We start from the raw sequence: 115343 nt of genomic DNA, 5'->3' as shown, positions 1-115343 counted from the left end.
GTAATACGCAATCAAACATATCGATGCCTCTAATAGAACATTCGATTAATGCGTCTGGAGAACCAACTCCCATTAAATATCTTGGTTTATTAAATGGCATTAATGGCGCTGTATGTTCAACCATTCTGTACATGACAGGTTTAGGTTCACCAACAGACAAACCACCAATAGCATAGCCAGGAAAATCAAGTGAAACGAGGTCTTTAGCACTTTGCTCTCTAAGATCCTTATATTCTCCACCTTGGATAATACCAAATAAAGCTTGATCTTCAGGGCGACGATGAGCTTCTAGACATCTTTCCGCCCATCTTGATGTTCTCTCAATTGAATTTTTTACATATTCATATTCAGATGGCATTGGAGGGCATTCATCAAACGCCATCATGATATCTGAACCAAGATCATTTTGAATATGCATCGCTTTTTCAGGACTTAAGAACAATTTAGAACCATTTAAATGATGTCTAAAATGTACACCTTCTTCTTCGATTTTTCTCATATCACTTAAACTGAATACTTGAAAACCTCCAGAATCAGTAAGTATAGGTCCATCCCAATTCATAAACTTATGTAATCCACCCACTTTAGAAATGATATCACTTCCAGGTTGTAACCACAAATGATAGGTATTACTAAGTATAATTTTTGCTTCCATCTGTTTAAGTTCTTCAGGGCTCATTGTCTTAACTGTTGCTTTAGTTCCAACAGGCATGAACATAGGCGTTTCAAATGAACCATGAGGTGTATGCACAATCCCTAGTCTTGCACCTGATTGCTTACAAGTCTTAATGTGCTCGTATGTTACTGCAGGCATAATGTTGCTCCTTTTCTATATTAAAATCATTGCATCTCCGAAACTAAAAAATCTATACTTTTCTTCAACTGCATGTTTATATGCATTTAAAATATGTTCTCTAGTCGATAGTGCGGATACTAGCATGATGAGAGTTGATTTTGGTAAATGGAAATTGGTAATTAAACCATCTATCGCTTTAAACTCATATCCCGGATAAATAAATATGTCAGTCCAACCACTTTCTTCAACAAATTGGTCATTTTTAGAACGAATTGTCTCTAGTGTTCTTGTAGACGTTGTACCTACAGATATTATTTTATGACCACTTGCTTTTACACAGTTTAATAATTCAGCCGTTTCAGCAGTCATTTGGTAGTATTCTGAGTGCATTTCATGATCATCTATATTATCTACACTGACTGGTCTAAATGTACCCAAACCAACATGTAACGTAATAAATGCAATGTGTACACCTTTATCAGCAATTTCTTGTAATAAATGTTCAGTGAAGTGTAAACCTGCTGTAGGCGCAGCTGCAGACCCAACTGCTTTAGCATAAACTGTTTGATATCTATCTTGGTCGTCTAATCGTTCTTTAATATATGGTGGTAAAGGCATTTCACCAAGCTCATCTAATCTTTCTTGTAAGATACCTTCGTATGAAAGTTTCATAATGCGTCCACCTTGATCAAGTTCTTTGATACAAGTCGCAATGATTTTACCTTCTCCAAATGAAACAGATTGACCAACTCTTATACGTTTAGCTGGTTTAATTAATACTTCCCATTCATTATCTTCTTGTTGCGTTAGCATCAGCATTTCTACTTTTGCACCAGTTTCTTCTTTTAAGCCAAACAATCTTGCTGGCATGACTTTCGTATCATTTAATACTAAACAGTCACCTGGTGAAAGTTGATTGACAACTTCTTTAAACGTTAAATCTTCTAATTCACCTGTAGCTTTATTACATTTTAATAACCTACTGCTCTCTCTATCTAACAGTGGTGTTTGTGCAATTAATGATTCAGGTAAATCAAAATCGAAATCTTCAATATTCACAAACTTTGCCTCTTTCCTAATCCATTTTAATGTCGAAGTGATCATAACTTAAAGCAGTAGCACGACGACCTCTTGGCGTTCTTTCTATAAACCCTTTTTGGATGAGATAAGGTTCATAAACGTCTTCAAGTGTTACACGTTCTTCACCTATCGTGGCTGCTATCGCATCTAATCCAACTGGACCACCTTTATAATTATTCAGGATACAGTGCATAATTTTATAATCTATATGGTCGAGTCCTTCTTCATCTACTTGTAGTAAATCTAAAGCATGCTTTGTAATATCCATAGAAATAGCTTCGTCACCTTCTACTTGAGCAAAGTCACGCACTCTACGTAATAAACGATTGGCTATACGAGGTGTTCCTCTACTACGTTTCGATAATTCAACTGTACTATTTTGATCAATATCTACTTCAAATACTTCAGCAGTACGTTTTATGATTTCTTGCAAACTATTATCATCGTAATATTCTAATCTAAGGTGCACACCAAAACGATCTCTCAAAGGTGCTGAAAGGCTCCCTATACGTGTTGTTGCACCTACTAGCGTAAACGGTGGTAAATCAATTCTAATACTTCTAGCTTCTTCACCTTTACCAACGACGATATCTAAGAAGAAATCTTCCATAGCAGGGTATAACACTTCTTCAACAACTCTGCTTAATCGGTGTATCTCATCAATGAAAAGTACATCCCCAGGTTGTAACGCAGAAAGTATGGCTGCTAAATCGCCAGGCCTTTCAATAGAAGGTCCACTTGCAGTTCTTAAATTAACATTCATCTCATTAGATATAATATGAGCTAAAGTCGTCTTCCCTAAACCAGGTGGACCATAAAGTAAACAATGATCTAAAGGTTCTTCCCTTAACTTAGCCGCTTTAATAAATATATCTAAGTTTGATTTAATATTATTTTGACCAATATATTGATTTAAAGTATCTGGTCTTAATGAAAGTTCACTTTTGAAATCATCTTCGTGTCCATGTTCATCCATTAATCGCTCATCCAAAAAATCACCTCATTTACTGAATAAGTAATGCTAAACCTCTTTTAACACAAGCATCTACTGAATCAAATGATTCTTTTTCTAGGTTCTTCTTAACTTTTGTAATTTCTCGTCTAGAGTAACCTAATGCTTCTAAAGCTAACAATGCTTCTTCTAATACATCTTGACCGGCATCTTTACTTTCTGGGAATAACTCAGACTCTTCAGTGATAACTAATTTCCCTTTTAAATCAAGAATAATTTGTCTTGCTGTTTTTTTACCGATACCAGGAAACTTTGTCAAATATGATTCATTTTCATTTTCTATAGCAATTGCTACTTCATTAGGCGTGCTTGTCGCTAAAATTGCTAATGCTGACTTCGGTCCAATACCTGTTACTTTAATTAAGCTTAAAAACATATCCTTTTCTTCTAGATTCACAAATCCATATAATAATTGGGCATCTTCACGCACAATTAATTGTGTATATACTTGCGTTTCTTTATCTAATTGAGATTGAAAACGATATGAGTTTGGTGTTTGAATTTCATAACCTATACCATTTGCCTCAACTACAATATGAGAAGGATATAATTGTGAAACGATTCCTTTTATATATGCATACATTTAGACAACTTCCTTTACATACTCATTCCGATAACTTCTACTTCATCAACATACGGACTTTCTTTAATTGCATCCATTAACTCTTCTAATGATAACTCAATATTTGCAGCATTAAGAGAAATTGTAATCGTTGCTCTATCCTTTATTGGTAGACTTTGATGAATGGTAAGAACAGAACCATTAACTTCAGCAATTTTATTCAAGACAGTTGCGAGCATACCAACTTCATCTTGCACATATAAAATTAATGTAATATTTTTGGTCTGTTCTTCTAATCTATCAATTGGAAATATTGTATCTTTATATTTATAAAAAGCACTTCTAGATAAATTAAATTCTTTAACTGCATCATAAATCGTTAAATTATTATGTTTTAATAATGCATTTTTAACTTTGATTGTCTTTTGCACTGACTCTGGCAAAACATCTTCTCTGATTAAATAAAACCTTTTTGTTGATTCATTTGATTTTTTCAATTGGAACACGCCCTATTCGACAAATTCAAATTCTCCACCTAAAATTCTTACAATATCACCATTTGATGCACCACGTTCTCTTAAGGCATCATCAATACCCATTGAACGCATTTGTCTTGCAAATCTTCTAACAGCTGCATCACGATTAAAGTCTGTCATTTTGAATAATCTTTCAATCGAATTACCTGATACAACATAGGCACCATCGTCATCTCTCGTAATAACAAAATGATCTCGTGATTTCTCGTGTTTATATACAACACGATGTACACCAGTTTCTTCTTCGACTGAATCGAAGTCCATTCCTTCAGTTTCATCTAATAAATCAGCAATTTGATATAGTAGTTTATCAACGTTATGACGTGTAACTGTACTAATAGGAATAATATTAACATCTTCTTGCAGTTGTTCTTTGAACATTTCTAATTGTGTTTCTGAATCTGGTAAATCCATTTTATTCGCAACGACAATTTGTGGTCTTCTAGAAAGATTTTCATTATATGATTTTAATTCTTGATTAATTGTAACATAATCTTCATATGGGTCTCTGCCTTCCATTCCACTCATATCTATTATATGAACAATTACTCTTGTACGTTCAATATGTCTTAAGAATTGATGACCTAAACCTACACCTTCAGAAGCACCTTCAATTAAACCTGGTAAATCTGCCATTACAAATCCTCTACCATCATTTGTTTGGACAACGCCTAAATTAGGTTTAATTGTCGTAAAGTGATAAGCACCGATTTTTGGTTTTGCTTTGGAAACGATAGATAATAATGTTGATTTACCAACGCTTGGATAACCTACTAAACCTACATCCGCCATAAGTTTAAGTTCTAACATGACTTCAAGTTCTTCACCAGGTTCACCATTTTCACAGAAATCTGGTGCTGGATTACTTGCTGAAGCAAATCTTGAGTTACCTCTACCACCACGGCCACCTTTAGCAACTGTAGCACGTTGACCATGTTCAACAAGGTCAGCTAGAATCTCTTCATTTTCAGCATTTTTAATAATTGTACCAGGTGGTACTTTTAATACTAAGTCGTCTGATCCACGACCATGCATGTTACTACTTTGTCCATTCTCACCTTTATCAGCTTTAAATTTTCTTTGAAATCTAAAGTCTAATAAAGTACGTAAACCTTCATCTACCTCAAATACGACTGAAGCACCTTTACCACCGTCGCCACCTGCTGGTCCACCAAATGGAACATACTTTTCACGACGAAAAGCTACTAAACCGTTTCCGCCATCACCAGCTTTTAACGATATTTTGACCTGATCTATAAACATGTTTACACCTCTATTTCTTTTAAGTTAATAAAAAATTCTAATTCTATATAATTTTGACTTTCTGATAAAATTTCAACGTTATATTTAGAAAATGATTGTTCAATTTGATTAAAGTCCTTATTAGTTGGACTTAAGCAAACAAGCATTGTGACAAATTCTTCTTCTACTGTAAGACTAATATAAATATTTTTTTCATCCATATCGTTAATCACAACAGCTTTCAAATCATTAAATATATTAGTTAAAGTATCATCAGTTCTTTCTAAGTTCTTTTGATAATAATCGATATTTGAGTTATCAATTTCAAATGTCCATTTAGAGCCTGACAAAGATAGTTTGTATTCAAATACATTATGAACAAATTTTCTACACGGTGCATTTAAAAACAACTGTTCTTGCTTGAGATTTTTGTACAATTCATCAATTAATAAATCAACCTCTTCATGTTTTCCTAACTGTTTATATGTATATAACAATTGGAACTGATTCACAAAATCATGTCTAGACTTTAAATACACATCTAAATTATTCATTCCATCACCTTTATTATCGTTATTCATAACACTCATTATAACATTTTCGTATTATGAATAAAAAAAGAAACTGCAATTCTGAATAGCTTCTTTATATATAAACCACACTATGCATTCTTATTTAAATAACTGCCAACATAATGATTGAGGCTGGGACAATTATATATGTCCCAGCCTCATCTAAATATAAAGATTATTCAGCAGCTGCGTATACAGATACTTTCTTTTTGTCACGACCAAAACGTTCGAATTTAACAACGCCGTCGATTTTAGCGAATAATGTATCGTCTCCACCGCGACCTACGTTTTCACCAGCGAAAACTTTAGTTCCACGTTGACGATAAAGAATAGAACCACCAGTAACGAATTGACCGTCAGCACGTTTAGCACCTAAACGTTTTGATTCAGAGTCACGACCGTTCTTTGTAGAACCTACCCCTTTTTTCGATGCGAAAAATTGTAAGTTTAATTTTAACATGAGTTACACCTCACTTGTAATTTAGTTTAATATATTGCCCATATTCTTCTTCGATTGTTTTCAAAGAAACGATAAGGCCTTGTAATAATATTTGCGCTTGTTCATTTTCTAAGTTTACACTACGTATATGAAAATATCCACCGTCGTCACTGTAATCTATATCAGGCGACTCATCAGTTAATCCAATGATAGCATTTGTTGTACCAAAGACAACTGCTGAAGCACCGGCACAGACTAAGTCTTTACCGTATTCACCTGAATCAGCATGTCCAGACATTTCAATATCTGTAACTTGCCCTTCTTGATTCAAACTAACATCTACATTAATCATAAATTATGCGTTGATTTTTTCGATTGTTAATTTAGTGTAAGGTTGACGATGACCTTGTTTACGTTTGTAGTTTTTCTTAGCTTTGTATTTGAATACAGTGATTTTTTTACCGCGTCCTTGTTTTTCAACTTTAGCAGTAACTGAAGCACCTTCAACAACAGGTGATCCAACTTTAACTGAATCTCCACCTACAAATAATACTTGGTCAAATGTGAATGAATCACCTTCATTTACGTCTAATTTCTCAACCCAAATTGTTTGACCTTCTTCTACTTTAACTTGCTTTCCGCCAGTTTCAATTATAGCAAACATACTTGCACCTCCTAATTTTTTAAGTCACGCCATTCATAGGTGACATACGTACTTTAAGACCTATGATCGAGCGGTTGTATGTAGCTAGAAACTACTCAACTTCAATAGATTACCACCTACAGCTATTGATGTCAATATTCTTTCATTAATTCGTATTTCTTTCTAATAATTTTAATACAAATGGGAATATGATGATTAAGCATATCAAATTAAATATGACAGTTGGTATTAATCTAAATAGAATAATTTGACCAATATTAATAGAAACAATACCTAAAAATCCATAAAAAACCATTACCCATATTTCAAGTAATACAACTGATGATATTAAGAGTATAACCATCATTAAAATGTCTCTATAAAATACTTTAAATAGTTTATCCATCATAATTACAAAAGTTGCATACCCAAATGTATAGACACCGTATATACCGCCATAATAAATATCTGTAAAAATACCTGTTACGATTGCTAAAATAATAGCAACTTTAGGATTTTTGTATACAGCAATTATTAGTAAGTACAAAAATGTTAATCGAGGCACGATTATAAATGTCTCATTAAATAAATTTAACGGTGATAAACGTGTTAATAATGAATCTAAATAAAATAATAAGACACCAATTAAAGGAATAACGTAAAATCTCATTATTCCTCACCACTTTCATCAGATGAAGGTATCGTTTCTGGATCACGTTTAGCAACATATACATGGTTTAAGTCTTTAATATTTGTAGATGTCTTAATGTAAGCGACTTTAGATAATCCATATTCATCATTTTCTACTTTTTCTACTTTACCTACTAATATACCTTTAGGAAGTTGGTCACCTAAACCATTTGTTACAACTTTAGAGCCTTTTTTGATGCTGTATTTATTATCGATATCACTAATAACAAGTAAATCTTTATTTTCATCATATCGATTAATCATACCAAAGATATTTTCATCGTCTTGTTGAATATCTACTGAAAGCTTACTCGTTTTAACACTTGTAGATATTAACTCAACTTGTGAAGAAAATTGATTTGCTTTTTTAATTCTACCTACTAAACCTTCACTCGTAATGACAGCCATATTTTCTTTCATGCCGCTCTTTTTACCTTTATCAATGATGACTGTATTCATCCATTGATCCGGACTTCTACCGATTATAGTAGCTGATATTGGATTGAATTGCGAAATATCTTTCATATCCAATTCTTTTTTTAAGGCTTTGTTTTCTTTTTCTAATCTCACTTTATCAGCTTTGATTTGATCTGTACTTTTTACTTCTTCTTTTAATTTATCAACGTCTTCGTCTGAAGTGAAAATTCCAGAGAAGAAGTCAGAAACAAAAGTAACTGGATAAGATACGATTCTTCCACCAAACGATGATGTATCACTCGCATATTGTTCACTAAGCGATGCAGATTGTGCTCTCACTGAATAACCAACAATTACAATTAATAAAACCATAGAAATTAGAAAAATCATTATTTTATTATTTTTAAAAAAATTCGACAATCCAAACACCTCTTAATCTTCAAATGACTCATTAACAATGATATTACTATTTTATCTTACACAGCACTTTAAATAAAGTAAGAGACTGCCGAAATAAAAATTTAATATGCAGTTTTAGGTAATAATTCTATATTTGAGTGCATTGCACTTAAATCATTCATTAAATCTTGCTCTGTTTGATATACGTACATCTTGGGTTCACCAAATTTATACAAGATATACTCTGTTCCTCTTTGCCCTGCAACATAGTTGTCGTCATATCCCATACGTTCTAGTCCTGAAACATCCATGAATTCACTTTTATTAATCCAATTAAATGCTTGTTTAGTTTGACCTAACGGTACATTTTGCAACAATGGATTATCTTCAATTTTATAAGTTGCATTTGCATGTTGTGGAGACATTTCTTCAGTTGTTTGTTCATTACTGTGATCAAACGGGTTTAAATCACTCAATGCTGGTACATTTCTATATACAATAACAATGATAATGACAATTGCTAATAACGCTAATAAATTTCTAATTAATCTAAATAACCATCTCAAAATTATAGACACCTCTCATTCATTTATATTATACGAAAATTGTTTGAATATCATCATCGGGCTTTAGACCTAAACCTTTAATCATTCTGTAGTCTGATGTAATTACTTGCTCTATTCTATATAATGAATTCAAGAGGTGATAAATTTGGAATTAATATATATATTTTTAGCTATCTTGTTTTTAATTATCTTTTTTAGATTTTTCGTTGGACTATTAAGAGTTGTAATAAAATTAGCAATCATCGCTTTAGTTATTTACTTCATATATCAAGGCGTACTTTACTTTATGTGACCGCAATGATGAGTTTAAAAAATATAAAACAATGGCCTGGGAAATTGTATCCCAGGCCATTAGTTTGTTTAACTCGATTAATCTGTTAAAGACTGCATTTGATACATTTTGTAATATTGTCCTTCTAATTTAATTAACTCATCATGATTGCCTTTTTCAATGATGCGTCCTTTATCAAGAACAATAATTTGATCAGCATTCTTAATCGTTGAAAGTCGGTGTGCAATAATAAATGATGTTCTTCCTTTAGACAACACAGTCATTGCTTTTTGTATGATTTCTTCCGTTTCAGAATCAATACTTGAAGTCGCTTCATCTAAAATCAAAATTTCTGGATCAAATGCCAGTGCTCTCGCAAATGATATAATTTGTCGTTGACCAGAACTTAATGTTCGACCTCTTTCTATAACTGGCTCATCAATACCTTTTTTGAAGTGTTCTAACACTCTATCTCCACCTACTGCATTTAAACTTTCAACAGCTTTTTCTCTCGTTACTTTAGGGTCGTCTAATGTAATGTTGGATAAAATAGTCCCTGTATATAAGTATGGGTCTTGTAATACAATGCCCATATGTTTACGCATATCTCTTTTGTCCGTTTTAATGGTCGGTATACCATCAATTTCAATCGTTCCATCAGTAGGATCATAGAATCTGAAAAGTAAATTCATAATAGAACTTTTCCCTGACCCTGTATGTCCAACCAATGCAATTGTTTGTCCTTTATCGACTTCTAAATTGATATTTTCCAATACGTATTCACCTTCATTATAAGCAAACGATACATCGTTAAAATGAACATGACCTTCTATTTTTTCAGGCAACTGAATTTTATGTTCTGGCATCTTTTCTTCAGACACATTCATCATTTCAAATACTCTCACGCAAGAAACTCTTGCTTGTTCTAATTGTCCCAATACATTTAATACACCAAACAAAGGATCAAACAATCTTGTTATATAATTTACAAGAATATATAACGTACCAACTGAAATTGCGACAGAAGAATTTAGAAATTGTGTTCCAAATACGACAATCAACATTAAAAATACAATACTTCTAATCGTACTCAACAAGTTATGTTCTGTCAGCGAATCAAATTGTATGATTTTTTTATAATTGTTTAAATACGCTTGATTCATTTCATCAAAATCATTCATAATTTGTTTTTCTTGTTTAAATGCTTGAATGATATTCATACCATTTATAGATTCATTGATAAGTGCATTCATATCACTATTTTTTTCTCGAATTACATAGTTATATTTACCCGTTACTTTTTTGTACCACAATAACCAAAGTATTACGAAAGGTATTGTAATCAGTGCGATGAGTCCAATTTTTGTATTAATAAAGAATATCGCAATAATGACACCTATCATCGTGATAAAAGCCGAAATAAAGTTTGGTAATATAACAGTGAATAGTTCGAGTATCATTTGTGTATCATTCGTGATTCTTGCTACTACTTTTCCTGCTGGTAAATTATCAAAGTATTTTATCGGTAACTTTTGTACGTGTTCAAAAAGTTTAATTCTTAACTCTTTAATAACATCTGAGCCAGCACGTTGAAGAACGAGTGTTTGAAAATAACTTAATATCGCATGAATGAGTGACACTACAAAAAACAAACTCAATAATAGTAGCACTGGTCGTAGTTGTATAATTTGTGAAGCAGATGTTTTAACATAATGATCAATAATATACATCGCAACCAATGGCCCTAATAATTCGAATCCCACTGCTCCAATTAAAATAACAATACCAATGATGAATCTTTTCTTATATTTACTAACAAATGGAAAGAGTTGATTTACAATACTCACTTGCTATACACCTCCTTCAACCGTTGTCTTTCAAATTGAGATTTGTACCAACCATTCTTTTGAAGTAATTGGTCATGCGTACCTGACTCTGTTATTTCTCCATGGTCCATTACAACAATTTGATTAGCATGTTTAACACCAGATAATCGATGTGTCGCAATAATAGTTGTTTTGCCTTGTCTATATTTTTGTATATTTTGTATAATTTTCTTTTCTGTTTTTGCATCAACAGCAGATAGTGCATCGTCTAAAATTAATATTTTAGGATCCATAATCAATGCTCTAGCAATTGCTATTCTTTGCTTTTGACCTCCAGAAATTGCTATGCCTTTTTCTCCTACTAATGTTTCTAAACCTTGTGGTAAACGTTCGATATCTTTTTCAAAGTATGCTAATTTGATTGCTTCTTTGATATCATTATCAGTAGCATCTGATTTACCAAATCTAATGTTATCTCTAATAGATCTAGAGAATAAAATGTTTTCTTGAGATACATAACCAATTAAACTTCTTAAATCACTTTTTGAAATTTGATTAATATTAGTATCTCCAAGTACGATTTCTCCATCACCAGTAGGATATTCTTTCAAAATTTGTTTGATTAACGTTGTCTTACCAGAACCAGTTGCACCGACAATACCTAAAGTTTCACCTTTACCTAGTATGATATTGATGTTGTTCAAGTTAATGGATTCACTCGATGGATATTTAAACACAACAGAATTCATACCTATATCATGTGAAGGCATGCCTTTATTTTCTACATCAAGTACTGTTTCCGCTTCATTTAACGTTTCTTCAACACGATCTATAGACGCATTACCTCTTTGCATGATATTAATCAAAATGCCAACTGAAAACATTGGCCATACGAGCATATTTAAATATACGGTGAATGAAATCAGACCACCAATTGTCATTTCACCACTGTTAACAAGAAAAGCTCCATAACCTATTCCGATAACTTGACTCATAGCAGTGATAATAATCGTTATTGGTTGAAAAAACGCATCCATTTTTTCAACATTCATAAATTTTTCTACGACACTTTCAGTCATATTTTTGAAATCTTTGTTGAGTTTATCTTCTTGTACATACGCTCTTGTAACACGTACACCTTCAATAGACTCAAGAACACTGTCATTCATATCACCAAACGATTTTTGTGAAACTAAATAGCGTTTATGAATTCTTTTACCTAATTCAATTTCTAATATGGCTAGTAAAGGTAATGGAATCAGTGCAAATAGTGTAAGCTTCCATGATACTGTAATACCCATCGTTAATATTATCGTTCCCATAAATGTTGTAGAATCAATTAAAGTTAAAATCCCTATCCCTGCAGTATTTCTAATTTGATTCAAATCGTTTGTAGACTTTGCCATCAAATCTCCAGTTCGATTTTTCTCAAAAAATGTTGGACTCATTGATAAAAATTTTTGCATCAGTTTACGTCTCATAATTGATTCAAGTATTTGAGAACCTGAAAAAATTAAAGTTCTCCAAATATAATTCACAATATAAGACAAAATTAATACAATTATAAAAATAATCACTAATTGATGATATATTTGTTCAGTTAAAGAACGGTCACTTATCTTATCTATAGTCTGCCCTACTATCCAAGGTGGCAGTACTTCTACAACGTTCGCAATTAATAACAGAATAATTGCAATCGAATATCTCTTCCAATGATCTTTAAAAAACCACATTAACTTTTTAATTGCTTGAAACATGTTGTCCCCCCTTAACCCCTATCATTAAACACAAAAAAGCACACGCATCCTTAAAGAAAGCGTGTGCTTAAATTACATTCTAAAGGAAGTGAATATACTACTCCCTAATGCTTCATATTTAACGTAGGGGTAGTGATGTATGATGTTGTTTGTTTATAAAATCTTCTTCTGATGTTTCTCATAAGTCACTACCTCCTCTCTCATAAATTTAAGTTAATGATAGCCTTTTCAAAAATTAATGTCAATATAATATCCGAAAATTTACAATTTTATTTATTTGTTTAATATTTTGTTTAAAATGAATAATGTAATTGAAACGAGAATACCCCAAGCAATTCCTGCAACAATTGAACCAAGTATTAAATTAATTGAAAGTGCAGAACCGTCTTTAGTTAAAGTAAGAATAATGGAAGCTAAGAATACACCAATGATGCCTAACACCAACGTGATGCCATAGTCTTTTCTAACAATTGGTCGCTTTTTCTTACGTTGAAATAAAGAAATAATAAATAGTAACGGTAATACGACAAATAAGAACGTTATGATTTGCAAAATAAAAACTCCTGACTCATTTTTAATTACATTATAACATTGAATCATTCAGTTATATTATTAATTTCTAAGTCTTCACGCATGATATAGTCATTTTCAAATATGCTAATAAATTCTCCATCACCAATGATAATATGATCTAATAAATCGATACCCATTAAATCACAACAATATAATATTCGCTTTGTCGTTTTAATATCTTCTAATGATGGTGTTACATCTTATCAAGAGTAAATTACTAAAAATCCATTAACATCAATGTTTTTACTTTAAGAACATATATTTAACGTGTTAAATCAAATGAAAAAATACAATGTAATTATTAGATGACAATTGATTACGGTCAGAAGAATGTACCACAAATAAAAAAACTAATTCCTTTTTATTTTATCGAGGAATTAAGCTTTTGACCTGCAACAATCACGCCCAATTTCGGAATATCTATAATATGATTTCGATCTTAAATTATCTACTTTAACTGACGCTACCTGCTCGTTAAAGAAGACCTATTTAAAAAAGTTTATACTGCACCTGCCTTTATTATGTAAGTAAAAGTAGTAAAGCTTTAAATTGGTTTTCAAAAAAGTAGGGTTGATTATTTCTTTTTCATCAATTATTATTGTGTTATTATCACAATATGAGAAAGGAGGCAAAAAGTAATGGGAATTGATTTCATTAATGTCGAGTTTAGAAAGCATGTAAAAGTTTCAGGGGATTTAGGTACAACGGGATCAGTATGTCCTTTTTCACAAAAACAAAAAATGGAAACACTACCGGAAAACTTTTTGCCTCCTTTTATATAATGGGCAAAAATTTATGAATCTATTGCATTTGTAAAAATGCATACGAATGATTAGGCACCGGTTGTTAAACTGGTGCCTTTTTTTTGTTTGATCAGTTCAGTTAGTTTGGAGAACCGAATCTTTAATCATGCTGTAGAAATATGGTGAGTTCGTTGATTTGGTTTTACAATATAAATAGATATGAGGTGAGGTTTATGGTGAAAGCAGTGGATTTAGCCTCCTAAAATCACAATATATTTTAGGAGGAAATAAAATGAAAAAGGATAGTAAATCTAAAGAAATGATTCAATCTGAAAAAAGGGGTTCTACTAGGCTTTTAATGATGGTACTCTCCCTATCTGTACTTGTAGGTGCAATTACGGCTGATTTAGTCAATCCCGTACTTCCACTAATAAGCAAAGATTTAGAAGCTTCGAAATCTCAAGTGAGTTGGATAGTTAGTGGTATTGCACTTGTTCTTGCGATTGGAGTTCCGATTTATGGTCGAATCTCAGACTTTTTTGAGTTACGAAAGCTATATATCTTTGCCATTATGATTCTGGCAAGTGGTAGTCTTTTATGTGCAATTGCCCCGAACCTCCCATTGTTGGTTTTGGGAAGAATGGTTCAGGGTGCTGGGATGTCCGCAATTCCAGTTCTATCAATCATTGCAATTTCGAAGGTTTTCCCACAAGGAAAACGTGGGGGAGCTTTGGGAATTATCGCAGGAAGTATTGGTGTTGGAACTGCTGCTGGTCCAATATTTGGTGGAGTAGTTGGTCAATATTTAGGGTGGAATGCCTTGTTTTGGTTCACATTTTTGTTAGCCATTATGATTGTTATTGGTGCCTACTACGCGTTACCGACAATTAAACCGGCAGAATCCGTAGGAAGCAATAAGAACTTTGATTTCATTGGTGGTTTATTCCTCGGCCTCACAGTAGGATTACTCCTTTTTGGCATCACTCAAGGAGAAACTTCTGGTTTTTCTTCGTTCTCATCGTTAACTAGCCTAATTGGTTCTGTTGTAGCTTTGGTGGGATTTATTTGGAGAATTGTTACCGCAGAAAATCCATTTGTACCACCTGTCCTGTTCAATAACAAGGATTATGTCAATACGGTCATAATTGCATTTTTTTCGATGTTTGCTTATTTCGCTGTTCTTGTGTTCGTCCCATTACTAGTCGTTGAGGTGAATGGACTCTCTTCTGGACAGGCTGGAATGATATTGTTGCCAGGTGGTGTGGCTGTTGCAATCTTATCTCCCTTCGTTGGCCGTCTTTCTGATCGATTTGGGGATAAACGTCTGATAATTACTGGGATGACTCTGATGGGGCTGTCTACCTTATTCTTGTCCACCTATGCATCTGGTGCTTCACCTCTGTTAGTTTCCGTGGGGGTCCTCGGAGTAGGGATTGCTTTTGCATTCACGAATTCTCCCGCAAATAACGCCGCAGTAAGTGCACTCGATGCAGACAAGGTTGGTGTCGGAATGGGGATTTTCCAAGGTGCTTTGTACCTTGGAGCAGGAACTGGAGCAGGTATGATTGGAGCATTATTATCCGCTCGACGTGATGCTACTGAGCCGATAAATCCATTATATATATTGGACGCTATGTCCTACTCAGATGCGTTCCTTGCAGCTACAGGGGCAATACTCATTGCCTTAATAGCTGGATTAGGTTTAAAAAAGCGTGGGTAATAACTTAGTTATGTAAAGATTAGTTATTGTTTAGTTCATCTTCTATAGTTTAAGCTGTAAATAAATAGCTTAGGAATCACGCAAATTTGAATTTCTTAGAATAGAATACTTTTAAGTAACTCAACTTTCGTACACTGTTTTATTGGTGCGAAAGTTGAGTATGTTAAGGATGAAACAATGAAAACATTGGTGATCGTTTCTCACCCAGATATGCCAAATTCTCGAATCAATAAAGTTTGGGTAGAAAAAGCAGCGTCTTATTCAAACGAAATTACCATTCATGATCTTTATAGAGAGTATCCTGATTTTATTATAAATGTAAAAAGAGAGCAGGAATTAGTTGAAAATCATGATAATATTATTTTTCAATTTCCATTATATTGGTATAGTTCTCCTTCATTATTAAAAAAATGGATCGATGAAGTGATTATATATGGATGGGCTTACGGATCAAAGGGTAAAAGAATATTTTATAATCGAAAATTAGGATTAGCTATATCAGCTGGCGTAAAAAAAGGTGAATTTACAAGTATGGGTAAAAACAAGCATACATTAACCCAGATGTTAACACCATTCAAATCTTTATGTGCATAGATTCATGCTGAATATGTACCAGAGTTTGTACTTTACGGTGCTAATTCGGATATGAAGGGCGAAGAGATACAGAAAAGTGCTAATGAGTATTTGCAATATATTAAAAAGTATTATTTAAGAGCATAAAACACTTCTGCGATCATGCCAACAATACTAGAAGAAAGCCCATTTCCCCTTAACACATTTAGGGAAATGGGCTATTGAAGTTATTGAAGGTTTTAGCGATTTCATTTTAGGTAGCCAATTCAAAGTGCCCAATAAATTCCAAGAAACACAAATCTGCTAAAACAGCTTGCCATGTAATTTTTGAACTTGATCCTTTAACCGTTCATTCTCTTCTTCTAACGCCTTTATACGGCTTTTTAAGGTTTTTATTAATACGTCCTCTGAACGAGGGCTTTTACTAGGTTTACGGGGGGTTAACTCACTTATCTGCATCCCTCTTAATGTCTCCACTCTAGTTCTAATATCTTTTTGTTTGTAAAGCCATGACTTTGAAACATTTGCTTTTTGTGCAACGGAATTAAAATTAATCTTCTCTTCTTTCAATGCCATCTCTGAAATTGTCTTTTCAACCCTAATTCTTGTTTTCTCCGACTTGTCTTTAGCTAGCTGAACTATGGCAGTTGTGTTACCTTTTCTAATCATTTTAATTCGTCTCCTTTAACGAATGAATAATCTGTTCTAATCTATTTTTAACACGTTCATTGGTTTCAACCTGACGCTGCCATTGGTTTTGTTTAGCCCTATTTAGTATTTCTTTAGTTCGCTCTAAGTGCTCTTCATGTTCAGTAAGAAATTGTTTACTTGTACAGAAATTCGTACAATCTAAACATGCATTTGCGTGAGGACATGGTCCTGCAATTACTGGTAACCGACAATAGCCATTAGGAAGTGCCTGTGCATTGATATTCTTTTTAAACCATTGAAGATCTGTATTGTCAGCTTCAGTATTTTCCTCACTTAAATCCAGAATGCTACCGTTATTCGTTACTAAGGTTTCCTTAAATTTCGTAAATTCCTTCTTTAGGGTTTCATCAAAAATATGTGCATATCTTGCCGTCATTTCCGGTGATTCGTGACCCAAGAACTTCTGGACAATATGTTGTGGCACTCCGTTATTTATCATTCTAGTGCCAACTGTATGCCGAAAGGCATGAGCATGAAAACGAAAAATTTCTCCGTTGCTGTCCGTTATCTTTTCTTCATAAGCTAGTTCATTTAATTTAACCCTAAAGGTATCTTGTTTCAATGGTGAGCAATCTTTTCGGGGAAACACATATACACATCCATCATCGAGTTCATCAGCCACCCTTTGCTCTTGAACTAATATCAATGCAGCAATTTCTTTAGAAATAGGAATGATATGCTCTTTCTTCATTTTCCACTGATAATACTTTAAAAAGCAATCCCCTTCTTTATCGGTTATGACGCTCCCTTTTTTCAATGTACAAAGTTCACTGATACGCATCCCGCATTCTTGAAGTACCATAACCATTGTAGCAATATAAGGTTCCAATTTATCTAATTTCCCATTTAATTGTTCAAGTATATGTTCATCAATATAACGTGGTAGTGCCTTCGGCACTTTAGGGTAATCTTCTTGAAAGATAAGGATCTTAGAAGGTGTATCCTTCCAGTCATATCTTTGAATTGTAGTAAAAAAAACGTCTAAAGTAGATATTCGTCCAGTTACAGTACTGGGTTTTAAACCTTTTAAATTAATATAATTAAAATATTGCTCAATTTCATTTCTAGTTAATTGATGAATCCTTTGTATACCTTCACAATTTTTGTTCATGAAATTAAAAAATTCTTTTAATTTTGAAGCTATATCTACTACGTGAGAAAAGCTAGCTGTGTTTAACATTAGTTTACAATATCGCTTAACTATTTCTTTAAAATAATTATTCTTAAAACCCTTAAAGTTGATCGTATATTCGTAGGATGTTGGGTTTACCTTATCTTCCGGTAATGATAATTTTCTTCGATTCCAAACATCTTTTTCCCATTCTTCCCCATCAAAATAGAAGTCCTCATAGAATTCCATAAACTGCTTAAGATGAGTAACGTAATAGGAATTCGCATGTACAGTAACTTTCTGCTGATTTACATCAAGTTTGTAATTAGTAGTCGTAGTTTTTACTTTTTGTTCTGTTAAGTAGGTCCGGTATTCTGTCAAAGCTTTTTTTATAGGCACTTCGGTTATCGATGTAATATTAGGATATTTTAAATTTAAAAATCCCATCATCCGGCTTATCACTGTTCCCTTTCTAATCCAAACGGATTTTGCATTCCAAGCTCCATTATTCAAGTGAAGGTAATAAAAATATTTTAATTCTGTTTTCAACCAGACATTTTCCACCTTATCGAAATTTACCCAACGATTTCTTAGTGACGGATTCTTACTTAACTCAATTGCACTAGGATGCGGACAAATTCTTATATCCCATCTATCTGCTGCCCAATAACCTTTTAAAACACTTGTCATATTAGCTATTTTTTTATTAATCTCTGTACTAGCGATAAGCTTTCGATTAGTTGCTACACTTGGAAATTTCATTGTCATGTTTCTCTCCCTTGAAGATACTTTTTATATTCATTCTTCATATCTTGATCAGAAAGATGAACATACGTATCAAGTGTTGTTTGTACATGGGCATGCCCTAATCTTTTTTGTACATATGCAGCATCCCATCCACTTCTAATAAGCTCTGTGGCATGCGTATGACGTAATATATGGGCAGTGAAAGTAATCCCTGTCCGTTTTCCTAGTCTTCTTATTAAGTCTAATACACTTTGATATTTTAGAGGGTGGCCAAAATAAGAATCTTTAAGATTAATAAATATATAATCATGATCTAAATCTTCCCCATATTCATGTACTAAGTAATCGGTATATAATGCCATTAATTCCTTACTTACATCAATAGTTCTTTCTTTTTTAAGTTTAATATAAGCTCCATTTTCATTATGATCTCTTGGCCTGATGTTAATCTGGTTATCCCATGTTGAAATATCTTCAATACGAAGGGATAATGCTTCTCCTATCCGAAGTCCCCCTTCATACATAAGCATAATAAGTAACTTATCTCTTTTGGTATGACATGCCTCAATTATTGCTTTGACTTGTCCATGTTCTAATACTTGTACAAGTTTCTTTTTGACCCTAAGCTTTAAAATATTTTTTTTATAGGATCTACCTTTAGAAATATGGTGAAGAAACCCCTTAAAGTTTCTTCCTCTTGCTTCTTTAGACATATCTATAGCTTTAAAATTTTCTGTGCGATTTAAATACTCTAAGAAACTAGTTACAGCGTTAAGTATGGAATTAACTGATGTTTCCTCTCTTTTAGCCTTCTTTGGTTGTATATCTATTACCTTTAAATGCCCTGCTGGATTTCTTAACCATCCTACAAAGTTTGCTAAATCCTCAAATTGTAAATCTCCTAATTCGATTCTACTTTGGCTCATAAATTCATAAAACAGCTTGAGATGATAACAATATGTTTTAATGGTATTTGGAGCTTTGCCCGTATTATCCAAGTACTTTATAAATCGCTTAACCGGTTCTATCACTTCAAATTCTTTATCTAGCAGTATGTATAACGGATATGATTTTTCCTCCACAATTACTTTCTGAACCTTCATCTTTCCACCACCTTTAAATACTTTAACTACTATTAATAATACCCTTATATATTTAATAGTTAAAGCACTGTAATTAAAAAATCCTAAACTTCGAGTACTTAGAGTACTCTAGTTTAGGATACTATGTTTAACGGATCACCACTTGGATGATTATGTGCAATGACAATTGAAGCAGCAGAATGCTTAACTGCCTCTCTCAATAAATCTCTCGGATGAACAACCGCCATATTTAATGAACCAATAAAAATCGATTGTTCATGTATAATTTGATTCTTTGTATTTAATAATAAAGCAACAAAGTGTTCTTGCTTTAAATATCTTAATTTTTCCATTAAATAATCTGCAACATCTTGTGGTTCATTGATTTCTACTTTGTCGAGAACGGTATTGCTATGCATTCTTTTAGCTAATTCAATAACTGCTAAAATTGTAATGGCTTTAGATTCACCAATGCCATTAACAGAAAGCAATTCAGACAATGTTAAATGTCTTAGCTCTCTTGTATTTTCAACTAAATTTAATACTTTATTCGCACATTCTAGACTGGAATATTGTTTGCTTCCTGAATTAATAATAATCGCCAACAATTCTCTATTTGTTAATTTATCCGGACCATATGATTTCAGTCTTTCTCTCGGTTTATCTTCATGTTGTAAATCTTTAATTTTAATAACCATAGTTGCCTCCTAAAAAATAATCATTAAGTTGAGTTTGGAATAATTGTACAAATATAACTGCAAGTGTCATAAAAGGAACGAGTGGTACTTTTTGAATTTTGTTTCTAGTGGTACATACATAAAGTGTGATCAATACACCCGCAAATATAAAAGTAAACATAAAACATAATATAAAATGTGATACCGGCAAAATTAAACTGAGTAACGAAAATAATTTAATATCTCCATAACCTAGCCCTCCCCTTGATATGAAATATAAGATGTGCAAAATTAATATGATAAACAGTGCGTAAAAAAATTGTTCTCGCGTTATTCCAAATAAATAAACACTACATACTAACATAATGATGAGCATATGATTCGGTATGACAAAATGATGGAAATCATAAATAGATAAAGGTATTAAAAATATAATTAAGAAGTAATACAAAAGAGGATTTAATTGAACTACTGAAAGAATGGGAATCAGAAATAGTATGCCTAAAAGGACTTCACAAACTAATAAAATTATTGGAATGCGCTTCTTACAATAACGACATTTACCGTGTAATGCTACATAACTTACAATGGGTAATAAATCTATCGGTTTAAGTGATGTATGACATGATTCACAAACTGAACGTTTCGTTAATAAATGAAAACCCACATTTTTCACACCCGTAAGTTGATACATATAACTTGCAATGATTGCACCGAATATAAACATTTTGAACATACTTTTTAGCTCCTTTTTGATATATATTAATATACCAAATGTGACCACAATATTTATAATCGCATATTGTTAGTAAATAGCTCTAATACTTTTTAACTCTTTATAAATCCATTAAAAAAACTTGAAAAACATCTAAAGATAGCATGTGTTTTTCAAGTTTTGTAAAATTTAATAACCTAGGGCTAATGCAATAATAATACCAACTAAGCAGATAACAACCCACAGTAATAATAACTTCCAAATAAATTTAACCCAAGTTGTGTATGAGATTCCTGCTACAGCTAATCCTCCCATTAACGAAGCTGATGTTGGGAATATACTATTACTCACTGCATCACCATATTGGAAGGCAAGTACTGCCATTTGTCTATTGATATTCAATAAATCAGAAATAGGCACCATTAATGGCATAGTCGTCATCGCTTGACCAGAACCAGAAGGGATAAAGAAATTCAGGACCATTTGTATGATAAACATCATCCCTACCGTAATACTTGCTGGTAAATCTTGAATTGTATTTGTTAAATAATAAACTATTGTGTCGATAATTTTACCATTTTCTAATACAACGACGATTGCTTTAGCGAAACCAACAATTAATGCCCCAAATAAAATAGATTGCATACCCTCGATTAAAGCATCGAAAGTACCATTAAAACCTAAACCAGCAATAAAACCTGCCAATAATCCTACAAGCAAGAAATTAGCACTCATTTCATTAAATGACCAACCAAATGTAAAAATGCCAAATACGTTAAAACATATTGCACTGACTAATAAAATTAAACAAAACATTTGTCGCTTTGTAAATCTACCAATCTCTTCTTGTGGTTCTGTTTGATTCTTTTCTTGTTGTTCTAACTCGTATACTAAACTTTTCTTTGGATTCTTTTTAACTTTTCGAGCGTAAAACATAACGTATGCAATACCAACAATTAATACACAAATATAAATAATCGTTCTAAATTCCCATCCAGAAAAAAGCGGAATTTCTGCAATCTGTTGAGCAACTCCAACTGTAAATGGGTTGAGCATTCCACCCAGAAAGCCAGCAGCAGCGCCCATGATAATCATTGCAGCACCTGTCATTGCATCATATCCAACTGCTCTAGCAATCGCTATACCGATTGGAACAAAGATAATTGTCTCTTCAGCTAAACCTATCGAGAAACCAAGCAATGAAAAAATAAACATCGTTAGTGGAATCATTAACTTACCGTTTTTACCAAGCTTGTTCATTGCAGCATTGACGCCATTGGTAATGGCACCTGTCTTATGAATAATGCCAAATGCACCACCAACTAAAAATATGTAAAAGATAATATCAGCACCACTGATTAATCCTTCAGGTATAGATCTAAATATTTCTAAAAATCCAGAAGGTTCACTATCTACTAAATGATATGTACCTGAAACAACCTCTTCCCGATCATTAACAGACTTCCTGTCAAATTCCCCAGAAGGTATCACATATGTCAGTAAACAACTCATAGCAATAATGAAAAGCAATATAGCATATGTATGAGGATTCTTGAACCTTATAAATTTTCCAACTATATCTTTCAAATTAATCCCCCCTATTTATAAGTACCATCATACACTATTATCAGAAAATATTGAATATTATATAAAAATCTATGATTTTGTTCGTGCATGCTTGCCTAGGGTATGGTTCGAGCCTGTAGTCTCTCACTCATACAATTCCCTCAGGCGTCAGCACGTTACAAAATCGTTAAAAATAATCTGAGAACTTATCCGCGAAAAGCATGGGCATAAAAAAATGAGTTTGGGACATAATTCCTAACTCAAATTAAATAACACCTCATTTACTGATTTATTCAGTAAAAATGAGGTGTTTTTATGATTTTTGGCTTAATTTGTGAAGGCGTGTTTATAGTATGGTGCCCATAGTAACAAAAGTCAACGGAAGTGTAACTAAGGATGTCCATAGTAACAAAAGTCAGCGGAAGTGTAACTAAGGATACCCATAGTAACAAAAGTCAGCGGAAGTGTAACTAAGGATACCCATAGTAACAAAAGTCGTCGGAAGTGTAACTAAGGATACCCATAGTAACAAAACGACACTCGTTAAAGATATATAAGAAAAGAGACTGGGACATAATGTAATGTCTCAGTCTCTTTTATCATATTGGCAGTAGATGTCTGAATTGTAAATGCGCTTGTACCAAGCTTTTTTCAACTCTAGTCATCCTTGCCAGGACAAAGAAATCTTTTTATACAAATTAGATTTCTGTCCCGCTCCCACTCTATATTAATCTTTAAATAATTTTCTTACTTCGCTAATAAAGTATAAACTTCCTGTTACAACGAGTAATTCTCCGTCGTACTGTTCAATAAATTGAGGATAGTCTTGAACTTTTTCAATATGGTGATGCTCTAAATAATCGTATACTGCATCAATTGGTAATGCTTTTGGAAAATCAAATGTTGTCACATAAAATCTATTGGCTATTTCTTCTATGCTACTCATCATTTTCCCTATTGGCTTACCATCTATCGCTGCAAATAATACATCGATTTTTTTGTCAGAATAGTATTGTTTTAATGTATCTACTAATGCATCAATACTTTCTTTATTATGTGCACCGTCTATTAAAATAAGTGGTTCTTCTTGAACTTTTTCAATTCGACCTGACCATGTTGTATGTTCTATCGCTTCAATCATTGTATTAAAGTTTAATTGAATCATACCTCTTTGATACATTTCAATAAGTGTTGTAATCGCAAGTGCAGCATTTTCATGCTGATGTTGGCCTATCATTTTTAGTTGAATGTTTTCTAATTCATAACTACCATATCGATACGTAAATTCAGTATCATCTGACAGTACATGAAAATCTCGATCTAGTTCTAGACCTTTATTGTAATTTTTCTCAACTACTTCTCTAACGAAATGTAAGGCATCTTTAGGCTTAATGGCATATACAAGCGGAACACTTGGTTTAATGACACCAGCTTTTTCTCTTGCAATATCCATATACGTATCGCCTAAAATATTAGTATGATCTAAACCGATACTTGTTAACACCGTCATTATTGGTTGAAATACATTCGTTGAATCATTTAAAGCACCTAATCCCGCTTCAATGATGACAAAGTCTACAGGATGTACTGTACCAAAATATACAAACATCATTAATGTAATAATTTCAAATTCAGTAGCTGGACCTAATTCAGTTTCAGATTCAAGTCGTTCAGATATTGGTTTAACTATCTGAACTAACTCAACCAATTCATCATCTGTGATTGGTGTTCCATTAATACTGATTCTTTCATTGAAAGTGACTATAAATGGCGATGTGAAAGTACCAATTTCATAGTTATTAGCTACTAGGGCTTCTCTTAAATAACTGACAGTTGAACCTTTACCATTTGTACCGACTACGTGAACTGCTTGAATCTTTTCTTCAGGATTACCTAATTTGTCGAGCATCCACTTCATTCTTTTAACGCCTGGTTTAATACCGAACTTCGTGCGTTCATGTATCCAGTGTAAACTATCTAAATAATTCATAAGATTTCCTAGCCTTTCAGTTGTTCAATTCTTGCTAATACACCATCATATTTTTCTTGATAATTAACTTTTTTATCTTTTTCTTCGTTAATAATCTTTTCAGGTGCATTTGCAACGAATTTTTCATTGCTTAATTTTTTATTAACACGATCTAATTCTTTTTGCCATTTTTGAAGTTCTTGTTCAAGTCTTTCTATTTCTTTATCCATGTCAATTAAACCTTCTAAAGGTAATACAACTGTCGCACCAAATACAACTTCAGTCATCGCTTTTTCTGGAATATCAACTTTTGTATCAATCACTAACTCACTTGGATTACAGAAACGCATTAAATAATCTTTATTGTCTAAAAGTTGTTTTTTCACTTTTTCATCTTTAGCTTCAATGTGAATTGGTACTTCTTTAGACATTGGTGTATTCACTTCACGACGTGCTTGTCTTACAGATTTAATGATTTCAACTAATAGTTGCATAGATACTTTACTATTTTCATTTGATAATTCTGGTCTTACTTCAGGCCATGAAGCTTGAATAATTGTTTCACCTTCATGTGGTAATGCTAGCCAAATATGTTCGGTTACGAATGGCATTAATGGATGAAGCATACGCATTGTTTGATCTAACGTATAAGCTAATACTGAACGTGTCATTTGTTTTTTAGCTTCGTCCTCACCATTCATTGGTATTTTACTCATTTCAATATACCAATCACAGAATTCATCCCAAATGAAGTTATATAATACACGACCAACTTCACCGAATTCATATTTATCACTTAAATCCGTAACGTTCGCAATTGTTTCATTTAATCGTGTAAGAATCCATTCATCTGCAACAGATTTTTCACCAGATAAGTCTATATCTTCAAATTTGAAATCTTCACCGATATTCATAATGCTGAAACGTGACGCATTCCAAATTTTATTGATAAAGTTCCATACCGCTTCAACTTTTTCAGTAGAATAACGTAAGTCATGACCTGGAGATGAACCAGTAGCTAAGAAGTATCTTAAACTATCTGCACCATATTCATCAATTACATCCATTGGATCAACACCGTTACCAAGTGATTTACTCATTTTACGGCCATCTTCAGCTCTTACTAATCCGTGTAATAAAACGTCATTGAATGGCTTTTTACCTGTAAATTCTAAACCTTGGAAAATCATTCTTGATACCCAGAAGAAAATAATATCATAACCTGTTACTAACGTATTAGTTGGATAGTAACGTTTGAAATCTTCATTGTTTTCATCTGGCCAACCTAATGTTGAGAATGGCCATAATGCAGAACTAAACCATGTATCTAGGACATCTTCATCTTGAGTCCAGTTCTCGATATCTGCTGGTGGTTCTTCACCAACGTATGTTTCGCCTGTTTCATTATGGTACCATGCTGGGATTTGATGACCCCACCATAATTGTCTTGAAATTGTCCAGTCACGAATGTTTTCCATCCATCTATTGAATGTTCCTTCAAAACGATCTGGTACAAAATTAATACGACCATCTGTATCTTGATTGTCTAATGCTTGTTTAGCTAATGGTTCCATTTTAACAAACCATTGTGTAGATAAATAAGGTTCTACTACTGCGCCACTTCTTTCTGAGTGACCAACAGAATGAACATGTTCTTCGATTTTGATTAATTCGCCAGTTTCTTTTAAGTCTTCGATTAATTGTTTACGGCATTCAAAACGATCTAAACCATTATATTTACCTGCTAGCTCATTCATTGTACCGTCTTCATTCATAACATTAATTTTTTCTAGTTGATGTCTTTCACCAATTTCGAAGTCATTAGGGTCATGAGCTGGTGTAACTTTCATTGCACCACTACCAAATTCAATATCAACATAGTCATCACCAATAATCGGTAATTCACGACCAATAATCGGTAATATAACTGATTTACCAATTAAATGTTTGTAACGATCATCATTTGGGTTAACAACGATTGCTGTATCACCTAACATCGTTTCAGGACGTGTCGTTGCAATTTCAATTGCGCCTTCTCCGTCTTTAAAAGGATATTTAATATGATAGAAATGACCTGTAATATCTTCGTGAATAACTTCAATATCAGAAATAGCTGTTTTAGTTTGTGGATCCCAGTTAATAATTCTTTCACCACGATAGATAAGACCTTTGTTATACATATCAACAAACACTTTTTTAACTGCTTGAGATAAGCCTTCATCTAATGTAAAACGTTCACGACTATAGTCTAAACCTAATCCTAATTTAGCCCATTGAGCTCTAATAAAGTCAGCATATTCTTCTTTCCATGACCAAGCATGTTCAAGGAATTTTTCTCTTCCTAAATCATGTCTTGTTAAACCTTGTTCTCTTAATTTACCTTCAACTTTAGCTTGTGTCGCAATACCTGCGTGGTCCATACCTGGTAAATACAATGTGTCATAACCTTGCATTCTTTTCATTCTTGTTAAAATATCTTGTAAAGTTGTATCCCATGCATGACCTAAATGCAACTTCCCTGTTACGTTTGGTGGTGGAATAACAATTGTGTATGTTTCCTTCTCTTTATTTTCACTTGGCTTAAAATAATTATGATCTAACCAAAATTGATAACGGCCTTCTTCAACCTTTTTAGGGTTATACTTAGGTTCCATTTCCATTAAAATCACTCCCTTTATAATATAAAAAACCCGTCCTAATAAATAGGACGGGTTAAACCGTGGTACCACCTAAATTCAATATAATCACTTATATTGCACTCTAACGATTATCGCTCGCACACGCATTAACCTACTTAGTTTCAATTAATGTTCAATTTAAGGCTACCTTCAATCATCATTAATATGCATTTACACCAACCATGCACTCTCTATCATTAATCAATGATTTACTCTTCCTTGATAAATATTCGATTACTCTAATAATATAAGCAGAATCCATATAAGTCAATATTGATTCATTTTAATTTCCATATTTTCTAGTTCGTGCTGTTAAGAAAATTTTAATTAATGGCGCAACAATCAGTAGAATAAAGAATATCCTAAATATGTGATAACTTGATATCATGGCGACATCACCGCCTGTTTCTAATGCTACCACGATGATTTGAGCCATACCACCAGGTGCTGCACTTAAGAATAAATCGTTTATATTGTCGTCTATAAATAACTCAAATACAAAAACAAGTACAAATGCGCCAATAATGAGCGATACATTTTGAAATGCTATAGCAAAAATTGTCTTTCTCGTTAAATTATTGATTAAATCTGATATTTGAACACCTATTCTTATACCGAATAATACTTGTGCAACGACAATGATCGGATAATCTAATGAGAAGATTTGCCCAGTATATAAATTCCATACTAATAATACAAATATCGGTGCAAGTAATTGCGGCACTGGTACTTTCAATTTATAGAATATAAAGTATAAAGCGATGGTACCGATTAGTAGCACAAATATACCTGTGAAATCTAGCGATGTAAATATAGATGGCGCCTTTTCAATTTGTCCTGACGCGGTACCATCATTACCATAAATAGATGAAATAATTGGAACTAATATTACGACAAACATGATTCGAGATGTTTGTGTAAGTGTAACAATTAACAAATCTGCTTTTTTATTTTCTTCAGCCATAATAACCATCTGACTTAAAGCACCTGGAATTGCACTTAACAAGGCCGTTTCGAAAGTAACATTTGCAATTTTTCTAAACGCTATTGATACAATTAACGCAAGTATTAAGATACAAACTGACATTAAGATAATTTGTATCCATTCATCTTTAATATCATGAAGGACGTTAGGCGTAAATGTAGAACCCATCTGTACACCTAATATCAGTAACCCGATATTACCTAACCATGTTGGCCATTTAATCGTTCTTTTCAACACTTTAATCACAATTAAACTCGCAAATATAGGTCCAAACAACCATGGTAATATCATGTGAATACTTTGTAACACTAAACCGAGTATAATTGCTAACAAACTAACGAGTACAATGTTCCATTTATTTCTATTCATGATTTAACACCTCAAAAAAATTATATCATTTATGTTTCTATAATTTGAGGTAAGTTTTATTCGTTCGTTATTCTTTCTAAAGCAATGTCAAAAGCTTGTATTGTTTTTTCAATATCTTCTTTAGTATGTGCTGTGGATAAGAATGTTCCTTCAAATTGTGAAGGTGGTAAGAATACGCCCTCTTGAGCCATTTCTCTATACATTTTACTAAATAATGCTAAGTCTGATGAATTTGCTTCATCGAAGTTAGTTACTGGTCCTTCATTTAAGAAATACCCGATCATTGAACCTGCACGATTAACCGTAATCGGAACAGCGTGTTTTGCAAATACTTCTTTCAGACCTTTTTCAAGTAAATCTCCAAGTTCGTTGAAGTATTGATAGCTTTCTTCAGTTAATTCACTTAGTGTTGCATAACCACTTGTCATTGCTAATGGATTACCTGAAAGTGTACCAGCTTGATATACATTACCGACTGGTGCTATTTCTTCCATAATTTCTCTCTTACCACCGAATGCGCCAACTGGTAGTCCACCACCTATAACTTTACCTAAACATGTTAAATCTGGTGTCACACCAAAGTAGCCTTGTGCACAGTTATAGCCAACTCTAAATCCAGTCATGACTTCATCGTAAATAAGTAATGAGCCATATTCTTTCGTAATATCACGTAATCCTTCTAAGAAGCCTTCAACAGGTGGCACGACGCCCATGTTACCAGCTACTGGCTCAACTATGACGCCAGCAATATCTTCACCAAAGTGTTCAAATGCAACTTTTACTGCTTCAATATCGTTATATGGAACAGTAACAGTGTTTTTAGCTGTGCCTTCTGGTACACCAGGAGAATCTGGTAAACCTAAAGTCGCAACGCCAGAACCTGCTTTAATTAATAATGAATCACTATGACCGTGATAACAGCCTTCAAATTTCAATATTTTATTTCTACCAGTGTAACCTCTAGCAAGACGTAAAGCGGCTAATGTCGCTTCTGTACCTGAAGAAACCATTCTCACCATTTCAATAGATGGCACACGTTCAATAACAAGTTTTGCCATTTTATTTTCAAGTTCAGTTGATGCACCGAATGAAGTTCCTTTATCAACTGCTTCATGTAATGCAGCTTTTACTTTTTCATGTGTATGACCTAGAATTAATGGTCCCCAACTTAACACGTAATCAATGTATTCATTGCCATCTACATCATAAATTTTAGATCCTTGTCCGTGGTCCATAAAAATCGGTGGTGTATCTACTGATTTAAAAGCACGTACTGGACTATTTACGCCACCTGGCATTAAATTTACAGCTTCATCATAGGCATTTATTGAACGTTCATATCTCATATTAGTAGTCTCCTCCATCTAAATATTTACAAATATCTTTAGCAAAATAAGTAATAATCATGTCAGCACCAGCACGTTTCATTGACGTCATTTGTTCCATCACGATTTTTTCTTCATCTATCCAGCCATTTAATGCAGCTGCTTTTGTCATACTGTATTCTCCACTTACATTGTATGCAACAATTGGTAAGTCTGAGCGATTACGAACATCTCTAATGATATCTAAATAGCTTAGAGCTGGTTTGACAATCATCATGTCGCAACCTTCTTTAATATCACTTTCTAATTCTCTGAAGGCTTCTAATCGATTACTTGGATCCATTTGATAAGTCTTACGATCTCCAAATGAAGGTGCCCCTTCTGCTGCTTCTCTAAATGGGCCATAGAAGCTAGATGCGTATTTAATACCATAACTCATAATAGGAATATTTATAAATCCTGCTTGATCTAAGCCTTCTCTAATTTCAGTAACAAATCCGTCCATCATATTACTTGGCGCAATAATATCTGCACCAGCTTTAGCTTGTGATACAGCTGTTTTCACAAGTAATTCTAATGATTGATCGTTATCTACATCTTTTGTTTCTTCGTTTATTACACCGCAATGTCCGTGGTCTGTATATTCACATAAACACGTATCCGCCACAACTAACATATCTGGGAATTTACTTTTAGATAATCGTGTTGCTTTTTGTATAATACCATCATCAATAAAAGCACCTGTTCCACAAGCATCTTTCTCATTAGGTATACCAAAGAACATAACACCTCTAATGCCTAAATCATAAGCTTCATTTAGCTCTTGTTCTAATAAGTTTAAACTTAATTGATAAATACCTGGCATTGAAGATATTTCATTTTTAATATTATCTTCTTCAATTACAAAAATCGGATATATTAAATCTGATTTATGAACATACGTTTCTTTCACCATATTTCTCATTACTTGAGATGATCTAAGTCTTCTATGTCTATCAAATTTCATGATTTTACCTCTTTCAAAATTGTATTTATCATGCCTTCTAATGTGTATTCTTCTGCTACTTTAGAAGGTTGATGATATGTATTTAACTTTCGCTCTGTTATAGCACCAATTGCATAAACTTCAACTGAGTTAGGAATTCGATGATAGTTATCAAAATAACTAGAAACAGCTGATGAACTTGAAAAAGTAACATGCGTTACTTCTTGCTGTTGTATCAGTTCATGTACTTTTCCAACATTTTCTATATTTGTAACAGGCTCATATAGATGCAGTACTTGTACTTGATTATCCCATTTCATAAGTTCTTTCGCTAGTTTATCTCTTGCTTGTTTACTACACGGGATTAATATAGATTGATTTGTGAACTGATCTTTAAATTCATGTAATAAACCTTCTTGAGTAAATGAATCTGGCATTAAATCTACTGGAATATTGTACTGATCTGCTACTTTTTTTGTTTTTGTACCGATAACTGCTATACGATCAACTTCTATTTGATTTAAATATGGTTCAAATATTTTGATCGCATTTACAGACGTAAAAATAAGCCAATCATAGTGTGGTTTTAAACAAGATTGTTCAAATTTGATAGGAACAATATCAATGAACGGATAATGACGAATATCGACATCTTCACGTTGAACAGTTCTTGTACTTGTAACCACAATGATTGGCTTCATGTTAACGACTCCTTATTATGCTTCTTCATTCAATTTCTTAATAATTTCATATGCACCTTGTGCTTTTAATTCTTCAGAAACTTGTTTACCTATTTTTACAGGGTCAGTTCCTTTTATTGTTGATTCATATCTTTCTTTACCGTCTGGTGACATGATTAAACCTGTAAATGAAATTTCATCATTTTCAAGTGTTGCATAGCCAGCTATTGGCACTTTACAACTGCCATCCATTTCATTTAAGAATGTTCTTTCACACGTTACACATGTTTCTACATTCTCATCATGAACAGATTTAAGAATATCTAATAATTCTTGATCATCACTTCTACATTCGATACCTAGTGCACCTTGCCCTATAGCAGGTACCATCGTATCTTCTTGTAAATATTCAGTAACGATATCATCACTCCAGCCCATACGTTTTAATCCAGCTGCAGCAAGTATAATCGCATCGAAGTCTTCAGTTTCTAATTTATTTAAGCGTGTATCAATATTTCCACGAATCCACTTAATTTCTAAATGAGGATATTTTGCTAATAATTGCGCTCCACGTCTTAATGAACTTGTACCAACAATACTACCTGGTTTCAAATCCGCAAGTTTAACGTGGTTATTTGCGATATATGCATCAAATGGATTTTCACGTTCTGGAATACATCCTAGTGTTAATTCATCAGGCAATTCACTTGGAACATCTTTTAAGGAATGAATAGCAAAGTCAATTTCATGATTGAATAATGCTTGTTGTATTTCCTTAACGAATAATCCTTTACCACCGACTTTAGATAATTGAACATCAACAATCTTGTCACCTTTAGTAACAATTTCTTTAATTTCAATATCTAATTCTGGGTATTTTTCTTTTAATTTATCTATAAATTGCTGACTCTGCGTCATAGCTAATTTACTTTTTCTAGAACCTACAATAATTTTACGCATAATTTCCTCCACCATTGTTTAGTTAAACCATTGATGAAATCCTGAAAATTTTGAGACCACCAAATAATTTATCATACACACGAGAAACATCATAATATTTGCTATAACTAACGTTTTTGTGTTGATTGATTTTCTTACTCTTAAAAATAAATAAATACCATAAAGTAGTAAGACTATTAATGAACCGATTACTTTACTATCAATCCAAATTTCACTACCAATTATAATAAGTCCCCATTGAATGCCAAGTATTAAACTAATTAATAAGACTAAAAATCCTACTAATGTAAATCTGAACACATTTTGTTCTAATTGGTCAATACTGCCCATTCTAAAGAACTTTTGATTAAATTTTTTCTCTTTTAAATTTTTTCTTTGTAACAAATACAAAATTGCATGTGATGTACTCAATGCAAAAAGAACATAGCTTAAAATAGCTAAAGAAATATGTATTAAAAGTAATTCATTCATTATATTTGCTGCAGTATTTTCTGTGTCATACTGTTCAGGTCTAAATGTATGAATAACTAGAAATACAAACCCAATCAAATTGATAATAAAGACTGTTAAATCTGTGGATTTAAAATAATTTAAAACTAATGAAACAGTGATAATCATCCATGTATAAAAATAAAATCCTTCGAAAATCGTTAGTACAGGGAATTGTTTAGTTGTAACAATATACATGCACAAAAAGATTGTTTGAAAAATCCAAACAATCCCTAGCGTATAATACCCAAACTTTCTAACTTTAGAATTCTTTTGAATAAAGTCATAAAAATAGCACCCTAAACAAATCATGTAAATAATTAATACTATTTCATGCAAACGTACAGAAATTACATCTTGCATAGCATCACCATTATTTTGTATTAAGATTCAACTGTTTTAGGAGACAATTGATCTTGTTTTAATTCTTTCTTAGTTTCATTTATTCGCTCAACTTCACTTGAGATATTGAAGATTTCTTGGAATAATTCTAATTTTTCTTTTGATTTTTTGTCCGTTGATAATTCTTTTGCTTGTGTAATCGGATCTTTTAATAGTTGATTGACGATACTTTTCATATGTTTAGAAATAACTTTACGCTCTCTGTCAGTCATATCAGGTAACTTTCTTTCTACACTCATCATAGTATCTTGTTGTATATGTGATGCTTTATCTCTTAATGCCGTAATAATTGGCACAACACCTAGCATATTTACCCATTCTTCATGTTTATCAATTTCTTTAGCAATTAATAATTCAATTTCACGTGCTGCTTGTTCACGTTCTGCTAAATTAGCATCAACCAGCCCGTTTAAATCATCTACATCGTAATTAAACATTAATTCTAAATCATTTACTTCTGGGTCTATATCTCGAGGTACCGCAATATCAATTAATACTAACGGTTTATTTCTTCTAAAACGCTCTACATCACGCATCATATCTTTAGTTAATACATAATGTTCCGCACTTGTTGAACTAATCACAATATCCGCTTCCATTAATGAACATTGTAATTCATTGATGCTTTTCGCTACACCTTTATACTGCATCGCTAGTGATTCTGCTTTTGCTACTGTACGATTTAAAACAGTAATGTCATTAACACCACTACCATTCAAATTTGCAACAGCTAACTCAGCCATTTCCCCAGCACCAATGATTAATGCTTTCTTATTATCTAATTTACCTAAAACCTTTTTAGATAATTCGACAGCTGCATAAGATACTGAAACAGCATTTGACGCAATATCAGTCTCATGATGCGCACGCTTAGCTAAAGTAATTGCTTGTTTAAATAGACGGTTAAACATAGTTCCAGTTGTAACCTCTGTTTGCGCAATTTGAAATGCGTCTTTCATTTGACCTAAGATTTGAGTCTCTCCTAGAACCATAGAATCTAATCCTGAAGTCACTCTAAATAAATGTTCCACTGCATCATTCTCAGTTAAAACATTTGTATATTGTTTAATTGTATCTAATGATTGATCAAACCAGTCTGCTAAAAATGACTGAATATAATATTTACCAGTGTGGATTTGATCTACAACAGCATATACTTCAGTTCTATTACAAGTCGATAAGATTACACATTCTAATATAGATTTTTGATTGTTTAGTGTTACAAGCGCATTCTCAATTTCTTGATCATTAAAAGCTAGTTTTTCACGCATTGCAACATCTGCAGTCTTATAGTTTACGCTTACTACAACAACATGCACTTCTAACGCCCCCATTAATTTATGTCCAATGTCTAAATTATAACATTTCTAATCTAGAAATGTGAGTAATTTGTTTAAATAAATTGTGACAATAATGCCCAAATATTGTCTGTCTTATCTTTGTTTAAAGATGAGTAGCTAATCAATTTATCTTCAGGATCTAATTCTAAGGTTTGTCTAATGATTTTTAAATGCTTTTGTACTTTACCTTTAGGAATTTTATCCTCTTTAGTCGCAATGACGATAGTTGGTATTTCAAAATGCTTCAGATAGTTATACATCAACACATCATCTTGAGTTGGTTTATGTCTAATATCAACTAATTGAATCACACATCTTAATGCTTCTCTAGTTGTTAAATACTGCTCAATCATTTTACCAAACTGTTCTCTTTGTTTTTTACTAACTTTAGCATATCCATAACCTGGTACATCTACAAAGATAAGTTGCTCATCGATATTAAAGAAATTTAATGTCTGTGTCTTACCTGGTTTCGATGAAGTTCTTGCAACTTTTTTTCTTGAAATTAACGTATTAATAAATGTTGATTTACCAACATTTGAACGTCCGCTAAGTGCTATTTCTGGCAAACCAGTCTCAGGATATTGTTTCGGATCTACTGCACTGATTATAATATCTACATTATTCGGATTAATTTTCATCGTTTTCTCCTACAAGTTTGTTTCTTTTATTATATCTTATCTTGCTTATATTTTAAACACAGTAACGTTAGCTAAATCAAATCACTTTTAAACATTAAATAAGGCTGAGACAGTTAATAACATGTCTCAGCCTTGGTAATCATATGTGATTATGCTGATGTTTTTTCATCGTTGATTAAATTACCTTCACTATCATATAAGTTTGGTAATTTATAATCTCTAATTGTATCTTCAGTAATAACAACTTTACTTACATCAGAGCTAGATGGAATATCAAACATAATATCGATTAAAGCTTCTTCAATAATTGAACGAAGTCCACGTGCACCTGTTTTACGTTCTATTGCTAATTCACTAATAGCCGTAAGTGCTTGTTCATCAAATTGTAGTTCAACATCATCTAATTCAAGCATCTTAGTATATTGTTTAACTAACGCATTCTTAGGTTGCGTTAAAATATTTTTCAATGCATCAACATCTAATGTTTCAAGGTTAGCTACAATTGGAATTCTACCAATAAATTCAGGAATTAAACCATAAGACTGTAAATCCTCTGGTCTAATTTGTGATAGTAATGATTCTTCGTCACTAATTTCATCACCTGAGCTACTAAAGCCGATAACTTTTTCACCAAGTCTACGTTTAATAACTTCATCAATACCATCGAAGGCACCACCAAGGATAAATAGAATATTTGTTGTATCTATTTGAATAAACTCTTGGTTTGGATGCTTTCTTCCACCTTGTGGCGGTACACTTGCTGTCGTACCTTCTAAAATCTTAAGCAACGCTTGTTGTACACCTTCACCAGATACGTCACGCGTAATTGACGTATTCTCTGATTTACGTGCAATCTTATCAATTTCATCCACGTAAATGATACCTTTTTCAGCACTTTCAACATCGAAATCTGCTGCTTGGATTAATCTTAATAATATATTTTCAACGTCTTCACCAACGTAACCTGCTTCAGTTAAACTTGTTGCATCTGCAATTGCAAATGGTACATTTAATGATTTAGCTAACGTTTGTGCAAGCAATGTTTTACCACTACCAGTAGGTCCGATTAATGCGATATTACTTTTCTGTAATTCAACACCATCTTCGCTTTCAGAAGGTTGTTGTACACGTTTATAATGATTATAAACAGCTACAGCTAATGATTTTTTCGCATTTTCTTGACCGATAACATAATCATTTAATTGTTCCATAATTTCTTTAGGTGTAGGAACATCAGTAAACTGTTCTGGTTCTTGTGACTTTAATTCTTCCTCTACAATTTCAGAACACAATTCTATACATTCATTACAAATATATACGCCACTACCAGCAACAAGTTTTTTAACTTGATCCTGTTCTTTACCACAGAATGAACATTTTAAGTTTTCTTCACCATCGTTAAATTTAAACATTTTTACACCCCTATTCTTTTTAGACTATACTAAATGTTTTTTACTTTTTCAAATTAAACGGACTAAAAAAGAATAGTAGCAGAAATATTCTGCTACTATAATTACTTTAATACCGAATAATTATTATTCTCCAGCTGATTCAGCTACTAATAAATCGATAACTTTTTGGATTTTAAGGTCATTAACTAAAATATCGTTATTACCTAAAGTTGCTTTAATATCTTCAACAGATAATCCAAATTGTTCGCTCATTTTAGCGAATTCAGCTTCAACATCTGCATCAGAAACTTCGATATTCTCTGCATCAGCAATAGCTCTTAAAGTTAAATTAGTTTTAACGCGTTTTTCAGCATCTTCTTTCATTTGTGCTTTAAGTTCTTCTTCTGATTGACCTGAGAATTGATAGTATAACTCAAGGTTTAAACCTTGTTGAGAAATACGTTGTTCAAATTCTTGCATCATACGATCTAATTCTGTATTAACCATAGCTTCAGGAATATCAACTTTTGCATTGTCAGTAGCTTTTGTAATAGCTTCTTCTTTTTCAGTTGCTTCTGCTTGATTAACTTTAGCTTCTTCTAAGTCTTTACGTAATTTTTCTTTATATTCATCAACTGTGCTAACTGATTCGTCAAGTTCTTGCGCTAACTCGTCATCTAATTCTGGAATTTCTTTAGATTTTACTTCGTTAACTTCACATTTGAATGTAGCTTCTTTACCAGCTAATTCTTCAGCGTGGTATTCTTCTGGGAATGTGACAACAACATCTTTGCTATCGTTAGCTTTAAGACCGATTAATTGTTCTTCAAATCCAGGGATGAATGATCCAGAACCAATTTCAAGATCATAACCTTCTGCTTGACCACCTTCGAAAGCTTCACCATCAACATAACCATCAAAGTTAATGTTAACAACGTCTCCTTCAGCGATTTCGCCTTCTTTAACTGTTAATTCAGCTTGACGGCTTACTGCATCTTCAATTGCTTGATTGAATTCTTCGTCAGTTACTTCACGATCTTGTTTCTCGATTGAAAGACCTTTATAGTCTCCTAATTCAACTTCTGGTTCAACTGTTACAGTTGCTTCAAAGATAAGTTCTTTACCTTTTTCCATTTGTGTAACGTCGATTTCTGGACGATCAACTGGGTTGATTTCTGCCTCTTCTACTGCATTACCGTATGCTTCAGGTAAAATGAAATCTAAAGCGTCTTGGTATAATGATTCAACACCAAATCTTTGTTCAAATAATGGTCTAGGCATTTTACCTTTACGGAAACCAGGCACATTAATTTGTTTAACAACTTTTTTGAATGCTTTGTCTAATCCTTTATCTACTTCTTCTTTAGGAACCGTAACAGTTAATAAACCTTGGTTACCTTCTTTCTTTTCCCATGTTGCTGTCATGAATAAAAACCTCCGTGATTATCCTAATTTTATAAATTTTCAACTCTTTAATTATAACATAGCTTTCTAATGTTTCAACTATAGTGTTTATATTCATTGTAATTTTTGAATGACTTCAATGAACATGTCCCAATCTTGTTGAGTCACACTTTCGTAGTTAGCGTCTATATTAAAACGTTCTGATAAAAGTTTCAAGTAACATGCAACTAAAACATCATCATTTATATCATTTAGTGTAATTGGATACATAATAATAGCATGTTGATTTAATAAACTTTTAGCTAACTCTATAGATGAAGGGCTATCAATTTCAAGTTGATCAATTACTTTAGGAATGATATTTTGTGTAAAATTTGTTCTTTCTATACCTGGTAATTCTGTTGGTATAACTGTAATAGTCTCATCTATTTTATCGAATTTAACTTCGGCTGACCATTCACTTAATCTTAAATATTCTAATATTAAACTTTGTACATTAGGATGCAATAATTCATTCTCAATTATTTGAGCTAAAGTTAAATTAAATATCCCTAAGTGGTGATCTATTAAGTCAATAAGCAGGTTAATTTGTCCTTCAAATTGTGTTTCTTGAAATGCTCTCAATACCTCTGAAGCTTTCAATTGCCTTTGGTTTAACTTTTCTTTAGCCATATCTTGAATAGGTAGCAATGCCATTCTAGTAGCATGTTCGATATTTTCATCTTTAATTTGATTAATAATTTCAACTACCGTTTGATATTGTTCTAAAAAGTATAAACTTTCTACAAAATATATAACTATTTTATCATATAATGGATGACCTTGATTCAGCAATATACTTGCTTCTTCTCTCAATTCAAGATAGTAACCGCAAGATTTTAAGACTTCACATTTCTTTATTGATAGGTCATCATCCATCTTAAAATGTTGCTCATACGTCTCAAACAATTCATATGCTTCATCAAATTGTTCATTTCGGATCGCAAGATTAATATTGTTAACCAGTTGTTTTTTTAATTTTGGAAATGGAATAATTTCACTCAAGGTTACTCACCTCTTCTGTATATACCATCTATAATAAGACTACTCCATGTTTCGTAATTCTTATGATTTAACAATTCTGATTGATCAGCCCACTTGATTTTCAACGTGTCTGTTTCGACTGCTTCAACGCTAGATTTATTAACCTTTAATTTAAAAACAACACCAATATGAACTTTTCCAACTTCATCTTGATCATCGTTTATAAATCCAATTAACTCCATATTTGCTACATCTTGTTTATTTAAACCAACTTCTTCTTCAAGTTCTCTTGCAGCATTCTCTCTGATGACCTCTTCAACTGTTACAGCTTCAGGGACATCATTCATATGACCGCCTACTCCAATTGAACTTAAACCATGTAATCGGCTTTCGCCACCACCAGTTAATCTTTCATATACAAGTACTTCGTCGTCCTCATTTTCTAATATGCAATATGAAATAAGTTGTTTATATGAAGGATCTTCTTCCATATCTCCACGACGTTTTGTTTCAAATTGACTAATTGTTTCATAAATATATTTAGTTTCTTCATCTTGAATAGATTTAAACCCATCAAATTGATAAGCTTCGTTTTTAAATATTAATTTACGTGGTACAACTGTAATCATTTCATCAAATTTAGACATAATAAACTCCTTATTCTTATTTCTACACTATTTTACCAAAGCGAATTTGAAGCGTAAAGAAGACGAATCTTCTACTTTATTATTTCATAAAAAAAGCCATCAATAAAGTTAATAACTTTATTGACAGCTTATACAACAATGAAATGCAATTATTTAGCTAAAGCGTCTTTAGCTTTAGTAGCTAATTCAGCAAATGCTTTTTCGTCTGAAATAGCGATTTCAGAAAGCATTTTACGGTTAATTTCAATACCAGCTACTTTAAGACCATTCATTAAACGGCTATAGCTGATGTCGTTTTGACGAGCTGCTGCATTAATACGTGCAATCCATAATTTACGGAATTCACGTTTTTTCTGACGACGGTCACGGTAAGCGTAGTTACCAGATTTCATAACTTGTTGCTTAGCAACTTTATATAATGTATGTTTTGAACCAAAGTAACCTTTAGATAATTTTAAAACTTTTTTACGACGAGCTCTCGTCACTGTTCCACCTTTAACACGTGGCATGATAATTCCTCCTTAAAATGGACCATTAGTCCGCTATGTTTATTATTTTACGTACGTTAACATTTGTTTAACTCGTTTAGTATCTGATTTAGAAACTAATGAAGCTTTACGCAATTTACGTTTTGCTTTTGTAGATTTGTTTGCGAATAAGTGTGAAGTGAACGCTCTAGAACGTTTTAATTGACCTGAACCAGTTCTTTTAACACGTTTTGCTGCTCCACGATGAGTTTTCATTTTAGGCATTGAGATTTCCTCCTATAATTTCGGTTTATTTGTCGTTTGAAATCGGCGCTAACATTAAGAACATTGAACGCCCTTCCATTTTAGGTCTTTGTTCAACTGTTGCTATGTCTTTACAAGATTCTGCAAAGCGTTCTAACACACGTTGACCAATTTCTTTATGCGTGATTGCACGACCTCTAAATCTAATAGATACTTTAACTTTATCTTCTTTAGATAAGAATTTTTGAGCATGTTTCAATTTAGTTTCGAAGTCATGTTCTTCGATAGTTGGACTTAATCGAATTTCTTTAACATTGACTACTTTTTGTTTCTTACGCATTTCTTTTTCTTTCTTCTGCTGTTCGAATTTGTATTTACCGTAATCCATAATTCTTGCAACAGGTGGTTTAGCATTAGGCGCTACGATTACAACGTCTAAATCTACTCTTTCAGCCATTTCAAGGGCTTCATATTTAGATTTAACACCAATTTGCTCACCATCTTGGCCAATAAGGCGAAGTTCTTTTGCACGAATTTTGTCGTTTACTTGAGTCTGATCTTTAGCTATGGTTGACACCTCCTAGAATTTTACGAAGTCGTCCAAGAAAAAAAGAACGAATGCATAATGCACCCGTTCTCATCCATAAACTTTAAAGGTTTATTGTACCTGCTAACTGCTTTACGCGTCACTACAGGTGAGAAGCGGGTATGCTTCTACTTGGTCCGTTTCGTATTCAACAAAACTTATCTTACCAATTATAAACCCTTATGTCAATGTTTATTTAATATTCTTTTCAAATTCTTTCATATCCACATCTTGACTTAAGTCAACTTTATCAAGTGGAATCATTTTAGTTCTGTATTTTAGTTTATGAAAAATATAAAACGCTAAAAATACAGGAATACCCATATAAGTAATAAAGAATCTTCTTGGTTCGAATTCACCAGTTTGGATGAAATCAACATCTTGCCCTACGATTACAATTGCACATAATACAAAAGCAAACAATGGACCAAATGGGAACCATTTAGCTTTATATTTTAATTTTGTCTTATCATAATCTTGTAGATCAAATGCTCTTCTAAATCTATAATGACTGATTGCGATTCCTAACCATGCAATAAAGCCAGTCATACCTGAAGCAGCAATAATATATTCATATGCGCCACCACTTAAATGCTCAATTGCAAATATAAGAACAACAACTACTGCTGTTGCAAATAATGCTGTGTAAGGTACACCTGATTTATTTGTTTTTGAAAATACTGGTGAAGCTAATTTATCTTTACTCATTGAAAATAGCATTCTAACTGAAGCATACATACCAGAGTTACCTGCTGATAATACTGAAGTTAAAATGACAGCATTCATAAATGAAGCTGCAAATGCTAAACCAGCATTCTCAAATACAAGAGTAAATGGTGATTTCGCAATTTCGTCTCCACCCATTAAGTTTGGATTTGTATAAGGAATAATCATACCAATTACAAAGATTGCTAAAATATAAAATAATAAAATTCTCCAGAATACTTGTTTAATCGCTTTAGGTACTGCTCTTTCAGGATTTTCAGATTCTCCAGCTGTAATACCAATCAACTCGGTACCTTGGAATGAGAATCCTGCAACTAAGAATACACCTAATACAAGTAAGAAAGTATTAACATTCGAGTCACCTAAGAACGGTGCGTCACCTGCTACAAAGTTATCGAAACCTAAGTATTCGCCACCTAATAAGCCGAATATCGTTAATAAACCTACACCAATGAAAATAATAACTGTCGCTACTTTAATAAATGCAAACCAGTATTCACTTTCCCCGTATACTCTAACTGAAAGTGCATTAAGGCCAAATATAATAACCATAAAAATGACACTCCATAACCATGATGGAACGATTTCTAGTGGTTCCCAATAACTCACAACTTGAGATGCAATTGTGATATCAGCTGCAACTGTGATAACCCAGTTAAACCAATAGTTCCATCCTAAAGCAAATCCTAGTGATGGATCGACAAATCGTGTTGCGTAAGTACTAAAAGAACCAGAGACTGGTAAATAAGTTGCCATTTCTCCTAATGATGTCATAAGGAAGAAGACCATCAAGCCAACTATTGCATATGCTAGTAATGCACCACCCGGTCCAGCATCTCTAATCGCTCCGCCAGAAGTCATAAATAAACCTGTACCAATACAACCACCGATGGCTATCATAGAGATATGTCTATCTTTGAGTTTCCTTTGAATATTGTTCGTTGATTTTTCTTGATTCATTGCTATTTCCTTTCTCCATTCCACAATCGAGCCACTAAAAAAGTCGCATATCTCAAGAGATATGCGACCGATATATGAACATTCCATACAAATTGGTAGCACATCACTTAGTGTGACAGTCCAGTATCTATTAAACACTGGCCCAACAAATCATATTATGGATATGATTTGTTTCGGCGATGCACCCTTTCGTTATTTCAACATACGCGCCATTACGCTTCTGAATAATTACTCTTGAGCATCGCAACCTCTAACTCATTACTGAGGAATATTTAATTAAATTTCACTATTAAAACTATACCCGATGATTCCAGAAATTTCAATAGGCTATTACTTTTTTAGTCGAATTTCATCCACAATATTCCAGATAAACTCGTCTTTTTCAACTGTTTTTGAATCTTTTGATCCGTATTGACGTACATTTACTTCTTGGTTTTCAACTTCTTTATCACCAACAACGATTTGGTACGGTATTTTTTGCATTTGAGCTTCACGAATTTTATATCCCATTTTCTCGTTACGGTCATCAATATGAACACGTACACCTTGAGATTTCAATTCATCATTTAATGCTCTTGCATAATCGTAATGTAAGTCAACATTTACAGGTATAATTTCCACTTGTCTTGGTGCTAACCAAAGTGGGAATGCACCTTTAGTTTCTTCTATTAAGAATGCAGTAAATCTTTCCATTGTAGAAATAACGCCCCTATGAATAACAACTGGACGATGTTCTTCACCATCATTACCAATGTAAGTTAAATCAAATTTTTGTGGTAATAAGAAGTCTAATTGTGCAGTAGATAAAGTTTCTTCTTTACCCATTGCTGTTTTAACTTGAACGTCTAATTTAGGACCATAGAATGCCGCTTCACCGATTGCTTCTTCATATGGTAATGCCATTTCATCGATTACTTCTTTAAGAACTGCTTGCGCTTTATTCCACATTTCGTCATCATCGAAGTATTTTTCTTTATCTTCAGGATCACGATAACTTAATCTGAATGTATAGTCCTCGAATCCGAAATCTTTATACACATCAAGAATCATATTAACAACGCGTTTAAATTCTTCTTTAATTTGGTCTGGACGAACAAAGATATGTGCGTCATTTAAAGTCATACCTCTTACACGTTGTAATCCAGATACTGCACCACTTGCTTCATATCTATGCATCATACCTAATTCTGCTATACGAATTGGTAACTCTCTATATGAATGACGACTATTTTTATAAATCATCATGTGATGTGGACAGTTCATAGGTCTAAGCACAAGTTCTTCATTGCCTAAATCCATTGTAGGGAACATATCTTCGTGATAGTGATCCCAATGTCCAGATTTCTTATAGAATTCTACATTAGCCATAATTGGTGTATAAACGTGGTCATAACCCATAGCGACTTCTTTATCTACAATATAACGTTCTAATTCACGTCTAATAGTTGCGCCATTTGGTAACCATAAAGGTAAGCCAGCACCTACATCTTGATTAGTTGTAAATAATTCTAATTCTCTACCGATTTTACGGTGATCACGTTCTTTTCTTTCTTCTAATACTTTCAAGTATGCTTTTAAGTCTTTTTTATCAAAGAATGCTGTTCCATAAATACGTTGCAACATCTTATTGTTTGAGTCACCTCTCCAATAAGCACCTGCAGTAGATAATAATTTGAATTCTTTAATTTTTGAAGTTGAAGGCACATGTACACCGCGACATAAATCTGTAAATTCACCTTGAGAATAAAGTGTTACATTTTCATCTTCAGGAATAGCATCAATTAATTCTAATTTATATTCATCATTTTTAAAGAATGCTTTCGCTTCATCTCGACTTACAACTTTACGTTCAATTTTAAAGTTTTCATTCACAATTTGTTTCATTTCTTTTTCGATTGTTTCAAAGTCGTCACTAGAAATTTTATGTTCTGTATCTACATCGTAGTAGAACCCACCTTCGATTACAGGACCTACGCCAAACTTCACATCACCATATAACCTTTGTAAAGCTTGTGCCATTAAATGTGCAGTTGAATGTCTTAACACTTCCAAAGCTTCATCGCTTCCAGGTGTAACAATTTCAATTTCCCCATCATTTTCTAAAGGTCTTGTTAAATCTACTAATTGTCCATTAAATTTACCTGCTACAGCTTTCTTTCTTAAACCTGGACTAATGGATTGTGCGATTTCTTCAGTAGTTGTGCCTTGTTCAAACCCTTTCACATTACCATCCGGAAACTTAATATTTATCTCACTCATAACGACTTCCTCCTCTTTTTTATTAAAGAACACAAAAAAGAGACCTCATCCAAAGGGACGAAATCTCTCGCGGTACCACCCTCATTAACGCACTTAACGTATAAGTACGATAACTCTACATAAGATAACGGTCTTGAGCCGAATGTGGATTAACACATCATGTATTGAGGGAGTAACTATTTATATTGCATTATCTCAATTTCAGCTCAATGAGACTCTCTGTGAATGCTTTATAGACGTCATGTCCTCTAAATTTGTATATTCATTTACGATAATTCAATTATACAACTCTACTGTAAAATATCAAGCTAAAATTAAGCGCGATAGTTTTTACCATCTAATTCATATGGTTCAGAGATTGTTTTGATGCGTTCCATAATTCGACTAGCTTTTGTAATCTCTGCACCTTGTCGTGTTTTGCTCAAATGGAATTCTAATTCATCAAAGTTAAAATTCGAACTAAAGAATGTCGGTAATTTATGGACCATTCTATAATGCAATAATGGACCCAATATTTCATCACGAACCCATGGCGTCAGTTCTTCAGCACCGATATCATCTAGCATCAACACTTTAGCTTCACGTGCCGCTTCAAATCGACTACTGAACGATCCATCATTAAATCCATTTTTAAGCACTCTAATAAATTCAGGTAAATATATAATCGTTGAAGGTTGCTTTTTAACTTTTAACTGATTCGAAATTGCACCTAATATATACGATTTACCCGTTCCGAATGGACCATGTATATATAGCCCTTTAACTTCTTCACCTGCTACAATTTTATTACAAATATCCATAGCTTTCTTAATGATTTGCATACGAGACTCATTTTCGATGTATATATCTTTAATTGTCGCTTTCAACGTTTCTTCTGGCATTTGGAATGATGTAACTAAACTTGATTCAAACCTTTGTTCATCGTATTCGATTTTGTTCGGACAAGGTAAGTATCTCGTTTTGATATGGTCATTCTCAATGTATAGTTCAGGTACATGACCTTTCACAAAGTTGATACAAGTGCCATAACTACCACATTTCTCACAACATTTCGATTGATCTTTATACGCTTGTAATTGATCTAAATCTCTATCAATCATTTCGTTCGTTAATTCAGATTGATGTTCTTCTAAAAATGCCTTTACCTCTTTATGAGACAATGTATCTTTTTTAATTTTTTCTAATCGTTTTTGAAAATCTTTATTTTGTTTTAAATGTTGTCCAAGTGGTTCCATTATTGATCACCTTCTTTCCAAAAAGCTTCCATTTCTTTTTGAAGCGCTTGTTTTCTTTTTTCAAACGCAGCATCAGATTCATGATCATTTTGTATTTCTTCTTTAGTTGATTCAGAAGATTTTTGTTTTAATAACCATTCTGGTGTTTTTTCAATTGATTTTAATTTATAAGGGTTATTTGCATTATTTTTACGTTCTTTTTTCTTCTCAGCTTTTTGTTTATCAAGATTTTTAACATAATGATAGGCTTCTTCAGCTGAGGATAATTTAAGTTTCTTCCAATTCGAAGCAATTTCTTCAATATACGATTTCGGTAATTGCATATTATTTTTAAACATTACATACTCTAACAAGATGTTAATAACACCGTATGGTAATTTTTCGCGTGTAATAATATCTTCAACAGTTCTCTTTTGTGCAATTGTCGGTTCAGACTGCGTAAATGATGATAACACTTCTATTGGACTTGTCGTATCCAACAGTTCAAACCAAGACAACAAAGAGTTCACTTCACCGTTTTCAGAATGTATATTTGTTTTAGGTTTTTCTTTTTTTAAATCTAATGTTGGCAGTTCACCTTCATGTTCTATTTGATAGATTGTACGTGCATGTTTTCTTAAATCTTGTAATGAAATCGTTTGGTTTTCTGTAATGGATTTTAAGATAATAGACTTCATTTCAACCGGTGTAATACCATATAAAGTAGCAATTTGTATGATTACTTCTTTTGTCTGTTTACTTAAAATTTCTTTAGAAATAAAATGATTACTCAATAATAATTCTAACATTTCAAAATCAAATTGAACGTCTGACAAATCGAGGCCTTTACTTTTATATTCGGGTCGAATATTGATATCATCTTGTTGTTCAACATTCGTCAACTTTGGCACTTTAAAGACATCAGTAAAGCTCTTTGTTACTTCATGAAAGCCTTCTGTTGTCACACTGTCATCTTTATATCTATTTTTTAACCTAATATATCTCGCCTTACCAATTTGTTGATATAAAAATACAGATAATAAAGGATCATTAAAGAATTGCTCTGCTGTAGCAGGTTGCTCTAATTGATAAATAAATGATTGTGCTTCTTGATTCGTTTTAAAATATGTCTTAAGTAAGCCGATACCTTCTAACAAGTCTAAAGCATCTCTAAAGCTAGACAGATTAATTCTTAAATCATTCATAATTGTATAATGATTATACGCTTCTGCTTCATGATGATAATTAAACTGCGATAAATATAAATAAACACCAATTGCATCAGTTCCAATTAATGGCGTATATAAACTAACTAATATATCTTGATGTACATGTGTATAATTATAATTCGATTTAACATAGAAGCCATCACTTGGCTTGATACCACTAAAATATTCCGCCATTAATACTCACCTTACTTTCGGTCTTTCAATATGCCTTGCATAGACTTTAATAATTGATCGACATCTTTAAATTCTCTATATACTGACGCAAATCTTACATAAGATACTTGATCGACATCCATTAAATGTTCCATAACTTTTTCACCGATATCATTTGAAGATACTTCTGTATTACCTTCAGATCTTAATTCCTTTTCAACTTGATTTGTGATTTCTTCTAATTTTTGATAAGCAACTGGTCTTTTTTCACAAGAACGTACTAAACCGTTTAATATTTTATCTCTATTAAATGTTTGTCTTGCGCCGTCTTTTTTTACGACGATTAAAGGTGTGAGCTCTACCCTTTCAAAAGTTGTGAAACGAAATCCACATGATTCACATTCTCTTCGTCTTCTAATTGCCACTAAATCATCCGCGTGTCTAGAATCTACAACTTTAGAATTTTCATATTTACAGTTTGGACATCTCATTCGTTTCACCCCTCATATACTTATTACATAGGTTGATTATACAGTAGTTTGTTATTTTTTTAAACGCTCACTACTTTTCAAAATGCACTTATAGATACTTAACAGTATTATTATTCAATAAAAAACGTAATGCGGTATTTAATTTACCACATTACGTTTTAAATGTAACTTATATCACTTATGAAATTTTTTGTTCTCTCACTTCTGAAAGTATTTGAGCAATTTGTTCTGCAAGTTCAACAACTCTCATTGAGTAGCCCCATTCATTGTCATACCAAGCGAGTACTTTCACTTTATTATCTGCAATGACCATTGTAGATTGTTCGTCAACGATTGCTGAATGTGGATTCGTTTTGAAATCAATTGAAACAAGTGGTTCATCATTAATATCCATTATCCCTTTTAATGGTCCATTACTAGCTTGACGTAATGCTGCATTTACTTCTTCAACTGTTACATTTTGTTTTAAATCTACAACTAAATCAACAAGTGAAACATTAGAAGTTGGAACTCTTAATGCCATTCCATGCATTTTCCCTTCTAATTCAGGGAGTACAAGTGACAATGCTTTTGCTGCACCTGTTGAAGTTGGAATGATACTATCCGTACAAGAACGTGCTCTTCTCAAATCTTTATGAGGATTGTCTAAGTTCTTTTGGTCATTTGTAAATGCATGTACAGTTGTCATTAAACCATTTTCGATTCCAAATGTGTCATTTAAAACTTTGGCTACCGGGCTTAAACAATTCGTTGTACAAGATGCATTTGAAACAATATCATAATCATTTAAATCAAGTGCATCATCATTTACACCTCTAACAATTGTTTGAACATGGCCACCTTTAGATGGTCCTGTTAAAATAACTTTCTTAGCGCCAGCGTCAATATGTGCAATAGCTTTATCTCCATGATTAAATTTACCAGTTGCTTCTATAACAATATCAATTCCTAAAGTTCCCCACGGTAATAATTTAGGATCTCTTTCAGATACAAGTAAAATTTTATGACCATCAATGATGATGCCATCTTCAACTGCTTTAATTTCTCCATCTAATTTGCCATGTGTAGAATCATACTTAATTAAATGAGCAATTGTTTCTGGTGGATATGAAGCATTAATAGCCACAATATTTAAATCATTTGATTTAAGTGCACCTCTTAAGACCATTCTTCCAATTCTTCCTAAACCATTAATTGCGATATTTTTCTTCATAGTCGAGAACTCCTTTTAATGTGATATACTATTTATTGCAATTAGTATATCACATTAAAAGTTTGTTGAAAACGTTTTCTATTATCTTTTTCTTAAATAAATTAAAAAAGTAGATGAATAACAAATGCTATCCATCCACTTTCATATCAAGCTTATTTAATTTTAAAGATTTAATGCCTTACTTTTAAGCAAATCATTAATATTATGACGTAAGTCGTCTAAAGTTCCATTGTTATCAATAATACAATCAGCTAATGATTTCTTTTCATCTATTGGTATTTGTGATTGAATTCTTGCTTCTGCTTCTTCATCACTTAACTGATTACGTTCTTTAAGACGTAATATTTGAGTTTCTTGATTTGTATAAACTAACCAAGTTTCATCGACTGTATTTTGCAGTTTGTTCTCAAACAATAACGGAATATCCATTATGACATTTTTACCATTACTTAATGCCTCTTCTTTTTCTTTATCCATTATTGTTCTTACTATCGGATGAATAATATTGTTTAGTTTTTCTCGCATTGTTGGATCTTTGAATACGATAGATCCAACATATTGTCTATTCATTTCACCATCTATAATTGCTTCTTCTCCAAATACTTCTTTAACTTGTTGTAGACCAACGCTTCCTTTTTCGACTGCTTTTCGACTAGCTACATCGGCATCTACTATACAAAATCCTTTATCTTTTAAAATATGAGATACTGTAGACTTTCCAGTTGCAATACCTCCAGTTAAACCTATTACTTTCGCCATTTTTACACCTACTTTTGACAATTTGGACAATAGTGCGTGTTTCTTGTGGCAATGACTTTTTGTAATACTTGCCCACCACATTGGCCGCACACTTTTTTACCATATATTCTATGCTTTTCTTGCATTGTCCCTTTTTCACCATCTGCATTGTAGTAATCAGATATACTTGAACCACCGTTATCGATACCCTCTTGTAACACGTTAACCACTTCATCAAAGACCACTTTACACTCTTTTGAAGTTAAGTCTTTCACTGGTCTCATTGGAAGAACACCTGCTCTTAGCAAAGCTTCACAAGCATAAATGTTACCGCAACCTGAAATAACTGTATGGTCCAATATCGCGACTTTAATTGGTTTATTTATAAATTTATTTGACATTACTTTATTTAAGTAATGTTGGTAAGCTTCTTCAACAAACGGTTCTGGTGCAATCTTTAAGACTGAAGGATATTCACTTAAATCTTCTAATGCTCTTAATTCACCGAACCTTCTAATATCTGTGTAAATAAGCTGTAATCCGTTATCTAATTCAAATATCACGTGCCAATGCTTCCTATGGTTATCAACTTCAATATGACTTAATTCTGGAACTGTAAAGAATGCCCCCGTCATACCAAAGTGACACATAATAACATTGCTATTTTCACCGTTATCTATTTCCATAAAAATATATTTACTTCTACGATATACACTTATAATCTTGTAATGCTCAGTACGTTCTTTGAATAAAGCTAAAGAACTACCTTTAATAATTGTTTCTTTACCTGTCGATTTGCCCAATTCAACTTTTTCTGAAAAAGTTACTTTTTGTATTGTGGCACCGACAATTTTAGGTTCTATCACTTTTTTAACACTTTCTACTTCTGGTAACTCTGGCATATATGATCTTCTTTCCTTTTATTATTTAGCATCATACCAAGTTTGTCCTGAACTAGATTCTACACTTAATGGCACAGATAACTCGAGTGCATTATCCATAATATCTTCTACAAACGGTTGGAATGCTTCTAATTCATCTTCTGGAACTTCAAATATTAATTCATCGTGTACTTGTAATAATAATTTAGCTTTAAAATCTTTATCTTTCATCTTATTCGCAAATTGTACCATTGCTAATTTAATAATATCCGCTGCACTACCTTGAATTGGTGTATTCATAGCTGTTCTCTCAGCAAAACTTCTTAAATTAAAGTTACGATTTGTTATGTCTGGTGTATATCTTCTTCTGTGAAGTAGCGTTTCTACATAACCTTTTTGTTTAGCATCTTGTACGATTGTATCCATGTATTCTTTTACTTTAGGGAAACTATCTAAGTAATCATCAATAAATTGTTTGGCAGCTTTTCTTGTAATACCTAAACTTTGACTTAAACCATAGTCGCTAATACCATATACAATACCAAAGTTAACTGCTTTTGCTTGTCTTCTCATATTTGACGTTACTTCATCTTTACTCACATTAAACACACGCATTGCAGTTGTCGTATGGATATCTTCATTAGCAGTAAATGCCTCTTTCATATGTTCGTCGCCTGTAATATCTGCTAATACACGTAATTCAATTTGAGAATAGTCAGCAGCAAATATTACGTGATTCTCTTTACTTGGTCTAAATGCTTTTCTAATTTTTCTACCTTCTTCTAATCTTATAGGTATATTTTGTAAATTAGGATCAACTGAACTCAAACGACCCGTTTGAGCTAATGTTTGATTAAATCTCGTATGAATCTTCCCTTCAGACGTAATCATTTTTTGTAATCCTTCAATATAAGTAGACTGAAGTTTAGCTAGCTGTCTATAGACTAATATATCTTCAATAATTGGATGTTCATTACGCAATTGTTCTAACACATCAACTGCAGTTGAATAACCTGTCTTTGTCTTTTTAATAATTGGTAGTTTTAAATCTTCAAATAATACGACACCTAACTGCTTTGGTGAATTAATATTGAATTCCGAACCAGCATGATGATGAATTTGTTCAATCAATTTATCGATACGTACTTTCAAATCTTCTTGCATTTCAACTAAAGTATCTTTATCAACCGTTATGCCGATATATTCCATTTCAGCTAATACACGTGCTAACGGTAATTCCAAGTCATCGTGTAGACTTAATTGATCTTTTTCATCTAGTAATTGAATCATTTTATCTTTTGTTTCATAAACTGCCGTTACCTTTTTAGCGATACTTTCAAAAAGCATATCTTGTTCAGGGACGTGCAACTTTTTACCTTTGCCATATATACTTTCATCATTCGGTACATAATAAATGCCAAATTCTGATACGACTGAGTATACATCATCAATCGTTCTAGAAGGATCTAAAATATAACTCGCTAACATTGTATCGAACTGAATACCATTTATTTCGATACCTAACCTTTTACATAATATAATCGTCTTTTTAGCGTCATATGTTGCAAACGTTACTTGATCATTTTCAAGCCATTGTTGTAATTTTTTATGCTCTTTTAAAACATCAGGAGAAACAACATATGTTTCGTCATTTGCATGAATAGCAAATCCAAGTATATCTGCTTTTAAATAGTTTGCTTCGTTCGTTTCAAAATGAATAGCCGCTTCAGTCACACTATCAAAATCAAAGTCATCAATATGAGTTGAGTATTCAATCTCACGGTCATCTGTTGCTTCAGCACTTGCATCCATTTGATCAAGCAATTGTTTGAATTCTAATGTCTTAAATAACTTTATTTTCTCGTCATTACTTTGATCTGTAAGTTTCAACTCATCTATTGTAACTTCAATAGGAGACTCACGATTAATTGTAGCAAGCTCTTTACTTAACTTGGCATTGTCTTCGTTATCTATTAATTTTTCTTTCATTTTTGATTTCTTTAACTCATCAATGTTTTCATATACACCTTCTACAGTTTCAAACTGTTTCAGTAATTTAATTGCTGTCTTTTCACCAATTCCAGGCACACCTGGTATATTATCTGACTTATCACCCATAAGCCCTTTCATATCAATAATTTGGTTAGGTACTAAACCGTCATATTTTTCAGCGATAAATTCAGGTGTGTAATGATCAATATCTGTTACACCTTTTTTAGTATAATAAATCGTTACATTTTCACTTGCTAACTGAGTTAAATCTCGGTCACCCGTAATAATAATTGTCTTAATATTTTTCTCATCCGCTTCACGAGATAATGTACCGATAATATCATCTGCTTCATAATTTTCTAATTCATAATGTTTAATATGATAACTTTCCACAAGTTGTCGGATATATGGTAATTGGCTTCTTAATTCATCCGGCGTCTTCTCACGACCACCTTTATATTCACTGTACATATTATTTCTGAAAGTTGTTTTTCCAGCATCAAAAGCAACCATAAAATGAGTTGGCTCTTCTTCTTTGATTATTTTATCTAAAATCATTGTAAAACCATATATAGCATTCGTATAAACGCCAGCTTTATTTGTTAATAAAGGCAAAGCAAAAAATGCCCTAAATGATAAACTATTACCATCAATCAGTACCAATTTTTCCACGATAAGATACCTCCATCTTTATATTGATTATATTTTATCATATCTCACTATATAATAAGATTGTTTCGCATAAATAAAACGTTATCATAGTGTAATGATATAAATAGTTAAACCGATATTTAATTTTTCACAAAAAAAAAGCGAAATACACAATGTATTTCGCATAATCATCAAAATGAAGGGGTCTATATTTATTCTATCTCGTCATGATTAATTCAATATGAATAAATTGTAAAGATTATATAAAGATTACTTATTAAAGAGTTTTACAATAAAGTTAGATCCCTTTCCAACTTCTGATTCTACTTTGATTTGCCCATTATGTGCTTCTACAATATGTTTAGTAATGGATAAACCAAGTCCTGTTCCTCCTGAATCTCTACTACGCGCTTTATCAACACGATAAAATCTTTCAAAAATTCGTTTTTGTTCATCTTTAGATATACCTATACCATTATCTTTCACAGAAATGATTTGACCATCATCTACTTCTTTAATCGTTATAATAACTTCACTAGATTTCGGTGAATAACTAATGGCGTTCGTTAATAAATTAATCAATACTTGTGTTAATTTATCTTTATCTCCGTATCCATATACTTCTTTATCGATATGATTTGTAATGTGAATGTCTTTTTTAGAAGCAACATTTGATACTGTGTTAATCGAATGTTCGCCAATTTCTGTTAATGATATTTGTTCTTTCGGTATCTCGCTATTTTGTTCGATTTTTGATAACTCGAGTAAATCTTGAACAAGTGATTGAATTCGATTAGATTCTTCTAACATGATATTTAGGAACATATCTAACGATTCAGGATTATTTTTTGCACCATCTAATAATGTTTCTGCAAATCCTTTTATCGATGTGATTGGTGTTCTTAATTCATGAGATACATTTGCCACAAAATCTTTTCTCATATGTTCTAATTTCTTCAACTTCGTTATATCATGCATAACGACAACTAAACCTAATAGATTTCGTTTTTTTCGAGATAATACTGGAATTGCAGATACTTCAAAAAACTTATTATGAACATCATTGATATACATTTCAATTTGTTCAAACATAGGTTTTTCTAATTTTAAAGCTTCGTTCATCATCTGTATGATCTCAACATTAGGCATTACTTCTTTAAATAACTGCCCTTCAGCATGACTATTTCTGTCAAACAAGTCATGATACGTCTTATTCGCTATTACAATAACACCTTCTCTATCTAACATTAATATTGCACTTGGAATATTTTCTAAAGTCGTTTCCAATCGATTACGTTGCAATTTCTGTTCATTATTTAAATTATCTAATGTTCTAGCAAGTTCATTCGTATTAACAAAAAGTTCTTTCGTTTCTTTCACATTACTTTCTGGCACTCTAACACGATATTTTCCAGAAGCCAATAATTTAGTAGCATATGTCACTTCTTTAATAGGATGTATATAAGAAGTGTTAATATATCGAACGACAAAATAGATTAAAGGTAATGTAAAACATAAGACTAATAATAAATATTTCCAAATATCTTTTTGAATAATCTCTATCGTATCTGTATGTTTAGCAATGACAACTATATAATCACCATATGTTCTTGCATACATCACTTCAGATTCTGACTTATCTACTGCAAAATATTCATCAAAGGCCTTTGCATCAGATATAGCTTGCTTTTTATTTTGATTAAATATATTTGTATCTTTTTCACTTGATCGATATAACACACGTCCATCTTTTTGCAGTAAAATATCTTGATCAAACACACTCAAAATATCTTTAATATTTTCTGGATTATTTTTTGCAATATCGTATACTTTTTTGGATTCAGTCTTTAATAATTTTTGCTGTTGTTTAGAAATTAAATCGTAACTAGAATTATGAAGGAAAAACCCTAATATAAGAAAACTTACAACAGTAACCGTTGTAAGTATAATTAGTAATTTATTATAGAACTTAATCATTATTCTTTGGTCTTTCTAACTTATAGCCTAAACCTCTCACCGTTTTAATGAATTGAGGTTGCTTAGGGTTTTCTTCAAGTTTATCCCTCAAATGACTAATGTGCACGTCTACTATTCTAGAGTCTCCAGCAAATTCATAATTCCAAACAGAATTCAACATATGTTCTCTAGTTATCACACGACCTTGTCTTTCAATAAGGTAAAGTAAAAGTTCGAATTCTTTTGGTGTCAATTCTAATAATTCATCATTTCTGTACACTTCAAAGAAGTCAGGTCTAATTCTAATTGCACCTAAAATAATATCTTCATCTTCTTCTAAGTTTTTATTTTCAACTTGCCCAACACGTCTTAATATAGCTTTAACACGTGCTACAACTTCACGAGGTGAAAATGGTTTAGTCATATAATCATCTGCACCTAATTCTAGACCTAACACTCTATCAAATTCATCGTCTTTAGCTGTAAGCATAAGAATTGGAACTTGGTTTTTATCTGATCGAATCGTTTTACAAACTTCAATTCCATCTTTCTCAGGTAACATTACATCTAATACTACTAAATCTGGTTTCTCTTCATTTACTTTCTCTAACGCTTGAACTCCATCATAAGCTACAATTACTTGGTAACCAGCTTGTTCTATATTATATTTAAGCAATGTAACGATAGATTGCTCATCGTCTACTACCAATACTTTTTGTGACATTCAAGGTCCTCCTTAAGCGATTTAATATAATTATAACTTAAATTATTAAAAAAATAATGGTTATTTAGAGAACTTTACAAAAAGTTAACACTATCTAAATAAAAGAGACGCATTCAAAGCAGAATGCGCCTTTCAACTGTTATTTTATTGTAAAATATTCTTTACTGTTTCAACAGACTGAGCAGATTCATCAAGTAATTGCTTTTCTTCATCAGTTAAGTCTAACTCGATGATTTTTTCAATACCATTAGATCCTAATACAGTTGGTACACCTAAATAAATGTCTTGATAACCATATTCACCTTCTAAATAAGCAATTGAAGGTAATACTCTCTTTTGATCTTTTAATATTGCTTCTGTCATTTCAATTAAAGCTGCTCCTGGTGCATAGTATGCCGAACCATTACCAAGTAAGTTAACGATCTCAGCTCCACCTTTTCTTGTTCTATCAACAATTTCAGCAATTTTTTCTTCAGATAATAACTTTTCTAAAGGTACGCCACCAGCTGCTGAGTATCTAATAAGTGGAACCATTGTATCTCCATGACCACCTAATACAAATCCTGTTACATCTTTAACAGAAAGATCTAATGCTTCAGCAACAAATGTTCTAAATCTAGCAGTATCTAATACGCCAGATTGACCAATCACGCGCTCTTTCGGAAATCCTGATTCTTTATACACTGTATAAGTCATTGCATCAACTGGATTTGTTAAGACTAAGATAACGCAATTAGGTGAATATTTAACAATTTCTTTTGTTACGGATTTCATAACATTTTGATTTGTTTGTACTAAATCATCACGTGACATTCCAGGCTTTCTTGCAATACCCGCTGTAATAATGACAACATCTGAATCTTTTGTATCTTCATAATTAGCAGTACCTGTTACTTTTGAATCAAAACCTAATACCGGTGCACTTTCTGCAATATCTAACGCTTTACCTTTTGTTGGGTTTTCAGATTGAGGCATATCAACAAGTACAATATCACCTAACTCTTTTTGAGCTGCTATAAATGCAGCTGTAGCGCCAGTAAATCCTGCTCCAATGATTGAAATTTTCTTTCTTGCCATATTGTTCATCTCCTTATAATAAAAGGAAGGTTAATAAATAACCTTCCTCAAATAACATCCTATTATGGTAAATTTTTAATTAATTCATCAGCGAATTCTGAAGATTTAACTTCAGTTGCGCCATCCATTAAACGAGCAAAGTCATATGTTACTACTTTAGAAGCAATTGTAGCTTCAACAGATTGTGTTACTTTGTCAGCAGCTTCTTGCCAACCCAAGTGTTCTAACATTAATACACCACTTAATAATACTGATGAAGGGTTAACTTTATCTAAACCAGCATATTTAGGAGCTGTACCGTGTGTCGCTTCGAAAATTGCATGTCCTGTTTCGTAGTTAATGTTTGCACCAGGCGCAATACCAATACCACCAACTTGAGCTGCTAATGCATCTGAAATATAGTCACCGTTTAAGTTCATTGTAGCTACTACATCAAATTCAGCAGGACGTGTTAAAATTTGTTGTAAGAAGATATCAGCGATAGAGTCTTTAATAATTAATTTACCTTCAGCCTCTGCATCTGATTGTGCTTTATTAGCAGCATCTTTACCTTCTTCTTCAACAATTTTATCATATTGTTGCCAAGTGAATACGCGATCTCCGAATTCACGTTCAGCTAAATCGTAACCCCATTTTTTGAATGCACCTTCAGTGAATTTCATGATGTTACCTTTATGAACTAATGTAACATTTCTACGATTATTATCGAACGCATAGTTAATTGCTGCTCTTACTAATCTTTCAGTACCTTCTTTAGAAACTGGTTTAATACCGATACCTGAAGTTTCAGGGAATCTGATATTTTTAGCACCCATTTCATTTTGTAAGAAGTCTATAACTTTTTTAGCTTCATCTGAACCTTCTTGGAATTCAATACCAGCATAAATATCTTCAGTATTTTCACGGAAAATAACCATATCTGTATCTTCAGGACGTTTAACTGGTGAAGGAACACCTTTAAACCAACGTACTGGACGTAGACAAGTGAATAAATCTAACTCTTGACGTAAAGCAACGTTTAATGAACGAATACCGCCACCAATTGGTGTAGTTAATGGACCTTTAATTGCTATTAAATATTCCTTAATCGTTTCTAAAGTTTCATTTGGTAACCATTCACCAGTTTCATCGAATGCTTTTTGACCTGCTAATACTTCTTTCCATTCGATTTGTTTTTCGCCATTGTATGCTTTTTCTACAGCTGCATCTAATACTCTACTTGCTGCATTCCAGATATCTGGTCCGATTCCATCACCGATAATAAATGGGATGATTGGATTATTTGGAACATTTAAAACGCCTTGATTTGTTGTAATTTTTTCTGCTGTCATTATATGATTCCTCCATCTAAATTTGTTAGTTATATTATATTAATTAAATTAACGGTTTTCAATTGGTTCATATTTACGATCACGTTCACCAGTATATTCAGCTCTTGGTCTCATAATTCTATTTGTTCTGTATTGTTCAAGAATATGAGCTGTCCAACCTGACATACGGCTAATTGCGAAAATTGGTGTGAATAAATCGTGATCAATACCCATGCTGTGATATACAGTTGCACTGTAGAAGTCAACGTTAGGTAATAATCCTTTTTCTTCTTTCATAATTTCAGCAATTCTTAAAGAAATTTCAAACAGTTCTTTTTGACCTGTTTCGTCTGTAATACGACGACTCATTTCTTTTAAGTACTTCGCTCTCGGATCACCATTTTTATATACTCTGTGTCCGAAGCCCATAATTTTTTCTTTGTTTGCGATTTTATCTTTAATGTAATCATCTGTTTTGTCGACAGTACCAATTTCAGTTAACATTTTCATAACTTGTTCGTTAGCACCACCATGTAATGGACCTTTCAATGCGCCAGCTGCTGCTGTCACACCTGAATACATATCAGATAAAGTCGAAACTGTTACACGTGCTGTAAATGTTGAAGCATTAAATTCATGGTCAGCGTGTAAAATTAACGCTTTGTTAAAACCTTCTACCTCAACATCAGTTGGAACTTCACCTCTTAACATATATAGGAAGTTTGCTGCATATGTTAAATCTTTTTTAGGTTTTACAACTTCTTTACCTTGTCTTACGCGAGAGAATGCTGCTACTAAAGATGCAACTTTCGCTTGAATTCTAATTGCACGTTCATAGTTCATTTCTTCATCAAATTTTTCAGCGTCTGGATCGAAATGTGCTAAATATGATAATGAAGTACGTAATCCAGTCATTGGATGAACTTTATCAGTCGCATAATCTTCGAAATGTGTATACATTCTAGGGTTTAAAGTCATATATCCTAGTAGTTTCTCATTTAGTTCTGCTAATTCCTCTTTGTTTGGTAATCTTAAATTCCATAGTAAAAACATGACTTCTTCAAATAAAGCATTTTCAGTTAGATCATCTATTTCATAACCTGCATAAGTTAATTGATTATCTATGATTGAACTAATTTGAGTTTCAGAAGCAATGATGCCCTCTAACCCTTTTGCTACTTGTGCCATAATAATATCCCCCTTACTAAATAATTGCCCATATATGTAATGGCTTTCATCTATCATTATATATAATTTCTTACGATTTGTGAATGCGAAGGACTTTTAAACTTTAAATTCTTTAGTAATTTTAAATGAATAAAAATAAACAGTTGTAATTTTATATTTTTTATAATATTGCTATAGTAAATAAAATATATCTCAAAAACGTGAACACATAAGGATTTACGAGTTAGTAATACCCTATCATTTTAATCAGAATAGGTCATTTCATCGTTCATCCATTCATTTTTATTATTATATATGATAAAAATAATAAATCATGATAACAGGTATCAAACAGCTGTTAGACATTCATTTTTTAATTGCTATTTTCTTACAGTAAGCGCATAATAATAACATAAAAGTTTGTTTATGAAAGAGGGATAAAGTTTATATGGCTAACAATTTACAAAGGGAATTAAGCAATAGGCATGTACAACTTATTGCGATAGGTGGTGCTATAGGTACAGGCTTATTCTTAGGTGCTGGCGAAACAATTAGTTCAGCAGGCCCTTCAATACTGCTGACCTATATTATTATTGGTTTAATTTTATTTCTGTTTATGAGAGCTCTAGGGGAAATATTACTCTCAAACACAGATTTTCATTCTTTTGCAGATGTCACGCATACATATATCGGACCATTCGCAGGATATATAACAGGATGGACTTACTGGTTCTGTTGGATTGTCACTGGTATGGCTGAAGTAACTGCAGTAGCAAAATACATAAGTTTTTGGTTTCCTGACATACCAACATGGATTACAGCATTATTTACAATACTCATATTAATGACAATGAATTTAATGACTGCTAAACTATTTGGTGAATTAGAGTTCTGGTTCTCTATTATTAAAATTACAACGATCGTAGCATTAATCGTTGTCGGTATTATCATGATCGTAATGGCATATGAAACACCATACGGTACAGCTTCATTAACACATATTTGGGACCATGATGGTATTTTCCCAAATGGTATGAATGGTTTCTTCTTATCATTCCAAATGGCAGCTTTCTCATTTGTAGGTATTGAATTAATCGGTGTTACTGCTGGTGAAACGAAAGATCCACATAAGACAATACCAAGAGCGATTAACAGTGTACCAATTAGAATTATGCTTTTCTATGTAGGTTCACTTATTATCATCATGTCTATTACACCTTGGGACAAAATCGATCCTGCCGAAAGTCCATTCGTAAAATTATTTGGACTGATTGGTATTCCAATCGCAGCAGCAATTATCAACTTTGTTGTTTTAACAGCTGCAGCATCATCTTGTAATAGTGGTATTTTCTCAAATAGTAGAATGCTTTATGGTTTATCACAAAATGGACAAGCAAACAAAAGTTTCGGTCAAACAAACAAAACTGGTGTCCCTTATAAAGCAACACTATTTAGTTGTTTCTTATTAATGATTTCAGTACTTTTAAACTACGTGATTAAAGATGCTGGTGAAGTATTTAAATATGTAACATCTGTATCAACCGTACTTTTCTTAGTAGTATGGTCATTAATTGTTGTTGCTTATATTAGATATCGTAAAATATCACCAGAATTAAACAAAGCATCTAATTTCAAATTACCTGGTGGTGTTCCGGTAGCATGGATTACATTAATATTCTTTATTTTCGTATTCGTGTTATTAATGACAAATAAAGTCACATTAATCGCTATATTAATTACACCAATTTGGTTTATCATTTTGACAATCATGTACTTTAATCAAAAACGTAAAGTATTTAAATAAAGTAAATAAAAACATCTCATTTACTAAATAAATCAGTAAATGAGATGTTTTTTTGACCCTTTTTAGTTTACTTATTTATATATTATAACGACCCCAGTATTTGCACCTTTGGACTAAACTGCTTATAACAGTATATGCGCATTCATAAATAAAAAAAGAGACTAGGAAATCATATCCCAGTCTCTTTTTTATTTATTATAATACGTTAGCATATCCTTCGAACACTTTGTGTTGTTTTGGATCTAATGTGATTAATGTACCATCTGCTATTTTTTCGCGAGCGCCTTCAACACCAACGATTGTTGCAACGCCTAAGTTAAGACCTACAACTGCTGCGTGTGAAGTTAATCCGCCTTCTTCTGTTACAATTCCTTTAGCATTTTCTAAATATGGAACCATATCAGCATCTGTTGATTGTGTAACAACGATTGATTCACTTAAATCTTTACCTTTTAAGTCGTCAGCAGTATTTGCCACTACAGCTTTACCTACTGTTGAATGATGACCGATTCCTTGACCTTTAGCCAATTCATCACCTACTAAATGAATCTTCATTAAGTTAGTTGTACCTGTTTCACCTGTTGGTACACCTGCAGTAATAATGATTAAATCACCATTATCAACTAAACCTGTGTTAACAGCTGTTGAAACAGCATTATTTAATAATTCATCAGTTGTTTGTTTACCTTTTTTCACAACTGGTAATACGCCCCATACTAATGTCATATGACGTGCAGTTGTTTCATTAGGTGTAACTGCAATAATGTGTGAATGTGGTCTATATTTAGAGATTGTTTGAGCTGTAGCACCACTTTCAGTTGCTGCAACGATTGATTCTACGTTTAAGTTTAAAGCTGTATGTGCAACTGATACACCGATTGCATTAACTAAATTCGTATCGATCATTTTTGAACGATCAGATAATAATTTTTTGTAATCTTGAGCATCTTCGGCAGCTACTGCGATATTTTGCATTGTACGTACTGCTTCTTCTGGATATAATCCTGCTGCAGTTTCACCAGATAACATCACTGCATCTGTACCATCGTAAATTGCGTTCGCTACGTCACTTGCTTCTGCTCTTGTACAACGTGGGTTTCTTTGCATTGAATCTAACATTTGTGTTGCTGTAATAACTGGTTTACCTAATTTATTACATTTTTGGATTAATTGTTTTTGTACCATTGGAACTGCTTCTGGTAAAATTTCAACACCCATATCACCACGTGCAACCATTAAACCATCTGAAACTTGAAGAATTTCATCGATATTTTCAATACCTTCTTCATTTTCAATTTTAGGAATAATTTTAATAACGTTATTTTCTTTTTCTTCTAAAATTGCACGGATATCTAATACATCTGATGGACGTCTTACGAAACTAGCTGCAATAAAGTCTACACCTTCTTCGATACCGAAGCGGATATCACTAGCGTCTTTATCAGTAATACCAGGAAGGTTTACTTTAACACCCGGTAAGTTAACACCTTTTTTATTTTTTAATTCGCCAGTGTTTTGGACGTCACAGTGAACTTCACCTTTAGCGATATCTACTGATTTAACTGTAAGTTCAATTAAACCATCATCAAGTAAAATTGTTGATCCGACTTCTACATCTTCAGCTAATTTTTCGTAAGTAACTGAGAACGCTTCTTTAGTACCTTCTACTTCAGTTGTTTTAACTGTTACTTCACTACCTTTAGTAAGCTCAATTAAACCATCTTTCATGTTATGTGTTCTAATTTCAGGACCTTTAGTATCTAATAAGATACCAATATTTTTATTTAATTTAGAACTTACTTTTCTAATTGTATCTATACGACCTTTATGTTCTTCATGACTTCCATGTGAAAAGTTTAATCTAGCAACGTTCATGCCTGCAAGCATTAATTTTTCTAACATTTCTTCTGATTCTGATGCTGGACCTATCGTACATACAATTTTTGTCTTTCTCATATTAAAATGACCTCCGTAGTTTTTCTTTTTTTATATAGATAATTGATGTGCTAAATTATACATTTTATTGTCGATGTTATGTTCTGCTTGGAATATTTCATCAAAATGAGTACATGTAAGTTCATTTTGTTGAATTCCAACTGCTTTAGCACTATCACCTTGCATAAGTAATTCAACTGCATAGCCGCCTAAACGAGAAGCAAGCACTCTATCCATTCCAGTAGGTGTACCACCTCTTTGAATGTGGCCTAAACATGAAACTCTTGTATCAATGTTAATAAATTTCTTCAATTCTTCCCCACATTGATTACCAGTCATGACACCTTCAGCACAAATAATAATAGAATGTTTTTTCCCTCTATCCATACCATGTTGAATTTTTTCAGCTATTTCTTCAATGTCCGATTTAACTTCTGGTATTAAAATTGTTTCTGCTCCAGCAGCTAAACCTGACCAAAGTGCTAAATCTCCAGCGTCTCTTCCCATTACTTCAATAATAAAAGTACGTTCATGACTTGATGCTGTATCTCTTATTTTATCGACAGCATCAATGATTGTGTTAAGCGCTGTATCAAAACCAATTGTAAAGTCTGTACCATTAATATCGTTATCGATAGTACCGGGAACACCGATTGTTTTAAGATTTTTAGCTTCTTCGCTTAATCTTTGTGCACCTCTATAACTTCCATCTCCACCGATAACAACTAATCCTTCTATGCCTCTTTTTTCAAGGTTTTCAATTGCTTTTGCACGCACTTCTTTTTCTTTAAATTCTGGACATCTAGCAGAATAAAGGAATGTACCACCTCTTTGAATCATGTCCCCAACTGAACCTAATTCAAGTTTTTTGATATTATCATTTATTAAGCCTAAGTAACCTTGGTAAACACCATAAACTTCAATATCATGATAAATAGCTTTACGAACAACTGCACGAATTGCTGCGTTCATCCCTGGTGAATCTCCACCGCTCGTTAAAACCGCAATTTTTTTCATAAATATACAGACCTCTCTTGTTATATGTTTGTTAATTTAAAAATAACACAAATATTGGCTTGATTCCATTAAAACTACTGTTATTTAAATATGTAAACGTCTTCTTAAAAAAAGATTCCAACTTTTGTAATTTTTCAAAAGTTGGAATCGCTTAATTTTAATTCAATTATGCACATATACATAAATTTATAAAAAGAAATGATATCCGTATAAATCATTTTCTTTTCAATTATTATATCTTAATCGATATAACTTCCTATATTACGATACTTTTTAAAACGATCTTCAACTAAACTTTCTGCATTTAATGTTCTTAAGTCTGAAAGATGTTTTTCAATTGATGTCTTTATAAGTGAAGCTTGTGATTCTAGATGTTTATGAGCGCCACCAAATGGTTCTTTAACAACTTCATCTACAACATCTAAATCAAATAAGTCAGGTGCTGTAATTTTCATTGTTTCGGCTGCCATTTGAGCAAGCCCAGAATCTTTCCATAATAATGCTGCTGCACCTTCCGGAGATATAACAGAATAAGTACTATTTTCTAACATAAGTAGACGATTGGTTACACCTAATCCAAGCGCACCACCGCTTCCACCTTCACCGATGACAATAGAAATAACAGGTACTGTTAAAGATGCCATTTCGACTAAGTTTTTAGCAATAGATTCACTCTGTCCACGTTCTTCTGCGGCTTTACCAGGATATGCACCTTTCGTATCAATGAACGTAATAATCGGTCTATTAAACTTCTCAGCCTGCTTCATTAAACGCAATGCTTTACGATATCCCTCTGGATGTGCCATCCCAAAGTTTCTAAAAATATTATCTTTAGTGTCTTTACCTCTTTGGTGCCCTATAACTGTCACTGGTAACCCATTAAAGTAAGCCAATCCACCTATTAAAGCTGGGTCATCACGGAAAGTTCGATCACCGTGAAGTTCGATAAAATCATCAAATATGTAAGGGATATAATCTAAAGTTGTAGGTCTTTCTTGTAATCTCGCAACTTGTACTCTATCCCAAGGCTTTAAATTATTATAAATGTGTTCAGTTTCTTTTGTTAAAGTGGCTTCCAACATTTCTATTTCATCTGTTAAGTCTACACCATGTTTTTCTTGATAAGATTGTAGAGATGCTATTTTTTCTTTAATTTCTACTAAAGGTTTTTCAAATTCAAGCATTGTCTTTCACCTCGTTATGATGCATCTTGAGCACAGTACTTAAAGTTTTATACATATCTTTTCGATGTACAACTTTATCTAATTGGCCATGTTCTAATAAAAATTCCGCCGTTTGGAAATCGTCAGGTAGTTTTTCACTAATCGTTTGTTCAATGATTCTTCTACCAGCAAATCCAATCAAAGCTTTCGGTTCTGCAAAGTTTAAATCACCTACAGAAGCAAAGCTCGCTGAAACGCCGCCAGTTGTAGGGTGTGTCATATATGAAATGAATAGTAAGCCTTTATCACTATGACGTTTAATGGATACACTTGTCTTTGCCATTTGCATTAGTGAGATGATTCCTTCTTGCATTCTTGCACCACCACTCGCTGTGAACAATACAAATGGTAAATTATGATCTGCACAATAATCTACAATTCTACAAATTTTCTCTCCAACTACTGCACCCATACTTCCCATTCTAAATCTTGAATCCATAACACAGATACCATAAGGAATACCGTCAATTGACGTTACACCTGTAACGACTGCATCATTTAAACCAGTGCTTTTTCTATCTTTTTCTAATTTTTCTTCATATCCAGGAAATTCTAATGGGTTTGAAGCAGTCATACCGACATCAAACTCTTTAAATGCATCTTCATCACTCACAGCTCTAATTCTATCGTGAGCAGTTAATGCAATATGATGATCACAGTTAAAACAGACATTTAAGTTTTGTACGAGCTCTTTCGTATACATGATTTTTTTACATTTAGGGCATTTTGTCATGATACCTTCAGGCACGTCATTATCTTTACTGTTTTGAACAGTTACATATTTTTTCTTTTTCTGGCTACGATTGAACAAGTCTTTAAACATGTCACTATCCCCCTGATTTTATTTACAATTGTCTCTTTCAAATCTATCACTATATTGAGAGAGTAGCTTCCAAATCATATACATAATTTGATTATTATTATTTGAAACAAGTTCTTCTTTTGAATTTGTTTCAATGTTATTGTGTTCTTCACAGAAATTTTCAATCATCCATTTTAATTCATTAATTTCATCTAATTGTGATTCGTTATGAATTAAGAACCTTCCGATTAAATCAAAAAGTTGGTGTTGGTACATATCACTTAAGAATGTACCTTCACCTCTTCTAGTATGTATCACTCCTAAAAGTTCTAATGCTCTTAGGGCTTCTCTGATACTTGAACGTCCAACATTTAACGTTTCACTTAAAAATCTTTCGGAAGGCAGTTTTTCACCCACTTGAATATTTTTTTCAACAATAATTGACTGAATTTGTTCGACAATCTTGATTAATCCTTTTTGCTTTTCTTTATCCAACGTGAGTCTCCTTCCAAAATTATGACAAGTCTGCTAATTCATATGTTCTACGTTCTATTTCATCAACATCAACTTCAATACGTGCTACACCTGATTCCATACCAGCTTTTGCTACAGCTTTCGCTACATATGGTGCAACTCTTGGATCGAAAGGTCCAGGAATGACATAATCAGCATTTAATTCATCCTCTGAAACAAGATTAGCAATTGCTTCTACTGCAGCTTGTTTCATTTCTTCATTTATATGAGTTGCACGAATATCTAATGCACCTCTAAAAATACCAGGAAATGCTAATACATTATTAATTTGGTTAGGGAAATCAGAACGCCCTGTACCAATAACTTTAGCACCCGCTTCTTTCGCTACATCTGGCATAATTTCAGGAACTGGATTAGCCATAGCAAAGATAATTGGGTCTTCAGCCATTGTTTCAACTAATTCTTTTGTTAATGCGCCTTCAACAGATACACCTACGAATACATCCGCATCTTTAATAACATCTGATAATTGACCTTCTGTTTTGTCTTTGTTTGTCCATTTCGCAACAAAGTCTTTAGTAGGATTCATACCATATGGACGGTCTTCATAAATCGCACCTCTAGAATCACACATAATCATATTTCTTACACCATAACTGTATAATAATTTAATAATTGCAATACCAGCTGCACCTGCACCATTTAAAACAACTTTTATATCGGATAATTTTCTGTCAGTAATTTTCAATGCATTAATCAAACCAGCAACAGTTACGATAGCCGTACCATGCTGATCATCATGAAAGACAGGTATTTTAGTTTCTTTTTTTAGGCGTTCTTCAATTTCAAAGCATCGAGGTGCTGAAATATCTTCTAAGTTAACACCACCATAGTTAGGTTCTAATAATTTAACAGTATTCACAATTTCATCAACGTCTGTCGTATTCAGTGCAATTGGCACACCATCTACACCAGCAAAACTTTTGAACAAAACTGCTTTCCCTTCCATAACAGGAATACTTGCTTCAGGACCTATATCACCTAAACCTAATACAGCTGTACCATCTGTAATAACAGCTACTGCATTTGATTTCATTGTATAGTCATATACTTTTCTGACGTCTTCATGTATATCTTTACACGGTTCTGCGACACCTGGAGAATAAGCAAGACTTAATTCCTCTTTATTAGTAACTTTAACTTTGGCATAAACGCCTAATTTACCTTGTTTTTCTTTATGCATATATAGTGCATCATCTCTTAATGACAAAATAATCATCCCTTCATTGTATGTATCTATCCCTTTATTATACATTAAATTTCTATAATTAAATTAAAAAATTCTTCATAGTGGTCAGACCACCATGAAGAATACTATATCATAAATTATTTAATTAATAAAGACTATAAAAGGCGTACATTCTCATAACCTATTTTATGAATAAATTCTTCAAAATTACCATGATTTAAGTTTAAATAGCCAAGCATTTTTGAACTATAATCTTCATCATTAAAATACGTTACTTTAATATAACGATCGTGGTCTTTTGTAATCCACTCTGCTAAATCTTCTACATTTCTTACGACGACTTCTTTTGTCGTATTAAATTTATGTTGTTTAAATGCTTCTAATGTATCTATTTGATTAATAATAATTTGTGTCTTACCGTTTCTTTTTTCGAATTTGCCATTAATAATTACTGGGACATTGATGATATCAGTTGTTTCAATTTGTTTATATGCATCAGGGAATATAACCCCTTCAACTTCATTTAGCCCATCTATTAAATTGACGAAAGCCATATTTTGACCTTTTTTAGTTCTAATTTTCCTTAGTGAGGCAATCATTACGAGCATCGGCACTTTATTATGGTCTATTCTTAATGGATAAATAGATAAATATTGATGTTGATTGAATAATGAAATGATTGGATGTTCAGTTGCATAGAATCCTAAGTATTCTTTTTCATATTCACTTTTCATAAGATTAGGCATTTCTTCAATTTCTTTAAATTCTTTCTTTACGTTTAAACCTAATTCTTTCAATAAATTATTAGAATCTCCAACAGACTCGCTACTTTCATAAACATCGTCAATAGACTGTAACAATGTCGCTCTAGTCTGACCAAAATCATCTAAAGCTCCAGCATATATAAGTGCTTGTATCATTTTCTTACTTTTCGCTTTACTAGGTAATCGATGTACAAGATCAAACATATCTTTATATGTTCCGTTTGCTTTTCTTTCATCAACGATCACTTTTACGCTTTGATAACCAACACTTTTAATTGCACCAAGTGACGTATATATACCTTTTTTAGTTGCTTTATAGAACCATTCACTATGATTAATGGACGGTGGATATATTTTTACACCAATTCTTTTAAGTTCCGTTACCATTTGTTCTGTCTTAACTTCATTACCAACTACATTAGAAAGAATCGCAGCATAAAAATATGTCGGATAATGGACTTTCAAATAAGTCATGATATACGCGATTTTACTATATGCTACAGCATGTGCTTTTGGATAACCATAGTCTGCAAACTTCAGTATTAAATCAAATATTTTTACAGCTGTTGATTCCTCGTAACCTCTTTCTAAGCTTCCATTCACAAAATGTTTTCTTTCATTTTCTAACACTGCTCTATTTTTCTTACTCATCGCACGTCTCAAAATATCCGCTTCACCATATGAGAATCCTGCGAACTTACTCGCAATCTGCATAATCTGTTCTTGATAAATAATAACGCCATAAGTTGATTTCAATATCTCTTTTAAGTCTGGATGTAAATATTCTATCTCTGCATTTTGTCTACGTCTTTTAATATATGTTGGTATTTCTTCCATCGGTCCAGGTCTATATAGCGATGTAACTGCTACAATATCGAGAAAATGGTCAGGCTTTAACCTCTTTAATACACTTCTAACACCTTGAGATTCGAGCTGAAAAATACCTGTTGTTTCACCTTTAGACAATAGTTGAAAGACTTTAGAGTCATCAAAAGGTATTTTTTCGATATCTACAATTTGATTTTCTTGATATTTCACTTGATTGACCACTTGTTGAATAATCGATAAATTTCTTAAACCAAGAAAGTCGATTTTTAATAGACCGATCTTTTCAGTTTCTGTCATTGTCCATTGCGTTAAAACACCCGTATCACCCATCATTGTAGGTACAAATTGGTGTAATGACTGATCATTAATAATGATACCTGCTGCATGGGTCGATGTATGCCTCGGTAAACCTTCTAATTGTTTACTTAGTTGAAACCATTTTTCATGCAAATGATTCTGGTTAACAAATTGTTTAAACGCATCATCTTCAAATGCTTCGTCTAATGTAATACCTAATTTATGCGGAATTAATTTTGAAATGTAATTGAGTGTAGCATCATCAAACTGTAATATTCTACCTACATCTCTTGCTACTGCTCTCGCTTGAAGATGTCCATAAGTTACAATCCCAGCAACACGATTATCACCATATTTTTCTTGAACATATTGAATCACTTTATCGCGCTTAGTATCTTGAAAGTCGATATCAATATCCGGCATCGTCACACGTTCTGGGTTTAAAAATCTTTCAAATAACAAATCAAATTCAATCGGATCAATAGTTGTAATATTTAAAATAAAACTAACAAGAGAACCGCCAGATGAACCACGTCCTGGTCCAACTAATACATTTTGCTCTTTCGCATAATTAATTAAGTCACTAACGATTAGGAAATAATCTGAATATCCCATTTTTACAATAATATCGTATTCGTATTTAAGTCTTTTTTCATATACTTCATTAAACTGTGGATACTTAGATTTATTCCTCATTAATAATTCCCAAAGATATTCATCACTTGATTGATTATCAGGCGTTTTATATTTTGGTAATAAATCTTGATGATACTCAATTTCAACATGACATTTTTGAGCTATTTCGTCTGTGTTTTGTATGTACGTTTCATCTATATTAATTTGTGATATATCTTCTTTAGTTAAAAAATGATGATTTAAGTTTTGTTGAAAATCACTCATCGTTAATTTTTCATTATTTTTAATTGCATGAAGTGCAATTAAACTATCACCATCATCTTCATTCAAATAAAGTGCAGACTTCATAAAAACTTTCTTATGATCCATTTCAATCATAGAATCATGTGAAATATATTTATCATCTTCCTCAATTGTTATAGCTTGGAATAAATAATAGTTAGCTTCATTGATTTGTTTACCAATGATTATAAGTCCTTCTGAATAAGCATTCACCCATTCAATGGGTGCTGAAAATCTTTCTTTTATGGAAATAGCAGAAGATAACTTAATTAAATTATGATAGCCTGTTATATTTTTAGCTAAGACCACACATTCAACTTGATTGAGTTGGTCATCTAAATAAATGGTTAATCCGAAGATTGGTTTTATATCTTCTTTTATACATGCATCATAAAATTGTAAAGCACCGTGCAGAACATTTAAATCTGTAAGAGCAAGCGCTTGATAATTTTCATTTTTAGCTTTTTGAACAACATCTGGTATTCTGACACTTGAATTGAGCAAATCATATGATGAATGAATATTTAAATGACTTACCATGCGCTCACCTCCTATATTTCAGATTTAATATCTGCTGCTAATGCATCAAACTCTTCCCAGCTATATACAGATGCACCCGAGGCATTTGGGTGTCCTCCACCGTTATATTGAGCTGCGATATGATTAATTTTTATACCTTTTGAACGAATTCTACATCTTATTTCTTTACCTTCATCGACAGCAAATACCCACGCTTTTAATCCTTTAATATCAGAAACGGTATTCACGAATAATGAAGCTTCGTTAGGTTGTAAGTTGAATTGTTCAAGTATATCTTTCGTAATCTTAATTGAACAGAATCCTTCACCATCATATTTGAAATTCTGAAGTATATATCCTTGGAAGTGAAGTAAAGCTGGGTCTCTTTCACTCAGTTGGTTAAGTAATTTAGTACGTTCGAATTCTTTCGTCATTAACTCAGCTGCAACTTCCATTGTATGTGTTGACGTATTATCAAATAAGAATCTACCCGTGTCACCAACAATGCCTAAATATAAGACTCTACTTGCTTTCTCACTTACGTTAGAACCATTTAAATTCCATGATTTATTTAAATCAAAGATTATTTCACTTGTAGATGACGCCTCAGTATTCACAAAATTAATATCACCATATGAATCTACTGGTGGATGATGATCAATCTTAATTAATTCGGCACCTGTATTAAAGCGACTATCATCTATACGTGGCGCGTTTGCTGTATCACAAACAATCACGAGTGCACCATTATATGTTTCATCTGCAATTTCATCCAAATCTCCAATAAATGTTAGCGTCGGTTCTGGTTGCCCGACTGCATAAATATGCTTTTCAGGAAAAGCATCTTGTAGTATATATTTCAAACCTAATTGAGATCCGTATGCATCTGGGTCTGGTCTAACATGCCTATGTATAATAATTGTTTCATATTGCTTTATTTTATTTAATATTTCTTTCATTGTTATCCTTCTTTCTTTATATTTACTTATATTTTATTAATTGATATAATTCGACTTGGTAGGAGGAATCAAACATGTCATCTGAAATTATGTCTACACTTGTTGCTTTAGCAGTAACAGTTATGATTATTGCTTTAATATTCGCTATTTTAAATTTAGCACGTTCATTTAGAACGAAACGTGACGTTAGAAAAGCGTATCATAAAGCACGTTCAAGATTTTACTTTGGTATATTTATGATCGCATTTGCAGCAGACCAAGTATTGTTATTTCCAACATTAGTCACTTATATTATTGTTTTAGTATTATTATTCTTTGGTATTTTAAACGTGTCTTATGGCTATAGAGCAAGTAAATACTTTAAAGGTAACTTACCGATTGAGAACAAAGCTTGGGAAGAATTCGAACAAAAAAAACATCAATAATATTTTAAAAAGCGTTGTATAACATAACGCTTTTTATTTTTCGAGAATTTGACACATTAGTAATGCTTTCGCAACAGTCGCACTACCGCTCACCATCGTAACTTCGAATTTAGCAAATATTCTACCGATATCTAATGTTGTAATCTTCACTTCTACATCGTCATCGATTTGAACAGTTTTCAAATAATAAATGTCTATATGTTCAATCATGATTTCTGATTTTTTCATTTTTCTTATTTCATAACGTAACGCTTCTTCAATAACTGCAATATAAACAGATTTCGTTAACATACCGAATTGATTGGTTAATTGTGGAGATATATTCACCACAACATTACCGTTGTCCATTGTGATTTGTTTTGCAATTTGGTCATGAATCGTTTCACCAATTTGTGGTTGTCTACTCATTAATTGCATCGTCTTCAATACATCTTCACGAGAAATGATACCGATTAATACTTTAGAGGTAGATACAACAGGCAACAATTCAATCCCTTCCCAAATCATAAGATGGGCACAAGTTGCGATGGTCGTATTTAAATGTGCAATAATAGGTGATTTAGTCATCAACGTTCTAATACTTTTATCTTGTTCTTCGTTAACAATATCTTTACTCGTTAAAATTCCTACAACTTTCATTTCACTATCAACAACTGGAAAACGCGTATGAGATGTTTGTTGAGATAATTCGTTCCAATCTCGCACTTTTTGTTTATCATCTAAATAAGAAGTTGATTCAAGGGGGATCATAATATCTTCAACCATTAAAATTTCTTTTTTAATCATTTGATCATATATAGCTCTGTTAATAATATTGGCAACTAAAAATGTATCATAATTTGATAAAATAATCGGAAGTTCGTGTTCATCAGCATAATTTATAATATCTTCATTCGCTTCAAAACCACCCGTAATTAACACGGCAGAACCTCTTTTTAAAGCTTCCATTTGTACATCTGATCTATTACCAACTATCAGCAATGTATTTTTAGTTAAATATTTAACGACATCATTTAATTCCATTGCGCCAATTGCAAATTTTGATAAAGTTTTATATAAGCCTTGTTTACCGCCCAATACTTGACCATCCACAATTTTAACAATTTCATTAAATGTTAAATTTTCAATTTGTTCTCTAGATTTTCTTTCAATTCTAACTGTCCCTACTCTATCAATAGATGCTACAAGCCCTTGATTATCCGCTTCTTTAATTGCACGGTAAGCTGTACCTTCAGAGACATTTAAATCTTTCGCTATCTGTCTGACAGAGATTTTATGTCCAACAGATAACGATTCAATATACTTAATAATTTGCTCATGTTTCGTCATGTTTATACCCTCTATCAAATTTTATGAATTACTTTCTATTATACATTTTTAATGTATTAAATGATATCTTAAAAATTAAATAAAAGATTGAAACAACGCTTATTAAATTAAATCTTTTATACAGATTTACTTCTTAAACTTAAAAGCTGAGACGATAAAATCATCTCAGCTTTCTTAACTTACTTTCATATACATTTATAATTCTACTGATTCACCAGGCTTTAAAATGTGCACTTCTGATTCTGTTACAGCTTTTTCAAAATCTTTAGGGTCTTGTTTAATAAAGTCAAATGTATCGTAATGAATGGGTACTACCTTTTTCGGCTTGATAAATTCATTAACTGCATAACTTGCATCATCAATGCCCATTGTAAAGTTATCGCCTATCGGAATAAAGCATAAATCTACTGGGTGTCTATCTGCGATTAATTTCATATCGCTGAATAAGCCTGTGTCACCAGTATGATAAATTGTACCCGCTTCAGTTTCTAATACAATTCCTGCAGGCATACCTAAATAGACGATTTCTCCATTTTCTTCTGTAAAGCTATTACTATGAAAGGCTTGCACATATTTTACTTTTCCAAAATTAAATTCAATATTTCCACCAATATTCATTGGATGTAAGTTTTCTAATCCGTGTTTATTAGATAAATAATCAATCGCTTCAGGTAACGCTATAACAGTTGCACCTGTTCTTTTTGCAATGCTAACAGTATCACCTAAATGATCGCCATGACCATGAGTTAATATAATATAATCTGCTTCTACTTCATCTGTCGTCAAATCTGATAATGGATTCCCTGTTATAAACGGATCCACAATCACTTTATGTCCTTTACTTTCAAAATAGATTACTGATTGTCCATGAAATGATACTTTCATGAATCTCCCTCCTCACATTGTCTTTTCCGTATATTATATACCCTAAATTTGAATTTATGAATCAAGAAGTCTAAAATAATGATGTAAGAAAGAGATTTGGGAGGAAGAATAATGGAACATAATGAAATTGCAACATTTTTAAAAGATAAAGGTGCAGATGCAGCATGGATTACAACGCCTTTGAACATCTTTTATTTAACAGGTTATTTATCTGAACCACATGAACGTCTATTTAGCTTATTAGTCACTAAAGATGGTGAAGAAACACTATTTTGTCCAAAAATGGAAGTTGAAGAAGCTAAAAATGCAGGTTTCACTGGAAACATCGTTGGATACTTAGATACAGAATCACCATTCGATTTGATTGAACAACAATCTTATAAAACTTTTGCGATAGAATCAGAGCATTTATCAGTTAAAAGACTTCGTGAAATTGAAAAAGCATTTAATGTAGAAACAATTGTTGATATTGATCAAGTATTAAAAGATATTAGAAATGTAAAAACTAATGACGAGATTGAGTTGTTGCAAGAAGCGGCTAAATATGCAGATTTAGCTATTCAAGCTGGCGTTGATAAGTTAGAAGTTGGCGTTTCTGAAATTGAAGTATTAAATCATATTGAAACAACTATGAAACAACATGGTATTTCTAAGATGAGCTTTGATACTATGGTATTATTCGGCGATCATGCAGCAGCTCCTCATGGTACACCAGGAGAAAGAACTTTAAAAGAAAATGAATATGTACTATTTGACCTAGGTGTCATTTATAAAGGTTATTGTTCAGATATTACAAGAACTGTTCCATTCGGTACACCTTCTGATAAGGCACAAGAAATTTACAACGTCGTACTTGATGCTAACAAACAAGCAATTGAAATGATTAAACCAGGTGCTAAAATTGCTGACTGCGATAAAGTAGCTAGAGATATTATTAGCAATGCTGGTTATGGTGAATACTTCCCGCATAGACTTGGTCACGGACTTGGATTAAGCGTCCATGAATTCCCAGACATTTCTAGTGCAAATACGGATGAATTCAAACCAGGCATGGTATTAACAGTTGAACCTGGAATTTACGTTCCTGGTGTCGCTGGCGTTAGAATTGAAGACGATATCGTTGTAACTGAAGATGGACATCGCATACTAACAGGCTACCAAAAATGATTAAAGAAGCTTGTGTAGAAACAATTTCGCAAATTGAACAAGCGATTAAAAACGGTGCAAATCGAATTGAACTTTGCGATAACCTTTCAGTTGGTGGCACAACACCAAGTTATGGAATGGTAAAGATTGCAATAGAATTATGTCATCAACACAATGTCGAAGTCGCTGTCATGATTAGACCTCGCGGTGGAGATTTTAACTATAATTATTTCGAATATGAAATCATGCGACAAGATATATTACAATTGAAAGATTTGAAAGTTGATGCATTTGTATTTGGTTGTTTAGATGAACACGGTCATCTTGACGAATGGAAGATGAAATCATTAAAAGAAACATGTGGTATCATACCTGCCGTTTGTCATATGGCATTTGATTCAATTAATCCATATCATCAATTAAAATCATTAGATTGGTTAATTAAGCACCAATTCAGTCGCCTACTAACTCATGGCGGACCAAGTGATAGTGTGATATTTGATAACATTAACCATTTAGGTAAATTGTTGATTCACTCAAAAGGCAATATTACAATCATGCCAGGTGGCGGACTTAATAAAGATAACTTATCACAATTAATAGAAGACATACCATTCGATGAAGTACACGGTACAAAGATCGTATAATAAGAAAAACCTGAGACGAAATTCGTCTCAGGTTTTTTGGTGGAGTTGACTTGTTTTTTAGTTTGGCGGGCGCTTAGTTACACTTCGTCCGACTTTTGTTACTATGGCCACCCTTAATTACACTTCCCTCGACTTTTGTTACTATGGGCTGCCTTAGTTACATTTCACCCGACTTTTGTTACTATGGATAGCCTTAATTACACTTCCCTCGACTTTTGTTACTATGGATAGCCTTAGTTACATTTCGTCCGACTTTTGTTACTATGGCCACCCTTAATTACACTTCACCCGACTTTTGTTACTATGGCCACCCTTAGTTACATTTCGTCCGACTTTTGTTACTATGGCCACCCTTAATTACACTTCGCTCGACTTTTGTTACTATGGGCTGCCTTAGTTACATTTCGTCCGACTTTTGTCACTATGGATAGCCTTAGTTACATTTCGTCCGACTTTTGTTACTATGGGCTGCCTTAGTTACATTTCACCCGACTTTTGTTACTATGGCCACCCTTAGTTACACTTCACTCGACTTTTGTTACTAACAATGCCTTATTAGAATTTGATACACCCTATGTACCGAAAACTAAATAAATCAAGTATGTTTTTTGAAAAATATCGTACTTCATATTTTAACTTTTTTCTAGATAAAATTTCTTATTTCGCATATTTGTATTTTTAAAGTATTTATTACATACTCTTCTGACTGTATGTATTGGTATAGGATAACACCATGCTTTAGCTTCTTTAAAATCAAAAGGTTTTCTCTTTATGATAAAAAGTTCTTTTAGGTTGAAATATATTAACTCCTCATATCCTAAATCTTTTCTACAGTAACAACATCTATAGTTATGCTTGTTTTTCTTAAAGGCAATAGTAAATAATTTTCTACAATTTGGGCATCTCAAACCAGATGCAACTTTATCTTCTAGAATATTAATATCTTTTTGATAAAAGGTTGAATGAATAGATTCATATTGTTTGAAAATATTTAAGATTTCTTGATTAGCTTCTTGATTATTTGTATCAATGAGTTGAGGAACTCTAGAAAGTTCTTGAGGAAGTAGTATTGCTTGATTTTGTGGTCTTTTACCGTGAAGATTGAAATGACTATTCGTAAATATAATAATGGTTTCAACTTCTCTTGGTAAATTGTGAGTATTAACGATTGATTGTATTTTATTTTCAATTTTATTTGTTTGTATGTGCGGTGACGGGTATCTTAAACTATTTGTACATTTAATATAATTTTCTTCAAAATACCAATCGCCAGTATAGTGTTTAACTTCGAAAATATAGATTTTTGTTGATGAAACAACTAAAAAATCAATTTGTATATGATTTGAGGTTCCGATTTCTAAATTATATACATACTTAACATCAACGATAGTGTCTAGTATTGCTTTAAAATACATTTCACCTTCCAATCCAGTTTGGTTAATATACAATTCTTTTCTTTGATCTAAATTCAAATTTGTCCTGCCTTCGATAGCTTTAAGATAAGAAATATATTCGGTTTTGTTCATGTAATCACCTGCTGTTAATAATAATATGTAATCAAATTATAGGTATTCTGCTCATTTTCAGCAAGTTGCATAAATTAAAAAAATGTCCAACTCAGCAATCTGAGTTAGACATTTTTTAAAATTTTATCTCAAAACTTCTTGATAAGGTGTGTATTCTTTATCAAAAGCTTTTGCAACTTCTTTATATGTTAATTTACCGTGTATTGTGTTTAAACCTTTAGCAAGTGCTTCGTTATCTTGACATGCTTTAACGTAGCCTTTGTTTGCTAATTGAATTGCATATGGAGTTGTTGCATTATTTAATGCAATTGTAGATGTTCTTGGAACTGCTCCTGGCATATTAGCAACTGCATAGTGAACGACATCATGTTTAACATATGTTGGGTTATCATGTGTTGTAATTCTATCTGATGTTTCGAATGAACCACCTTGGTCAATCGCGATGTCTACTAATACTGAACCTGGTTTCATTTTCTTAACCATTTCTTCAGTTACAAGTTTCGGTGCTTTAGCGCCTGGTATAAGTACTGACCCAATTACTAAATCACTTTCAACAACTGCTTCTTCAATATTTAAAGGTGATGACATCATCGTTTGCACGCTTGCACCAAATAAATCATCTAATTGTTGTAAACGTGTAGGATTTAAGTCAATAATCGTAACGTCTGCTCCAAGACCGACTGCCATTTTAGCAGCATTTGTTCCTGCTTGACCTCCACCGATTATTGTTACTTTCCCTCTTTTAACACCTGGTACTCCAGATAATAATATTCCAATGCCACCATGTGTTTTTTGTAGGAATTGCGCACCAATTTGAGTTGACATTCTTCCTGCTACTTCACTCATTGGCGCTAGTAATGGTAATGAACGATCGCTTAGCTGAACAGTTTCATAAGCAATTGCAGTTACTTCATTCTCTAATAATGCATTTGTTAAAGATTCTTCAGCAGCTAGATGTAAATATGTAAATAGGATTAAGTCTTTCTTGAAGAATTGGTATTCTTCTTGTAATGGTTCTTTAACTTTCATAACCATTTCTACATTCCATGCTTCTTCTTGACTTACAATTTCTGCTCCAGCTTGTTGATAATCTTCGTTAGTAAATTGTGAACCTAACCCTGCTTCAGTTTCTACTTTAACAACATGATTTTGTGCAACTAAACTTGCCACGCCACTAGGTGTTAATGCCACCCTATTTTCGTTATTTTTAATCTCTCTTGGTACTCCAATAATCATTTTTTCATTCCTCCTTGCTTTTATCATAACGCCACTAATTTGAAAGCGCAATCATTATTATTCATTTTTTATATTATCCTTATTTTCTAAATTTTTTTAATTTTCTTACTATAACGCAATCTTAACATACTTTATATAAAAATCGTGTAAATTCCCTATTATTTAAAAGTTTATATTGTTATTTTTTCAGAAAATTATGATATAATTAAATAAAAGAACTAGGAGGCGGTTTCTATGTTAAGTTACAAAAATATTTTAATTGCAGTAGATGGGTCAACTGAATCAGAATGGGCTTATAATAAAGCTGTAGCCGTTGCTAAACGTAATGATGCTAAATTAACAATTGTTAATGTTGTAGATTCAAGATCATATGCAAGTGTTGAAGCCTATGATACTCAAATAGTAAATAAAGCAACAAGTTTTGCTGAAAGTTTATTATCTGGATATAAAGAATTCGCTGAGAATAATGGTGTTCATAATGTAGCGACTAAACTTGAATTCGGATCTCCAAAAACAGTTATTCCTAAAAAATTAGCAGTAGAATTTGACGTAGATTTAATCATGTGTGGTACTTCAGGATTAAATGCAGTAGAACGATTTATCGTTGGCTCTGTATCAGAATCAATAGTGAGAAACTCACCATGTGACGTTCTAGTAGTAAGAACAGAAACAATGCCTGAAGATTTCGAACCAGTTGTAGCAACAAAAGAATTATTCGAAGAACACCACGAAGTAAATAAATAGATATAAGAAAAGCGTTCAGTCGAAATGGCTGAACGCTTTTCTTATATTAGTTTTGATTATTATTTTGATCTTTTAAGTTTTGGTTATTTTCTTGTTTCTGTTTTTTAGATTGTTCTTTAACGACTCTGCGTGTAACGATTCTAACTAATCGCATTAATGCTCTCTCTGGTCTCATTTATATATCCTCCTTAGAATATGCATTACTTACATATAACCGAAGAATCACTTTTTAAACATAAAAAAACGAGACTGGCATCTTATTCACACATAACTTACGCCTGTCTCGCTTTTAAATATACTTGATTATCCTAAGTTACCAAATTTCACAACGTCACGTGCGATCATAACTTCTTCGTCAGTTGGAATTACAATAACTTTTACTGGTGAATGTGGGTAGTTGATGAATGCTTCTTCTCCACGTAAACCTGTGTTTAAGCGTTGATCCCAATATACACCCATAAATTCTAATCCTTCTAATACTTTAGCACGAACTGTGTCAGAGTTTTCCCCTACACCAGCTGTAAATACAATTGCATCTAAGCCGTGCATTCTTGTAGCATATGATCCCATATATTTATGGATTCTAGATGCGAATACATCTAATGCTAATTTAGCACGTTCGTTACCTTCGTTAGCGTCTTGCTCAATATCTCTTAAGTCACTTGATGAACCTGAGATACCAAGTAAACCTGATTCTTTATTAAGGATATTTAATACTTCTTCAGCATTTTTACCAGTTTTCTCCATGATATATGGAATTAAAGCTGGGTCAAGGTTACCTGAACGTGTACCCATTGTAACACCTGCTAATGGTGTGAAGCCCATTGAAGTATCAACTGATTTACCACCGTCAATTGCAGCAATAGAAGCACCATTACCAATATGACAAGAGATAATTCTTAATTGATCTAATGGACGATCTAATAATTCTGCTGCTCTTTCAGATACATATTTATGACTTGTACCATGGAAACCATATTTACGAATACCGAAATCTTTATAGAAGTTGTAAGGTAAGCTGTATAAATATGATTCTTCTGGCATTGTTTGGTGGAATGATGTATCGAATACTGCAACATGTGGGATACTTGGCAATAATTTTCTAAATGCTTTAATACCCATGATGTTTGCTGGGTTGTGTAAAGGCGCTAAATCAGTTAATGATTCGATTTTAGCTAATACATCTTCAGTAACAAGTGCTGATTCTGGGAATAATTCTCCGCCGTGAACAACACGATGTCCAGTACCTTGAATATCATTAATGTCTTCGATGATATTATACTCTTTTAAAGCTTCAATCATGATATTTACTGCAACTTCATGATTTTCAATATCTAATGTTTTTGTAATTTTTTCCCCGTTAACCGTAATTGAGAAAATTGAATTTTTCAATCCGATACGCTCGATTAATCCTTTTGTGATAACTTTTTCTTCAGGCATCTCAAATAATTGGAATTTTAAAGATGAGCTACCAGCATTAATTGCTATAATTTTTGTCATTTAGACTTCCTCCTGATAATACTATTCTATACTATTTAAACACTAATACAGTTATGAATCAAGCATTAATACAGTTTATAAAGAATGATTTTCTTTCATCCATTCATCTACTTCTGATAAAAACGTTTGCAATTGAGATTGTGCCTTGAAATCTGGTATATTTGCTAGCAATACTTCAACACTCTTAGTATTTCTAGGGTCTTTCTTCTGTAAGATTAATAGTGATTTACGTGATTGTTCTGTCTTGAATAATGAATTAGGAAAGTTTAAAAATGCTTGCATTTCTGTTTCTGTTGCAATATATTTTTGAAGCTGTTTCACTTCTTCGCCTTCAAAGATATTTGTTGGTACGATTAAGAATACATACCCACCTGGTCTAGTTGCTGTAACAGCTTGTTCTAATAATAAATAATGACTATAACTATGCCCTTCATCAAAGCCTAATTTCATCTCTTTACTGCGTTCATCAACTGGGTAATATCCTACTGGTAAATCGCCGACAATAACATCCGCTTCTTCTAAAGGTAGTGGCATAATGGCATCTTGTGGATACACATCAAATGGTATTTCTAAGAAGTTAGCTAAATGTATACTTACACGTTGTAATACAGGATCTACTTCAATCAAGTGGTGCATCAATGTCTTATCTTGATTTTGTTCGTTGATTGTTGCACTCAAATGTCCTGTACCACTTGCAATATCTACAATGTTTAATTCTTTTTTGTTTTTGTTAAATAAATTTACAAGATAGCTTAATATAAACCCAATAGAATCTGGCGTCATTTGATGATTGGGTTGAATCACTTCTTCTTTTAATAAACTTAAATAAGCAAATTGGAACGCTTTTCTTCGTTCTTGTAATGTTGATTGTTCTAAAAGATCTCTTTGGTTTGTATAAATGTCTTCCATCGCCAAACCAAGATTCTCTATATAACTTTGTCCATTCTCATCGTGGAGGTCTTTACTTTTTACATCAAGTTTTTCAAATAATACTTCCATCATATTCTTTTCTTCAGTCATAATTGCCCTCTTTCGTATAAAAAGCTGTCCACTAAATGGACAGCAGTTTATGGTTGTTAATTAGTCTAAATTTTTAAATGCTTCTAAAGCTTTGTCATAGTCAGGATGGTTTGTACCTTCACTCACTATTTCTGCATAAACAACTTTATTATCTTTGTCCAAAACAAATACTGAACGTGCTAATAAACGAAGTTCTTTCATGATAACACCATAGTTTTCACCAAATGATAAATCACGGTGGTCACTTAATGTAATCACATTATCTAATCCTTCAGCTGCACACCATCTTTTTTGAGCAAATGGTAAGTCGTTAGAAATTGTTAAAACAACGCCATCTTGTTCATTTGCAGCTTCTTCATTAAATTTACGTGTTTGTTGACTGCACACGCCTGTATCTAAAGAAGGTACGGCACTAATAAGTTTCTTTTTACCTTCATAGTCTTTTAATGTCTTTTCAGATAGGTCGTTTGCTAATACAGTAAAATCAGGTGCTACTGAACCTATTTTAACTTCCTCACCTAATATTGTAATTGGTTCATTCTTGAATGTAACTTGCGCCATAAAAAAAGCCTCCTTATTCTTGATAAATATATTTTATCATGATTAAAGAGACTTTAAAATTCTTTTGATTATAACTTAGTTATCCAATCACATTTTGGAAGTCTTTTCTCATTTGAACATATTTGTTTTTGAGAACGACTGTTTCCCCAAAATAGTCATGAATACCTTTATGCTTTTTAGTAAATGCTACTACAATATATGGAATGCCTAATAGTGCACCAGATATAATTCGCCCGATCCATTCTCTAAATAGGACATCCTTCAATTTGAGCGGTTGAGTATCTTCTCGATAGACACTTAAACCTAAGATCATCTTGCCTAGTGTTGCTTTAAAATAATACGTCATCAACACGAAATATAAATAAAATATTAAGGCACTTGCCATATTTTCAACACTGAAGTATGGCACCCATAGATAAGAATCATTGATATCTGTAAGTGCAAATATCGGACTTAACACAATACCTTTAAATCCTGCTAAAGCTAAGATATCGATGATATAAGCTAAAAATCGGACCCAGAATCCAGCAAATACGATGGATTTAATATCAGACATATATTTATTGACAGTACGCTCAATTTCACTTTGTTCACGTGTAGTAGCGACTTGTTCATAACTTGTTTCTGTCATTACAATCCCTCCTTATTCACCGTATAAATACATAGGTTGTGGTGATTTATTCGCTTTAATTAAGGCTTCATATTTAGTCATATCATCTAAACCTATCATAGAAGAAAGTTTACTTTTAGCAGCCATTGGGAAGTTTAAGAATCCACCTGATGTATCATATGTTACAACTTGTGCATTTTTCGATTTAATATCACTTCTTAATGCTTTAATTGCATCATCTTCATAACCAATTTCATCAATTAAGCCATTTGATTTAGCTTGTTGTGCAGAATATATTCTACCATCAGCTAATTTCTTAACTTCTGATTCTGACATATGTCTACCATCTTTAATGACATTTACAAATTGTTTATAACTATCATCAATGATGGATTGCATGATGTCGCGTTCTTCTTTTGACATTTCTTTCATTGGATTCAAGATTTGTTTATGTTTACCAGAAGTAACAGATTCATCTTTCACACCTAAATCATTTGCAAGTTCTGAATAATTAATGCTTGAGATAATAACGCCAAGTGAACCTGTTAATGTTTGTGAACCTGCATAAATTTTGTCAGCTGGTGTTGAAATATAATATCCACCTGATGCTGCCATATTTTTCATTTGTACATAAACTTTTTTATCTTTAGCTTTAATTTCTTCTAATTTTTTATGTATTTCATCACTTTCATATGTTCCACCACCTGGTGAATTCACAACTAGAAGTATACCTTTAACTTGATCGTCTTTTTTAATTTTATCAAGTTGTTTTAAGAAGGATTCATGATTATACCCTCCTCCACTAAATAACGACTCTTGGACACCCGTATCTTGAATGGTACCATCTACTGATAATTTAACAATTTTACTACTACTATCACTACCAGATACGACAGACTCACTAATACCATCTGAATCTGTTACTGATTTTTTCCACGAATCGTCTAAAAATATGCCAACTGTGCTGACAACTATACCACCTACAACTAAAACAGCTGCGATGATTATCGCTATAATTCGTTTAGACATAGTATCATCCTTTCTATTTTAAATATTTACATTTATAATAATAACAGACTTTAATAATAACTGTAACTTTTGGGAGGAATAAATTATGACTTCGTATAAACGTATTTATTTATTTAGTTCAAAAGACCGTGACATATTGGAAACACGCGAAAAGATTCAGAATGAAATGGAACCACACGGATTTGAATTTGTTTCAAATTACGATGATGCAGATATTATTGCTTCAGTTGGAGGAGATGGGAGTTTCTTACAAGCTTGTAGAAAAACTAACTTTAATAAAGACAAAGTATATATTGGTATCAAAACACGACTAGACCAAAATTATTTATATGTTGATTTTAGTATTGATGACATTTCACATTTAGTAGAATCTATTGATTCTCATGAAGTAAGTGTCAGAAAATATCCTGTCCTAGAAGTAAACTTGAATAATCAAATGTCTTATATGTGTTTAAATGATTTTTACATTAAATCAAGTGTTATCAAACCGATGAAGATGGAAATATACATTGATGACGAATACTTCGAGGCATTCAACGGAGATGGTTTGTTAATATCAACACCAACAGGATCAACAGGATATAATAAATCATTAGACGGCGCAATTATTGACCCTAAAATTAGAAGCATGCAACTAACTGAAATCGCATCACTGAATAACAACAATTTTAGAACAGTGAGTAGTTCAGTAGTATTAGGTGATACAAGAACCCTTAAAATCATACTCGATAAAGAAGGAAACTACTATCCAATTATGGGACTAGATAATGAAGCATTAAGCATTCAAGAAACAGACTTTATATCACTTAGAATACAAGATAAATATATTCGAACACTGAAATTACCTCAAAATTCATTCTGGAGTAAAGTACAAAGAAAATTCTTATAAAAATAAGTAACAATCCCATAAATTAAAACACCTTAGCGCCTATGCGCTAAGGTGTTTTTTACATAAAGTGACTACTAATATAGTCATATAGATTTTTGAGTATTAACGTGATTGTTACAACAATAAATAATACTTTGACGTATGATACGCCTTTTTTAATAGCAAACGTAACCCCTAAATACGAACCGATTACCATAGATACTGCCATACTTAATCCATAGATATAATTGACATGTCCTAAAACCATAAATAACAGTAATGCACCTATGTTAGAAGCAAAATTTAAAAATTTAGCATTCCCTGCTGCGTGTAAATAATCAAGGCCGATTATTAATAAAGCAAATAGGAAAAATGATCCTGTTCCGCCTCCAAGAAATCCATCATAATAACCAATTACCGTTACACCAATAATAAACAAGATTGCTTTTTTTAGAGACAATTTCTTGTATCGATTAATGTCTCCCCAATCTTTTTTTACAATTGAGTATATGGTTACAAGTGCCAATATAATAATTGCTAATGGCTTTAAATATTCTGGTGGTAAATATGTAGCAGTAATCGCACCGAATATTGAACCTACAAAGGATAATGGAAATAACTTACCTACAATATCGAAATCTACTTTCTTTGCTCTTATAAATTTCATCGTACTCGTAAATGAACCGAATGAACTTGCTAATTTATTCGTACCTAGAGCTGTGGCTGGATCCATTCCTACTGCTAGTAATGCAGGTAAAGAAATCAATCCTCCTCCACCTACAACTGAATCGATAAACGATGCAATTAAACCAAACAAAATAATGATTAATAATATATTTAAATCAAACTCCATATGGATATCTCCTCTACTTTAATGATAACGACATCCCAACGTTCGTATTAAAGTAGTTCATCCATCCATTCTTCTTTTTGTTGATTCAAATCATCGTGCTTAGAAATTGTAAGTGTTTCTACATTTTTAACCGCTTCATCAATTAGTGGACCAAAATCAAATTTTGATTCAAAATATTCCACTTTTTCTAGTTTAGGATTTGTCTTTGGATTTTTTGGTGTAAATATCGTACAACAATCCTCAAATGGTTGAATTGATAAATCAAATGTATTAATTGCTTTCGCCTTTTTAACGATATCTTCTTTATCAAATGTAAGTAATGGACGTAATATCGGCATTGATGTTACGCTGTTAATGGCATACATACTGCCTAAAGTTTGGCTCGCTACTTGTCCTAAATTCTCACCATTTACAATAGCGTGTGCACCGATTTCATGTGCTACTTTCTCAGTAACTCTTAACATCATTCTTCTTGTACTTGTCATTGTAAAGCTTTCTTCAACGACTTTATGAATTTGCTTTTGGAGTTCTGTAAAAGGTACAATGTGCAATTTGATATCGCCTGTTAAGTGAGCAAGTTGTTTTGTTAAATCGATTACTTTTTGTTTAGCTTGTTCACTTGTATATGGCGGACTATGAAAATGAATAGCTTCAATTGTCACGCCTCGTTTCATCACTTCCATGCCTGCCACTGGTGAATCTATTCCACCTGAAAGCATAAGTAATGTTTTACCACCTGTCCCAACAGGTAATCCACCAGCGCCTTCAAGTACGCGGTTGTACATATAAATAGCGTCTTTACGAACTTCTACTTTTATTTTATGATCTGGTTGTTTAACATTTACTGTTATATGATCAGTATTTTGAAGTACATGACCGCCTAATTCTTGTTGCAATTGAAAAGTATCAAGTTCAAACGTTTTATCTGCGCGTTTGACATCTATTTTGAATGTATCTCCATCTTTAAAATCATACGCAAACTTTAAGGCAATTTCTTTCATTAAATCTAAATCTTTATCAATTCGAACTACTGGACTTACAGAGTGGACGCCGAAAACCGTTTGAATTCTACTCATCATTTCTTCAATGTCAGAACCTTCGTGTACATCTATATACATACGGTCACGATTCGCACGTACTTTATAACCTTGAAGCGGCATTAATCGGCTCTTGATGTTTGCTTTTAATTTATTCACAAACATATTTCTATTACCTGTTTTTAAAGTCAGTTCTCCGTATCTCACTAAAATGTGATCAAAATTCATATTTTATTAACTCCTTTACCTCTTTATATACTTTATCAAAGGCATCTTTAAAACGTTCTATTTGTTCATTCGTTAAATCTGGTGCAATACTTATTCTTATACTTCCTTCAATAACAAGGTTGCTTAATCCCATTGCTTTTAACGTTTCATTATGAGAACTTTTCTTTGACGAACATGCACTCGTTGTAGACAAATAAATTTCATATTTAGAAAATGCATTGACTAATACTTCACCTTTAACACCTGGAAAAGAAATATTTAATATATATGGTGCTGCATCGATTGGTGAATTAATCAAGACACCTTTATATTGTGCTACAAACGCTCTAATTTCTCTACCTCTTTGACTTAATGCTTGAGCATTATTTTCCATATTATCGTTCATTATTCTCATCGCTTTTGCTAATGCAATATTGACTGGTGCATTAACTGTTCCGCTTCTTAAGCCTTGCTCTTGTCCGCCACCAAATATTATCTGTTTAATCGATTTAATTTGTTTAATCGCCAGTATACCTGAACCTTTTAATCCGTGGAATTTATGCGCACTTAAACTATAACTATCCGCTAAATTAATATCTAATGGTATTTTCCCAAAACCTTGTACACCATCTACATGAAAATGCACTTTAGGATATTCTTCTAAAATTCGGCTAATTTCTTCAATCGGTTGAATTTGCCCCATTACATTATTGACATGCATACATGTTACAAGTACAACTTCATCGTTAAGCAATTCTTGTAAAGATGATATATCTAATTTCCCATCATTTGTCGTTTTAATATATTTCAAATTAAAACCTTCGTCCTCTAAGCCTCTCATCGTTTCAAGAACTGACGGATGTTCCATTTTAGTTGTTAAAATTGTATTACCAAATCTCTTTTTCGCTTTTGCTATCCCTTGAAGTGCTATATTATTCGATTCAGTAGCACCACTTGTAAATATAATATTGAATGGGTCTTTTAAATTTAAATATTGTTTAATATTTTCTCTTGCTTTATCAAGTAAATGAGCAATCTTTATGCCAGCAGAATGAGGACTATTTGGATTAAAAAAGTATTGTTGATTCATTTGTGTATATGTTTGAATAACATCCTCATTAGGCTTTGTCGTTGCAGCATTATCAAGATATATCATACTGTCACCTCTTTTTTTCATTATATAATGATACCACAAGTCATTTCGTATAGATATACTAATTGACTTAGAAAAAACATCCACTAACTCAGAAAAAATAAAGGCAAAGACATTTGCCATGTCTTTGCCTTTATAACGTTCTTATCGTTTATTTACATCTTCTTCTATTTTTTCACTGATACCAGGTTCAACTTTTTCAAGCGCTGCTTCTGCTATTTCAATAGCTCGTTTGTATCTATTGTTAGCAAATAATCTTTCTGCTTCATTAAGACTCTTATTCAGTTCATTATTTTCTTTTCTATATCTATTACCATATTGAATTAATGTTTCAGCATGAACTGCATTAATAAGTACATCTGTTGTTTCATCTTCAAATTTATTCATTTGAAGAACAATGTTACTTACTTTATCTTTTACATACTGTACATTAATAGGTCTTTGACTAAAGATTTTATTCACTTCACGAATTTCGTGATCAATTTCATTTTTCATAATGATAAATCTTTCAGGTACACTTGGTAAATTTGATGCTAATAAATTTCTATATATTTCTTCTTTCTTAGATTGAACACGTAATGTATTTTGTTGAGCTGTAGCTTCGTCTTCTCTAAGAGAAACTAAATGATTTTGTATTTTTTGTTGATTATCATTAATAACTTTAACATGTTCTTCTATATATAGAAGATTATCTTCAACTTCACTATAGCGTACGTTTGTTTTAGCCATTTCACCTAAAATTTCATCGTATACGCTGATTAAGTTTTGAATTTCATTCTCGTACTGTCTTACTTTATGTACATCTTCTTCAGAAATATAATAGTTCTCTTTAACATATTCAATTTCTGTTTGAAGTGTGTAGTTCATATCTTTAGCATGGAATAATTCATCTGTAATAATTTCTTTAGATTGTTCGACAGTATTTTTAGATTTTACTTCATGTTCGATTAAATCATACATATCATCTAAAGCATCATTAATTTCATTAATAATGCTTTCAGCTTTCGTTAATTCTAATCTTCCAATCAATGGTTCAACTAAATTTAATTTACCACGTAAAGTTTGTAGCGTACCTTCCACTTTAACATGTTCTAGGTTGTAACCTTCAACTTTTAAATCTCTACATCCAAATTTCAAGTCTTGGAATTGACCTGGTAATTCTTTTTGTACATCTTTGATCAATAATGGAATTTCATTCATATCTTCTTGCATACGTTTCATATCCGTATTAAGTTGATCGATATGACCACTTGCTTTAATGTAGTGTCCATCTTCAACAAGTTCTTCATATTGTTCAATTCTAGGTAGAAAAGCTTCGATGTTTTTTTCGATTAGTTCAGCAGCATCCCCAAACTGGTGTCTATTCGCTAATACTTCTCTCTTCGTTTCTCTATAAATCTGTTTAGATTCATCGTATAGTTTGTCGCTTGTTTCCACTGTTGTCATTAATTCTGTAACACTCTGAGTTAAGCGCGTATATTTCTTTTCTATACCATCCATTATTTTGTTAGCATCTGCAATACTTTCTTCAGATTGTGAGAACTTAAATTTATCAAGTTCTGCATCAGCATCGTGAATTTTAGCATCTACAACTTTTAAATCTTCTTGTAAAACAGTTTGCCATTCTCTCTTAAATTGGTCATACTTGTCTTTAGCTTCACCATGGATATTTAATTTTTTAAGCTTAGCTAATTCATCTTGAAAAGGTAATTGCTTAATTTTTTGCTTACGCTGCTCAGTCTCAGTAATCAAATTTCGCTTTGATGTACGCAACCATAACATTATACCAATACCAATTAATATAATGATTATAACTGCAAGTGTTATATAAATTGCCATTATGTATTCTCCTCCTAAATCGTTCTCTTTATTATAACGTAAAATATATATCCAACAAACCTTTTTCTATGCAAAACATATTCAAAATCATAAAATAGTAATATAATTCAAATAAATATTGAAATGAGGAATAAAAATGTCAGAACAACAACTAGATTATTCATTACTCAACCGCCAATTAGATGGTTTATTATCAGGAGAACGAGATTTAATTGCTAATTTAAGCAATGCATCTGCGTTTATCAACCAATTCTTACCAAACATCAACTGGGTTGGGTTTTATCTTATTAAAAATAATGCCTTAAAACTTGGTCCATTTCAAGGATTACCTGCGTGTGTAGACATTGAAATTGGTAAAGGTGTTTGTGGAACAGCTGTTGCCGAAAACCAATCACAACTTGTTGAAGATGTTAATCAATTCCCTGGCCATATTGCATGTGACGCTAATAGCCAATCAGAAATCGTTATACCTATATACTATAACAAAGAAATCATCGGTGTGTTAGATATAGATGCGCCTGTTAAATCAAGATTTAATCAAACTGATCTTGAAGGATTAGAATTACTTGTCGAAACTCTTGAAAAGCACATCCATTTTTAAACAATAAATTGACATGAACTAAACAAAAATGTATAATAGCTTTTGTGTGAATTAACGAAAGTAGCAGTTAAATATTGTAAGGCTCTATGTTATTCCCAAAGAAGGCGTGTTGTGTAACCGCGGCTGCAAGGTGAAGGCACACAAATATAACATATCCCTATGAGCATTTAACATTCTTTCTTGTTTCTTCATAACAATCAAACAAGAAAAAAGGAGGAACTTCAAAATGGCAAGATTTAGAGGTTCAAACTGGAAAAAATCACGTCGTTTAGGTATTTCATTAAGCGGCACAGGTAAAGAATTAGAAAAACGTCCTTACGTACCAGGACAACACGGTCCAACTCAACGTAAAAAATTATCTGAGTATGGTCTTCAATTACAAGAGAAACAAAAATTACGTTACATGTACGGAATCAACGAACGTCAATTCCGCACTATTTTCGATAAAGCTGGTAACATGAAAGGTATCCACGGTGATAACTTCATGGCGCTATTAGCTTCACGTTTAGACGCAGTTGTTTACCAATTAGGTTTAGCTCGTACTCGTCGTCAAGCACGTCAATTAGTTAACCACGGTCACATTACTGTAGATGGCGCTCGTGTTGATATCCCATCTTACACTTTAAAACCAGGTCAAACTATCAGTGTTCGTGAAAAATCACAAAAATTAAACATCGTATTAGAATCAGTTGAATTAAGTCATCACGTTCCTGATTACTTATCATTCGATGCTGACAAATTAGAAGGTACTTTCGTACGCGTTCCAGAACGTAGCGAATTATCTGCTGAAATCAATGAACAATTAATCGTTGAGTACTACTCTCGTTAATCTTTGTTCAAACAAAACCACTTTCATTTCGAAAGTGGTTTTTTATTTTATAATTTATGACTTCATCCATTCATCTAATATATGCGCATAATCCGATATTAAACCATCAACACCCATAGCTAACATTTTTTGAGCCGTATGTTTATCATTAATCGTATATGGCAGTATCTTAAGATGCGATGCATGTGCAGCTTTTACAAATCTTCTCGTGACAATTTTATAATTCGGATTAATATAGTTTGCATACTCCCCTATTTTCTTAATTGCCCTTTTACTTATAAAACGATCTTTCTTCTTAATTAAGACACCTAATTCTATTTCAGGCCATAAAATATTTATTTTTTGAATTGCATTTCTATTAAATGATTGAATCATAATTTGATTGTTCGAAATACCATGTTGTTTGATCATAGTAATGATATCCTCTTCGATGTTCGGATAATTTTCAGGTTGTTTAATTTCTATTAGAAGCTTTATATATGTGTCTTTTATTAATTTAAGTACATCTTGAAATAACGGAATTTGCTCTCCAGAATATGCTTCCCCTTTCCATTTACCGACATCATATTTTGTTAATGCTTCGTACGTTAATTTTCTGATGATCCCTTTTTCTTGTGAAGTACGGTTCGTCGTCGGATCATGAATAACAACAAGCTTACCATCTATTGTTCTATGTATGTCTATTTCAAGAACGTCTATATTGAATTCTATTGCACGTTTAAAAGAAACCATTGTATTTTCTGGTGCTAAAGATGGAACACCTCTATGTGCAACTTTTAATTTACAATTTTGATTATACACATTCATTGTCTACTCCTTTAAAATCAGTCATACTATAGATTATACCCAAATATTTTTATTTATAGAAAGGAACATGATTATGACAACACATATTTTTAATTTAAAAGGAACATGGACAAAAGGTAGAAATGCTTCTGGCCATATAACTACTGATAACTTATCTACACGCGTATCAATTCCAGAAGTAATGGATGGTCCGGAAATCGGCACAAATCCCGATGAAATGCTACTTGGTGCAGCTTCAACTTGCTATATGATTACATTGGCAGCAATGATTGAACGCTCTGAAATTGATATCGAGAGAATTGAAGTGGCTTCTAAAGGTCATGTTGATGTAGAAAATGGTGTAATCACTTATAAAAAAATAGAACATTTCCCAATTATTTATTTATCTGAAGAACCGGATGAAAATTTACAAAAAAGATTAAATAGACTTGTTCAAAAAGCAGAAGAATCTTGTATGGTAACACGTGCTTTGGCTGGCAATGTTCAAGTTGTAGCAACTGGGGAAATAAGATTTTAATAATGAAAACGTTTTAATCAGAATTTTCTATAAATTCTCTATTATTTTACTATTTTCTTTGCTACAATATAGAACATAAATTCAGTAAGGAGTGTATATATATGTATCAGCATGATTCTTTATTACTCGCACCAGGTCCTACAACTGTTCCAAGGGAGATTTTAGAAAGTATGAATCAACCTATGACAGGACATAGAACAAAGGAATTTAGTCAAATTATTCATCAAGCATCAAGAGATTTACAAACAATTTTTGGGGCTAAACACCCTGTTGCTATTCTAACTTCATCAGGAACAAGTGCTCTTGAAGCAGCTATGGTTAATGTAGCGAATCCTGAAGATGATATTGTCATTATTGTTTCAGGCGCTTTTGGGGATAGGTTTAGAAAAATCGCGTCCTCTTATCCTTTTAAGGCACATATTTTTGAAGTTGAATGGGGAAAAGGTGTCGATTTAAAAGAATTTGAAACATATTTAAACTCACTTAATGTTGATGTTAAAGCCGTATTTACTCAATTCTGTGAAACGTCTACTTCTGTTAAACACCCTATTAATGCTTTAGGTAAGTTAGTTAAACAATTTAATCCTGACATCTATTTTGTAGTGGATGGCGTTAGTATTATTGGAGCAGTAGAAGTAGATATGGAACAAGACAACATCGATGTTCTCGTTTCAGGTAGTCAAAAAGCAATCATGTTACCACCTGGGGCAGCATTTGTAGCATATAATGATAGAGCTATTGAAAGGTTTAAAGAAGTGAAAACTTCAAGATTTTATTTAGATTTAAATAAATACATAACTTCTTTAAACGATGATTCAACACCTTTCACACCTGCTGTATCACTTATTAGAGGTGTACAAACTTATTGTGATTTAATACAAAAAGAAAAATTTGAAAATACAATCAAAAGACATGAAGTATGTAAATCAGCTGTTCGAGAAAGTTTAAAAGCATTAGATATTGAACTATTAGTTGAAGATGAATTTGCATCACCTACTGTAACAGCTTTTGTACCAAATAAAAATGAAGTTAAGACGATTAAAGATGAATTACTTAATAGGTTCAACATTACAATTGCTGGTGGTCAACAACACCTTAAAGGCACAATATTAAGGGTTGGTCACATGGGTAAAGTCTCACCAAATGACATGTTGCAATTTATTAGTGCATTAGAAATTATACTTTCAGAAATACGTGAACAATCAGTACTTGGTAAAGGTGTTTCAAAATTCCAGGAGGTAGTTAATCAATATGTTTAAAGTAATTGTAGTCGATCCAATATCAGAAGAAGGTTTAAAAAGTTTAACAGATCATGAAAAATTCGAAATAGACATCAAAACTGGCTTGAGTGAATCAGAAATCGTTAACATTATCGGTGACTATGATGCTTTAATCGTAAGAAGCCAAACTCAAATCACACCCCCAATCCTAGACGCAGCGAAAAATCTTCGCGTTGTAGCTAGAGCTGGTGTTGGTGTTGATAATATTGATATCGATCACGCAACAAAACAAGGTATTCTTGTTATTAATGCGCCTGATGGAAACACTATTTCTGCAACAGAACATTCTATGGCAATGATTCTTTCTATGGCTCGAAATATTCCAGAAGCACATCGCTCCTTACAAGAAGGTAATTGGGATAGGAAAAAATATCGTGGTACTGAATTATACAAGAAGACACTCGGCGTAATTGGTGCAGGTAGAATAGGATTAGGTGTTGCGAAACGTGCTCAAAGTTTCGGCATGAATATTCTTGCATTTGATCCTTATTTATCTAGCGATGACGCGAAACGTTTAGAAATTACAAGAGCGACCGTAGACGAAATTGCTGAACAAGCAGATTTCATTACAGTACATACCCCTCTTACACCAAAGACTAAGGGACTTGTAAATGAAGACTTTTTCAATAAAGCGAAACCTAACTTACAAATTATCAATGTTGCCAGAGGTGGTATTATCGATGAAGATGCCTTAATTAAAGCACTTGATGAAGGTAAAATCGAAAAAGCTGCACTAGATGTATTTACTGAAGAACCGGCAAATAACACACCACTTACGCAACATGAAAAAATCATCGTAACACCACATCTTGGCGCTTCAACTATCGAAGCTCAAGAAAAAGTTGCAGTATCTGTTGCAAATGAAATCATTGATATTTTTGAAAATAATAACGTCTTACACGCTGTAAACGCACCACAAATGTCTGGTGAAGTTGAAGCAGAACTAAGACCTTTTGTAGAATTAAGTAGAACAACTGGTGAAGTTGGTATCCAACTATTTGAAAAAGGTCCAAGAGAATTAAAAATTAAATATCATGGTGAAATTGCATTAGATGATACAAGTTTAATTACAAGACAACTTGTTATGGGTGTCTTACAACAAGACTTAGGTGATCATGTTAATTTAATCAATGCACTCGTATTGTTAAATGAACAAGGCGTAACGTATCAAATCGAAAAAAATAGTAAAAAATATGGTTTCAGCAACTATATTGAATTAGAATTAGTGAACAAAGACCATTCTATTAAAATCGGTTCGACTGTATTAAATGGTTATGGACCTCGTATCGTAAGAATCAATGACTATCCTGTAGATTTCAAACCAGAAAAGCATATGTTACTTATCCATCATAATGATAGACCAGGTATCGTAGGTAAAATGGGACAAATCTTAGGAGAACATGGTATCAATATTGCTTCAATGCACTTAGGTAGACATTCTATCGGTGGAGAAGCATTAATGATATTATCAATAGATGATGAAGCATCAGATGAAACAATAAATGACTTATTTGCTATTGATGGCTTCCAAAGTATTAAAAAAGTCGAACTAAATAAACAACTATAAACAATCAACCACGTGTTAGCATTCATCTAACACGTGGTTTTTATTATACATAATTAACTTACAAATGCTTTAAGTTCAAGTCTTGCTCGATTGTTGTTCATTTCATGAATATCATAGTACGTTAAGATATGTAACCTTATATCATTAATCATTTTTTCTTCAGATGATTTACCAATACTTCTCACTTTACCTACAATCCATAAAATAAATGATGTTAAAACAGTTTGGGATACGTCTTTCATATATTGCTGATCATGAGATATATCAGATTGCTTTATATCATTAATCAGACTATAAACCTCTTTACCAACTAAAAATTCTTTAGGACTCGTATCAATCACAATCTTTAGTTCGTCGACAGTGTGTGCTTTATAAAGTGTCCCCTTTTCTTTAATTTGTCGTAATTCATTTCTAGTATTGTCATAGCTTAAATTAAGGAATTGAGCAATCTCTTTAATTAATTCTTCACTATACGAATTAGGATCTTGCTTATTGAGTTTAGAAATTTTCTTATGTGAGAATCCAGTTTGCCTCATAAAATGGTTTCTATCAGCATCATGATTTTTAAGTAAAATATCAATATACATTATTCCAACCCCCATTTGTTTTTCAAAATTTTATTCACACTTCTATTATACAATATTTGTAAGTAAATATTGTAATAAAATCTTATAAATTATTTATTTATCAAAAAAACCACAAATCATCAAAGATTTGTGGGATGTTAAATTTATAATAATACGTTTCTAATATCTAATATATTATCTACAATATAATCAGCATGGTAATCTTCTAGCTCTGCTCTTGCTGACTGACCTTTTAATCCAGTAAGTGTGCCTATAAATGTTGCACCTATTTTTTGTGCACTTAATAAATCAGCTAATGAATCACCTACTATATATATATCTTGCTCACTAAACACCTGTTCTTGTTCTTTAATATAAGTTAAATAGTTCTCTGGGTCATTTCCACCATTCGCTATTAAATAACTAAACGGATTTGGTTTACCGAGTGGTTTGAATTCAGGATATGTTGTTTCTGCTTTAAGAACTTCTGATGCTGTTCCTATATGGAATTCATCAAATTGCTTTAACCAACCGATTGTTTCAAATGGAACGATTGTTTCTGTTCTTGGTCTACCTGTAGCAATACCGATTTGATATCCCGCTTCTTTCAAATCTTCTAGCAATTGCGTCACTTCATCCACATTTGCTAACACTACTTCTTCTTTTATATAACCATTTTTAAAAGTTGTACGTGGTGTCTTATGTTCAACTTCTTGATATAACTCAGTACCTAAGTACCATTCTTGATAAACTTCTTGAGCAACATCCCAGAACTTACTTTTCAATTCAAAAATTGAAGCATCTTCTACATTGAGTTCTTCTTTCGCAAAAGCGATAAGATCATGATAAATATTTTCTTTACCGGAAGTCGCTTTAGATAAAAATCGACGAGGTGTTTCTATATTGATCTCTTGGCCTACTATTTGTTGAGCATAATTTTTCAAAGTATTGTCGTCAAAGTTAACGTTACTCAAGTCTAGATATTTAGCTTTTGCTTGCTTTAACAATTCAATTAATTGTGTACTAATCACAATAAAAAGCATATCCCAGTTAGAATTTAAACCTAAAGACTTAAGTTGATTCAGAATTTGATCATCAATAAATATGTCTTTTCTAATTTGTTTAATATCTTGTTCGTCTAATGTTTCAATGTCTACTGTTCCTTTTAAGTTTAAAAAAGCTTCACTATATAAAATTTCATAAACTGTTAAAGCAGAAACATCAAAACATCTTTCTTCACTTAAAAAAACACCGTCTACATCAAATAATACTTGTTTCATATTATGCCTCCATTTTTTGAACATTCTGATTATAATTTTAGCATAGATTATTACCGAATACAGTAGTATTACAACATAAGATAAATGAAAACGTTTTACTTTAAAATGCAAAAAAATCTTACAAGCAAATGGTCGCTTGTAAGATTTTTTAATATTATTTTTGTCTAGATTTATGAGCAATATACGTTACTTCTTTTTGTAAAGTATTCGTTCTTTCTTCTAATAAAGTCATAATTTTAGCTATTTTTTCACTTTTCTTTAAATCACTTGGTAAGTCGTTTGGATCAATCGGCTCTCCAAATTTAATAAAGGACTTTTGTCTAAAACCAAAAATTGATTTAACTTGTTTAGGGCCTTCAAAAGCAGCTGGTACAATTGGTTTATTACTTAATACAGCAATCGTAGCTGCCCCTCTTTTCAATGGTGCCTCTCCTGTTTCTGCTCTATGACCAGATGGGAATATACCAACACTTTTACCTTCTTTTAATAATTTAACCGGTATTTTTAATGTACTTGGACCTGGGTTTTCTCTATCAACTGGAAATGCATTCAATGAATGAAAGAACTTCTCTGACCAGTCTTTCGAAAATAATTCCTTTTTAGCCATATAATTAATTTCTGTAGGATATAAACTTAAAGCTAACATGATAACTTCTACATATCCTGTATGTGTACATGTAACGATATAAGGCTCATCAGGAACTTTTTCTTTATTGATTGCTACAATTTGTTTCCCGAATTTTTGAAAAATAGTATATAAAACAGTACTCGCAAATTTATACATTTAATGACCACTCTCTTCTTAATGATATACATATTCTATCATTGTCGTACTTGTGGAACAAGTTTTCATACAAAATATTGTAACAATTTAAAACAACCATATCATTAGCTTTTTAAAGGGATTTCTATAATAATTATTTTATGGACAGTGTTTAAGGAGGCAATACAATGGATCAAAATCAAAATGAGGATCAACAAAATATTAATAAGACAACTTCAAATGGTTACTATTACAAACAAAAGAATAAAATCCCTTGGTATCAAAGTTGTCTTATCCCATTTATTTCTGGTATTTTAGGTGCGGTGTTAATACTCGCATTATATATCGGAGGGACTAAAATAGTAGATGTATTTAGCAATTATAATGATGAAGCAAACATTACTAAAGCACCTGCTAATGAAAAAGGTGGCAATATTAAAGATAATAAATCTAGCAACAAATCCGTTTCTAAAATGATTGAAGATGTTTCACCTTCAATTGTAGGTGTTATTAACAAACAAAAAGCAAGCGGACTTGAATCATTTTTCGGTGGTAACAACTCTGAGGATTCAAACGGGTCTGGTGATTCAGAAGAAACAGGTACAGGTACAGGCGTGATTTATCAATCTAATGGTAATAGTACATACATTGTAACGAACAACCATGTTATAGAAGGTGCAAATGAAATAGAGGTTCGCCTTCATAATGATAAATCAGTGAAAGCAAAACTTGTTGGTACAGATGTTATGACAGACTTAGCAGTATTAAAAATAGAAGGCAATTATAATATTAAACCAATTAAATTCGCAGATTCATCTAAAGTTAAAGCTGGAGAAACAGTATTTGCTCTAGGTAATCCATTAGGTGTCGAATTTGCAAACAGTGTGACACAAGGTATTATTTCGTCACAAGAACGTACGATGAATGTACAAACTTCTCAAGGTGTGACAGAAGCAACAGTAATTCAAACAGATGCTGCCATAAACCCAGGTAACTCAGGTGGTGCATTAATCGACTTAAACGGTAACCTTATCGGTATTAACTCAATGAAAATTTCAAGATCTGATGTAGAAGGTATCGGTTTTGCAATACCAAGTAATGAAGTAAACAATATCATTAAAGATATTATGGATGACGGTAAAGTTACACGACCTTATATCGGTATCAGCATGATTTCAATAGATGATATACCAAACCAATACAAAAAAGAATTAAATCTCACAACAGATAAAGGTGTTTACATTTCTGAAGTAGATAAAAAAGCAGACAACGGACTTAAAAAAGATGATGTCATCACTAAAGTAGACGATAAAGATGTATCAGTCGTTTCTGATATTAAAAATTATATCTACAATGAGAAAAAACCAGGTGACAAAATCACAATCAAATACATTAGAGATGGTAAAACACATACAACAAAAATCACATTAAAAGAACAAAACTAAATTATATACCGCATGGGACAATGATAGAGTCCCATGCGGTTTTTAGATAGTTGCCAAAGTATTATGCTTTAGGTGTATTTTTTATGTGCTTCCATAGTTACATTTCAGACGACTTTTGTTACTATGGGTGGCCTTAGTTACATTTCCCACGACTTTTGTTACTATGGGCATCCTTATTTACATTTCAGACGACTTTTGTTACTATGGCGGCCTTAGTTACATTTCGACCGACTTTTGTTACTATGGGCGGCCTTAGTTACATTTCGACCGACTTTTGTTACTAATAGCCTCCTTAGTTACATTTCGACCTACTTTTGTTACTAACGGCCTTCTTATTAACATTTCAGCCGACTTTTGTAATCATATCTACTATTATATATACATAAACTCCATATAATAAAAAAAGCATGCACCCCATATCGAGTTGCATGCTTTTTCTATATACATATTACAAACTAAAATCCTCTTCCTGCGCCTCCGCCAGAGAAGCCGCCTCCTCCGCCGAAGCCACCTCCGGAGAACCCGCCACCAGAACTACCTGATGAACCTCCAAAGATAAATGGTCCAGTCATACCGCGTCTTGTACCTCTTCTATTTCCACCTCTTGGAGGTCTACCGCCTCCATTTTTGAAGTAAATGATGAAGAATACAATAATAAATATGATAAAGATGATAAATGGTATTTTTCCTAACCCACTACTTTGTGGCTCGTCTTCAGTAAACTTCTTACCATCGTATCCGTAACTTTTAGCTACTTCATCCCACACTGCATCATATAAATTTGTTAAACCTTGACTGTAATAGGCATTTGCTTTTTTAGTATCTTTAGTTTGAGAAGCTTTCTTTTGGTAAGGCATAAATTTAGAATCAATCAATTCCCCAACTTTAGAGTCGTTGAGGACACCTTCAAGTCCATCTCCAACTGCTATATCAATACCTCTATTATTGTTCTCATTACCGTTATCCATATTTAAAAGAATAACGATACCACGATTATGCTTTTGGTCTCCAACTTTATAGTGTCGACCCGCGTCTAATGCATAATCTTGGCGAGGTGTTTGACCTATTGATTTCATCGTCATTAACAAGATATCTGCATCTGTTCCATCTTGTAATTTTTGACCCTTTTGATTAATTTTGTCTTTATCTTGATCAGTCATTAATTTAGCATGATCTTGTACAAATACAGGCTGTTCTAACTTAGGAAATTTATCATCAGCTGCATGTACGACATAACTTAGTGAAAAAAAGCTAACAATAAGCAAGACACAAAATCGTTTAAACATTAATTTCATTAAGATTCGTCTCCGCCAAAATCAACTTTTGGTGCATCTTTAGCTTCACCTTTGGCTTGGAAGTATTCTTTTTTATCAAAATTAAACAATCCTGCTACGATACTAGAAGGGAATCTACGAGTAGCTTGATTATATTCATTAATAGATTCGTTATAATCTTTTCTAGCTACTGCGATTCTATTCTCAGTACCAGCTAATTCGTCTCTTAATCCTGTAAATTGCTTATCTGCTTTTAAATCTGGATAATTTTCACTGATAGCAAGTAAACGACTTAACGCACTATTAACTTCACCATTTGCTTCTGCTTTTTCTTCTGGCGTATTCGCACCTGCTAATTTACTACGTGCATCTGATACATCTTTAAATACTTTTTCTTCGTGTTTCGTGTAACCTTTAACTGTATCAACTAAGTTAGGAATTAAGTCAACACGTCTTTGAAGTTGATTATCAATATTAGATAATGACTTATCCGCTTCTTCTTCAAGTCCAACTAATCTATTGTATGGACCGATCATAAATAAGCCAATAATAACAATTACTGCTACAACAACAATAATTGGTCCTAAATATTTTTTCATTAAATGTCTCCCTTTCTATTTATAAATAAATTGTCTTCTTTATTATACAATAAATACCATATGTATGCTAAAAAAGACTGAGACAAACATGGTTGCCTCAGTCTTAATAGCTTATAAATATTAAACGTATTTAACCATTGTGTATTTCTTCTTACCTCTTCTTACAATTGTAAATTCGTCATCTATTTTATCTTCGCTTGAAATCTCATGGTTAACTTCTTGAATACGTTCACCGTTTAAGTAAATTGCACCATTCGTAATATCTTCACGTGCTTGTCGTTTTGAAGGAGAAACGCCAGCTTCAATAATAAAGTCAACAAGTTGTACAGTTTCAGAACTCACTTCAGCTGTTGGCACATCTTTAAAACCTTCTACGATTTCTGATTTTGTTAATGAGTTAATATCACCTTTAAATAGTGCATCTGTAATTCTTTTAGCTTCTTCTACAGCTTCTTCACCATGTATAAAGCGGACCATTTCTTCAGCTAATACTTTTTGAGCTTCTCTTAAGTGAGGTGCTTCTTCAACTGTTTTTTCAAGTCTTTCAATTTCTTCTCTATCAAGGAAAGTAAAGTATTTCAAGTATTTTACAACATCAGCATCTTGTGAGTTAATCCAGAATTGGTATAACTCGTAAGCTGAGGTTTTACTTCTATCTAACCATACAGTACCTGATTCAGATTTACCGAATTTTTTACCATCTGCTTTCGTAACAAGTGGAATTGTGAAACCGTAAGCTTCAGTGTCACCGTACATTCTTCTCATTAAATCTAATCCTGTCGTGATGTTACCCCATTGGTCAGAACCACCGATTTGCATTTTACAATCGTAATTGCGGTTTAAGTATCCAAAATCAATGGCTTGTAAGATCATGTACGTAAACTCAGTGTATGAAATACCTGTTTCTAATCTCGTCTTAACAGAATCTTTCGCTAACATGTAGTTTACACCTACGTGTTTAGCGTAATCTCTTAAGAATGAAATTAAGTCTATTTCTTTTAACCAATCTTTATTGTTAACAAGAATCGCTGAGTCTTCACCTTCAAAATCAAATATTTTATGCATTTGATTCATGATCCCTCTAACGTTAGCTTCAACTTGTTCATCAGTTTGTAATTTTCTTTCTTCTGAACGACCTGATGGGTCACCAATCATACCTGTACCACCACCGACTAAGACGATTGGTGTATGACCATGATTTTGGAAACGACGTAGTGTTAAATATGGTAATAAATGTCCAATGTGTAAACTATCAGCTGTTGGATCTGCACCACAATATATTTTAACTGACTCTCTATTTAATAAATCTTCAATTTCTTGTTCATCAGTTTGTTGATAAATTAAACCTCTCCATTTTAAATCTTCTAAAAGTTCATTTGTCATTATATTTTCCTCCTCTAAAATAGAATATAAAAAAGCACCCTCACAAAAATGTAAGGGTGCTTGAATACACGGTACCACCATACTTATGACGTACATTCATACATCATCACTCTTTAATGTTACGTACATTAATAACGTTGAACTTGTTGTTATAAAGGTGTATTCATCATTATCACTTTATCAGTTCGCAGCACCACTGACTCTCTTAAAAAGAAAATAATCACTACTTCTCCTTTAGTTCATTACCATATGCAATTAATTACAAAGTATAATGCTAACTTTTTTAAAAGTCAACACTAAACATATATGTTATAATATTGATGATTAGATTGGAGGTAAAAATTTGAGTTCAAATCAGTCTAAAAACAAACTTAAAGAACAATTTAATCGTTCAAGTAAGAAATATAAAGATACTTTTAAAGAAACAAAATGGTCTCCAAAACTCATATTCCATACTACATACAATGTAATAAGCAATTTATTTTTCGTTATTGTATTTATTAGTTGTTTATTATTAGCTTTAGGATTGGGTATTGGCGGAGGATACTTCGCAGGACTTGTCAAAGATGAAAAAGTAATGTCTAAAAAAGAAATGAAGCAACAACTTTATTCAATGACAGAAAGTACATCTGTTTATTTTGGTTCTGGAGAGTCACTTGGTCGATTAAAAAGTGATGTCCAAAGGGATGTTATTAAAGGGAAAGACATAAGTAAGAATGTTAAAAATGCACTTATATCAACAGAAGATGAAGACTTCTATAACCATAATGGTATTGTACCAAAAGCTTTTATAAGAGCTTCTGTACAAGAAGTGCTTGGCAGTGCTAATTCTTCTGGCGGGAGTACATTAACGCAACAACTTGTTAAGAACCAACTTTTAACAAATGAAACATCATTTGAACGTAAAGCAAAAGAAATGCTACTTTCAATGAATGTTGAAAAGAACTTATCAAAAGAAGAAATTATTGATAGTTACTTGAACGTTGTTTCATTCGGTAGAAATTCAAATGGTTCTAATATAGCGGGTATTGAAGCCGCTGCTCAAGGTGTATTTGGTAAATCAGCTAAGAATTTAAACGTTGCACAATCAGCATATCTTGCTGGATTACCACAGAATCCTTACACATACACACCTTTCTTGCCGAATGGTGATTTGAAAGATGATGAATCCTTGAAATACGGCATCAATCGTCAACACTATGTTCTGAAAAGAATGTATCAAGAAGAAAAAATTACGAAAAAAGAATACGATGAAGCATTAAAATTCGACATCAAGAAATCATTTGTTGATAAGGTTGAAGAACCTAATCAGAAATATCCATTCTTAACAGAAGAAGTAGAAAAACGTACTGTTGATATTCTTAAATATCATTTAGCTAAAGAAGATAATATTTCTAAGAAAGAACTTGATCAAACACCTGTTCTTATGACGAAATACACTGAAAAAGCTAATCAAGCTATGCGAACTGAAGGTTACCGTGTAGATACAACGATTGATAAAGATATGTATGACAAACTTCAAGAAGTTAAAGATAATTCTGGTAGCTACTCATGGGATAGAGAAGCAAGTTATACAAACAGTGAAGGTAAAAAAGCTTCTAAAGATTTCCAACATGAAGTCGGCGCATTATTAAAAGAAAACCAATCTGGTAAAATTCTAGCGTTCGTTGGTGGTAGAGATTACGAAAAATCACAAATCAATCACGCAACAAGTGCTAAACGTTCACCAGGTTCAACAATGAAACCATTACTCACATATGCGCCTGCATTTGAAAATGGATTAATCACACCAAACACTGCCCTACTGGATAAAAAATTCGACTTCCAAGGTTATTCTCCTGATAACTATGATAGAAGAGAATTTGGGCCGGTAACAGCAGATTATGCATTAAGAAACTCTTTAAACTTAAGTACTTTAAGATTGTATAGCAATGTTCAAGACTACAAACCATGGGAAAACTTAAATAAAATGGGTATGACCGTACCTAAAGATATCCAAGATGGTTTAGCTTTAACACTTGGTACAGCAGACTTCACGTTAGAACAAGATGTGAATGGTTACAGTACTTTAGCTAATAAAGGTGAATATAATGAAAGTTATATGATTGAATCTATTAAATCACGAGATGGCGAAGTGATTTATCAACACAAAAAAGATCCTAAGCGTATCTTTAGTGAATCAACAACATATTTAACAACAAGTATATTAGAAGGTGTTCTTGATGACGGTTCTGGTTACCAAATTAAGAATTCATTTGACGGTAACTGGGCTGGTAAAACAGGTACATCACAAGATGCTAAAGATAGCCTGTTTGTAGGATATACACCAAAAGTTACACTTGGTATATGGATGGGTTACGACCAACCAATAACATTTGATGAAGACAGTCATTATCAATTATTTATGTGGAGAGATATGGTTAATGCATTATCTTCTACAGATAGAGAAAAATTAGGATACGATAGTGAATTCTCTAGACCTAGCACAGTTAAAGAAGACACAATTTGCCAATACACAAATTCTACAGGAAGCTGTAGTAGTGGTGAATCTAAATCTTCTACATTAATATCTGATAAAGTCGATACTTCGAATAAAGATATTAATTCTGACTATGTATTAAAACGACTAGGACAAGCAATTGATACAAACACATCTTCAAAAGTTAAGCCAAAAGAACGCGTATCTAAAAATTCTAAAGAAGCTTGGTCATATAAATCAAGCAGTAATAAAGATAGTAATTCAAACAGCAATAGCAAGCCATCCAGTGGTACAAGCACCGCACCACCAAGTGGCAATAATTAGATAATCCGTTTATAACACCTCATTTTCACTGAAAATGAGGTGTTATTTTTTGTTGAATAAGATGATGTGATGGCATGCCTTAGTTACACTTCAACCAAGTTTTGTTACTAACGGCATCCTTAGTTATACTTTGGCCGACTTTTGTTACTATGGGCACCCTTAGTTACAATTCCACCGACTTTTGTAATTAAAAACTCATTCTCTACATATCCCTAAATATTTTATAAACAAAGAAACTGTTGAGACAGCCATTATTGTCTCAACAGTTTTCTATAAAGTCATATTTTATTTAGAATAATCCTACTGCAGAACCGTCTTCGTTAACATCCATATTTAATGCTGCTGGTTTCTTTGGTAAACCTGGCATTGTCATGATGTCCCCTGTTAATGCTACGATAAATCCTGCGCCAGTTCTTGGTGATAATTCTCTTATTGTTATATCGAAGTCTACTGGTGCACCAAGTTCTTTTGGATCGTCTGTAAATGAATATTGTGTTTTCGCCATACAAACTGGGTATTCATCCCAACCGTTTTCTTTAATTGTCTTCAATTGTTTCAAGGCTTTATCACTGAATTTAACAGATCTTCCACCGTATACTTTCTGAACAATTGTTTCAATTTTTTCTTCTATAGATAAGTTCAAATCATAAAGTTGCTTAAATGGTTGAGGTGTTTCTAATACTTTTAATACTTCTTTAGCGAGTTCGACGCCACCTTCTCCACCTTTTTCCCAAACTTCTGTTAGAGCAACTTTTACGTTATTTTCTTTACACCAATCTAAGACAACTTGTACTTCGTCATCTGTATCGTGAATAAAAGCATTAATTGCTACAACAGGTTCAACGCCAAACTGTTTAATGTTATTGACATGTCGTTCTAAGTTTACGATACCTTGTTGGACAGCTTGAACATTTTCTTCTTTAAGATCAGTTTTTGCTACGCCACCATGCATTTTTAACGCACGAATAGTTGCGACTATTACAACTGCACTTGGATCAAATCCAGCTTTACGTGTTTTGATATTTAAAAACTTCTCTGCACCTAAATCTGAACCAAATCCACTTTCTGTTACGACGATATCCGCTAACTTTCTAGCAGTATTCGTTGCAATAATTGAATTACATCCATGTGCAATATTCGCAAAAGGTCCACCATGTACTAATGCAGGCGTGCCTTCTATCGTTTGTACGATGTTAGGTTTTAGCGCGTCTTTTAAAATAAGTGTTAAAGCACCTTCTACCTTTAAATCACGAACCGTTACTGGTTGCTTATCGACATTATAGCCAATTGTAATGTTAGCTAGATTTTCTTTTAAATCTTTAATGCCGTTTGATAAACAGAATATAGCCATTATTTCAGATGCAACTGTGATATCAAAACCATCTTCTCTTGGTACACCTCTTGTCGGGCCACCTAAACCAACTACGACTTGACGTAACTCTCTATCATTCATATCAAGTACACGTTTCCACTCAACTCGTCTAGAATCAATATTAAGTTCGTTACCTTGATAGATATGATTATCGATAAAAGCTGACAACGCATTATTAGCAGTCGTTATCGCGTGTAAGTCACCATTAAAATGTAAATTGATTTCTTCCATTGGTAAAACTTGTGCATAACCACCACCTGTTGCGCCACCTTTCATACCAAATACAGGTCCAAGTGAAGGTTCTCTTAATGCAACCATTACATTTTGATTAAGTTGATTAAAGGCATCTGCTAATCCAACTGTTACCGTTGATTTCCCTTCACCTGCTGGCGTTGGACTTAAAGCTGTTACAAGAACAACTTTACCTTTTTCCTCTAGATCATTTAGCTTTGTAATATCAACTTTTCCTTTGTAGTGACCATAAGGCTCCAAAGCTTCATGAGAAATTCCCACCTTCTCAGCTATTTCACTAATTGGTCTTAAAGTACTTTGTTTTGCAATTTCTAAATCTGATAAATGACTCAACATCGTTCACTCCTTAAATTTATATTACAAATTAAATATTAAATGACATATCCTAACACTATTAGGATATACAATTCACTCATAAAAGTCGATATGTAAGCTACTTTTATTCAAATTTCCCGTAAAAAAGATCACGCCAATTATATGACGTGAACTTTATTTAAATTAATCTTCAAGCGTAGATAAGTCACCTGCTGGTAAATCTAATTCCCATGCTTTAAGTACACGTCTCATAATTTTACCTGAACGTGTCTTAGGTAATTTATCTTTAAATTCAATTTCACGAGGTGCTGCATGACCAGCTAATCCTTCTTTAACAAACTTTCTAATTTCTTCTTTAAGTTCGTCTGATTCTTCATAGCCATCTCTTAAAGCAATAAATGCTTTAATAATTTCACCTCTTACTGGGTCAGGTTTACCGATAACACCCGCTTCAGCAACAGCTGGATGTTCAACGAGTTTAGATTCAACCTCAAATGGACCTACACGTTCACCAGCAGTCATAATTACATCATCAACTCTACCTTGGAACCAGTAATAACCATCTTCATCTTTATATGCAGAATCTCCTGAAACATACCACTCATCATTGATAAAGTAAGAATCGTATTTAGGTTGATTATTCCAAATTGTTCTCATCATTGATGGCCAACCTTTTTTAAGGGCTAAGTTACCCATTCTATTCGGTGGTAATTCATTACCTTGATCATCTACAATTGCTGCTTCAATACCTGGTAATGGTTTACCCATCGAACCAGCACGTATATCCATAGAAGGATAGTTTACAATCATATGTCCACCTGTTTCAGTCATCCACCATGTATCATGTACTCTATGATTAAATACGTTATGTGCCCATTTAATAACTTCAGGGTTTAATGGTTCACCAACTGAAAGCACATGTCTTAATGATGAAAGATCATACTTACTAACAACATCATCACCAGCACCCATTAACATACGTAGTGCTGTTGGCGCTGTATACCAAATTGTTACGCCATATGTTTGAATAAAGTCATACCAACCTTCAGGCGAAAATCTTCCACCGACAATGCAATTTGTAACACCATTTAACCATGGACTAAAGATACCGTATGATGTGCCTGTTACCCAACCTGGGTCAGCTGTACACCAATAAACGTCATCTTCTTTAAAGTCTAATACATATTTACCAGATATATAATGTACGATCATAGCCTCTTGAACATGTAATACACCTTTAGGTTGTCCTGTAGAACCTGATGTATAATGTAAGATCAAACCATCTTCTCTATCTAACCATTCAATATCAAATTCATCACTTGCTTGTTCAAATGATTGATTGAAATCAATGTATTCATCACTTACTTCGTCATCTACAACGACAATATGTTCAAGGTTTGGTAATTCATCTTTCGGAATTCTACCAACTAAATCATTCGTCGTAATGATCACTTTAGCTTCACTATTTTCTAATCTGTCTTTAACTGCTTTTTCCATAAAAGCTTCGAATAATGGTCCTACGATAGCCCCAATCTTCAAAGTACCTAATAAAGAGAAATATAATTCAGGTGTTCTAGGCATAAATATAAATACTCTATCACCTTTTTGTACATTCGCTTCATTTTTCAAGACATTTGCAGCTTTATTACTCGCGATTTGTAATTCTTTAAATGTATAACTATCTTGTCTATTGCTATCTTTATAATGAAGTGCAATTTTGTCCCCTTTACCATTGTCTACATGACGATCGATACATTCGTAAGCCATATTTATTTTTCCAGTTTCACTCCAACTGAAATTCTTTTCGATATCTTTCCAATTATGATTTTTTACTGTTTCATCATAATCAGCAAGGTTATAAGAATCATTTAATGCTTCGTAAACTTCGACTTTCATTTAAATCTCCCCTTTTATGAATGTAATCGTTTTCAATAAAGCCTATTTACATTATAATATAAATAGATGATACTTTTCAAAAAAATTTGATTATTCAAAATACATATTGCAAATATAGAATATCATACTTAATGAAAGGAGGTACAACATTGGAATTCAAGAAGACTTTTATATCTGAAACTGTCCCCTATGATAAAGACACAGATATTATCGTTGAAGGACCTGTACATCCAGATGAATTACGAAACATGACTTTTGATGAAGGACTCAATAGTTTTAGAGTATCTAAAGAACAATTTGAAGCCATTATTGAAATTGCTGAATTGCCTGAAGGAAGAATAATTATCGCACGTATTGATCAACATATTATCGGTTATACGACATACTTATACCCTGACCCATTAGAAAGATGGTCTGATGGTAATTTACCGTATATTCTAGAGTTAGGTGCTATTGAATTGTCTTTAGATTATCGTAAATATGGTCTAGGTAAAAAAATGCTTCAACTTGCTATGAAAGCGCCTGAAATGGAAGATTTCATCGTCATTACAACTGAATATTATTGGCATTGGGATTTAAAAAACAGTGGTTTAGATGTTTATCAATATCAAAAAATCATGCATAAAATGATGGCTGAAGGTGGATTAGAAGTGTTTGCAACAGACGACCCTGAAATAATTAGTCATCCAGCTAATAGCCTAATGGCAAGGATTGGACAAAATATTCAACAAGAACAAATGGAAGCATTTGATAAACTCAGATTTATGAATAGATTTTTCTTTTAGAGGGGGTTTGAATTTATGTTAGTTGAAAAAATTATGACATCACCTTGTACAACAATACAAAGTGATAAATCTATTGAAGATGCTTTAGTATTAATGACACAAAAAGAAATTAGACATTTACCGATTGTTGATGAAGAAGATCATTTACTCGGTATTATTTCTGATAGAGATATAAAAATGGCTCTGCCTAGTATATTATCTGATGACGAGCCCAACAAAAGTTTGTCATTATCTGTTTCAAAAATAATGAGACGTAATGTGATACGTTGCCATCCACTTGATTTCGTAGAAGATATTGCACTAGATTTTTATGAAATGTCTATTGGTTCAATTCCAGTTATTCGAGATAATAAAGTAATTGGTATCGTTACCCAAAAAGACATGCTCAATACATTTTTAGAACTTACAGGTGTGACTATGCCTGGTTCTATTATTGAAGTACATATTGATGATAAAGTTGGCGCACTTCATGATATTACTAGAATATTTAAAGAACAAAATATTGATATCTTAAACGTTTTAGCATATGCAGATCAACAAGATATTAATAAGAGATACCTGATGTTACGAGTGAAATCAATGAATCCAGAGAAAATATACAAATTATTAGAAGAACAAGATTACCATGTCATCTATCCGTTTGGTATAAAAAATGACTAATGTTAAATATGTATATTCTGAAGATTTATTGAAATATCGTTTTTCAGATAGTCACCCTTTCAATCAAATGAGACTTAAATTAACAACTGATTTACTCTTTGATTTAGGTGTATTAACCGAAGCACATATTATTTCACCTCGGGTAGCGACTGATGAAGAACTTCAACTCGTACATGAACCAAATTATATAGAAGCAATAAAGAAAGCTGGTAATGGTGATTTACCATTAAAAGAATATGATAAATACGGATTAAATTCTGAAGACACGCCACAATTTATAAATATGCATGAAAATAGTGCACGTGTTGTTGGTGGAACTTTAAGTGCAGTAGATGCCGTTATGACTGGAGAAGCAACAAGAGCATGCCATCTTGGCGGTGGCTTACATCATGGCTTTAAAGGTAAAGCGAGCGGATTTTGTATATATAATGACAGTGCTGTTGCCATTCAATACATGCAATCAAAGTATAATCAACGTGTCTTATATATTGATACAGACGCACATCACGGCGATGGCGTACAATGGTCATTTTATACAAACGAAGATGTCATGAACTATTCTATACATGAAACTGGTCGATACTTATTTCCAGGCACTGGTGCGTTAACAGAACGCGGTGATGGCAAAGGATTTGGAACGACTGTCAATGTACCATTAGATGCTTATACAGAAGACGATTCATACATAGACGTTTTTAAAGATACAGTAGAAGCAGTTTGTAAAGCATATAAACCAGATGTCATACTAAGTGTAAATGGTGTGGATATACATTATTTAGATCCACTCACACATTTAAGTTGCACACTTGATACATTGTATAAAATACCATATATCGTTAAAGGTTTAGCTGATAAACATTGTGATGGCAAAATCATTATGATTGGAGGCGGTGGCTATAATATATGGCGCGTTGTACCTAGAGCGTGGTCACATGTATGGTTTGCACTAAATGACCTAGAAACACCTGAAGGATCAATACCAGATTCATGGTTACAAAAATACCAACCACACGCACCATTACCACTACCTTCAACTTGGATAGATGAAAAAGAAGACTATACTGACATACCTAGAAGAAAAGAAATAACAGAAAAAAATAATAATACTAAACTAAGAATATTAGATTGGTTTGATTAAATGTAAAAAAAGACGAGACTGGGACATAATGTAATGTCTCAGTCTCTTTTTGCAACTTGGCAGTAGATGTCTGAATTGAAAATGCGCTTGTACCAAGCTTTTTTCAACTCTAGTCATCCTTGCCGGGGCGGGACTACGAAATCATTTTATATAAATTAGATTTCTGTCCCGCTCTCGTCTTTCTATATTATTTAGTTGTACCTCTATATTCTACTCTATAAGGTAAAATCACATTAGGTTCATCAATTTGTTCATCATTCATATATTTAGTTAATAATCTCATACCAACTGCACCAATATCATATAATGGTTGTGTCACACTTGATAATTGAGGTCTAACCATATGAACTAATCTTGTATTATTGAAACTTACAACTTGTAAATCATTTGGTACATTAACGCCTGCATCTTGTGCTGCGTGTACAATACCAATTGCTTGTTCATCACTAATACATAAAATAACATCCGGCTTATCTTGAGAAACAGCCTCATAAGCACGACTACCATCTTTATATGTTTCATTACCAACAAATTTAGCATTGTCTTCGATTTCAAGTCCAGCTTCTTGAAGTGCAAGTTCTAATCCTTTAAAAGCATCATCTTGTGCTTTTTCTGAATATCCTCCACCTACAAATGCAAATTTCTTAGCACCTTTCTTAATCAATGACTCAGCAATTTCTTTACTAGCTTCTGTATAGTTAATGTTAACTGAAGCAAGTTTAGAGTCTTTATCATTCGTACCTGATACGACTACTGGTACTGATGATTTATCAATAAGGTCTACTGTTTCATCTGTTAAAGTACCACCTAAGAAAATAATGCCGTCAACTTGTTTACTTAATAAATTATTAAATATCTCTTGTTCTTTTTCACTATCATTATCAGAATTTGAAATGATTGTATGATATTTATACATAGTAGCAATATCTTCTAAACCACGAGCTAATTCAGAATAATAAACATTTGAAATGTCAGGAATAATTACCCCAACAGTTGTTGTTTTCTTACTTGCTAAACCTCTAGCTACAGCATTAGGTCTATAATTTAATCTTTTAATTACTTCATTTACTTTATCACGTGTTGAAGGCTTTACATTTTGGTTGCCATTCACTACACGTGAAACTGTTGCCATTGATACTTTTGCTTCTCTTGCAACATCATATATTGTTACAGTCATAATATCCTCCTATCTTGAAAACGTTTTCTACTTTATTCTAGCACGTTTTCATAATGTTTTCAAAATATATGAAAGCGAACTCACAATTAACAATTATAAAAGATTATAGAGATGTTGTCGATACAATTGCTCTAATATTTTTGAGTATTGTGTAAATTGTAAATAGTTTTTCAGAAAACAAACGAACATGTGTTGATTTACAACATAAAAACTGGCGAAAAGTTATGATAACTTTTCGCCAGTCGATGTATATGAAAA

The 115343-nt window shown here is 32.6% G+C and carries 104 protein-coding genes, 1 pseudogene, 1 riboswitch and 4 other annotated features (1 of these 110 cut by a window edge); of the genes and pseudogenes, 19 read left to right on the top strand and 86 right to left on the bottom strand.

The window, feature by feature from the left end:
* The 17 genes and pseudogenes from tgt to LQ675_RS06875 all read right to left on the bottom strand — a co-directional run.
* Positions 1-814: the 5' portion of a tRNA guanosine(34) transglycosylase Tgt gene (gene tgt / locus LQ675_RS06955; protein WP_048539646.1), read on the bottom strand. Its footprint begins 326 nt before the window's first position; the window shows 814 of its 1140 coding nt (coding positions 1-814); the start codon lies at positions 812-814; the stop codon falls past the left edge of the window.
* 15 nt (positions 815-829) lie between these two features.
* Positions 830-1855, bottom strand: coding sequence for a tRNA preQ1(34) S-adenosylmethionine ribosyltransferase-isomerase QueA (gene queA, locus LQ675_RS06950; protein ID WP_048539645.1), 1026 nt, complete (start codon positions 1853-1855; stop codon positions 830-832).
* A 16-nt stretch (positions 1856-1871) separates the two neighbouring features.
* Positions 1872-2852, bottom strand: coding sequence for a Holliday junction branch migration DNA helicase RuvB (gene ruvB / locus LQ675_RS06945; protein WP_481817160.1), 981 nt, complete (start codon positions 2850-2852; stop codon positions 1872-1874).
* A 28-nt stretch (positions 2853-2880) separates the two neighbouring features.
* The gene (gene ruvA, locus LQ675_RS06940) at positions 2881-3471 is read right to left on the bottom strand and encodes a Holliday junction branch migration protein RuvA (RefSeq protein ID WP_048539643.1); all 591 of its coding nucleotides are present in this window, start codon (positions 3469-3471) and stop codon (positions 2881-2883) included.
* Positions 3472-3485: 14 nt separating this feature from the next.
* Positions 3486-3947, bottom strand: a complete 462-nt coding sequence (locus LQ675_RS06935; protein WP_152291592.1) for an ACT domain-containing protein — start codon at positions 3945-3947, stop codon at positions 3486-3488.
* 12 nt (positions 3948-3959) lie between these two features.
* The gene (gene obgE / locus LQ675_RS06930; protein ID WP_048539641.1) at positions 3960-5249 is read right to left on the bottom strand and encodes a GTPase ObgE; all 1290 of its coding nucleotides are present in this window, start codon (positions 5247-5249) and stop codon (positions 3960-3962) included.
* Positions 5250-5251: 2 nt separating this feature from the next.
* Positions 5252-5809 (bottom strand): Spo0B domain-containing protein, encoded by a 558-nt coding sequence (locus LQ675_RS06925; RefSeq protein ID WP_239727276.1) that lies wholly within the window; start codon positions 5807-5809, stop codon positions 5252-5254.
* A 166-nt stretch (positions 5810-5975) separates the two neighbouring features.
* On the bottom strand, positions 5976-6260 hold the full coding sequence (rpmA, locus tag LQ675_RS06920; protein WP_025904267.1) for a 50S ribosomal protein L27: 285 nt from the start codon (positions 6258-6260) through the stop codon (positions 5976-5978).
* A gap of 10 nt (positions 6261-6270) precedes the next feature.
* Positions 6271-6591 (bottom strand): ribosomal-processing cysteine protease Prp, encoded by a 321-nt coding sequence (locus LQ675_RS06915; protein WP_037588433.1) that lies wholly within the window; start codon positions 6589-6591, stop codon positions 6271-6273.
* A 3-nt stretch (positions 6592-6594) separates the two neighbouring features.
* Positions 6595-6903, bottom strand: a complete 309-nt coding sequence (rplU, locus tag LQ675_RS06910) for a 50S ribosomal protein L21 (protein ID WP_016911517.1) — start codon at positions 6901-6903, stop codon at positions 6595-6597.
* 12 nt (positions 6904-6915) lie between these two features.
* Positions 6916-6989 (bottom strand) — a sequence feature (ribosomal protein L21 leader region).
* 59 nt (positions 6990-7048) lie between these two features.
* Positions 7049-7552 carry a rod shape-determining protein MreD gene (gene mreD / locus LQ675_RS06905; RefSeq protein WP_048539640.1) on the bottom strand — a complete coding sequence of 168 codons (504 nt, stop codon included), beginning with the start codon at positions 7550-7552 and terminating at the stop codon, positions 7049-7051.
* Positions 7552-8409: a rod shape-determining protein MreC gene (mreC, locus tag LQ675_RS06900; RefSeq protein WP_239727273.1), complete on the bottom strand. Its 858-nt coding sequence runs from the start codon at positions 8407-8409 to the stop codon at positions 7552-7554. Before mreC ends, mreD begins: the two co-directional genes overlap by 1 nt.
* Before the next feature lie 101 nt (positions 8410-8510).
* Positions 8511-8954 carry a DUF4930 family protein gene (locus tag LQ675_RS06895; protein WP_048539638.1) on the bottom strand — a complete coding sequence of 148 codons (444 nt, stop codon included), beginning with the start codon at positions 8952-8954 and terminating at the stop codon, positions 8511-8513.
* A 369-nt stretch (positions 8955-9323) separates the two neighbouring features.
* Positions 9324-11072, bottom strand: a complete 1749-nt coding sequence (locus tag LQ675_RS06890) for an ABC transporter ATP-binding protein (RefSeq protein ID WP_048539637.1) — start codon at positions 11070-11072, stop codon at positions 9324-9326.
* A complete protein-coding gene (locus LQ675_RS06885; protein ID WP_048539636.1) occupies positions 11069-12808 on the bottom strand; it encodes an ABC transporter ATP-binding protein in 1740 nt (579 codons plus the stop codon). Before LQ675_RS06885 ends, LQ675_RS06890 begins: the two co-directional genes overlap by 4 nt.
* A gap of 273 nt (positions 12809-13081) precedes the next feature.
* Complete coding sequence (locus tag LQ675_RS06880) at positions 13082-13360, bottom strand: hypothetical protein (RefSeq protein WP_048539635.1); 279 nt, start codon at positions 13358-13360, stop codon at positions 13082-13084.
* Between the two features lie 44 nt (positions 13361-13404).
* Positions 13405-13581: pseudogene (locus LQ675_RS06875) on the bottom strand (JAB domain-containing protein); the annotation flags it as partial.
* A 438-nt stretch (positions 13582-14019) separates the two neighbouring features.
* Here LQ675_RS06875 and LQ675_RS06870 point away from each other — a divergent pair.
* The 3 genes from LQ675_RS06870 to LQ675_RS06860 all read left to right on the top strand — a co-directional run bounded on the left by LQ675_RS06870 (position 14020) and on the right by LQ675_RS06860 (position 16438).
* Positions 14020-14163 (top strand): hypothetical protein, encoded by a 144-nt coding sequence (locus LQ675_RS06870; RefSeq protein WP_002360221.1) that lies wholly within the window; start codon positions 14020-14022, stop codon positions 14161-14163.
* Between the two features lie 253 nt (positions 14164-14416).
* Positions 14417-15844, top strand: a complete 1428-nt coding sequence (gene fexA, locus LQ675_RS06865) for a chloramphenicol/florfenicol efflux MFS transporter FexA (protein WP_015585966.1) — start codon at positions 14417-14419, stop codon at positions 15842-15844.
* 177 nt (positions 15845-16021) lie between these two features.
* Complete coding sequence (locus tag LQ675_RS06860; protein ID WP_000855243.1) at positions 16022-16438, top strand: NAD(P)H-dependent oxidoreductase; 417 nt, start codon at positions 16022-16024, stop codon at positions 16436-16438.
* A 282-nt stretch (positions 16439-16720) separates the two neighbouring features.
* Here LQ675_RS06860 and LQ675_RS06855 read toward each other — a convergent pair whose 3' ends face one another.
* From LQ675_RS06855 to LQ675_RS06675, 37 genes are all read right to left on the bottom strand, one after another.
* Positions 16721-17086, bottom strand: coding sequence for a DUF6262 family protein (locus LQ675_RS06855; RefSeq protein WP_000619629.1), 366 nt, complete (start codon positions 17084-17086; stop codon positions 16721-16723).
* Between the two features lies 1 nt (position 17087).
* Positions 17088-19001 (bottom strand): tyrosine-type recombinase/integrase, encoded by a 1914-nt coding sequence (locus LQ675_RS06850; RefSeq protein ID WP_029658482.1) that lies wholly within the window; start codon positions 18999-19001, stop codon positions 17088-17090.
* 2 nt (positions 19002-19003) lie between these two features.
* Complete coding sequence (locus LQ675_RS06845; protein ID WP_000867971.1) at positions 19004-20089, bottom strand: tyrosine-type recombinase/integrase; 1086 nt, start codon at positions 20087-20089, stop codon at positions 19004-19006.
* A gap of 113 nt (positions 20090-20202) precedes the next feature.
* Positions 20203-20766, bottom strand: a complete 564-nt coding sequence (radC, locus tag LQ675_RS06840; RefSeq protein ID WP_204206573.1) for a RadC family protein — start codon at positions 20764-20766, stop codon at positions 20203-20205.
* Positions 20756-21481 carry a prepilin peptidase gene (locus LQ675_RS06835; protein ID WP_048539634.1) on the bottom strand — a complete coding sequence of 242 codons (726 nt, stop codon included), beginning with the start codon at positions 21479-21481 and terminating at the stop codon, positions 20756-20758. The genes radC and LQ675_RS06835 overlap by 11 nt, the downstream gene beginning before the upstream one ends.
* Positions 21482-21649: 168 nt before the next feature.
* Positions 21650-23047 (bottom strand): YfcC family protein, encoded by a 1398-nt coding sequence (locus tag LQ675_RS06830; RefSeq protein WP_058592071.1) that lies wholly within the window; start codon positions 23045-23047, stop codon positions 21650-21652.
* Positions 23048-23753: 706 nt separating this feature from the next.
* Complete coding sequence (locus LQ675_RS06825; protein WP_048539632.1) at positions 23754-25016, bottom strand: bifunctional folylpolyglutamate synthase/dihydrofolate synthase; 1263 nt, start codon at positions 25014-25016, stop codon at positions 23754-23756.
* An 8-nt stretch (positions 25017-25024) separates the two neighbouring features.
* Entirely contained in the window at positions 25025-27655 is a 2631-nt protein-coding gene (locus LQ675_RS06820; protein ID WP_185160419.1) for a valine--tRNA ligase, read from the bottom strand.
* A 40-nt stretch (positions 27656-27695) separates the two neighbouring features.
* Positions 27696-27908 (bottom strand) — a binding site (T-box leader).
* 48 nt (positions 27909-27956) lie between these two features.
* On the bottom strand, positions 27957-29027 hold the full coding sequence (locus LQ675_RS06815) for an AbrB family transcriptional regulator (RefSeq protein WP_239727271.1): 1071 nt from the start codon (positions 29025-29027) through the stop codon (positions 27957-27959).
* A 56-nt stretch (positions 29028-29083) separates the two neighbouring features.
* Positions 29084-30373 carry a glutamate-1-semialdehyde 2,1-aminomutase gene (gene hemL / locus LQ675_RS06810; protein ID WP_239727268.1) on the bottom strand — a complete coding sequence of 430 codons (1290 nt, stop codon included), beginning with the start codon at positions 30371-30373 and terminating at the stop codon, positions 29084-29086.
* Between the two features lies 1 nt (position 30374).
* A complete protein-coding gene (hemB, locus tag LQ675_RS06805) occupies positions 30375-31358 on the bottom strand; it encodes a porphobilinogen synthase (RefSeq protein ID WP_048539628.1) in 984 nt (327 codons plus the stop codon).
* On the bottom strand, positions 31355-32038 hold the full coding sequence (locus LQ675_RS06800; protein ID WP_048539627.1) for a uroporphyrinogen-III synthase: 684 nt from the start codon (positions 32036-32038) through the stop codon (positions 31355-31357). The genes hemB and LQ675_RS06800 overlap by 4 nt, the downstream gene beginning before the upstream one ends.
* A gap of 15 nt (positions 32039-32053) precedes the next feature.
* Entirely contained in the window at positions 32054-32977 is a 924-nt protein-coding gene (gene hemC, locus LQ675_RS06795) for a hydroxymethylbilane synthase (protein ID WP_107611043.1), read from the bottom strand.
* Positions 32978-32995: 18 nt separating this feature from the next.
* Entirely contained in the window at positions 32996-33829 is an 834-nt protein-coding gene (locus tag LQ675_RS06790) for a cytochrome C assembly family protein (RefSeq protein ID WP_048539625.1), read from the bottom strand.
* Between the two features lie 20 nt (positions 33830-33849).
* Entirely contained in the window at positions 33850-35187 is a 1338-nt protein-coding gene (gene hemA, locus LQ675_RS06785) for a glutamyl-tRNA reductase (RefSeq protein ID WP_048539624.1), read from the bottom strand.
* 74 nt (positions 35188-35261) lie between these two features.
* Positions 35262-35849, bottom strand: coding sequence for a ribosome biogenesis GTP-binding protein YihA/YsxC (yihA, locus tag LQ675_RS06780; protein WP_025904289.1), 588 nt, complete (start codon positions 35847-35849; stop codon positions 35262-35264).
* 149 nt (positions 35850-35998) lie between these two features.
* Positions 35999-37261, bottom strand: coding sequence for an ATP-dependent Clp protease ATP-binding subunit ClpX (gene clpX, locus LQ675_RS06775; protein WP_048539623.1), 1263 nt, complete (start codon positions 37259-37261; stop codon positions 35999-36001).
* Between the two features lie 123 nt (positions 37262-37384).
* Complete coding sequence (gene tig, locus LQ675_RS06770; RefSeq protein ID WP_058592064.1) at positions 37385-38665, bottom strand: trigger factor; 1281 nt, start codon at positions 38663-38665, stop codon at positions 37385-37387.
* 93 nt (positions 38666-38758) lie between these two features.
* The gene (locus tag LQ675_RS06765; RefSeq protein WP_048539621.1) at positions 38759-39688 is read right to left on the bottom strand and encodes a hypothetical protein; all 930 of its coding nucleotides are present in this window, start codon (positions 39686-39688) and stop codon (positions 38759-38761) included.
* A gap of 2 nt (positions 39689-39690) precedes the next feature.
* Positions 39691-40314: an NUDIX domain-containing protein gene (locus tag LQ675_RS06760; protein ID WP_048539620.1), complete on the bottom strand. Its 624-nt coding sequence runs from the start codon at positions 40312-40314 to the stop codon at positions 39691-39693.
* Positions 40315-40463: 149 nt separating this feature from the next.
* On the bottom strand, positions 40464-40823 hold the full coding sequence (rplT, locus tag LQ675_RS06755; RefSeq protein ID WP_025904294.1) for a 50S ribosomal protein L20: 360 nt from the start codon (positions 40821-40823) through the stop codon (positions 40464-40466).
* Positions 40824-40865: 42 nt separating this feature from the next.
* Complete coding sequence (gene rpmI / locus LQ675_RS06750) at positions 40866-41066, bottom strand: 50S ribosomal protein L35 (RefSeq protein ID WP_016910907.1); 201 nt, start codon at positions 41064-41066, stop codon at positions 40866-40868.
* 25 nt (positions 41067-41091) lie between these two features.
* Entirely contained in the window at positions 41092-41622 is a 531-nt protein-coding gene (infC, locus tag LQ675_RS06745; RefSeq protein ID WP_025904295.1) for a translation initiation factor IF-3, read from the bottom strand.
* Between the two features lie 23 nt (positions 41623-41645).
* Positions 41646-41771: a sequence feature (ribosomal protein L20 leader region), on the bottom strand.
* Positions 41772-41823: 52 nt separating this feature from the next.
* Entirely contained in the window at positions 41824-43317 is a 1494-nt protein-coding gene (locus tag LQ675_RS06740) for an amino acid permease (protein ID WP_048539812.1), read from the bottom strand.
* A gap of 88 nt (positions 43318-43405) precedes the next feature.
* Positions 43406-43578, bottom strand: a riboswitch (Lysine riboswitch).
* Between the two features lie 69 nt (positions 43579-43647).
* A complete protein-coding gene (gene thrS / locus LQ675_RS06735; RefSeq protein WP_048539619.1) occupies positions 43648-45576 on the bottom strand; it encodes a threonine--tRNA ligase in 1929 nt (642 codons plus the stop codon).
* 314 nt (positions 45577-45890) lie between these two features.
* A complete protein-coding gene (gene dnaI, locus LQ675_RS06730; protein ID WP_048539618.1) occupies positions 45891-46811 on the bottom strand; it encodes a primosomal protein DnaI in 921 nt (306 codons plus the stop codon).
* On the bottom strand, positions 46811-48193 hold the full coding sequence (locus LQ675_RS06725) for a replicative helicase loading/DNA remodeling protein DnaB (RefSeq protein ID WP_075578018.1): 1383 nt from the start codon (positions 48191-48193) through the stop codon (positions 46811-46813). Before LQ675_RS06725 ends, dnaI begins: the two co-directional genes overlap by 1 nt.
* Before the next feature lie 11 nt (positions 48194-48204).
* Positions 48205-48663, bottom strand: a complete 459-nt coding sequence (nrdR, locus tag LQ675_RS06720) for a transcriptional regulator NrdR (protein ID WP_025904300.1) — start codon at positions 48661-48663, stop codon at positions 48205-48207.
* A 178-nt stretch (positions 48664-48841) separates the two neighbouring features.
* Positions 48842-49876: a glyceraldehyde-3-phosphate dehydrogenase gene (locus tag LQ675_RS06715; RefSeq protein ID WP_058611694.1), complete on the bottom strand. Its 1035-nt coding sequence runs from the start codon at positions 49874-49876 to the stop codon at positions 48842-48844.
* A 162-nt stretch (positions 49877-50038) separates the two neighbouring features.
* Complete coding sequence (gene coaE, locus LQ675_RS06710; protein ID WP_239727266.1) at positions 50039-50635, bottom strand: dephospho-CoA kinase; 597 nt, start codon at positions 50633-50635, stop codon at positions 50039-50041.
* Positions 50636-50643: 8 nt separating this feature from the next.
* Positions 50644-51516: a DNA-formamidopyrimidine glycosylase gene (gene mutM / locus LQ675_RS06705; RefSeq protein WP_078355895.1), complete on the bottom strand. Its 873-nt coding sequence runs from the start codon at positions 51514-51516 to the stop codon at positions 50644-50646.
* Between the two features lie 21 nt (positions 51517-51537).
* Positions 51538-54159 carry a DNA polymerase I gene (polA, locus tag LQ675_RS06700; protein WP_107602430.1) on the bottom strand — a complete coding sequence of 874 codons (2622 nt, stop codon included), beginning with the start codon at positions 54157-54159 and terminating at the stop codon, positions 51538-51540.
* A 249-nt stretch (positions 54160-54408) separates the two neighbouring features.
* Positions 54409-56115, bottom strand: a complete 1707-nt coding sequence (gene pnpS / locus LQ675_RS06695) for a two-component system histidine kinase PnpS (RefSeq protein ID WP_239727264.1) — start codon at positions 56113-56115, stop codon at positions 54409-54411.
* Positions 56108-56818 carry a response regulator transcription factor gene (locus LQ675_RS06690; RefSeq protein WP_048539611.1) on the bottom strand — a complete coding sequence of 237 codons (711 nt, stop codon included), beginning with the start codon at positions 56816-56818 and terminating at the stop codon, positions 56108-56110. Before LQ675_RS06690 ends, pnpS begins: the two co-directional genes overlap by 8 nt.
* 144 nt (positions 56819-56962) lie before the next feature.
* Positions 56963-57895: a malate dehydrogenase gene (gene mdh, locus LQ675_RS06685; RefSeq protein WP_048539610.1), complete on the bottom strand. Its 933-nt coding sequence runs from the start codon at positions 57893-57895 to the stop codon at positions 56963-56965.
* 62 nt (positions 57896-57957) lie between these two features.
* Entirely contained in the window at positions 57958-59226 is a 1269-nt protein-coding gene (gene icd / locus LQ675_RS06680) for an NADP-dependent isocitrate dehydrogenase (RefSeq protein WP_048539609.1), read from the bottom strand.
* 48 nt (positions 59227-59274) lie between these two features.
* On the bottom strand, positions 59275-60393 hold the full coding sequence (locus LQ675_RS06675; RefSeq protein WP_048539608.1) for a citrate synthase: 1119 nt from the start codon (positions 60391-60393) through the stop codon (positions 59275-59277).
* 427 nt (positions 60394-60820) lie between these two features.
* On the opposite strand from LQ675_RS06675, the gene LQ675_RS06670 reads away from it, so the two are divergent.
* Positions 60821-62176 carry an amino acid permease gene (locus LQ675_RS06670; protein ID WP_048539607.1) on the top strand — a complete coding sequence of 452 codons (1356 nt, stop codon included), beginning with the start codon at positions 60821-60823 and terminating at the stop codon, positions 62174-62176.
* Between the two features lie 195 nt (positions 62177-62371).
* Here the strand turns inward: LQ675_RS06670 and pyk are convergent, their stop codons facing one another.
* From pyk to LQ675_RS06630, 8 genes are all read right to left on the bottom strand, one after another.
* Positions 62372-64132: a pyruvate kinase gene (gene pyk, locus LQ675_RS06665; RefSeq protein WP_048539606.1), complete on the bottom strand. Its 1761-nt coding sequence runs from the start codon at positions 64130-64132 to the stop codon at positions 62372-62374.
* 30 nt (positions 64133-64162) lie between these two features.
* Positions 64163-65128, bottom strand: a complete 966-nt coding sequence (gene pfkA / locus LQ675_RS06660; RefSeq protein WP_048539605.1) for a 6-phosphofructokinase — start codon at positions 65126-65128, stop codon at positions 64163-64165.
* Between the two features lie 239 nt (positions 65129-65367).
* Positions 65368-66312 carry an acetyl-CoA carboxylase carboxyltransferase subunit alpha gene (locus LQ675_RS06655; RefSeq protein ID WP_048539604.1) on the bottom strand — a complete coding sequence of 315 codons (945 nt, stop codon included), beginning with the start codon at positions 66310-66312 and terminating at the stop codon, positions 65368-65370.
* The gene (gene accD / locus LQ675_RS06650; RefSeq protein ID WP_025904314.1) at positions 66305-67174 is read right to left on the bottom strand and encodes an acetyl-CoA carboxylase, carboxyltransferase subunit beta; all 870 of its coding nucleotides are present in this window, start codon (positions 67172-67174) and stop codon (positions 66305-66307) included. Before accD ends, LQ675_RS06655 begins: the two co-directional genes overlap by 8 nt.
* An 18-nt stretch (positions 67175-67192) precedes the next feature.
* Entirely contained in the window at positions 67193-67648 is a 456-nt protein-coding gene (locus LQ675_RS06645) for a FadR/GntR family transcriptional regulator (RefSeq protein WP_025904315.1), read from the bottom strand.
* A 19-nt stretch (positions 67649-67667) separates the two neighbouring features.
* Positions 67668-68897 carry an NADP-dependent malic enzyme gene (gene ystJ / locus LQ675_RS06640; protein ID WP_048539603.1) on the bottom strand — a complete coding sequence of 410 codons (1230 nt, stop codon included), beginning with the start codon at positions 68895-68897 and terminating at the stop codon, positions 67668-67670.
* 134 nt (positions 68898-69031) lie between these two features.
* Positions 69032-72223 carry a DNA polymerase III subunit alpha gene (locus LQ675_RS06635; RefSeq protein ID WP_119649301.1) on the bottom strand — a complete coding sequence of 1064 codons (3192 nt, stop codon included), beginning with the start codon at positions 72221-72223 and terminating at the stop codon, positions 69032-69034.
* An 11-nt stretch (positions 72224-72234) separates the two neighbouring features.
* Positions 72235-73161 carry a DHH family phosphoesterase gene (locus tag LQ675_RS06630; RefSeq protein WP_239727252.1) on the bottom strand — a complete coding sequence of 309 codons (927 nt, stop codon included), beginning with the start codon at positions 73159-73161 and terminating at the stop codon, positions 72235-72237.
* Positions 73162-73235: 74 nt separating this feature from the next.
* On the opposite strand from LQ675_RS06630, the gene LQ675_RS06625 reads away from it, so the two are divergent.
* The gene (locus LQ675_RS06625; protein ID WP_025904319.1) at positions 73236-73586 is read left to right on the top strand and encodes a YtpI family protein; all 351 of its coding nucleotides are present in this window, start codon (positions 73236-73238) and stop codon (positions 73584-73586) included.
* 33 nt (positions 73587-73619) lie between these two features.
* Here LQ675_RS06625 and LQ675_RS06620 read toward each other — a convergent pair whose 3' ends face one another.
* Together LQ675_RS06620 and LQ675_RS06615 are read right to left on the bottom strand one after the other, a co-directional pair.
* Positions 73620-74915, bottom strand: coding sequence for a DRTGG domain-containing protein (locus LQ675_RS06620; RefSeq protein WP_048539599.1), 1296 nt, complete (start codon positions 74913-74915; stop codon positions 73620-73622).
* A 195-nt stretch (positions 74916-75110) separates the two neighbouring features.
* On the bottom strand, positions 75111-75800 hold the full coding sequence (locus LQ675_RS06615; RefSeq protein WP_048539598.1) for a metal-dependent hydrolase: 690 nt from the start codon (positions 75798-75800) through the stop codon (positions 75111-75113).
* A 111-nt stretch (positions 75801-75911) separates the two neighbouring features.
* Between LQ675_RS06615 and LQ675_RS06610 the strand changes: the two genes are divergently transcribed.
* Complete coding sequence (locus LQ675_RS06610; RefSeq protein ID WP_103354277.1) at positions 75912-76967, top strand: M24 family metallopeptidase; 1056 nt, start codon at positions 75912-75914, stop codon at positions 76965-76967.
* A complete protein-coding gene (locus LQ675_RS06605; protein WP_048539597.1) occupies positions 76964-77593 on the top strand; it encodes a copper homeostasis protein CutC in 630 nt (209 codons plus the stop codon). The genes LQ675_RS06610 and LQ675_RS06605 overlap by 4 nt, the downstream gene beginning before the upstream one ends.
* 632 nt (positions 77594-78225) lie before the next feature.
* On the opposite strand, the gene LQ675_RS06600 is transcribed toward LQ675_RS06605, so the two are convergent.
* Both LQ675_RS06600 and ald read right to left on the bottom strand, forming a co-directional pair.
* Positions 78226-79119 carry a nuclease-related domain-containing protein gene (locus LQ675_RS06600; RefSeq protein WP_107601848.1) on the bottom strand — a complete coding sequence of 298 codons (894 nt, stop codon included), beginning with the start codon at positions 79117-79119 and terminating at the stop codon, positions 78226-78228.
* 123 nt (positions 79120-79242) lie between these two features.
* Positions 79243-80355: an alanine dehydrogenase gene (gene ald, locus LQ675_RS06595; RefSeq protein ID WP_048539595.1), complete on the bottom strand. Its 1113-nt coding sequence runs from the start codon at positions 80353-80355 to the stop codon at positions 79243-79245.
* Between the two features lie 234 nt (positions 80356-80589).
* Between ald and LQ675_RS06590 the strand changes: the two genes are divergently transcribed.
* Positions 80590-81099: a universal stress protein gene (locus LQ675_RS06590; protein WP_048539594.1), complete on the top strand. Its 510-nt coding sequence runs from the start codon at positions 80590-80592 to the stop codon at positions 81097-81099.
* Positions 81100-81145: 46 nt separating this feature from the next.
* Here LQ675_RS06590 and LQ675_RS14985 read toward each other — a convergent pair whose 3' ends face one another.
* From LQ675_RS14985 to sppA, 6 genes are all read right to left on the bottom strand, one after another.
* Positions 81146-81274, bottom strand: coding sequence for a hypothetical protein (locus LQ675_RS14985; RefSeq protein ID WP_255209528.1), 129 nt, complete (start codon positions 81272-81274; stop codon positions 81146-81148).
* 128 nt (positions 81275-81402) lie between these two features.
* A complete protein-coding gene (locus tag LQ675_RS06585) occupies positions 81403-82599 on the bottom strand; it encodes an acetate kinase (protein ID WP_239727250.1) in 1197 nt (398 codons plus the stop codon).
* A gap of 75 nt (positions 82600-82674) precedes the next feature.
* Complete coding sequence (locus LQ675_RS06580) at positions 82675-83619, bottom strand: class I SAM-dependent methyltransferase (RefSeq protein WP_048539592.1); 945 nt, start codon at positions 83617-83619, stop codon at positions 82675-82677.
* Between the two features lie 60 nt (positions 83620-83679).
* Complete coding sequence (tpx, locus tag LQ675_RS06575; RefSeq protein ID WP_048539591.1) at positions 83680-84180, bottom strand: thiol peroxidase; 501 nt, start codon at positions 84178-84180, stop codon at positions 83680-83682.
* A gap of 79 nt (positions 84181-84259) precedes the next feature.
* Entirely contained in the window at positions 84260-84811 is a 552-nt protein-coding gene (locus LQ675_RS06570; protein WP_048539590.1) for an RDD family protein, read from the bottom strand.
* A gap of 12 nt (positions 84812-84823) precedes the next feature.
* Positions 84824-85819 carry a signal peptide peptidase SppA gene (gene sppA / locus LQ675_RS06565; protein WP_107601849.1) on the bottom strand — a complete coding sequence of 332 codons (996 nt, stop codon included), beginning with the start codon at positions 85817-85819 and terminating at the stop codon, positions 84824-84826.
* Positions 85820-85904: 85 nt separating this feature from the next.
* On the opposite strand from sppA, the gene LQ675_RS06560 reads away from it, so the two are divergent.
* The gene (locus tag LQ675_RS06560; RefSeq protein WP_107601850.1) at positions 85905-86708 is read left to right on the top strand and encodes an NAD kinase; all 804 of its coding nucleotides are present in this window, start codon (positions 85905-85907) and stop codon (positions 86706-86708) included.
* Between the two features lie 58 nt (positions 86709-86766).
* Here the strand turns inward: LQ675_RS06560 and LQ675_RS06555 are convergent, their stop codons facing one another.
* From LQ675_RS06555 to ezrA, 4 genes are all read right to left on the bottom strand, one after another.
* Positions 86767-87540 carry a sulfite exporter TauE/SafE family protein gene (locus LQ675_RS06555; RefSeq protein WP_048539587.1) on the bottom strand — a complete coding sequence of 258 codons (774 nt, stop codon included), beginning with the start codon at positions 87538-87540 and terminating at the stop codon, positions 86767-86769.
* A 47-nt stretch (positions 87541-87587) separates the two neighbouring features.
* Complete coding sequence (gene thiI, locus LQ675_RS06550) at positions 87588-88805, bottom strand: tRNA uracil 4-sulfurtransferase ThiI (RefSeq protein WP_048539586.1); 1218 nt, start codon at positions 88803-88805, stop codon at positions 87588-87590.
* Positions 88795-89940 carry a cysteine desulfurase family protein gene (locus LQ675_RS06545; RefSeq protein WP_239727247.1) on the bottom strand — a complete coding sequence of 382 codons (1146 nt, stop codon included), beginning with the start codon at positions 89938-89940 and terminating at the stop codon, positions 88795-88797. Before LQ675_RS06545 ends, thiI begins: the two co-directional genes overlap by 11 nt.
* A 141-nt stretch (positions 89941-90081) precedes the next feature.
* Positions 90082-91776 (bottom strand): septation ring formation regulator EzrA, encoded by a 1695-nt coding sequence (ezrA, locus tag LQ675_RS06540; protein ID WP_048539584.1) that lies wholly within the window; start codon positions 91774-91776, stop codon positions 90082-90084.
* Between the two features lie 136 nt (positions 91777-91912).
* Between ezrA and LQ675_RS06535 the strand changes: the two genes are divergently transcribed.
* Together LQ675_RS06535 and rpsD are read left to right on the top strand one after the other, a co-directional pair.
* Positions 91913-92377, top strand: a complete 465-nt coding sequence (locus LQ675_RS06535) for a GAF domain-containing protein (RefSeq protein WP_107610117.1) — start codon at positions 91913-91915, stop codon at positions 92375-92377.
* A gap of 226 nt (positions 92378-92603) precedes the next feature.
* Positions 92604-93206 (top strand): 30S ribosomal protein S4, encoded by a 603-nt coding sequence (rpsD, locus tag LQ675_RS06530; protein WP_025905513.1) that lies wholly within the window; start codon positions 92604-92606, stop codon positions 93204-93206.
* 54 nt (positions 93207-93260) lie between these two features.
* Here the strand turns inward: rpsD and LQ675_RS06525 are convergent, their stop codons facing one another.
* Positions 93261-94013 carry a glycerophosphodiester phosphodiesterase gene (locus LQ675_RS06525; RefSeq protein ID WP_048539582.1) on the bottom strand — a complete coding sequence of 251 codons (753 nt, stop codon included), beginning with the start codon at positions 94011-94013 and terminating at the stop codon, positions 93261-93263.
* Between the two features lie 73 nt (positions 94014-94086).
* On the opposite strand from LQ675_RS06525, the gene LQ675_RS06520 reads away from it, so the two are divergent.
* From LQ675_RS06520 to serA, 3 genes are all read left to right on the top strand, one after another.
* Positions 94087-94530, top strand: coding sequence for an SACOL1771 family peroxiredoxin (locus LQ675_RS06520; RefSeq protein ID WP_048539581.1), 444 nt, complete (start codon positions 94087-94089; stop codon positions 94528-94530).
* A gap of 101 nt (positions 94531-94631) precedes the next feature.
* Positions 94632-95789: a pyridoxal-phosphate-dependent aminotransferase family protein gene (locus tag LQ675_RS06515; protein WP_058592034.1), complete on the top strand. Its 1158-nt coding sequence runs from the start codon at positions 94632-94634 to the stop codon at positions 95787-95789.
* A complete protein-coding gene (gene serA / locus LQ675_RS06510; protein ID WP_048539579.1) occupies positions 95782-97377 on the top strand; it encodes a phosphoglycerate dehydrogenase in 1596 nt (531 codons plus the stop codon). The genes LQ675_RS06515 and serA overlap by 8 nt, the downstream gene beginning before the upstream one ends.
* A 53-nt stretch (positions 97378-97430) precedes the next feature.
* Here the strand turns inward: serA and LQ675_RS06505 are convergent, their stop codons facing one another.
* The 3 genes from LQ675_RS06505 to LQ675_RS06495 form a co-directional block, all read right to left on the bottom strand.
* On the bottom strand, positions 97431-97964 hold the full coding sequence (locus LQ675_RS06505; RefSeq protein ID WP_048539578.1) for a helix-turn-helix domain-containing protein: 534 nt from the start codon (positions 97962-97964) through the stop codon (positions 97431-97433).
* A 143-nt stretch (positions 97965-98107) separates the two neighbouring features.
* Positions 98108-99223 (bottom strand): HAD family hydrolase, encoded by a 1116-nt coding sequence (locus LQ675_RS06500; protein WP_107610119.1) that lies wholly within the window; start codon positions 99221-99223, stop codon positions 98108-98110.
* Between the two features lie 154 nt (positions 99224-99377).
* Positions 99378-100007: a lysophospholipid acyltransferase family protein gene (locus LQ675_RS06495; protein ID WP_075578032.1), complete on the bottom strand. Its 630-nt coding sequence runs from the start codon at positions 100005-100007 to the stop codon at positions 99378-99380.
* Between the two features lie 167 nt (positions 100008-100174).
* Between LQ675_RS06495 and LQ675_RS06490 the strand changes: the two genes are divergently transcribed.
* A complete protein-coding gene (locus LQ675_RS06490; RefSeq protein ID WP_080964634.1) occupies positions 100175-101431 on the top strand; it encodes a S1C family serine protease in 1257 nt (418 codons plus the stop codon).
* A 455-nt stretch (positions 101432-101886) separates the two neighbouring features.
* On the opposite strand, the gene LQ675_RS06485 is transcribed toward LQ675_RS06490, so the two are convergent.
* From LQ675_RS06485 to tyrS, 3 genes are all read right to left on the bottom strand, one after another.
* Entirely contained in the window at positions 101887-102726 is an 840-nt protein-coding gene (locus LQ675_RS06485) for a TPM domain-containing protein (protein ID WP_107610120.1), read from the bottom strand.
* On the bottom strand, positions 102726-103304 hold the full coding sequence (locus tag LQ675_RS06480; RefSeq protein WP_049318639.1) for a LemA family protein: 579 nt from the start codon (positions 103302-103304) through the stop codon (positions 102726-102728). The genes LQ675_RS06485 and LQ675_RS06480 overlap by 1 nt, the downstream gene beginning before the upstream one ends.
* Before the next feature lie 120 nt (positions 103305-103424).
* A complete protein-coding gene (gene tyrS, locus LQ675_RS06475; RefSeq protein ID WP_107610121.1) occupies positions 103425-104687 on the bottom strand; it encodes a tyrosine--tRNA ligase in 1263 nt (420 codons plus the stop codon).
* 49 nt (positions 104688-104736) lie between these two features.
* Positions 104737-104930: a binding site (T-box leader), on the bottom strand.
* Positions 104931-105030: 100 nt separating this feature from the next.
* On the opposite strand from tyrS, the gene LQ675_RS06470 reads away from it, so the two are divergent.
* Positions 105031-107490 carry a transglycosylase domain-containing protein gene (locus LQ675_RS06470; RefSeq protein ID WP_088592289.1) on the top strand — a complete coding sequence of 820 codons (2460 nt, stop codon included), beginning with the start codon at positions 105031-105033 and terminating at the stop codon, positions 107488-107490.
* A gap of 289 nt (positions 107491-107779) precedes the next feature.
* Here LQ675_RS06470 and LQ675_RS06465 read toward each other — a convergent pair whose 3' ends face one another.
* On the bottom strand, positions 107780-109447 hold the full coding sequence (locus LQ675_RS06465; protein ID WP_048539810.1) for a formate--tetrahydrofolate ligase: 1668 nt from the start codon (positions 109445-109447) through the stop codon (positions 107780-107782).
* A 165-nt stretch (positions 109448-109612) separates the two neighbouring features.
* On the bottom strand, positions 109613-111325 hold the full coding sequence (gene acsA / locus LQ675_RS06460) for an acetate--CoA ligase (RefSeq protein WP_048539571.1): 1713 nt from the start codon (positions 111323-111325) through the stop codon (positions 109613-109615).
* A 149-nt stretch (positions 111326-111474) separates the two neighbouring features.
* Between acsA and LQ675_RS06455 the strand changes: the two genes are divergently transcribed.
* From LQ675_RS06455 to LQ675_RS06445, 3 genes are read left to right on the top strand one after another with little or no spacing between them, the layout of a single operon-like run.
* Positions 111475-112110: a GNAT family N-acetyltransferase gene (locus LQ675_RS06455; protein ID WP_037588559.1), complete on the top strand. Its 636-nt coding sequence runs from the start codon at positions 111475-111477 to the stop codon at positions 112108-112110.
* Between the two features lie 15 nt (positions 112111-112125).
* Positions 112126-112770 carry a CBS and ACT domain-containing protein gene (locus tag LQ675_RS06450; RefSeq protein ID WP_075578034.1) on the top strand — a complete coding sequence of 215 codons (645 nt, stop codon included), beginning with the start codon at positions 112126-112128 and terminating at the stop codon, positions 112768-112770.
* Positions 112763-113908 (top strand): acetoin utilization protein AcuC, encoded by a 1146-nt coding sequence (locus tag LQ675_RS06445; protein WP_239727226.1) that lies wholly within the window; start codon positions 112763-112765, stop codon positions 113906-113908. Before LQ675_RS06450 ends, LQ675_RS06445 begins: the two co-directional genes overlap by 8 nt.
* A 187-nt stretch (positions 113909-114095) precedes the next feature.
* Here the strand turns inward: LQ675_RS06445 and ccpA are convergent, their stop codons facing one another.
* Positions 114096-115085, bottom strand: a complete 990-nt coding sequence (ccpA, locus tag LQ675_RS06440; RefSeq protein ID WP_025905288.1) for a catabolite control protein A — start codon at positions 115083-115085, stop codon at positions 114096-114098.
* Between the last annotated feature and the right edge of the window lie 258 nt (positions 115086-115343).

Source organism: Mammaliicoccus sp. D-M19, assembly GCF_022386695.1.
GTDB lineage: Bacteria > Bacillota > Bacilli > Staphylococcales > Staphylococcaceae > Mammaliicoccus > Mammaliicoccus sciuri.
Note: the sequence above shows the minus strand (reverse complement) of the source record. Positions and strands in the feature narration are given on the sequence as shown.

Excerpts from the sequence above, each read along its gene's own strand:
- ruvB (WP_481817160.1), bottom strand. The coding sequence starts at position 2,852 with ATGGATGAACATGGACACGAAGATGATTTCAAAAGTGAACTTTCATTA.
- ruvA (WP_048539643.1), bottom strand. The coding sequence starts at position 3,471 with ATGTATGCATATATAAAAGGAATCGTTTCACAATTATATCCTTCTCAT.
- obgE (WP_048539641.1), bottom strand. The coding sequence starts at position 5,249 with ATGTTTATAGATCAGGTCAAAATATCGTTAAAAGCTGGTGATGGCGGA.
- LQ675_RS06925 (WP_239727276.1), bottom strand. The coding sequence starts at position 5,809 with ATGAATAACGATAATAAAGGTGATGGAATGAATAATTTAGATGTGTAT.
- rpmA (WP_025904267.1), bottom strand. The coding sequence starts at position 6,260 with ATGTTAAAATTAAACTTACAATTTTTCGCATCGAAAAAAGGGGTAGGT.
- LQ675_RS06915 (WP_037588433.1), bottom strand. The coding sequence starts at position 6,591 with ATGATTAATGTAGATGTTAGTTTGAATCAAGAAGGGCAAGTTACAGAT.
- rplU (WP_016911517.1), bottom strand. The coding sequence starts at position 6,903 with ATGTTTGCTATAATTGAAACTGGCGGAAAGCAAGTTAAAGTAGAAGAA.
- mreD (WP_048539640.1), bottom strand. The coding sequence starts at position 7,552 with ATGAGATTTTACGTTATTCCTTTAATTGGTGTCTTATTATTTTATTTA.
- LQ675_RS06885 (WP_048539636.1), bottom strand. The coding sequence starts at position 12,808 with ATGTTTCAAGCAATTAAAAAGTTAATGTGGTTTTTTAAAGATCATTGG.
- LQ675_RS06870 (WP_002360221.1), top strand. The coding sequence starts at position 14,020 with ATGGGAATTGATTTCATTAATGTCGAGTTTAGAAAGCATGTAAAAGTT.
- fexA (WP_015585966.1), top strand. The coding sequence starts at position 14,417 with ATGAAAAAGGATAGTAAATCTAAAGAAATGATTCAATCTGAAAAAAGG.
- LQ675_RS06860 (WP_000855243.1), top strand. The coding sequence starts at position 16,022 with ATGAAAACATTGGTGATCGTTTCTCACCCAGATATGCCAAATTCTCGA.
- LQ675_RS06855 (WP_000619629.1), bottom strand. The coding sequence starts at position 17,086 with ATGATTAGAAAAGGTAACACAACTGCCATAGTTCAGCTAGCTAAAGAC.
- LQ675_RS06850 (WP_029658482.1), bottom strand. The coding sequence starts at position 19,001 with ATGAAATTTCCAAGTGTAGCAACTAATCGAAAGCTTATCGCTAGTACA.
- LQ675_RS06845 (WP_000867971.1), bottom strand. The coding sequence starts at position 20,089 with ATGAAGGTTCAGAAAGTAATTGTGGAGGAAAAATCATATCCGTTATAC.
- radC (WP_204206573.1), bottom strand. The coding sequence starts at position 20,766 with ATGGTTATTAAAATTAAAGATTTACAACATGAAGATAAACCGAGAGAA.
- LQ675_RS06835 (WP_048539634.1), bottom strand. The coding sequence starts at position 21,481 with ATGTTCAAAATGTTTATATTCGGTGCAATCATTGCAAGTTATATGTAT.
- LQ675_RS06825 (WP_048539632.1), bottom strand. The coding sequence starts at position 25,016 with ATGAATTATTTAGATAGTTTACACTGGATACATGAACGCACGAAGTTC.
- LQ675_RS06820 (WP_185160419.1), bottom strand. The coding sequence starts at position 27,655 with ATGGAAATGGAACCTAAGTATAACCCTAAAAAGGTTGAAGAAGGCCGT.
- LQ675_RS06815 (WP_239727271.1), bottom strand. The coding sequence starts at position 29,027 with ATGAATAGAAATAAATGGAACATTGTACTCGTTAGTTTGTTAGCAATT.
- hemL (WP_239727268.1), bottom strand. The coding sequence starts at position 30,373 with ATGAGATATGAACGTTCAATAAATGCCTATGATGAAGCTGTAAATTTA.
- hemB (WP_048539628.1), bottom strand. The coding sequence starts at position 31,358 with ATGAAATTTGATAGACATAGAAGACTTAGATCATCTCAAGTAATGAGA.
- LQ675_RS06800 (WP_048539627.1), bottom strand. The coding sequence starts at position 32,038 with ATGAAGCCAATCATTGTGGTTACAAGTACAAGAACTGTTCAACGTGAA.
- hemC (WP_107611043.1), bottom strand. The coding sequence starts at position 32,977 with ATGCGTAAAATTATTGTAGGTTCTAGAAAAAGTAAATTAGCTATGACG.
- LQ675_RS06790 (WP_048539625.1), bottom strand. The coding sequence starts at position 33,829 with ATGCAAGATGTAATTTCTGTACGTTTGCATGAAATAGTATTAATTATT.
- yihA (WP_025904289.1), bottom strand. The coding sequence starts at position 35,849 with ATGAAAATTAATCCGAATAATGTAGATATTATAATCAGTGCAGTAGAT.
- clpX (WP_048539623.1), bottom strand. The coding sequence starts at position 37,261 with ATGTTTAAATTTAACGATGGTGAAGAAAACTTAAAATGTTCATTCTGT.
- tig (WP_058592064.1), bottom strand. The coding sequence starts at position 38,665 with ATGACAGCAACATGGGAAAAGAAAGAAGGTAACCAAGGTTTATTAACT.
- LQ675_RS06760 (WP_048539620.1), bottom strand. The coding sequence starts at position 40,314 with ATGTCTAAATTTGATGAAATGATTACAGTTGTACCACGTAAATTAATA.
- rplT (WP_025904294.1), bottom strand. The coding sequence starts at position 40,823 with ATGCCACGTGTTAAAGGTGGAACAGTGACGAGAGCTCGTCGTAAAAAA.
- rpmI (WP_016910907.1), bottom strand. The coding sequence starts at position 41,066 with ATGCCTAAAATGAAAACTCATCGTGGAGCAGCAAAACGTGTTAAAAGA.
- LQ675_RS06740 (WP_048539812.1), bottom strand. The coding sequence starts at position 43,317 with ATGAATCAAGAAAAATCAACGAACAATATTCAAAGGAAACTCAAAGAT.
- thrS (WP_048539619.1), bottom strand. The coding sequence starts at position 45,576 with ATGAGTGAGATAAATATTAAGTTTCCGGATGGTAATGTGAAAGGGTTT.
- dnaI (WP_048539618.1), bottom strand. The coding sequence starts at position 46,811 with ATGGAACCACTTGGACAACATTTAAAACAAAATAAAGATTTTCAAAAA.
- LQ675_RS06725 (WP_075578018.1), bottom strand. The coding sequence starts at position 48,193 with ATGGCGGAATATTTTAGTGGTATCAAGCCAAGTGATGGCTTCTATGTT.
- nrdR (WP_025904300.1), bottom strand. The coding sequence starts at position 48,663 with ATGAGATGTCCAAACTGTAAATATGAAAATTCTAAAGTTGTAGATTCT.
- LQ675_RS06715 (WP_058611694.1), bottom strand. The coding sequence starts at position 49,876 with ATGAAGAAAAATATCGCAATTAATGGTTTAGGAAGAATTGGAAGAATG.
- coaE (WP_239727266.1), bottom strand. The coding sequence starts at position 50,635 with ATGGCGAAAGTAATAGGTTTAACTGGAGGTATTGCAACTGGAAAGTCT.
- mutM (WP_078355895.1), bottom strand. The coding sequence starts at position 51,516 with ATGCCAGAGTTACCAGAAGTAGAAAGTGTTAAAAAAGTGATAGAACCT.
- pnpS (WP_239727264.1), bottom strand. The coding sequence starts at position 56,115 with ATGATTAAGTTCTATAATAAATTACTAATTATACTTACAACGGTTACT.
- LQ675_RS06690 (WP_048539611.1), bottom strand. The coding sequence starts at position 56,818 with ATGTCACAAAAAGTATTGGTAGTAGACGATGAGCAATCTATCGTTACA.
- mdh (WP_048539610.1), bottom strand. The coding sequence starts at position 57,895 with ATGGCAAGAAAGAAAATTTCAATCATTGGAGCAGGATTTACTGGCGCT.
- icd (WP_048539609.1), bottom strand. The coding sequence starts at position 59,226 with ATGACAGCAGAAAAAATTACAACAAATCAAGGCGTTTTAAATGTTCCA.
- LQ675_RS06675 (WP_048539608.1), bottom strand. The coding sequence starts at position 60,393 with ATGGCACAAGTAGCAAAAGGGTTAGAGGGCATCATTGCTTCTGAAACT.
- LQ675_RS06670 (WP_048539607.1), top strand. The coding sequence starts at position 60,821 with ATGGCTAACAATTTACAAAGGGAATTAAGCAATAGGCATGTACAACTT.
- pyk (WP_048539606.1), bottom strand. The coding sequence starts at position 64,132 with ATGAGAAAGACAAAAATTGTATGTACGATAGGTCCAGCATCAGAATCA.
- pfkA (WP_048539605.1), bottom strand. The coding sequence starts at position 65,128 with ATGAAAAAAATTGCGGTTTTAACGAGCGGTGGAGATTCACCAGGGATG.
- LQ675_RS06655 (WP_048539604.1), bottom strand. The coding sequence starts at position 66,312 with ATGCTTGAATTTGAAAAACCTTTAGTAGAAATTAAAGAAAAAATAGCA.
- accD (WP_025904314.1), bottom strand. The coding sequence starts at position 67,174 with ATGTTTAAAGACTTGTTCAATCGTAGCCAGAAAAAGAAAAAATATGTA.
- LQ675_RS06635 (WP_119649301.1), bottom strand. The coding sequence starts at position 72,223 with ATGGTAAGTCATTTAAATATTCATTCATCATATGATTTGCTCAATTCA.
- LQ675_RS06630 (WP_239727252.1), bottom strand. The coding sequence starts at position 73,161 with ATGAAAGAAATATTAAATAAAATAAAGCAATATGAAACAATTATTATA.
- LQ675_RS06625 (WP_025904319.1), top strand. The coding sequence starts at position 73,236 with ATGTCATCTGAAATTATGTCTACACTTGTTGCTTTAGCAGTAACAGTT.
- LQ675_RS06620 (WP_048539599.1), bottom strand. The coding sequence starts at position 74,915 with ATGACGAAACATGAGCAAATTATTAAGTATATTGAATCGTTATCTGTT.
- LQ675_RS06615 (WP_048539598.1), bottom strand. The coding sequence starts at position 75,800 with ATGAAAGTATCATTTCATGGACAATCAGTAATCTATTTTGAAAGTAAA.
- LQ675_RS06610 (WP_103354277.1), top strand. The coding sequence starts at position 75,912 with ATGGAACATAATGAAATTGCAACATTTTTAAAAGATAAAGGTGCAGAT.
- LQ675_RS06605 (WP_048539597.1), top strand. The coding sequence starts at position 76,964 with ATGATTAAAGAAGCTTGTGTAGAAACAATTTCGCAAATTGAACAAGCG.
- LQ675_RS06600 (WP_107601848.1), bottom strand. The coding sequence starts at position 79,119 with ATGAACAAAACCGAATATATTTCTTATCTTAAAGCTATCGAAGGCAGG.
- ald (WP_048539595.1), bottom strand. The coding sequence starts at position 80,355 with ATGATTATTGGAGTACCAAGAGAGATTAAAAATAACGAAAATAGGGTG.
- LQ675_RS06590 (WP_048539594.1), top strand. The coding sequence starts at position 80,590 with ATGTTAAGTTACAAAAATATTTTAATTGCAGTAGATGGGTCAACTGAA.
- LQ675_RS14985 (WP_255209528.1), bottom strand. The coding sequence starts at position 81,274 with ATGAGACCAGAGAGAGCATTAATGCGATTAGTTAGAATCGTTACACGC.
- LQ675_RS06585 (WP_239727250.1), bottom strand. The coding sequence starts at position 82,599 with ATGACAAAAATTATAGCAATTAATGCTGGTAGCTCATCTTTAAAATTC.
- LQ675_RS06580 (WP_048539592.1), bottom strand. The coding sequence starts at position 83,619 with ATGACTGAAGAAAAGAATATGATGGAAGTATTATTTGAAAAACTTGAT.
- tpx (WP_048539591.1), bottom strand. The coding sequence starts at position 84,180 with ATGGCGCAAGTTACATTCAAGAATGAACCAATTACAATATTAGGTGAG.
- LQ675_RS06570 (WP_048539590.1), bottom strand. The coding sequence starts at position 84,811 with ATGACAGAAACAAGTTATGAACAAGTCGCTACTACACGTGAACAAAGT.
- sppA (WP_107601849.1), bottom strand. The coding sequence starts at position 85,819 with ATGTCTAAACGAATTATAGCGATAATCATCGCAGCTGTTTTAGTTGTA.
- LQ675_RS06560 (WP_107601850.1), top strand. The coding sequence starts at position 85,905 with ATGACTTCGTATAAACGTATTTATTTATTTAGTTCAAAAGACCGTGAC.
- LQ675_RS06555 (WP_048539587.1), bottom strand. The coding sequence starts at position 87,540 with ATGGAGTTTGATTTAAATATATTATTAATCATTATTTTGTTTGGTTTA.
- thiI (WP_048539586.1), bottom strand. The coding sequence starts at position 88,805 with ATGAATTTTGATCACATTTTAGTGAGATACGGAGAACTGACTTTAAAA.
- LQ675_RS06545 (WP_239727247.1), bottom strand. The coding sequence starts at position 89,940 with ATGATATATCTTGATAATGCTGCAACGACAAAGCCTAATGAGGATGTT.
- ezrA (WP_048539584.1), bottom strand. The coding sequence starts at position 91,776 with ATGGCAATTTATATAACACTTGCAGTTATAATCATTATATTAATTGGT.
- LQ675_RS06535 (WP_107610117.1), top strand. The coding sequence starts at position 91,913 with ATGTCAGAACAACAACTAGATTATTCATTACTCAACCGCCAATTAGAT.
- rpsD (WP_025905513.1), top strand. The coding sequence starts at position 92,604 with ATGGCAAGATTTAGAGGTTCAAACTGGAAAAAATCACGTCGTTTAGGT.
- LQ675_RS06525 (WP_048539582.1), bottom strand. The coding sequence starts at position 94,013 with ATGAATGTGTATAATCAAAATTGTAAATTAAAAGTTGCACATAGAGGT.
- LQ675_RS06520 (WP_048539581.1), top strand. The coding sequence starts at position 94,087 with ATGACAACACATATTTTTAATTTAAAAGGAACATGGACAAAAGGTAGA.
- LQ675_RS06515 (WP_058592034.1), top strand. The coding sequence starts at position 94,632 with ATGTATCAGCATGATTCTTTATTACTCGCACCAGGTCCTACAACTGTT.
- serA (WP_048539579.1), top strand. The coding sequence starts at position 95,782 with ATGTTTAAAGTAATTGTAGTCGATCCAATATCAGAAGAAGGTTTAAAA.
- LQ675_RS06505 (WP_048539578.1), bottom strand. The coding sequence starts at position 97,964 with ATGTATATTGATATTTTACTTAAAAATCATGATGCTGATAGAAACCAT.
- LQ675_RS06500 (WP_107610119.1), bottom strand. The coding sequence starts at position 99,223 with ATGAAACAAGTATTATTTGATGTAGACGGTGTTTTTTTAAGTGAAGAA.
- LQ675_RS06495 (WP_075578032.1), bottom strand. The coding sequence starts at position 100,007 with ATGTATAAATTTGCGAGTACTGTTTTATATACTATTTTTCAAAAATTC.
- LQ675_RS06490 (WP_080964634.1), top strand. The coding sequence starts at position 100,175 with ATGGATCAAAATCAAAATGAGGATCAACAAAATATTAATAAGACAACT.
- LQ675_RS06485 (WP_107610120.1), bottom strand. The coding sequence starts at position 102,726 with ATGAAATTAATGTTTAAACGATTTTGTGTCTTGCTTATTGTTAGCTTT.
- LQ675_RS06480 (WP_049318639.1), bottom strand. The coding sequence starts at position 103,304 with ATGAAAAAATATTTAGGACCAATTATTGTTGTTGTAGCAGTAATTGTT.
- tyrS (WP_107610121.1), bottom strand. The coding sequence starts at position 104,687 with ATGACAAATGAACTTTTAGAAGATTTAAAATGGAGAGGTTTAATTTAT.
- acsA (WP_048539571.1), bottom strand. The coding sequence starts at position 111,325 with ATGAAAGTCGAAGTTTACGAAGCATTAAATGATTCTTATAACCTTGCT.
- LQ675_RS06450 (WP_075578034.1), top strand. The coding sequence starts at position 112,126 with ATGTTAGTTGAAAAAATTATGACATCACCTTGTACAACAATACAAAGT.
- LQ675_RS06445 (WP_239727226.1), top strand. The coding sequence starts at position 112,763 with ATGACTAATGTTAAATATGTATATTCTGAAGATTTATTGAAATATCGT.
- ccpA (WP_025905288.1), bottom strand. The coding sequence starts at position 115,085 with ATGACTGTAACAATATATGATGTTGCAAGAGAAGCAAAAGTATCAATG.